At 37.9% G+C, this 115343-nt stretch carries 95 protein-coding genes and 2 tRNA genes (1 of these 97 running past the window's edge); 54 read left to right on the plus strand and 43 right to left on the minus strand.

Translation table 11 applies throughout. The annotated features are described in order from the left end of the window. From HNP77_RS06910 to HNP77_RS06925, 4 genes are all read left to right on the plus strand, one after another. A protein-coding gene (locus HNP77_RS06910) for an NADase-type glycan-binding domain-containing protein (protein WP_184652447.1) crosses the window boundary here: on the plus strand, positions 1-827 show its 3' portion. The gene continues 346 nt to the left of window position 1, outside the view; only the last 827 of its 1173 coding nucleotides appear in the window; its start codon lies off the left edge, out of view; its stop codon occupies positions 825-827. Beyond that, positions 799-957: a BrnT family toxin gene (locus HNP77_RS06915; RefSeq protein WP_221266538.1), complete on the plus strand. Its 159-nt coding sequence runs from the start codon at positions 799-801 to the stop codon at positions 955-957. Before HNP77_RS06910 ends, HNP77_RS06915 begins: the two co-directional genes overlap by 29 nt. A 169-nt stretch (positions 958-1126) precedes the next feature. After that, the gene (locus tag HNP77_RS06920) at positions 1127-2950 is read left to right on the plus strand and encodes a sensor domain-containing diguanylate cyclase (protein ID WP_184652448.1); all 1824 of its coding nucleotides are present in this window, start codon (positions 1127-1129) and stop codon (positions 2948-2950) included. Between the two features lie 97 nt (positions 2951-3047). Further along, positions 3048-4001 carry a glycoside hydrolase family 43 protein gene (locus HNP77_RS06925; RefSeq protein WP_184652449.1) on the plus strand — a complete coding sequence of 318 codons (954 nt, stop codon included), beginning with the start codon at positions 3048-3050 and terminating at the stop codon, positions 3999-4001. Here HNP77_RS06925 and HNP77_RS06930 read toward each other — a convergent pair. The 3 genes from HNP77_RS06930 to HNP77_RS06940 are packed head-to-tail and all read right to left on the minus strand — an operon-like array spanning position 3998 to position 7691. Beyond that, positions 3998-5944: a peptide ABC transporter substrate-binding protein gene (locus tag HNP77_RS06930; RefSeq protein ID WP_184652450.1), complete on the minus strand. Its 1947-nt coding sequence runs from the start codon at positions 5942-5944 to the stop codon at positions 3998-4000. The genes HNP77_RS06925 and HNP77_RS06930 overlap by 4 nt on opposite strands. Continuing rightward, entirely contained in the window at positions 5941-6849 is a 909-nt protein-coding gene (locus HNP77_RS06935; RefSeq protein ID WP_184652451.1) for a M15 family metallopeptidase, read from the minus strand. Before HNP77_RS06935 ends, HNP77_RS06930 begins: the two co-directional genes overlap by 4 nt. Before the next feature lie 14 nt (positions 6850-6863). Next, positions 6864-7691: an ATP-binding cassette domain-containing protein gene (locus tag HNP77_RS06940; RefSeq protein WP_184652452.1), complete on the minus strand. Its 828-nt coding sequence runs from the start codon at positions 7689-7691 to the stop codon at positions 6864-6866. A gap of 107 nt (positions 7692-7798) precedes the next feature. Here HNP77_RS06940 and HNP77_RS06945 point away from each other — a divergent pair, with 107 nt between their 5' ends. Next, entirely contained in the window at positions 7799-8662 is an 864-nt protein-coding gene (locus HNP77_RS06945; protein WP_184652453.1) for a GNAT family N-acetyltransferase, read from the plus strand. Between the two features lie 3 nt (positions 8663-8665). Here HNP77_RS06945 and proC read toward each other — a convergent pair whose 3' ends face one another. The 8 genes from proC to HNP77_RS06985 all read right to left on the minus strand — a co-directional run bounded on the left by proC (position 8666) and on the right by HNP77_RS06985 (position 18641). Further along, complete coding sequence (proC, locus tag HNP77_RS06950) at positions 8666-9490, minus strand: pyrroline-5-carboxylate reductase (RefSeq protein ID WP_184652454.1); 825 nt, start codon at positions 9488-9490, stop codon at positions 8666-8668. A 38-nt stretch (positions 9491-9528) separates the two neighbouring features. Next, positions 9529-10323, minus strand: coding sequence for a glutamate 5-kinase (gene proB, locus HNP77_RS06955; RefSeq protein WP_184652455.1), 795 nt, complete (start codon positions 10321-10323; stop codon positions 9529-9531). 31 nt (positions 10324-10354) lie between these two features. Then, positions 10355-11623: a glutamate-5-semialdehyde dehydrogenase gene (locus tag HNP77_RS06960; RefSeq protein WP_184652456.1), complete on the minus strand. Its 1269-nt coding sequence runs from the start codon at positions 11621-11623 to the stop codon at positions 10355-10357. Positions 11624-11673: 50 nt separating this feature from the next. Continuing rightward, positions 11674-12213, minus strand: coding sequence for a hypothetical protein (locus tag HNP77_RS06965; protein WP_184652457.1), 540 nt, complete (start codon positions 12211-12213; stop codon positions 11674-11676). Between the two features lie 96 nt (positions 12214-12309). Then, entirely contained in the window at positions 12310-12795 is a 486-nt protein-coding gene (gene nrdG, locus HNP77_RS06970) for an anaerobic ribonucleoside-triphosphate reductase activating protein (protein WP_184652458.1), read from the minus strand. 23 nt (positions 12796-12818) lie between these two features. Beyond that, positions 12819-14831: a SpoIIE family protein phosphatase gene (locus HNP77_RS06975; protein ID WP_184652459.1), complete on the minus strand. Its 2013-nt coding sequence runs from the start codon at positions 14829-14831 to the stop codon at positions 12819-12821. Positions 14832-14843: 12 nt separating this feature from the next. Further along, on the minus strand, positions 14844-16226 hold the full coding sequence (gene mnmE / locus HNP77_RS06980) for a tRNA uridine-5-carboxymethylaminomethyl(34) synthesis GTPase MnmE (protein ID WP_184652460.1): 1383 nt from the start codon (positions 16224-16226) through the stop codon (positions 14844-14846). A gap of 18 nt (positions 16227-16244) precedes the next feature. Then, positions 16245-18641 (minus strand): putative glycoside hydrolase, encoded by a 2397-nt coding sequence (locus HNP77_RS06985; RefSeq protein ID WP_184652461.1) that lies wholly within the window; start codon positions 18639-18641, stop codon positions 16245-16247. Positions 18642-18666: 25 nt separating this feature from the next. Between HNP77_RS06985 and HNP77_RS06990 the strand changes: the two genes are divergently transcribed. From HNP77_RS06990 to HNP77_RS07010, 5 genes are all read left to right on the plus strand, one after another. Continuing rightward, the gene (locus tag HNP77_RS06990) at positions 18667-19539 is read left to right on the plus strand and encodes an HD-GYP domain-containing protein (protein ID WP_184652462.1); all 873 of its coding nucleotides are present in this window, start codon (positions 18667-18669) and stop codon (positions 19537-19539) included. Between the two features lie 65 nt (positions 19540-19604). Next, complete coding sequence (gene glmS / locus HNP77_RS06995; protein WP_184652463.1) at positions 19605-21539, plus strand: glutamine--fructose-6-phosphate transaminase (isomerizing); 1935 nt, start codon at positions 19605-19607, stop codon at positions 21537-21539. Between the two features lie 18 nt (positions 21540-21557). Beyond that, positions 21558-22802, plus strand: a complete 1245-nt coding sequence (locus HNP77_RS07000) for a glutamine synthetase family protein (RefSeq protein WP_184652464.1) — start codon at positions 21558-21560, stop codon at positions 22800-22802. A 19-nt stretch (positions 22803-22821) separates the two neighbouring features. Continuing rightward, positions 22822-23391, plus strand: a complete 570-nt coding sequence (locus tag HNP77_RS07005; protein ID WP_184652465.1) for an ANTAR domain-containing response regulator — start codon at positions 22822-22824, stop codon at positions 23389-23391. A 43-nt stretch (positions 23392-23434) separates the two neighbouring features. Next, positions 23435-24055 (plus strand): M15 family metallopeptidase, encoded by a 621-nt coding sequence (locus HNP77_RS07010; RefSeq protein ID WP_221266539.1) that lies wholly within the window; start codon positions 23435-23437, stop codon positions 24053-24055. Between the two features lie 20 nt (positions 24056-24075). Here the strand turns inward: HNP77_RS07010 and HNP77_RS07015 are convergent, their stop codons facing one another. The 8 genes from HNP77_RS07015 to HNP77_RS07045 form a co-directional block, all read right to left on the minus strand. After that, positions 24076-27333: a type I restriction endonuclease subunit R gene (locus tag HNP77_RS07015; protein ID WP_184652467.1), complete on the minus strand. Its 3258-nt coding sequence runs from the start codon at positions 27331-27333 to the stop codon at positions 24076-24078. A 12-nt stretch (positions 27334-27345) separates the two neighbouring features. After that, a complete protein-coding gene (locus tag HNP77_RS07020) occupies positions 27346-28401 on the minus strand; it encodes a Fic family protein (protein WP_184652468.1) in 1056 nt (351 codons plus the stop codon). Between the two features lie 326 nt (positions 28402-28727). Further along, positions 28728-29951: an ATP-binding protein gene (locus HNP77_RS07025; RefSeq protein ID WP_221266540.1), complete on the minus strand. Its 1224-nt coding sequence runs from the start codon at positions 29949-29951 to the stop codon at positions 28728-28730. Positions 29952-29964: 13 nt separating this feature from the next. After that, positions 29965-30177, minus strand: a complete 213-nt coding sequence (locus HNP77_RS12275) for an AlbA family DNA-binding domain-containing protein (RefSeq protein ID WP_221266541.1) — start codon at positions 30175-30177, stop codon at positions 29965-29967. Between the two features lie 2 nt (positions 30178-30179). After that, the gene (locus HNP77_RS07030; RefSeq protein ID WP_184652469.1) at positions 30180-31391 is read right to left on the minus strand and encodes a restriction endonuclease subunit S; all 1212 of its coding nucleotides are present in this window, start codon (positions 31389-31391) and stop codon (positions 30180-30182) included. A 106-nt stretch (positions 31392-31497) separates the two neighbouring features. After that, on the minus strand, positions 31498-32397 hold the full coding sequence (locus tag HNP77_RS07035) for an Abi family protein (protein WP_184652470.1): 900 nt from the start codon (positions 32395-32397) through the stop codon (positions 31498-31500). A 127-nt stretch (positions 32398-32524) separates the two neighbouring features. After that, entirely contained in the window at positions 32525-34267 is a 1743-nt protein-coding gene (locus tag HNP77_RS07040) for a type I restriction-modification system subunit M (protein WP_184652471.1), read from the minus strand. 150 nt (positions 34268-34417) lie between these two features. Next, a complete protein-coding gene (locus HNP77_RS07045) occupies positions 34418-35263 on the minus strand; it encodes a hypothetical protein (protein WP_184652472.1) in 846 nt (281 codons plus the stop codon). A 156-nt stretch (positions 35264-35419) separates the two neighbouring features. Here HNP77_RS07045 and ilvY point away from each other — a divergent pair, with 156 nt between their 5' ends. Next, the gene (ilvY, locus tag HNP77_RS07050; RefSeq protein ID WP_184652473.1) at positions 35420-36319 is read left to right on the plus strand and encodes an HTH-type transcriptional activator IlvY; all 900 of its coding nucleotides are present in this window, start codon (positions 35420-35422) and stop codon (positions 36317-36319) included. A 2-nt stretch (positions 36320-36321) separates the two neighbouring features. Here the strand turns inward: ilvY and HNP77_RS07055 are convergent, their stop codons facing one another. Continuing rightward, a complete protein-coding gene (locus HNP77_RS07055) occupies positions 36322-38385 on the minus strand; it encodes a methyl-accepting chemotaxis protein (protein ID WP_184652474.1) in 2064 nt (687 codons plus the stop codon). 196 nt (positions 38386-38581) lie between these two features. Between HNP77_RS07055 and HNP77_RS07060 the strand changes: the two genes are divergently transcribed. Further along, positions 38582-39634, plus strand: a complete 1053-nt coding sequence (locus HNP77_RS07060; protein WP_184652475.1) for a PTS sugar transporter subunit IIC — start codon at positions 38582-38584, stop codon at positions 39632-39634. Positions 39635-39709: 75 nt separating this feature from the next. Here HNP77_RS07060 and HNP77_RS07065 read toward each other — a convergent pair whose 3' ends face one another. Then, positions 39710-40381, minus strand: a complete 672-nt coding sequence (locus HNP77_RS07065) for a hypothetical protein (protein ID WP_184652476.1) — start codon at positions 40379-40381, stop codon at positions 39710-39712. A 31-nt stretch (positions 40382-40412) separates the two neighbouring features. After that, on the minus strand, positions 40413-41387 hold the full coding sequence (locus HNP77_RS07070) for a hypothetical protein (protein WP_184652477.1): 975 nt from the start codon (positions 41385-41387) through the stop codon (positions 40413-40415). Positions 41388-41580: 193 nt separating this feature from the next. Here HNP77_RS07070 and HNP77_RS07075 point away from each other — a divergent pair, with 193 nt between their 5' ends. Together HNP77_RS07075 and HNP77_RS07080 are read left to right on the plus strand one after the other, a co-directional pair. Next, positions 41581-42522 (plus strand): hypothetical protein, encoded by a 942-nt coding sequence (locus HNP77_RS07075; RefSeq protein ID WP_184652478.1) that lies wholly within the window; start codon positions 41581-41583, stop codon positions 42520-42522. Positions 42523-42610: 88 nt separating this feature from the next. Beyond that, positions 42611-42683 (plus strand) — tRNA-Asn (locus HNP77_RS07080). 510 nt (positions 42684-43193) lie between these two features. On the opposite strand, the gene HNP77_RS07085 is transcribed toward HNP77_RS07080, so the two are convergent. Further along, positions 43194-44291: an SLC13 family permease gene (locus tag HNP77_RS07085; RefSeq protein ID WP_221266542.1), complete on the minus strand. Its 1098-nt coding sequence runs from the start codon at positions 44289-44291 to the stop codon at positions 43194-43196. A 216-nt stretch (positions 44292-44507) separates the two neighbouring features. Between HNP77_RS07085 and HNP77_RS07090 the strand changes: the two genes are divergently transcribed. From HNP77_RS07090 to HNP77_RS07110, 5 genes are all read left to right on the plus strand, one after another. Then, positions 44508-46622, plus strand: coding sequence for a glycoside hydrolase family 95 protein (locus HNP77_RS07090; protein WP_184652480.1), 2115 nt, complete (start codon positions 44508-44510; stop codon positions 46620-46622). Positions 46623-46725: 103 nt separating this feature from the next. Beyond that, positions 46726-47649, plus strand: coding sequence for an aspartate carbamoyltransferase (gene pyrB / locus HNP77_RS07095; RefSeq protein ID WP_184652481.1), 924 nt, complete (start codon positions 46726-46728; stop codon positions 47647-47649). A 24-nt stretch (positions 47650-47673) separates the two neighbouring features. Next, positions 47674-48123, plus strand: a complete 450-nt coding sequence (locus HNP77_RS07100) for an aspartate carbamoyltransferase regulatory subunit (protein ID WP_184652482.1) — start codon at positions 47674-47676, stop codon at positions 48121-48123. A 25-nt stretch (positions 48124-48148) separates the two neighbouring features. Further along, positions 48149-49483 carry a dihydroorotase gene (locus HNP77_RS07105; RefSeq protein WP_184652483.1) on the plus strand — a complete coding sequence of 445 codons (1335 nt, stop codon included), beginning with the start codon at positions 48149-48151 and terminating at the stop codon, positions 49481-49483. A 48-nt stretch (positions 49484-49531) separates the two neighbouring features. After that, positions 49532-50860: a M48 family metallopeptidase gene (locus tag HNP77_RS07110; protein WP_184652484.1), complete on the plus strand. Its 1329-nt coding sequence runs from the start codon at positions 49532-49534 to the stop codon at positions 50858-50860. Here HNP77_RS07110 and HNP77_RS07115 read toward each other — a convergent pair. Further along, the gene (locus HNP77_RS07115; protein WP_184652485.1) at positions 50824-51471 is read right to left on the minus strand and encodes a PrsW family glutamic-type intramembrane protease; all 648 of its coding nucleotides are present in this window, start codon (positions 51469-51471) and stop codon (positions 50824-50826) included. The genes HNP77_RS07110 and HNP77_RS07115 overlap by 37 nt on opposite strands. 75 nt (positions 51472-51546) lie before the next feature. On the opposite strand from HNP77_RS07115, the gene HNP77_RS07120 reads away from it, so the two are divergent. Next, positions 51547-52458: a hypothetical protein gene (locus tag HNP77_RS07120; RefSeq protein ID WP_184652486.1), complete on the plus strand. Its 912-nt coding sequence runs from the start codon at positions 51547-51549 to the stop codon at positions 52456-52458. A 45-nt stretch (positions 52459-52503) separates the two neighbouring features. Here the strand turns inward: HNP77_RS07120 and HNP77_RS07125 are convergent, their stop codons facing one another. Both HNP77_RS07125 and HNP77_RS07130 read right to left on the minus strand, forming a co-directional pair. Next, a complete protein-coding gene (locus tag HNP77_RS07125; protein ID WP_184652487.1) occupies positions 52504-53097 on the minus strand; it encodes a TetR/AcrR family transcriptional regulator in 594 nt (197 codons plus the stop codon). 8 nt (positions 53098-53105) lie between these two features. Further along, positions 53106-54260 carry a THUMP domain-containing class I SAM-dependent RNA methyltransferase gene (locus tag HNP77_RS07130; RefSeq protein WP_184652488.1) on the minus strand — a complete coding sequence of 385 codons (1155 nt, stop codon included), beginning with the start codon at positions 54258-54260 and terminating at the stop codon, positions 53106-53108. 172 nt (positions 54261-54432) lie between these two features. Between HNP77_RS07130 and HNP77_RS07135 the strand changes: the two genes are divergently transcribed. The 19 genes from HNP77_RS07135 to HNP77_RS07225 all read left to right on the plus strand — a co-directional run bounded on the left by HNP77_RS07135 (position 54433) and on the right by HNP77_RS07225 (position 76606). Continuing rightward, a tRNA-Met gene (locus HNP77_RS07135) sits at positions 54433-54505 on the plus strand. A gap of 122 nt (positions 54506-54627) precedes the next feature. Then, positions 54628-54810, plus strand: coding sequence for a type II toxin-antitoxin system TacA family antitoxin (locus tag HNP77_RS07140; protein ID WP_184652489.1), 183 nt, complete (start codon positions 54628-54630; stop codon positions 54808-54810). Then, the gene (locus HNP77_RS07145) at positions 54807-54962 is read left to right on the plus strand and encodes a hypothetical protein (RefSeq protein ID WP_184652490.1); all 156 of its coding nucleotides are present in this window, start codon (positions 54807-54809) and stop codon (positions 54960-54962) included. Before HNP77_RS07140 ends, HNP77_RS07145 begins: the two co-directional genes overlap by 4 nt. A gap of 210 nt (positions 54963-55172) precedes the next feature. Beyond that, a complete protein-coding gene (locus tag HNP77_RS07150; protein ID WP_184652491.1) occupies positions 55173-56570 on the plus strand; it encodes a HipA domain-containing protein in 1398 nt (465 codons plus the stop codon). A gap of 800 nt (positions 56571-57370) precedes the next feature. Further along, the gene (locus HNP77_RS07155; RefSeq protein WP_221266543.1) at positions 57371-57565 is read left to right on the plus strand and encodes a helix-turn-helix domain-containing protein; all 195 of its coding nucleotides are present in this window, start codon (positions 57371-57373) and stop codon (positions 57563-57565) included. Positions 57566-57588: 23 nt separating this feature from the next. Continuing rightward, entirely contained in the window at positions 57589-60834 is a 3246-nt protein-coding gene (locus tag HNP77_RS07160) for a helicase-related protein (RefSeq protein ID WP_184652492.1), read from the plus strand. Position 60835: 1 nt separating this feature from the next. After that, positions 60836-61444 (plus strand): DUF4391 domain-containing protein, encoded by a 609-nt coding sequence (locus tag HNP77_RS07165; protein WP_184652493.1) that lies wholly within the window; start codon positions 60836-60838, stop codon positions 61442-61444. Between the two features lie 13 nt (positions 61445-61457). After that, positions 61458-63308, plus strand: coding sequence for an ATP-binding protein (locus HNP77_RS07170; RefSeq protein WP_184652494.1), 1851 nt, complete (start codon positions 61458-61460; stop codon positions 63306-63308). Further along, the gene (locus tag HNP77_RS07175) at positions 63309-63989 is read left to right on the plus strand and encodes a hypothetical protein (protein WP_184652495.1); all 681 of its coding nucleotides are present in this window, start codon (positions 63309-63311) and stop codon (positions 63987-63989) included. Positions 63990-64016: 27 nt separating this feature from the next. Next, a complete protein-coding gene (locus HNP77_RS07180) occupies positions 64017-65372 on the plus strand; it encodes an SIR2 family protein (RefSeq protein ID WP_184652496.1) in 1356 nt (451 codons plus the stop codon). A gap of 3 nt (positions 65373-65375) precedes the next feature. Next, on the plus strand, positions 65376-67439 hold the full coding sequence (locus HNP77_RS07185) for an ATP-binding protein (protein WP_184652497.1): 2064 nt from the start codon (positions 65376-65378) through the stop codon (positions 67437-67439). A gap of 20 nt (positions 67440-67459) precedes the next feature. Then, positions 67460-68320: a TIR domain-containing protein gene (locus HNP77_RS07190; RefSeq protein ID WP_184652498.1), complete on the plus strand. Its 861-nt coding sequence runs from the start codon at positions 67460-67462 to the stop codon at positions 68318-68320. Positions 68321-68324: 4 nt separating this feature from the next. After that, complete coding sequence (locus HNP77_RS07195; protein ID WP_184652499.1) at positions 68325-70361, plus strand: site-specific DNA-methyltransferase; 2037 nt, start codon at positions 68325-68327, stop codon at positions 70359-70361. 68 nt (positions 70362-70429) lie between these two features. Next, positions 70430-71017, plus strand: a complete 588-nt coding sequence (locus HNP77_RS07200) for a type IV toxin-antitoxin system AbiEi family antitoxin domain-containing protein (protein ID WP_184652500.1) — start codon at positions 70430-70432, stop codon at positions 71015-71017. Continuing rightward, positions 71014-71865 carry a nucleotidyl transferase AbiEii/AbiGii toxin family protein gene (locus HNP77_RS07205; RefSeq protein WP_221266544.1) on the plus strand — a complete coding sequence of 284 codons (852 nt, stop codon included), beginning with the start codon at positions 71014-71016 and terminating at the stop codon, positions 71863-71865. Before HNP77_RS07200 ends, HNP77_RS07205 begins: the two co-directional genes overlap by 4 nt. Next, the gene (locus tag HNP77_RS07210; RefSeq protein ID WP_184652501.1) at positions 71849-75055 is read left to right on the plus strand and encodes a restriction endonuclease; all 3207 of its coding nucleotides are present in this window, start codon (positions 71849-71851) and stop codon (positions 75053-75055) included. Before HNP77_RS07205 ends, HNP77_RS07210 begins: the two co-directional genes overlap by 17 nt. Positions 75056-75058: 3 nt before the next feature. Then, a complete protein-coding gene (locus tag HNP77_RS07215; protein WP_184652502.1) occupies positions 75059-75313 on the plus strand; it encodes a hypothetical protein in 255 nt (84 codons plus the stop codon). Between the two features lie 59 nt (positions 75314-75372). Further along, positions 75373-76065: a nuclease-related domain-containing protein gene (locus HNP77_RS07220; RefSeq protein WP_184652836.1), complete on the plus strand. Its 693-nt coding sequence runs from the start codon at positions 75373-75375 to the stop codon at positions 76063-76065. Between the two features lie 10 nt (positions 76066-76075). Then, complete coding sequence (locus HNP77_RS07225) at positions 76076-76606, plus strand: macro domain-containing protein (RefSeq protein WP_184652503.1); 531 nt, start codon at positions 76076-76078, stop codon at positions 76604-76606. A gap of 384 nt (positions 76607-76990) precedes the next feature. Here HNP77_RS07225 and HNP77_RS07230 read toward each other — a convergent pair whose 3' ends face one another. Together HNP77_RS07230 and HNP77_RS07235 are read right to left on the minus strand one after the other, a co-directional pair. Then, positions 76991-77497, minus strand: coding sequence for an O-acetyl-ADP-ribose deacetylase (locus HNP77_RS07230; RefSeq protein ID WP_184652504.1), 507 nt, complete (start codon positions 77495-77497; stop codon positions 76991-76993). Between the two features lie 181 nt (positions 77498-77678). Next, a complete protein-coding gene (locus HNP77_RS07235) occupies positions 77679-78302 on the minus strand; it encodes a hypothetical protein (protein WP_184652505.1) in 624 nt (207 codons plus the stop codon). Between the two features lie 197 nt (positions 78303-78499). Between HNP77_RS07235 and HNP77_RS07240 the strand changes: the two genes are divergently transcribed. Together HNP77_RS07240 and HNP77_RS07245 are read left to right on the plus strand one after the other, a co-directional pair. After that, positions 78500-79411, plus strand: coding sequence for a glycosyl hydrolase family 17 protein (locus HNP77_RS07240; protein WP_184652506.1), 912 nt, complete (start codon positions 78500-78502; stop codon positions 79409-79411). Positions 79412-79432: 21 nt separating this feature from the next. Continuing rightward, positions 79433-80392, plus strand: coding sequence for a D-2-hydroxyacid dehydrogenase (locus HNP77_RS07245; protein WP_184652507.1), 960 nt, complete (start codon positions 79433-79435; stop codon positions 80390-80392). 337 nt (positions 80393-80729) lie between these two features. On the opposite strand, the gene HNP77_RS07250 is transcribed toward HNP77_RS07245, so the two are convergent. Both HNP77_RS07250 and HNP77_RS07255 read right to left on the minus strand, forming a co-directional pair. Then, positions 80730-82073 carry a sensor histidine kinase gene (locus tag HNP77_RS07250; RefSeq protein ID WP_184652508.1) on the minus strand — a complete coding sequence of 448 codons (1344 nt, stop codon included), beginning with the start codon at positions 82071-82073 and terminating at the stop codon, positions 80730-80732. 15 nt (positions 82074-82088) lie between these two features. After that, positions 82089-82757, minus strand: coding sequence for a response regulator transcription factor (locus HNP77_RS07255; RefSeq protein WP_184652509.1), 669 nt, complete (start codon positions 82755-82757; stop codon positions 82089-82091). A 269-nt stretch (positions 82758-83026) separates the two neighbouring features. Here HNP77_RS07255 and HNP77_RS12355 point away from each other — a divergent pair, with 269 nt between their 5' ends. From HNP77_RS12355 to hydE, 3 genes are read left to right on the plus strand one after another with little or no spacing between them, the layout of a single operon-like run. Then, complete coding sequence (locus tag HNP77_RS12355; RefSeq protein ID WP_246428878.1) at positions 83027-83176, plus strand: hypothetical protein; 150 nt, start codon at positions 83027-83029, stop codon at positions 83174-83176. Next, positions 83176-83493 (plus strand): DUF2798 domain-containing protein, encoded by a 318-nt coding sequence (locus HNP77_RS07260; RefSeq protein ID WP_246428879.1) that lies wholly within the window; start codon positions 83176-83178, stop codon positions 83491-83493. The genes HNP77_RS12355 and HNP77_RS07260 overlap by 1 nt, the downstream gene beginning before the upstream one ends. Before the next feature lie 31 nt (positions 83494-83524). Then, positions 83525-84574: a [FeFe] hydrogenase H-cluster radical SAM maturase HydE gene (gene hydE, locus HNP77_RS07265; RefSeq protein WP_184652510.1), complete on the plus strand. Its 1050-nt coding sequence runs from the start codon at positions 83525-83527 to the stop codon at positions 84572-84574. Between the two features lie 8 nt (positions 84575-84582). Here hydE and HNP77_RS12500 read toward each other — a convergent pair whose 3' ends face one another. Next, positions 84583-86658 carry a [Fe-Fe] hydrogenase large subunit C-terminal domain-containing protein gene (locus HNP77_RS12500; RefSeq protein ID WP_184652511.1) on the minus strand — a complete coding sequence of 692 codons (2076 nt, stop codon included), beginning with the start codon at positions 86656-86658 and terminating at the stop codon, positions 84583-84585. 190 nt (positions 86659-86848) lie between these two features. On the opposite strand from HNP77_RS12500, the gene hydG reads away from it, so the two are divergent. The 7 genes from hydG (at position 86849) to HNP77_RS07305 (ending at position 93143) form a co-directional block, all read left to right on the plus strand. After that, positions 86849-88297: a [FeFe] hydrogenase H-cluster radical SAM maturase HydG gene (gene hydG, locus HNP77_RS07275; RefSeq protein ID WP_184652512.1), complete on the plus strand. Its 1449-nt coding sequence runs from the start codon at positions 86849-86851 to the stop codon at positions 88295-88297. A gap of 2 nt (positions 88298-88299) precedes the next feature. Next, on the plus strand, positions 88300-89499 hold the full coding sequence (gene hydF, locus HNP77_RS07280; protein ID WP_184652513.1) for a [FeFe] hydrogenase H-cluster maturation GTPase HydF: 1200 nt from the start codon (positions 88300-88302) through the stop codon (positions 89497-89499). A gap of 42 nt (positions 89500-89541) precedes the next feature. Beyond that, positions 89542-89838 carry a hypothetical protein gene (locus tag HNP77_RS07285; RefSeq protein WP_184652514.1) on the plus strand — a complete coding sequence of 99 codons (297 nt, stop codon included), beginning with the start codon at positions 89542-89544 and terminating at the stop codon, positions 89836-89838. A gap of 125 nt (positions 89839-89963) precedes the next feature. After that, entirely contained in the window at positions 89964-90965 is a 1002-nt protein-coding gene (locus tag HNP77_RS07290) for a metal ABC transporter substrate-binding protein (RefSeq protein WP_184652515.1), read from the plus strand. 18 nt (positions 90966-90983) lie between these two features. Beyond that, positions 90984-91706 carry a metal ABC transporter ATP-binding protein gene (locus tag HNP77_RS07295; RefSeq protein WP_184652516.1) on the plus strand — a complete coding sequence of 241 codons (723 nt, stop codon included), beginning with the start codon at positions 90984-90986 and terminating at the stop codon, positions 91704-91706. Next, positions 91699-92544, plus strand: coding sequence for a metal ABC transporter permease (locus HNP77_RS07300; protein ID WP_184652517.1), 846 nt, complete (start codon positions 91699-91701; stop codon positions 92542-92544). Before HNP77_RS07295 ends, HNP77_RS07300 begins: the two co-directional genes overlap by 8 nt. Then, positions 92541-93143 (plus strand): hypothetical protein, encoded by a 603-nt coding sequence (locus HNP77_RS07305; RefSeq protein ID WP_184652518.1) that lies wholly within the window; start codon positions 92541-92543, stop codon positions 93141-93143. Before HNP77_RS07300 ends, HNP77_RS07305 begins: the two co-directional genes overlap by 4 nt. 15 nt (positions 93144-93158) lie before the next feature. Here the strand turns inward: HNP77_RS07305 and HNP77_RS07310 are convergent, their stop codons facing one another. From HNP77_RS07310 to pyrF, 3 genes are read right to left on the minus strand one after another with little or no spacing between them, the layout of a single operon-like run. Continuing rightward, a complete protein-coding gene (locus HNP77_RS07310; protein ID WP_184652519.1) occupies positions 93159-94988 on the minus strand; it encodes a dihydroorotate dehydrogenase in 1830 nt (609 codons plus the stop codon). 15 nt (positions 94989-95003) lie between these two features. Next, positions 95004-95972 (minus strand): P1 family peptidase, encoded by a 969-nt coding sequence (locus tag HNP77_RS07315; RefSeq protein ID WP_184652520.1) that lies wholly within the window; start codon positions 95970-95972, stop codon positions 95004-95006. A 5-nt stretch (positions 95973-95977) separates the two neighbouring features. Continuing rightward, positions 95978-96889 carry an orotidine-5'-phosphate decarboxylase gene (gene pyrF / locus HNP77_RS07320; protein ID WP_184652521.1) on the minus strand — a complete coding sequence of 304 codons (912 nt, stop codon included), beginning with the start codon at positions 96887-96889 and terminating at the stop codon, positions 95978-95980. Positions 96890-97045: 156 nt separating this feature from the next. On the opposite strand from pyrF, the gene HNP77_RS07325 reads away from it, so the two are divergent. Continuing rightward, complete coding sequence (locus HNP77_RS07325) at positions 97046-98599, plus strand: MBL fold metallo-hydrolase RNA specificity domain-containing protein (protein ID WP_184652522.1); 1554 nt, start codon at positions 97046-97048, stop codon at positions 98597-98599. An 18-nt stretch (positions 98600-98617) separates the two neighbouring features. Here HNP77_RS07325 and HNP77_RS07330 read toward each other — a convergent pair whose 3' ends face one another. From HNP77_RS07330 to HNP77_RS07340, 3 genes are read right to left on the minus strand one after another with little or no spacing between them, the layout of a single operon-like run. Continuing rightward, on the minus strand, positions 98618-99253 hold the full coding sequence (locus HNP77_RS07330; RefSeq protein WP_184652523.1) for a hypothetical protein: 636 nt from the start codon (positions 99251-99253) through the stop codon (positions 98618-98620). A gap of 41 nt (positions 99254-99294) precedes the next feature. Beyond that, positions 99295-99837, minus strand: coding sequence for a C40 family peptidase (locus HNP77_RS07335; protein WP_184652524.1), 543 nt, complete (start codon positions 99835-99837; stop codon positions 99295-99297). 32 nt (positions 99838-99869) lie between these two features. Beyond that, positions 99870-101021, minus strand: a complete 1152-nt coding sequence (locus tag HNP77_RS07340; protein ID WP_184652525.1) for an OmpA family protein — start codon at positions 101019-101021, stop codon at positions 99870-99872. A gap of 50 nt (positions 101022-101071) precedes the next feature. On the opposite strand from HNP77_RS07340, the gene HNP77_RS07345 reads away from it, so the two are divergent. Further along, positions 101072-102478 carry a prolyl oligopeptidase family serine peptidase gene (locus tag HNP77_RS07345; protein WP_184652526.1) on the plus strand — a complete coding sequence of 469 codons (1407 nt, stop codon included), beginning with the start codon at positions 101072-101074 and terminating at the stop codon, positions 102476-102478. A 2-nt stretch (positions 102479-102480) separates the two neighbouring features. Here HNP77_RS07345 and rsmG read toward each other — a convergent pair whose 3' ends face one another. From rsmG to HNP77_RS07370, 5 genes are read right to left on the minus strand one after another with little or no spacing between them, the layout of a single operon-like run. Next, entirely contained in the window at positions 102481-103119 is a 639-nt protein-coding gene (rsmG, locus tag HNP77_RS07350) for a 16S rRNA (guanine(527)-N(7))-methyltransferase RsmG (protein WP_184652527.1), read from the minus strand. Then, on the minus strand, positions 103116-104042 hold the full coding sequence (locus HNP77_RS07355; RefSeq protein ID WP_184652528.1) for a hypothetical protein: 927 nt from the start codon (positions 104040-104042) through the stop codon (positions 103116-103118). The genes rsmG and HNP77_RS07355 overlap by 4 nt, the downstream gene beginning before the upstream one ends. After that, on the minus strand, positions 104029-104838 hold the full coding sequence (locus HNP77_RS07360; protein ID WP_184652529.1) for a hypothetical protein: 810 nt from the start codon (positions 104836-104838) through the stop codon (positions 104029-104031). Before HNP77_RS07360 ends, HNP77_RS07355 begins: the two co-directional genes overlap by 14 nt. 9 nt (positions 104839-104847) lie before the next feature. Further along, complete coding sequence (locus HNP77_RS07365) at positions 104848-105666, minus strand: RsmE family RNA methyltransferase (RefSeq protein WP_184652530.1); 819 nt, start codon at positions 105664-105666, stop codon at positions 104848-104850. 29 nt (positions 105667-105695) lie between these two features. Next, a complete protein-coding gene (locus HNP77_RS07370) occupies positions 105696-106439 on the minus strand; it encodes an NAD-dependent protein deacylase (RefSeq protein ID WP_184652531.1) in 744 nt (247 codons plus the stop codon). Between the two features lie 565 nt (positions 106440-107004). Between HNP77_RS07370 and HNP77_RS07375 the strand changes: the two genes are divergently transcribed. Next, positions 107005-113763 (plus strand): Ig-like domain-containing protein, encoded by a 6759-nt coding sequence (locus HNP77_RS07375; protein WP_184652532.1) that lies wholly within the window; start codon positions 107005-107007, stop codon positions 113761-113763. A 334-nt stretch (positions 113764-114097) separates the two neighbouring features. On the opposite strand, the gene HNP77_RS07380 is transcribed toward HNP77_RS07375, so the two are convergent. After that, positions 114098-115285, minus strand: coding sequence for a hypothetical protein (locus HNP77_RS07380; RefSeq protein WP_184652533.1), 1188 nt, complete (start codon positions 115283-115285; stop codon positions 114098-114100). Positions 115286-115343 lie beyond the last annotated feature (58 nt).

The following is a 115343-nucleotide window of genomic DNA, read 5'->3' on the forward strand; positions in this document are numbered from 1 at the left end:
TTTTTAATGGAGGAGGTAATAAAGTATTTTTGTATACATTTGATTTTAAGAAAATGGTTGTTGAAGAAAAATGTTTGGGTTATGTGAGTTTTATTTTTGAGGATTTTTTAAATGAGGCTCCATATAAGTTCAAGATTAATTATAATTTTTTAATTAATTATTTTTTTAACAATTCATTACCCCAGGATATGGAAGTAAAAAGCTTCCATAAGTATAATCCATTTTCTGGAGCAGAGGTTGCATATCTTTATCCGTGCGTATTACTAAGAAACGGAAATATTTATATTGATTATAAAATAAAGAATGATTATTGCTTTCAAAATATTCCAGAGGAAAAAACTCTTAAGAACTATTATGACCGTTCTATTAAGTTTATAGAAAATATAAAGTATCAGGCAAAGTCCTATTTAATCGAAAAAAACAGAGAATACAAGGCACAAAATATGGAAAAGTTTAATGATTATGCCTGGTGTCCGACTTTGCCATATACAGAAGAAGAGATACTAATAGAAAGTGAAGATTCTATAATAGACGCGCTGTACATAGGGAATGGTTATTACCGTAGCGATCGAAAAGAATTATATCTTCAAAACAGTCGTGCAAAAGAAATAGAGATTGAATGTGTAGAAAGTGGAATGAAGCAGAGAGTAACTCTTGCTGATACAGGTTTCCTGCAGTTGGTGCCACTTGTTAATGTAAATTCACATAAACTTAAAATAAAGATTCTTTCAGTTTATGAAGGAGAAAAATATTCAGATTTGTGTATAAACTGTATTCTCCCAGTTCGCAGATGGACTTTTGAAGAGAATCCGGATTATAGACCTTAAAGTATGGGATGAAAATAAAAACTCTGAAAATATTGCGAAACATAAGGTTTCATTTGAAAAAGCACAAGATGCTTTTTCAAATGAAAAACGTATTATTTTAGAGGTGGCGTCAAGGAAAGAAACGTTATGAAGAACATTTACAGTGATCCGGAAAAATCAGTTAAGGAAGCTTTGGATTCCGCAGTCTTATTTGTAGATAAAAAGCAAAGTCTGAATCGCAATTCTTAAATTCAAATATTTTACGAAATACATGAAATTTTTATTTCAAATTTTCAGAAAAAGCGGTTAAAATAGAAGGCATGAGGAAGGGGAAGTCGTTTAGCCGGTATTTTTTCGTTACGTTGTGTTCGTCGCTGCTGGTTTTTCTTCTGGATGGATTTTATATTTTTTACCGCTTTAATCATTTCTCTCAAAGCAAGCTTTTCAAATTAGGTACGCATATCAATTCAGAACTGGGAACAAATGTTGATAACCTTTTGAACCATCTTGTTGATTTTGTTGAATTTACAGGTCTGGGTACAGAAAGAATCATGAAAGAAAATGCTGACTATAAAGACGTTCTTGATAAATATCTTTTAGATTCTACAGCTGTTTTTAATCATATTCTCGGAAAGAATCTGGATGGAGAAGTCTACGGCGTTTTTGAAGATTATTATCCTGAGCTTTATGACTTTAAAATTTCTGAAAATCCTGAATATAAACCAAAAGAGCGTGAATGGTATTTAAAGGCAAAGAATGCAGACGGTAAAGTAGTTATCTGCGGACCCTATATTGATTACGAAACAAAAGAAATGCAGCTTACGATAAGTAAGCTTTTATCAGATAAAACAAGTGTAATAGCACTGGATTTTGCAATTGGAGAAATGGATGTTTTTCTGGACATGCTTGGAAGTTCCACAGAGTATTCAACTTTTGTAATAACCGATCAGGGAGTTGTCGTTGCAGCTAAAGACGTTCAGAAAGTTTTTAAGGATGGTGTAACAAACTCTTCTATATTTAAAAAATATTATGATAAAAATACAAACAGACTTATCCTTAATAAAGAAAAAATAGAAAAGTTCCGGCTGAACGGAAACGTTTACTTCATGTTTGCAAAAGAAATTTCTTTTGATTGGTATGCAATTACGATTTATGACAGCCATTCATTTTACAGGGAACTCATTCAGGTTTATATAAGCTGCATCATTGCCTTTACATTTATATTCGGACTGATATTTTTCTTTGCCCGCCTTAATGAAAAAAAGAGAATTTCCATTGATGTAACGGAGAAGCGTTTTTCTGCACTGGCAGATTTATTTTTAATCAGTTACATAATAAATATAAAAGAAAATACTTTTACTCCTGTAAAGACTGATCCGCGGATTACCAGATTCATCGGTTCTATAACGAGATATTCTGATGCAATACATGAAGTCTGTGAACACTATATTGAAGGTTCCAGTGTTGCACAGTTTATGAATTTTACGGAACTGCGCACATTAAAAGACAGAACAAAAAAAGCCAGAATCATAAGTGAAGAAATTCTTGCAAAAGTTATAGGCTGGTGTAAAGTATGGATCATACGTCTTGATGAAGACAGCTGTATTTTTGCAGTTGACAGTATTGATAAAGAAAAAAATCGTGAACATACTTTGTTAAAACTTTCAGAAAGCGATTTAATGACAGGTCTTTTAAATCATGTCAGCGGGCTTTTAAAAATAAAGGACATGATAGAAAATAAAAAATACGGAATGTTCTGTCTTTTTGACATTGACCAGTTTAAGCGGTTTAATGATATGTACGGCCATGTAATTGGTGATGAAGTTATTATTTCTCTTGCAGGTGCAATGAGAGAAAGTTTTAGAGATGATGATATAATGATGCGTCTTGGTGGTGATGAATTTGTTGTATATATTCAGGGAATTCAGGGACGTACTCAGGCAGAAAAAAAGATCCGGAAATTTTTTGAAAATGTAGAAAATATAAAAATTGCCGGGCAGCCGGAACTTAAAGTAAACATCAGTATGGGGGTTTCTTTTTATAAAGAAGGTTCAGAGATTTCTTACGAAAAACTTTACCGTCTTGCAGATTCAGGAACTTATCAGAGTAAAAAAATTCCGGGAAATTCCTTTACATTTGTATAAACAGTATTCATTTTTATGACAGCGGTGTCATTCCCCCTGTTGACACGAAAATCTTTTAGTGCTTGTATTCGATATTATTATAATTAAGGGGAACATAATGCATTTATTGGAAATTGAAAAAAATTCAGATCATTATATTGGTCAGGCAGATCCGTTTATTTTAAAATCCGGCGGTCGTTATTATATTTATGTTACCGGACACGACGGAATCTATGCTTATCAGAGTGACAGTCTTTTAACAGGATGGTCGTATTACGGAAGGGTTATGACTGTTCCGGGAAGAAGTGCTTTCTGGGCACCAAGTGTCATAGAACTTGATGGAAAATTCTATATGTACAATTCAATAGAAATTGATGAAGCTGTTCCTGATCAGGGAGGACATAAAGGCTGCATGCATGTTTCCTGTGCAGATAATCCTCTTGGTCCTTTTACAAATATTCAGAAACTTATGGAACCTTTCTCCATTGATTCCCATGTAGTAAAAACAGATGCTGGACTTTTTATTTTTTATTCTACAAACAAATACGAAGGTGAGCGCGTCGGAACTTACATTGTAGTAGATAAACTTGTTGATCCTTATCATGCTGAAGGCAATCCGGTTAAAGTTGTAGAAGCAACTCTTGATGAAGAGATTTATCAGAAGGATCGCTTTAAGAAAGGTCAGCACTGGCATACGATAGAAGGTGCTTTTTATTTTAAGGAAGGAGACTGGCAGTACGTTATGTATTCCGGCAACTGTTTTGAACAGCCTACTTATTACATCGGATATGCCCGCGCAAAAACTGATGAAACTGATTTACGTAAAATTAAGTTTGAAAAATATCCGGATCCTGATACCTGGTATCCTGTTCTCAAGGCAAATGAATTTGAAGAGGGAACCGGACATCATTCCATGATAAAAGAAAACGGACAGTGGTATGCAGTTTACCATGCCCGTGATTACAATGACGGTCTTGGAGCAGATGTTTTTGACGCCCGTAATGCACGCATCTGTAAGCTTAATGTTTCAGACGGAATTATTACTGCAGAGCGTTATAAGGATCATATTTAGTATCGGAGCCTGTTGTTGTTTTTTCTGCACCAGGCATCCCAGTCATGGTCATCCATGCTCCACTTTCTGAAACGTATTCCGCCAAATTCAACAAGAGTATTAATGTAATGCTCGCTTCCTTCTATCATTCTCTGTGACAGAAGGATTGAAGTATTGGAATACCAGAGAGGGAGCATGTTGTAATAAGACAGAAGGCCTTTTTCTATTTCTGCCAGGATGGCAACTCTCTGACTGTTTTCTATGGAAGAATATTCTTCGTCGTTGAGGGCAACATGCCACTGAAAATATGTTTTTGTTATCGGATTTCCGTTTATGTTTATAGTTAGCTTTTCCTGTTCCGGATTAAATCCGTATTCATTTAAAAGTTCCATCGTACAGTAGCATTCAGTTATTCCGAAGGGATCGTAGGAGGCACCTCCCCAGGTTGTAACTGCACAGTCTACGTTTCCGTTTTTCATGTTTACGTAATAATTATCATCTGTTACCTGATTAATTATTATTCTGTTTTCAAAAGAAGTTCCTGCTGTTGATTCATTCACTGCATCCTGAAGAGTTGTTACAAGGCGCATGTTTGTTTCGCTGGTGTTGTAAGTATGCAGGTTTATATAGAACTTGTCAGAAGAAGTAATGTCGCCTGCCTTTAAGGCTTCATCATAAGATTTTTGAAAGTATTTTTTTGCAAGGGTTTTATTGTAGCCTGTAATTTCTTCTGGAGAAGAGACGCCGTAAAAACTGCAAAGGGTTTTTGAAACATATGGATTATTGCGGTAAGTTTCGTTTGTTTCAGGATTAGAAATATACAGATAATTTAAAAGACCGAAGGCCGGATCTGAAGAAGGAGATACTGTATCAACGATTTCCTGCCGGTTTAGTGAAAGGGAAACTGCATGCCTGAAATCTATGTAAGAAAGCATGATGTGATTTTCTGAACCTGTGCTTCTGCTTTTTAGTTTTTCTCTGTCGATGTTAAAGCTGTACTTCCAGGTAAAAGACTGGGGTGAAGTTTTTCTGAAGATGCTGTTGCCGTAGATTTTAAGTTCATTTGGGGTAAGGCCTGTGTCATCAAGTTTTCCCTGAAGGAACAGATTAAGTATTGTTGTATGTTCCGTTATATACTGAATGCTGACGGCTGTTGTCTGATACTGGTCTTCATGAAGCCCGTCTGTCCACCCGAACCATTCAGGGTTTTTTACCAGAAGCATTTCTTTGTCCTGCTGAAAAGTTTTTACTTTGTATGGTCCGTAAGATGCAGAAGTGTCAGCTGTTGTGCCGTAAGAAGTTTTTATAATGTCGCCGGTTTGTTTTTTGTTTGCTTCAAAAATATCTTCTTTAAGAAGAATCAGGGCTGTAATTCCATATTCAACCTGAAAGAGGGAAAGCTGTTTCGTAAAAATTAATGTAAAGGAATAATCATTATTTTTTATAAAGCCTACACTGTTCCAGTCAGCGGAACCTTCATAATATTTTTGAGCATTCACTAAGGCAGTAAGTCCGCTGTACCATGAAGAAGCCCTGTAGTTTTTCATTTTCGGATTTAACAGCTGGGCAAGAGAGTATTCAAAGGTAGAGGCATTTATAGGTGTTTTATCATCCCAGGTCGCATTGTGTATTAGATCAAATTTCCAGGCATATCCTGTTTTTGAATTTTCCGGAATGTTATATTTTCCGGAATAGTTTTCAGTAACATCCTGGGGAAATTGAGACGCAAGTTCGCAGATGACTTTGTAATTGTCTTTTTTTTCATTCATTATAAAATCGTAAAGCCCTGTACTTGTTAAAGAAATAACTGTAGCTTCACTTCCAAGCTGGTATTCTGCAGGATTCCAGGTTGAAGGACAGGTAGAAGTTGTTCTGTAGGTGTATTCACCTTTTCCCTCTTCAGAATCAGAACAGGCTGTAAAAAGATAAAAAACTGCTGCACTTAATAAAAGTAATTTTTTCATTCGTTTATTCCATTATGTAAAATAAGTTCAGGGTGATATTCAAAATGCATGTTGTCCCAGATAGCCCATTTGCCGCCCCAGATAAAACCTTCGCTCTCAAAAATAGAAATGACTTTTAAAGGCGGAAGCCAGCGTTTTGAAAGAGGTAAAACCATCCAGCCGGAAGGATTGTGGTCCTTTGCCCAGCTCCAGAAAATTTCTCCTGTAATTCTTTTTGGTATTACATCGATTGCAATTCCCAGAGAGTGAAAGGATTTTCTGTTTGTACCGTCAATAAGCCGCCAGTAGTAGGCATCTGAGGATTTTAATCCGTCTACAAATTTTTTTACTTCATCATCAGTTTTACTTAATTCAAGAATTTTTGTTTCTACATTTTTAAGCGGTGTTTTTATTCTTTTATGAATACGGGTTTTACGTCCCAAAAAAACAGCCGCTTCTATGTTCGGTTCAATTGTTTTTTGTGTTTTTGCGTTATAGATAGCATCAAAAAAGAACATGGGAGAACCGGGACCTTTTCTTCTGCTTTGAGAACTGGACATTGTTTTTAACTGTTCCTTCTGTTCTTCCGTCATCTGGCCAGGATCAAGAATTTCTTTCGGGTAATGATAAAGAACCGTCCAGTACATGTCTTTGTTTTTAAGTTCGTCTTCTGGTAAAAGCCGACCTTCACACCAGTAAAGAGTTTCTTTTTCTTCTTTACCGGGAACCGTCATTTCTATTTTGTAATCATCGAGACTTTCGACATAGGTTGTTTTAAATGTTATATCGGGATAGGCATTTTCAAAAACAGATATTTCTTCTGGTATTTTTTCCTGCGCTTCAACTTCAACTGGTTTATTTTGATTTTTATTGCAGGTACAGCATGAAGTAAAAACTATTACTAATATCGGGAAGATTTTTTTCATCTGTTGTTTTTTTCCTATTTTGAATTCTGCTGAACTTTTAATACAGCGTCAGCTGTCTGTATAAGGTTTTCTCTTGTCATGCTTTCTTTATTTTTAAGAAGGCTTGCAGGAATTCCATAGGCTTTTTCAAGATCGGCGTCAGTAAGAACTTCTTCCGGTGTTCCTAAAGAAATATCCCTGTTAGGATAAAACAGCATGACTGTGGGTGCATATTTTTTTGTAAGGTCAAGTTCGTGCATTGAGATGTAAATGCTTGTGTTTGTTTTTCTGCTGTAGAGGTTCAGGTATTCAAGGGCATTTTCTTTCTGGTACTGTTCCATTGCAAAAAGAGGTTCATCCATAAATATGGATCTGCTTCCATAAAGAATGCTGAATGCAAGAAGGGTGCGCTGAATTTCTCCCTTGCTTATTTCTTTAAGTCCATGTTCAAGAACTGCATTTAATTCAAAAACAGAAATAACTTCATCGTAAATATCTGCAGCTTCATTTTTTATTCCCGCATGCTTACCTTTATAATTTCCGTTCTGATAAACTGTTTTAAGAAGCTCTGAAACTTTTTCTTCGCTTTCAAATTCCATGTTCTGATATATAACGGATGCTTCAAGATTTTTTTCTTCTTCATCAAGAGAAGCTATGTCTTTGCCGTTTAAATAAACAGTGCCGTTCTGCGGTGTGATTCGTCCGCTGGCAAGTAGAAGGAAAGTTGATTTTCCGGAACCGTTTGGTCCTGTAAGACTTACAAATCCTTCCGGGAGTTCAGCTGTAAAATGGTCAAATACAATATTTGTATTTTCTTCATCAGTATAAGAAAAGGAAACGTCATTAAATTTTATTAAACTCATTCCATAAGAATAATGTAATTATGGAATTTTTTAAATATGCCATCTGACTTGCATCTGCTGCAGGTTTTAACTTCACACCGGATATTACTAAGTGATATATTGAAGGTATGACAACCTGGTTTTATAAATGCGCCGAGCAGTGTCCTGAACTGTTTGATTCCGCAGAAGAATTTCTTTCTGAGTATGAAAAAAAATACTGTGCCCTCATGGAACGGGTTTTGCAGAAAGACAGTTCGGTTTATGTTATTTTAAAAAAAGACGGTCCTCTCGGGCTTCCACAGGTAGCAGGTGTTTTTTCTTTTAACAGGGGAAGAAGTTTTACTTCCTGTATTCCGGATTATAATTCTAAAATAAAAAAACTTCTCCGGGAATTTTTCAGAACTCATGAAGTGTTCAGTATTATCGGTGAATCAGAAGGGGTAAAAAAAATCGAGCAGATTCTTTATGAATATAAAAACCTTCTTCCTGCAGAAATCCGCGAAATGTTTTTAATGGAATATAATGGTAGTGTTCCTGCTGCTGTTGAATTAAAAGAGCAGGATGAAAAAATAAAAAGATGTTCCGGAGAAGATGCAGAGAAGCTTATGCCGCTGCAGGTTAATTTTTCTTGTGAAGAAGTTTATCCTTTCTGGAAAAAAGAAGTTAATCTTGCAGCAGAACGTTTTGCGCTGGACAGTACTTTAAAAAAGCAGATTGTGTTTGCAGTTGATAAAAACAATTGTCTTGTCAGTCGTGCCCAGACCAATGCCCGTACAAAAAATTATTTTCAGATTGGCGGTGTATATACTTTAAAGGAATATCGCGGCAGGGGTTATGCCTGTCAGCTTGTAAAGATGATAGCTGATACTGCTGCTTCAGAAAATAAAAAAACCGTCCTCTATGTAAGAAAAGAAAATGCAGGAGCACTCCGTTCTTATACAAAGGCCGGTTTTAATCAGACTGCAGAATACCGGATGGTATACTACAGATAAAAACTATTTGTTCATTATAGCGTCGATGGATTTTATGCAGGCATTGCGCAATCCCTGTTCTTCAAGAGCCGTGACTCCCCTTATGGTAGAACCTGCTGGAGAGCATACATTGTCTTTAAGGACAGCCGGATGAGTTCCTGTTGCAAGCTGAAGTTTTGCAGAACCTAAAACTGTCTGGCTTACAAGTTTGTATGCTGTTGTTCTTGGGATTCCGTATTTAACGGCAGCGTCTGCATATGCTTCAAGGAATAAATCAACAAAAGCCGGACCGCATCCTGTTACAGCTCCTCCGATTCCCATAAGGTTGTCAGGAAGTTCTTCTACAGTTCCAAGACAGGCAAACAGCTCTTTAATTTCTTTGCGTTCATCCTCTTTAAGGGAATTTGATTTTTCAAAAAGGAATACACCTTCATTTACCATAGCCGGTGTGTTTGGCATTACAAACTGTACGCGGACATTTTCTATATCGGTATGGTTGTAGTCACTGTTTGCCGGACGGTTTACGTTTACATGCTGTGCGTATTTTTCATAATTCCAGCCCAGAGCAATAGAAATAAGTGCTTTGCCTGAAAGATCATTTTTTATTTCAGAAAGAATTTCTTCAATCTGGTAAGGCTTGCATGCCATTATTATGGTATCAGACTTTGAAACAACTTCCTTTAATGATTTGCATGGAATGAATCCGATTTTTTTTGCATTCTGGTTCAGTTTTTCCTGATTTGGTGCATAGGCATATATGTCTGAAGCTGAAATTTTTTTACTTGCCGTAAATCCAGTACACAGCGCCTGCGCCATGTTTCCCATTCCGATAAAGCCTAAAGTTTTCATAGTTTATGTTACTCCTTGTTCAATTACTTTTTTTATAATCATTCAGCAACAAAAAGAGTTCCTTTTGAAGTTCCGTCTGCAAGATTAACAAGAATGTTTTCTTTGCCGCCGTTTGCAAGTACCATAGGAATTCCGTAAAGCGTAGATTTTTCTGCTGCCTGAATTTTTGTTTCAATTCCGCCTGTACCAAAAGCATTTGTTCCGCCGATTGTAATCGATTTTCTTAATTCAGGAATTGAAATAACTTCTTCTATAAGTTTTGCTTCTTTATTTGTTTTAGGATTGTCTGTAAAAATTCCGTCGATATCACTGAACAGAATCAGAAGGTCTGCACTCCAGAGAATTGCAGTAAGGGCAGAAAGATTGTCGTTGTCTCCGATAGCAAATTCATCAGTACTTACGGAGTCGTTTTCATTTATAATCGGAACAACACCTTCATCTGCAAGAGTAAATAATGTGTTGCGTATGTTAAGTGAACGATGGTTGTTTTCGAAATCTTCTTTTGTAAACAGCAGCTGACCTATGTGAATTCCGTGTTCTGCAAAAGCCTTGCGCCACTGTGCCATAAGTTCAACCTGGCCGATTGCACAGAGAGCCTGCCTGAAGTGAACGTCTTTTTTGCGTGCCCATTCTTTAAGTGTAGAAACCCCGCTTACCTGGGCGCCGGAACTTACTACAACCAGCTGTTTGCCCTGATCAATCAAGGCCTTACACTGTCTTGCAAAGTTCTGCATGAATTCTGTATTTTGCGTACCGTCTGCTCTTGCAAGAGTGTTGCTTCCGATTTTTATGACAATTTTTCTTGCCGAATGAATTGTTTCCTGTATAGTCATTTTGTCTTCCTTAAAAAATCTCTGGTTAAAATCAGCGGATCTGTCCGTCACCGTCTATAAGATATTTTGTCGTAGTTAAAGCTTTGATTCCCATAGGTCCGCGGGCATGAAGTTTCTGCGTACTTATTCCCAGCTCTGCACCAAAACCGAATTCTCCGCCGTCCGTAAAACGGGTAGAAGCATTTACGTAAACGCAGGAAGCATCGATTCTGCTCTGGAATTCGCGGGCGTTTGCACGGCTTTCCGTAATGATGCTTTCGCTGTGTTTTGTATTGTGGGAATTGATGTAGGTAATTGCTTCATCAAGAGAAGCAACGGTTTTTATACAGCATTCGTAATCAAGGTATTCGTTGCCGAAGTCTTCTTCTACAGCTTTTAATACACAGGAATTGTCAGAAGAGGCTGCTGTAAGAATTTTATAAGATTCTTCATCTGCATGAAGCTTTACCCGATTGTTGAATTTTTCTTTCAGCATCGGAAGGAATTTTTCAGCAATTTTTTCGTGTACGACAATACATTCAATTGCATTGCATACGCTCGGTCTTTGGATTTTAGCATTTTCTGCGATAACAGCAGCTTTCTGAAGATCTGCGGATTCATCAATAAAAAGATGGCATACACCGCTTCCTGTTTCTATAACCGGAACTTTTGCATTTGAAACAACATTCTGGATGAGTTTTTTTCCGCCTCTCGGAAGAACAACATCAATCTTTCCAACAGCTGTAAGAATCTGCTGAACATCATCATGGGAAGAGCCGTCGGTTTCTACCAGTTCAATTGCGTCTGCTATTCCGCCTTCAACAGAATTGAGGGCAGATTTTATAACTTCAACAATTGCCCTGTTTGAATTGTATGCCGAAGAAGATCCTCTGAGTAAAATTGCATTGGAACTTTTGTATGCAAGACTGAAAGCATCAACAGTAACGTTCGGGCGGCTTTCGTAAATAATTGCAACTACACCAAGGGGAACTCTTACCTGCCTGATGGTAAGTCCGTTTGGTGTTTTCCACCCGGCAGTTTCTTCTCCCACAGGATCTGTCTGTGAAATTACTATTTTAAGGCTGTCTATGATTCCGTCAATGCGGCTGTCTGTAAGGGTAAGGCGGTCGATTAAAGATTCGCTGGTTCCTTTTGCCCTTGCGTTTTCTACATCAGTTTTGTTTGCAGAAAGAATTTTTTCTCTCTGTTCATCAAGGGCTTCTGCAACTTTTAAGAGGGCTGCGTTTTTCTGAAGGGCGTTCTGCTGTGCAAGTTTTTCACTGGCACTTCTCAAGGTTTTATATGTGTTTTCAAAATTCATTTTTATCTCCAAAAAAAATGGTGGCTGCTCTTACAACCACCACAATATTTTTAGTAATTTGCAAGGAAGTACATTCCTAAAAGAATTGCGATGCGGCTTTTTTCTTCTGTCCAGGCGGCGTCTTTGGGAAGACTCTGAATATACCACCAGAAAATACCGAATTCGGGGTCAATGCGGAGTGCGTAATCTGCAAAATCAGGAGATCTTGTCTGTGTTCCGAACATAAGGTAAACAACATCATTGAGTATGCTGAAGAACTGCGGGTAAGCCTGTGTGTATGTTTTTGAAGTAATCTGGCTGCAGAATTCTTCCAGCTGATAAAGAACCTGTGCTTTAAGAGTTTCGTCACTCTTTTCTACCCAGGTTTTCTGAATCAGAAGTACAAGATTGTTATGAAAACTGCTGATAAGTTTTTCTTCAGAGTCACCGGCATTGTCTGCTATTTTCTTGAATGCATCTCCTGCACCAAAAAAATCTGCAAGTGTTACAGAGGCTTTAACTGCCTCTTCATGACTGTCGGTCTTAAGAAGGGATTCTAAAGCAGCAACAGTTCTTTTTTCAACAAAATCTACAATACTTACGCTATTCATTATAGTAACATTTTAGAGATTTACGCTAAAACATTCAAGGTAATGCAAAGTTACATTCCGGTTGATTAAGAATCCGCTTTTTTTTCAGATTTCTGCTTATTTAAGTTTCAGTATTCTTTGATTGCGGGAACCCCTGAACTGAAGTGAAATATCTTTTTCTTTAAGGATAAAAGGACCGTCTACAAGAACATTTATATAAGACAAAAGCTCGTCCGTTACTTCGCAGTGTTTTTTTCCGTTTGCAGGAAGAAGGTCTTTATCGTAAATATATCCGGAGTAGCACCAGATGGTTTTTGAAGGGTAGGTTTCTTTTATGCGCCGCAAAAGTTTTACAAGTACGCGCTGGTTTTCCGGTTCCATAGGTTCTCCGCCTAAAACGGTAAAGCCTGCTATGTATTCCGGGGCAAGGGCTTTTAAAATGAATTCTTCGGTTTCAAAAGTAAAAGGCTTGCCGTAGTTAAAATCCCATGTCTGAGAATTAAAGCAGCCTTTACAGTGAATGCGGCATCCGGAGACAAAGAGTGTTACGCGCACTCCTTCTCCGTTTGCGATGTCAGTAGTTTTGATTTCCCCGTAATTCAATTTTCCCCACCCGAATACGTTTTTTATTTTTTCTGCAGTATGATGACCGTCAGATCATCTTTTTGTATTGTTCCCTCTGTATAAAGATTAAAGGTGTCCATGATAGTTTTAAGTTTATCCCGGGCACTTCCTTTTCCGGAGGATGCCAGAGAGCGGATTATTTTTTCCGAACCGAATGGCATTCCGTATGAATTCTCTGCTTCTGCAAAACTGTTGGTGTATAAAATCAGACAGTCATCTTTCTGCATAGAAAACTTAAGGGTTTTAAATTCAGGATACTGTCCTGGAATTCCCAGCTGAATGCTTGAACCGTCAGATACATTTGCAGGAGCCTGAATTGAGGCAACCTTTCCTGTAGATTCCCGGCGCATGTACAGCTTTGAACTTCCTCCGTTTATGTATTCGATTATATCACCTTTTATGCGTAAGAGTGAACCTAAAATATAGTTCGGAATATTACCTTTTGTCTGGGCAATGGCTGTATTTATAGAAGACATTACGTCAGAAAGTTTATTTCCGAAGCCTTCCTTGAATTTCTGGTCGATTATTGTTTTTGCCAGCATCGTTACAAGCCCTGAGGCAATTCCGTTTCCAGAAATTTCAAAAAGACCGGCACCGTAAAGGGTGTTGTTTTTTATAAAGAAATCATAGAGATCCCTTGAGATTCCTGATACAGGCTTAAAGTAAAGGGCAACATCCCAGTTTGTAAGACCCTGAGGTTCTTTCTGATAAAAAGTCTGCTGAACATGTTCTGCAAGTTTTAAATCTTCAACAGCCTTCTGTTTTTCTTTTTCAAGAAGAGCCATTGATTCAGAAAGTCTGTCGGTTCTGTTTGCAACTTCTTTTTCCAGATTCTTATTTAAATACTCAGCTTCATTTCTTGCTTTTGCAAAACGGCCGGCCATAAGATAAAGAAGCACGATAATCGTTAGCATCCAGCCGAACTGGGTAAAGTATGTCAGTTCATTAAGTTTAAGGGCGTAATGAAGGATTATGTCAGAAACTGCAAGAACAACCGTCGGAACGAAACCGATTAAAAGTGCTGCTGCATGGGAAGGATGTTTCTTAAAGTTTTTGATGAATACCACCAGCGGATAAATCATAAGCGGAATCAGGAAGAAGGTGGTGTACTGAACCATTTCGTGAAGCGTAGGGTAGTCTACGGACATAAAAATAAGGGAAACAGGTATCAGAGAAAAAATAAGTCGTGCCAGCATGAACTGAAATTTTTCTGTTTCTTTGAGAAAGTTGAATATGAATGTAGTCGTAAAGAAAACTATTACAAAAGGCAGTGTACAGGAAATGATTTTCTGGAACCACAGAAAAGAAAGTGTGTCCGGCGGAAAATCCGGTATTTCAAAAATGTACATTACTGAAAGGTAAACTGCATTTATTACATTTATGATTGAGAAGGTTAAGTTTTCTTTTTCGACTTTGCGCCTCAGGAAAATTACAAGGTGATAGATTCCTATGACAAGGCTGAAGAAGGCAAAGATAAGATAGATTTTACTGTTCCAGAAACTTTCTTTTGCATAAGTGAGCCTGGCGTCTTCCGGTAATCCGATGAACGGGTTTGAGACAAGAGAGGCTTCTCCGTCTGACCAGATTTTTATCGTAACATAGTTTTCTTCCGGAGTAAGAAGTTTTTTTGAGATTGCATAATAGCGGGGAATATTCCAGGCGCTGAATTCTGCCGGACGGAATTTACCTGTTGTTCCGATGAACAGTCCGTTTATTCTTGTTTCATCAGCCATGGTTATGCGTCCCAGATACAGTCCCAGGTCTTCTGATTTTAAAAGCGGAGGAACCGTAAAGGAATGCCTGAGCCAGATAAAACCGATTTTATGAGGCACAAGGTCTTCGAGTTTATAAAGCTGTTCTTTTGTGACCGGTTTGAAGGAATTAAAACTATAGGCAGGATCTTCAAGAGAGTATTCCCATCCGTCACTTAAATCAATTCTCATGTCAGGATTTTCTTCTGAACATGAAGCAAACAGCATGAGCGCTGCTGTAAGTAAGAGTAAAATTTTTTTCATTTTTTTATTTCCTTATTTTCCTACGCAGAAATTAGAAAAGATACTTCCAAGAACATCTTCAGGAGTTATTTCTCCTGTAACTTCTCCAAGACTGTCCAGAGAATCTTCAAGATCCTGAACGACAGCATCAAGTCCGTATTCGTTGTCCTGAGATATTTGAATTGCATGCTGTATGCGTTCAAGGGCTTCTTCAACGGAAGCTTTTTGTCTTGCAGAACCAAGTCCGGCCTGTTCCCGGGAAAGGGATTTATCTTTAAATAAAATTTCTTTAACAGTTGAAGTAAGGTTATCAAGGCCTGTAGATTTTTTTGCAGAAATCCTTACCTGCTTAAGCTGACTCAGCTGTTCAGGAAGTTCTATCTGTTTTGATTCTTCTGCATCACATTTATTTACAACAATGACAAGAGGAATGTTTGTCTGAGCAGAAATAAAATCTATGTCGTCTTTTACAAGTCCTGCCTTTGAATCAATCAGGTACAGAATCAAATCAGCGTCTTTGCTTAAGTCTCTGGTAATTTCTACGCCTTTTGCTTCTATTACGTCATCAGTTTTTCTTAAGCCTGCCGTATCAAAAAGTCTTGCAGGGATTCCGTCAAAACTTACCCAGCTTTCAAGCCAGTCTCTGGTAGTTCCTTCGATGTCACTTACAATTGCTCTTTCTTCTTTAAGCAGGGCATTAAATAGACTTGATTTTCCGGCATTGGTTTTTCCGCATAATACAACTCTAGCTCCGTCCTGAAACAGTTTTTCGCTTTTCCAGGAAGCAGCAAGATCGGAAAGCCTGTCTTTAACTTCAAGAAGGGCTGTGCTGTCAAAAGAATCTGCTATTGTTTCTTCATCTTCCGGGTATTCAATTCCTACTTCAATTTCTGCAAGGGTGTCTACGATTTTTTTCTTTATGGAATCGATTTCGTCAAAGAGATTTCCTGCAAGTCTTCCTGCAGCTCTGCTTCTGGAAGTATCTGTTTTACTGTCTATGATTTCTCTTACGGCTTCAGCTTTTGTAAGGTCGGTTTTTCCATTGATGTAGGCGCGGAAAGTAAATTCACCTTTTTCTGCCTGACGGAATCCGTTTGCAAGAAGAAGCTTGTGTATTGTAGTAACGACAGAGATTCCTCCGTGACAGAAAATTTCTACCATGTCTTCTCCGGTAAAACTTTTTGGGGCACGGTAAACTCCAAGCATTACTTCATCTATTTTTTCCGGGGCAGTAATCCATCCGTAAACAAGAGAATAGCCTTTTGCGTTTAGAAGTGCATCCGGGCGGGAAAATAATTTGCTTACAAGTTCAATAGAATTTTTTCCGGAAACTCTTACGATTCCGATGGCACCAGGGGCAAGGGCGGTTGCAATGGCTGCGATTGGTTCTTCCGGTGTATATCCTATGTTCGTCATTTCTGTTCCTTCTTAAAATTAATCCAGAGGTACAAAAAGGAATGTAGAATTTGTTTTATTAGTATCAGCTGTTTCCGTCCATTCCTGATCCAGTACCGTGTTTAAAATACTGAGTATTTCTTCATAAGTCTGACGCTGTTTTTGAAGAATATCATCTTTGTTCATTGAGATATTGTCGTATTTATCCGTTTTAGAGCCGAATGCAGGCAGGCGTTTCTGAAGGTCTGCCTCGTCTTTTACCCACGGTGATACTTCCGTATCAAGAGGATCCGGGGAAATGTCTTCGTAATATCCGCCGGAATTATTCCAGTACATATATCCTCTGTCCAGACCGTCGCGTACTCCAAAGATTTCTCTGAGTACGTAGTTTTTATCATAGTAAGCTTTGTCGTATCTTACCCTCATGTAAAAAGCCTGAATCCACGGGCGTATGATAACTCTGTTGCGTCCGATGACAGAGTTTCTGTAACTTCCATAGAAGTAAATTCTATAAGGGCGTTCAACAACCGGTTTGTATTCAAGGAAGTCCTGCTCAAAGTGAGACGGATAATACATAGGGCAGATTACGTCTACATAGCGGCTCAAAAGTTCAACATCCTGACCTGTGCGTGCTCCTGTTCTGTACCATCCGTTTGCGCCATAAATGTCTATGCCTATAGGAGCGTTAATGTTTTCTCTTGCATATTTGAGGAAGGAGGTAAGGGCACTTTCTTTGTCCATACCTGCATCTTTCCAGCGGAAACTTGCTTTTCCAAGATTCTGTCCGTCTGTAGGGAACCTGATGTAGTCAAACTGAATTTCATCAAAACCGCGCTCAATGAGTTCCTTTGCAATTTCAACGTTGTATTCCCATACTTCTTCACTGTAAGGGTCAACCCAGTTTTCGTCGTAGTAACCCATTCTCTGCTCGCCGGTAGGATTTCCTTCTTCATCAAGAACGTCTTCCATTCCTCTGGTTCCGATCCATGGTGAATTTGTACTGTAGTTCCATACGGCATATTTTCCTTTTGCGTAGTTAGAAAGGTTTTTGTCTTTAAAAACAACAATGCGGCCGATTAAATAAGTCCCGTCTTTTTTGTATTCTTCAACAAATTTATTAAGGTCAATCTTGTATCCCGTAACTTTTCCTTTCTGCTTGAGAAGCTCGCTTTTAGGTTCAAAACGCAGGTAGCCGTAATCATCTTTCATGTCTACGACAAGGGCATTGAGTTTATTGTCTTTAAGAATCTTCCGGTACTTTGTGATTCCGTCCATGTTGCGCATCTGGTATGCAGAAGCATAGACAGCCTTTTTCTTGTCAGCAATTCCGTCATAGGCAGAAAGGGACTGATCCGGTTTTAAAAGCCACAGTTCAGAAAGCTGCAGCGGGAATTTAAGTCCGGAAATTGTCTCAGGAACATATGCTGCATTTATATTTGTTCCTGAAGAATTTAACAGCCATGACCATTTTTTTGTTTTACCTGTGTTGTCGTTGAGTTCCTGCTTTTCAAGGGAGTAGGAATTCAACTGTCCCATTGAACTGAACCATATGTCAGTTCCGCAGAGCCAGAGTCCGTCAATGGTGTCGCACTGTTCTGTTCCTTCATAGATTTTTATTGCTTTCTTATTTTTCCAGTCAAACATGTAAAGCTTTGGAAGGAAAGTCTGAGAAAGATAAATGTCACAGTAAGCTACGCCGCTTTTTGTTTTGCATATAACAGGAAGAATGTCTGCAATTTCATCCGGCTGCGTAAGGCTCGGCATGGCAGCAAATCCTGCAGAAACATCATGCCATTTAGGGCTGGAAGAATCTGCATCATACCAGCTCATTCCGTAAATAGGATGGCTCATAAAAACAATTGTCTGTGTTGAAGTAATGCTTCCGTCTGAGGCATAAACCGGCATGCTGGCAACGGCAACTGCTTTCATACCGCTGGAATTTTTACTCATGGAACCGATGGACTTCCAGCTTTCACCTCCGTCTCTGGTAAGGTATACATTGTCTTTTGTTGCTGTAACCATTGTCAGAGAGTTAAGGGGGTCGATGGAAAGATCTTTGAGAATTGCCGCCTGCTTAAGAAGAGTTTTTGTTTTATTTTCATAGGTCTTTATTGTTAAAAACGGAAGACCGTTGTTGCACTCTGTAAAGGTTTTTAAATCCTGAGAAGAAATGATTCCCTTGTCAGTGAGAAAATACCATTTGTCTTTTGTTTTATAAATCTGATCAACTTTTCCGTCTGCCCAGAGAGCATCAGAAATTCCGTTGGACTGAACTTTATACAGCCCGCTGTCTGTTCCTGTAAGAAGGGGCATTTTTTTATCTGGTTTGGCGGGAAGATGTTCAGGAAGCTGATATAAAGGCTTTGTCTGAGCAAAAAGGATTCCGCCGGTAAAAGCAAAAGAAAGCAAACTAATTTTTAAAATCGACAATTTCATATTTTCATTATCGGAAAATAAAACAATGGAATTTAGTGAAACTTATATTTATAATGTAAAAAGGGAGTTAGGAAAGTTAAGGATGTTCAGTGATATCAGTGAAACTTTAAGCGAGCTTTTTTCGTCTTCAAGCGGAGAAACTGAAGAGGGAATGGATCTTCTGCCGCTTTTTATCGGAATCGGTGCTACACTCCTTTTTGTTTTCTTAGTTTTTCTTGCGGTTACGATAATAAAAAATTTCTGGAACAAATATCTTTTCAAAATTCATAAAAAAGCTTTCATTCAGAAAATCAATAAAATGGAATGTTTCAGTTCTGACCTTCCTGAAGCTGCAGCCCTTCATTCTTTTGCCCTCCGCTGCTGGGAAACCGGTCTTGCGATAGATGCACATACCGACCGTTCCAATAACGTAAATCTTGTAAGTGACCTTGTTTACCGTATGTGCCGTGAACTGAAAATGGAAAAGCTCGACTGCGCTTTGAATTTCTGTGCTGCAATGATTTATGATATAGGCTTTCTTGATATTCCAGGATATATTTTTATGACCGAAATTCTTACACAGGATGAACGTAATATCGTAAAGACTCATGTAATGCGGTTTCAGGACAGAATGGATTTTATTCCCGAACAGTGGCAGGTGTTTTTTACTCAGGTCGTAATGTATCATCATGAAAATATTAACGGAACAGGATATCCGGGAGGATACAGTGCTGACGAAATACCGGTTGCTGCCAGAATGCTCCGTATAGCAGAGAGTTATGTTTCCCTTACAACTGCCCGTGCCTATCACCGTGCCAAAACTTCCCGAAGTGCTTTAGTTGAATTGAAAAGCAGCCCTTTTTATGATCAGAATCTGGTTTCCGTTTTGGAAAAAGTTGTTTCCGTTAAAAATTCATAATTATAGAATTTGCTCGTAATATCCGTTAATATAGAAGAAAATGCAGATTTTAAAAGAGGATTTTTATGTGTGGAATAGTAGGGTACATTGGTTCTAAATATGCAGCACCGGTTTTAGTAAATGCGCTAAAAAAACTTGAATACCGCGGATATGACAGTGCCGGAATTGCAGTTTTAGAGGACGAAGACATTGTTGTTCGTAAAGTAAAGGGTGCACTTAAAAATCTTGTAGAAAATATTACTGACAAAGTTATAAAGACAAGTGAATCTATGTCTGAATCTGAATGCGAAAAGCGTGAACAGGAACTTATTCAGGAAACTTCAAAATACGTAAAGGGAACTCTGGGTATAGGCCATACCCGCTGGGCAACTCACGGCGAACCGAGTAACGTAAATGCGCATCCTCATCTTAATGAAGACGGAACAATTGCAATCGTTCACAATGGAATCGTAGAAAACTATGCAAAACTTAAGGCCTGGCTTCAGGGAGAAGGAATTGTTTTTAAAAGCCAGACTGATACGGAAGTAATCGCCCACACAATTAATTTTTATTATGAACAGTTCGGTGATATTTTTCAGGCGGTAACTGCTTCCCTTAAAAAACTTGAGGGAAGTTATGCGCTGGGAGTTTTGTGTTCTGATTATCCTGACAGAATTATTGCTGCAAGAAAAGAAAGTCCTCTTATCGTAGGTTTGGGTAAGGGAGAAAACTTTATTGCCAGTGACGTTCCTGCAGTTCTTGAATATACCCGTGAAGTATATTTTCTTGAACAGAAAGAAATTGCCGTGCTTTACGAAGATCATGTAGATCTGTTTGATGAAGACGGAAACAAAATCATAAAGCAGCCTTATCACGTTGAATGGGATATTTCATCAGCAGAGAAAAACGGTTATGAACATTTTATGCTTAAAGAAATTCATGAGCAGCCGAAAGCCCTTCATGATACTATTCATCCGCGCCTGGTATTTGACGGAGAAAAACCTGTAGACATAAAATTTGATGATTTGAATTTTGATGAGGCATTTAAAAATGCAGGACGTATTGTAATTACTGCCTGTGGAACTTCTTATCATGCAAGTGTAGTTGCAAAATATGCCTTTGAAAAATTTGCCCGCATTCCGGTTGTTGTAGATACAGCTTCAGAATTCCGCTACAGAAATCCTATTTTAAAGAAGGATGATGTTTTTATCATTATTACTCAGTCTGGAGAAACAGCAGATACTCTTGCAGCTTTGAGGCTTGCAAAAGAAAATGGTGTGCGTGTCATTGCAATTACCAACTGTGTAGGTTCAACTGCCAGCCGTGAAGCCGATGACGTAATTTATACATGGGCTGGTCCTGAAATTGCCGTTGCTTCCACAAAGGCTTATACAACACAACTTGCCTGTCTGTATCTTCTTGCCCTTAAGTGTGCAGATTTAAGAAAAACAATCAGTGCTCAGGAATATCAGCATAATATTCAGGAACTGTATTCCCTTTCTGATAAGGTGTCTGAAATTCTTGAAGACAAAACTTCCATTCAGAAATTTGTCAGCCGCAATTTTAATAAGACAAAGATTTTCTATATCGGACGCAACTTTGACAGTGCAACAAGTCTTGAGTGTGCCCTTAAGTTAAAGGAAGTAAGTTACATGCACAGTGAAGCTTTTGCGGCAGGAGAATTGAAGCACGGACCTATTGCTCTCGTTGATGAATCTACAATAGTCGTTGCCATTGCAACTCAGAAATCCCTTTATGATAAAATTGCCAGTAATATTGAGGAAGTAAAGAGCCGCATCTGTACGACACTGGTTATTACTCAGAAAAGCTGCAACCGGTTTAAGAATGATGAGGAAAAAGTTATTTACGATGAAGTTGTAAAGGTTCCTGATACGGAAGATGCATTTGCACCGATTCTGTCTGTAATACCGGCACAGCTGCTTGCTTATTATTGTGCAGTTCATCGTGGAATGAATCCTGACAAGCCGCGTAATCTTGCAAAGTCAGTAACTGTTGAGTGATTTCAGTCCGGGGGAAAAATGGAATATACAAAATCAGAAGTTCTGCAGTATGTAAAAGAAAATGACGTTAAGTTTATAAAACTTTTTTTTACCGACATTGCAGGAGAAGTCAGAAGTCTTACGATTCAGCCTTCGATTTTAAGAACAGCTTTTGAACACGGAGTTTCTTTTGACGGAAGTGCCGTGCCCGGTTTTATGAATGCAGACAGAAGTGATCTGTTTCTTATTCCTGATCCTGCAACACTTTCTGTATTGCCGTGGCGTCCTTCTCACGGACGGGTTGCAAGAATGTACTGCAACATCTGTTATCCTGACGGTTCACCTTTTGAAGGAGATTCAAGACTTATTCTTCAGAAGACACTTGAGAAAGCAAATAAGCTGGGTTACAGCATAAAAGTTGGAACAGAATGTGAGTTCTATCTTTTTAAGCTGGATGAAAACGGAGAGCCTACAGATATTCCTCATGACAGGGCCGGTTACTGCGGTCTTGCACCTTTGGATAAGGGAGAAAATGTCCGCCGTGACATTATCATGACTCTTGAACAGATGGGAATTGAACCTCAGACCAGTCATCATGAAGCAGGTCCGGGGCAGAATGAAATTGATTTTAAATACAGTTCAACATTAAAGGCTGCAGATAATATTGCTACTTTTAAGATAACGGTAAGAACTGTTGCTGCAAAAGACGGACTGTGGGCAACCTTTATGCCGAAACCTATTGAAGACAAACCGGGCAGCGGACTTCATCTTAATATTTCTATTCATAAAGACGGCGAAAACCTTTTTGAAAAAGATTCACCGGAATCAAAACATTTTATTGCGGGAATTTTAAATCACATAAAAGAAATAACAGCTTTCTTAAATCCAACGGAAGAATCTTATAAACGGCTTGGAGTATTTGAAGCACCACGTTATGTAAGCTGGTCTTCTCAGAACAGAAGTCAGCTGGTAAGAATTCCTGCAGCAACCGGTGATTCCTTCAGAATGGAACTCAGGTCTCCGGATTCTTCCTGCAATCAGTATCTTGCCCTGGCTTTAGTCATAGCAGCGGGGCTTGACGGAATTGAAAATGAATTTGAACTGATGCCGTCCTGCGATAAAAACTTCTATGAACTTTCAGAAAAAGAAGTTCTGGAAATGGGAATAGAAAAACTTCCTGAAAATCTGACGGAAGCCCTTAAACTTGCAAAGGAAAGTGATTTTGTAAAAAGACTGATTCCTCAGGTAACTCTTGATACATTTTTTAAAATGAAGGAATCATAAAAAGGACCGACTGTAAAAAGTGGAAAATGTTTTAATTGTCAGTAATTCAAGCGGAACTATGGCAATCATTTCTGATCTTTTGAGAAGTGAATCTTTTGGAAAGATAACTCTTTCTCAGAGTGCATCAGAAGCACGTCGCTGTCTTTCTGAATTTGATTTTGACCTGATAATAATAGATGCTCCTCTTCCTGATGAAAAAGGCGACGATCTTTCCATGACTGCTGCAGAAAAATCCAGTGCCGGAATCATTCTTATAGTTGATTCTGTAGATGCTTATGAAACTGCTGCCACAGTGGAAGAATACGGCGTGTTTACGGTTCCAAAACCTGTCAGTCCGGAATTTTTTTATCATGCTGTAAAACTTTTAAATGCAAGCCGTAAGCGGGTACAGTTCCTTGAAAACGAAAACCAGAAGCTTCAGAAAAAAATAGAAGAAATTCGTCTTGTAGACAGAGCAAAGCTTATTTTGATTCAGGTGTTAAAAATGACTGAACCTCAGGCTCAGCGGTATATTGAAAAACAGAGCATGGATTTAAGGCAGACAAGACTTGTAACCGCTGAAAATATTTTACGTACTTATGAACGCTAGATTTTTATTTTTTATATTTTTGTTTTTTACCGGAAGTTTTTGTATGGCTCAAAAGTATACTCTCAGTCAGGAAGAACAGCTTGAATCAGAATTTTACGAAATGCAGATAAGTGATGAATTATTTGACCGCATGAAAGGAAAATCTTTTAAGGAAAACTGCACGGTTCCGAGGGAAGATTTACGCTGCCTTCATCTTCTTCACTGGAATTTTGCCGGAGAAGTATGCGAGGGTGAACTTGTCTGTAATAAAAAAATTGCACAGAAACTTATTTATATTTTTAAGGAACTTTATAAGGCCGGTTACCAGATAGAAAAGATACGGCTTGTAGATGAATATGATGCGGATGATGAGCGGTCCATGGCAGATAATAATTCTTCATGTTTTAATTTCAGGTTTATTTCGCATACGACAACAGTTTCAAAACACGGAGCAGGGGTGGCTGTAGATATTAATCCCCTTTATAATCCTTACGTAAAAACCGTTAACGGCAGGCAGAATATAGAACCTGCAAACTCTGCTGAATACGTTGACCGAAAAAAAGACTTTGAACATAAAATAACCCACGATGATTTGTGCTATAAACTCTTTACACAGGCAGGCTTTGAATGGGGCGGCGACTGGACTTCCTGCAAAGACTGGCAGCATTTTGAGTATTTGGAATAGTAAAAAAAAATAGTTACTATTTATGCCACATTATTAAACCAGCCATAATGCTGAACTGACATATCTACAAAATGATTAAGCAGCAAATTGATTTTTGAATCAAATGCTTCTTTATCAAAGCTTTGCGGTAAGTCGGCATCAAGCGAAGAAATGATTGCATCTTTTACGGTTGTTGAAGCCTGTTCATCTTTATACCAGTCTACAACAAAAAGATTTTGTTTTTCTTCTGTGAGTTTTTTATAGAGATTTTTTGCAGCAAGCTTAACTTTCTGTTCTTCGTCTTTTGTGAGTTTTCGTCCTTTTATAAGAAGGTCAAACATTTCCAGTTCTTCTTCAGTTAGGCCTTCTGTTTCTGCACGCTTATCTTCGTTTTTCATGTCTTCAATAAGCTGTAAGAGCTGCTCGTAATAATCTTCGTTTTCACTGCCACCAGCATTGTATTGGTCAATGATGTTTTTGAAGCGTTCACTGAAAGATATACGGGTTGTATTTTTGTTAATCATAATCTGCAGCATCTTCTGGATGAACTCTTTCATATCATCAATTTCAATGGCTTTGTACTGTGCTTTGTGTATTTCTTTGCGAAGTTCTTCTACATTAACTTTTGAAAGATCTATCACTTTGAATTCGTGAATAAGATAATTGTCGTCACCCTGAACTTGTTTCAGGGTCTTTCCATCGGGAGATGCTGAATCAAGTTCAGCATGACATGGTTTTTCTGAACTGACTGATGTATCAAGCAATGCCTGCATTCTGGCCTTTGCACGATCAAGTTTTTCATCATCAACATTATTGTTCATCAAATCATTCAGATATTTTAACGGCTTAAACTTTTCGTTCTGCCAGCCCATCTCGAAAATCTCTGGTTTGCTTGCTTCGTAAAGATTAAGCATTGTATTTGTAATAACGCGGAACTTTTCTTTGCCTTCATCTTTCTGATAAATTATTTCCAGAGTATTTCGCAAGGCTTCAAGTTTTTCTAAATCTCCGGGAAGTTTATTAATTTCATCAAGACTGATATCAAGTTCGCTTAAAAATTCGTCTGCTTCATCAATACTTTGTCCAATCAAGTCAAGAAGATATTCAATATCTTTTGCAGGGAACTCATCTCCATCATCGCCGGTTGCATAATCTGTAAGGGCCTGCTGCATGTATTTAAATACATTTACATAATCTACAATGATACCGCTTGTCTTTCCGGGATAAACACGGTTTGCTCGGGCAATTGCCTGCATAAGAGTATGGCCTTTCATAGGCTTATCAAGATAGAGCGTAGAAAGATTTGGAACATCAAAACCTGTAAGCCACATTGCACAAACAAAAACAAGCTGCAACGGATCATTTTTATCTTTGAAGCGGTCTTCAATATCTACTCCATCTACAATCTTATTCATCTTGTCGCGGTGAGGTTTTATGTTTAGCCCCTGTTCGGCAAACTTCTTTTCTTCGTCTGCATCTTCAGAAATGATTACAGCCATTTCTACATTGTTCATGTAATCCAGGCGGGCTGTAATTTCATCCCGTTCTTCTTTTGTGGCAGCACTATTTCTGTCCTTTATAAGCTGTTTCTTTTCTTCTTCCCAGTAATGCTGAACTTTGTCGTACATTTTTACAGCTGTAAACTTATCTACAGAAACAACCATTCCCTTTCCAAGAAAACCACGGCGAGGAAAATGATGAGCAATATCTTGAGCAATTTTATCAAGACGTTCATCGCGTTTTAGGACTTCAATTATCTTGCTGCCGGAGTCTTCCAGTTTTTTGATTTCTTCTTCATTAAGATTTTCATCTTCAATAATGTCTACAATATCATCATCAAGGAAGTTATTTGTAAGACCGACTTCAGGCACACGGCGGCTGTAGAACAAAGGAACAGTACTTCCATCTTCTACCGACTGTGCAAAATTGTATTCAGAGACATAATCACCAAACCACTGGTTCGTCAGGCGTTTTGAACCAAGCAGCGGAGTTCCTGTAAAGGCAATAAAGTTTGCATTTGGCAAGGCGGTGTGCATGTTTTCCGCAAGATCTTTGTACTGGGTTCGGTGCGCTTCATCAATCAAAACAAAAATATCATTACGCTCACTGAGAACAGGATATTTCTTTCCTTTATCATAACGGAATTTATGAATCATAGAGAAAATGAATTTCTTGTTGCTCTTAAGATATTCACGCAGCTGTTCCGAGTTTTTAGGCTGACATTCTTCTTTATTTCCGATAACTTCTGTGCGTACAAAGTTTTTGTAGATCTGAGTATCAAGGTCTGTTCGATCCGTAACAATAAAGAACGTAAAGTTTCCCTTTAATTTGCGGGCACATTTTCTTGCAAAGAAAACCATGGAATATGACTTACCGGAACCCTGAGTATGCCAGAAAACACCAAGCTTTCCCCTAAGTTCTTCGCGGCGTTCAACGTTTTGCATAAGGTTATTAACACCAAGGAACTGATGGTTCTTTGCTATAATTTTGACTTTCTGATTCTGGAACAAAATAAAGTTTTCAATATAGTCAATTAAATGTTCTTTTTTACAAAGACCACGTGCAAAGTATTCAATTGAAACTCCTCGTTCTTTTATGTCCTTGCGGTTTGGTTTTTCGTTTTCACTTTCGACTTTAAGCCATTCAAAGAAAAATTCGTAATCAGAATTCCATGCACCAAGGCGAGTTTCCAAACCATTACTCAAAACACAAATCTGATTGAAGGCGAAAAGGTTCGGGATATCTTTTTTATAATCTGTAAGATTCTTATTAAAGGCTTCTTCTATTTTGATAATGGCATTTTTAAGTTCAACAAAAACAAGAGGTAACCCGTTTACAAAAATGATTACATCAGGCCTGCGCCAGTAATACTGTCCCTGAATCCACATCTGGGAAACAGCGGTAAAAATGTTGTTTTTAGGATTTTCAAAATCAATGAGTTTAACAAAATCAAAAGTTTGCCTGCCATTCTGCTTGAATTCAACTTTGCGGCCGTTTCGAATCAAATTGTAATTGTCGTAATTGGTCTTTACCATGTCGCTGCCGGTAAAGTCGCGGCACAATTCGCGGATTACAGAATCAATATTTTCGGAAGGAATATCAGGATTAATTTTGTAGAGAGCTTTTTTTACAATTTCCGGCAAAACACATTGTTTCTTTGAAGTTCGGTTTGTTGCATCAGGTTGTTCTTTAAGATTTGGATTTGAATCACACTGAATAAAATCATAATTCAGTTCATCGCTTTTAAGAATATTTATTAGAGAAACTTCAATGTCATCTTCGGTAATGTAATTTGCCATAAACTGTTACTCCTACCATAACCTGATCAACTTATACAAGAATGCATTTTTATATAATTTTGTTTTGCCAACTTTTTCTTCAATCAGAATCCCAGCTTCTGTCAGTTCATGCAGATACTTGCTTGAAGTGTTTCTGCTGATGCCAAGCTTTTCGCAAAGAAATTCATTTTTGGTATAAAAATCAAAAAACAAATGCTCAACAAGTTCCTGTGAATAAATCTTTGGACATCGCTCCTTTATCAGACTAGATGCATCATTCATTGTTTTCATAAAGGAATTTATAAAATTTAGAGTAAAATCTGACATTTCATAAACTCCCTGAATCATGAACAGAACAAAATCTTTTATCTTTGATAAATCCTGTTGTGTGGAGTTTAATAATTCATAATATTTTTTGCGGTTCTGGTTTATATATTTACTTAAATACAAAATCGGAATATCAAGTTTTTTTGCTAGAGTTAAATAGAGAATGTTTATCATTCGGCCTGTTCGACCGTTACCATCATAAAACGGATGAATGGATTCAAACTGAAAATGAATTACCGCCATTTTTAAAATTGCATCCGTATCTTCCAGATCTTTGATGTTTATATATTTTTCAAGATTTGTAAGATAGTCAGAAATTTCTTCATAATTCTGTGGCGGAGTATGTAGTGTTTCACCAGTCTTTGTATTCATAATCACTGTACCCGGAAGCTTTCGTAAATCTCCTGCTTCCGGTTCAACAATGTGGTGAATTTGAATTATATGATTTACGCTCAAAAATCCATTTTCTTTTACAAGATTATAGCCTTTGAGCATTGCCTGACGATAATTCAAAACTTCCTTTGATGCGGGATTTGTTTTTGAATAAGACATTTCCTTAAAGATTTCGTCAAAAGTAGTAACAATGTTTTCTATTTCTGAAGATTCCTTAGCCTCGCCTAATGTAATGGCATTAAAAATAACATAAGGATTTGGCAGCAAATTAATTGCACCATTAAGCTGTCCAAGTTTATGATTGGCATTATTAAGAGCCTTGAGAATCTGAATATCGTCAAAATCAATATTATACGGAAGTTTAGTCATTAACTCTATTTTCCGCCTGTTTGTGCATATTGTCAAGATATGCACAATATTTTTTATATTTTGTGCATGAAGTGTATATTTGCACAAAATAGGGGAAATTTTCCTCTAATTTCCCCTATTTTCCCTTATTTCATACGTTCTATTTCGCAAAAACGATAAATTTTCAATTTTGCGAAACGGATTCATACAAAAATATCTCTCAGTTCATCAACTTACCATCAACTTAAATTATTACGATTACAACTATATCTAGTGTTACTTTTGGAATATTCTTTAATAAATACCACTAGAAATAAAAAACTATCAACTTACCGTCAACTTAACTATTACGCCCAGCTTGGAACATAACTTTTATATCTTGGAGCTGTTGTTTCATCAAAAACCTTTATAAGATTTTTAGAAACAGCATCTGCAATTAATCGAGAGATAATGGCTTTATTCTTTTCTTCAATACCAAATCTTTCTCTTAAAGACTGATTTGTTAAATGCTCTCCTTTTAGGTATTGCAAGCATGCATGCAAATAAACAGACCATAATTTATCTTCTGTTGAAATATTATTAAAGGAAAGATTTGAGTAAAGAATTACTCTAGTATTTTCTTCATATAAAACAATTTTAGGCGCTGGTAAATGTTTTAATTCACATTCAATAGTTATACGATCCCAACCAGAACCTAATTCTTCACATAATTTTAATCTTCTCATTAATGAAGAAAGAGCTTCATTTCTTGATTTTGGCGGATTATCGATAATTCGCTTAATATCAATGAGAGGTGTACCAGGATTTGTAATTTCAATTCTATTTCCAAAAATTTCTACTAATGGTGCTGAACCTGGTATTGTAAAATCCTGGTGTATAAGAGCATTTGCCATAATTTCGCGAAGAGCAACCATAGGATATTTTGTTACAGTTTTTCGTACAGACTCTGTAATTACTTCTTCAGATGGTAATAAAGCCTCTAAATATTGCATTAAACCTTCAAAACCTACCGCATATCCTTTATGCCCGCTATATTCCTTCAAAATTCTAAGTTTTGTGTCATCTTCATACTGAATAAGACGAATTGCTTTTCTACTGACTGAAGGAAAATCTTCTATTCGTTTTGCAAAAAGTAATGCCCCTAAATTTGTAATAGAATATAACCCATTATCTTGTTTTACTACGATTTTATCTTCTAAAGCATAATGCAAAATTCCATCCTGATTTGATGGTACAGTAATATTTTGGAGTTCAAAATATACAGAGAAATCTAATAATGAAAAAATATCTCCTTTTTGTAATTCAGGTTTTGCAGCTTGTGTTTCAAAATTTGTAAGTCGAAGCTTATCCCAAAGTTGAGCTTCCTGTGTAGGATAATCTCTAAGAGGTTTTGTATATGAACCGATTCTGATATATGAATCTTTTTTAAATGTAACTGGTTGGCCTGTTGTCCTTTTTATAACAAGTACTACGATTTTTTTACCTTCAATTTCTGTGTCTTCAAATTCGAAATCGGCATTTTTTGAAAGAAGATTTCTGAGCCAACTTTCTATTTCTTGATTCCCATTCAATTTTGAAAAACGATTATAATTTGTTCCTTATAATTTCATGATTTGTATCATCAACACCCCAAATCATATAGGCCTGATCTTTACCACGATAAGTTGCAGAATTTGCCAAAGCGCTTATATCTTTACCAATCATTTCTGGGTCAAAATTATTACACTTAAATTCCAACCAATCAGTTTCATTCGGGAGAGAAACTAATTGTTTAACCAGTAAATCTAGATTTTCCATAACTATTTTACCTCCAGTTTGCCGCTCATCAGGCGTGGTAACAACAGATTACGCTGTTGGGTTAGGATTGTTATTTGTTTTCGCAGATTTCTTATTTTTGCATAAATCACTTCTTGTTTTTTACCAAATTCAGAAATAATCGAGTTTTCCGGTACTAATATTTTGAAATTTCTCATAAAATCTAAGCCTAGAAATTGCTGTGTTGAGCCATTTGTTTGAGCTGAAAATAATTGTTGGCAAGAATCACTTGTTATTAAATAATAAAGATACATTGATTTTTCAATTGTCTCAGGTTTAAAGATAATCATATTTTTGACACTAAATTCTCTGTCATACTCTACTAAACAAGAATTTCCAACAGTTCCAATATTACTGAATAATATATCTCCAGTTTTTAATCCACTTCGTTTTTTGATTTTTTCGTGATCTTCAATACTAATATTATATGGAATGGAAAAATCTATTTCACCTTTTTTTACAGCTTTTCCAGTTACAAGCGGAATGCCTTCCTCAACTTGTAAAGGTGTGTCATGAGTGCCATCTGTAATCTTACAATAATTTGATAAACGCTCTACCTTCCACCCCTTAGGAATTCCATTTTCAAACTCGGTGGTTTGCCAGCCGGGGAAACGGAAGCGGACGAACCATTCTTTGTAGAGTTCGCTGGCGGCGGTTTGCAGGGCTTCTATCTGCTTTTTGTAGTTTTGTATGAGGTTGTCGTAGGCTGATAGTATTGAGGCGATTTTTTGTTGGGTGGGGAGAGGTACGTATGGAAAATTAAACTTTCCAAATACACGGGCATTCATTCCTGGCTGTGCAGAACCACTGATATAATTATTTACAAAGCCATACCACAATTTGCTTTTTAAAACATATTTGACATATAGAGGGAATAGTTTCTTTTTATCGTAATTAAATCTTATCAAATATGATGCAAAAATAAAATTTTTAAATGAATCATCTACAATCAAATTATATCCTGTTGTTGCACCAGTTCGTGCAATCAGCAAATCACCATCAGTAATCATATATTGGGCTTTCTTTTCTTCGGGTATTTTGCAAAATGGAACAGTTTCTTTTTCAACAAAATAAGGAACAATATCAGTTATTCGTAAATACTTGCAATCACCATTTTCAAAAGATGTCTCATCTGCAGTGTAGCCATATTGAGTAGAGTCTATAAAATTTTGGAATTTAATATATTCTGTTTTCATTTTCCTAATTCTCTTTTATAAATCCCAAATCAAGTTCGGGATGACAGTTTTCACAGAGACGCCGTTAGGCGGCTCAAATCCGTGTGACAATTCTACCCGCCTGAATTTAACTAAACAACGGTTCTATCTTCCAATCAGCAGGGAACCCCATTGATGGTAATTGCTCTGGTCTTACCATCTTCATAAGTTCCTTTAAGTCCGCCACAAACGTATTATTAGGATTACAAATATCTAAAAAATTTTTAATAATACATATCGCAGCATAAACTCGGTTAGGATTGGGCCAAGAGCTGACCCAATTGCCTTTCTGCGGAACGACAAAAAGTGGTGTTGTTATCAATTGACGGGAATAAAGTCGCCCATGATGAGCACATATGTTTCTGACTGTATTTATCACTTGAAACCAAGTTGCAAGTTTGTTACCATCAGCTTTTTCAAAACCAAAATAATTGCAGATGCTTTCTTTTTCTGCAAGCTGAGGCTTCATATTCTTAAAGAATTTACTTATCGGTCCAAAACTAGAAGTTTCAAAAATCATCCATGCAGGTGGATTCGGAGATTCTGGATATTTCGTTTCATAATGATTTTTAAATTCTTCAGAAGCCCTGTTCCAATCGCTCTGTAAAAACGAAAAATCAGAATTGAATGCATTCTGGCTTTTAAATAAACGGTTGTTCAGATACCAAGTTGCACCCAATGTCAGAGAAACTAGTGTCATGCGAGTTTTTAATGCAGTCTCTATAAAACTTATGCTAGAAAACAACAAAGTTCGCAATTTTAGATCAAAATTATAATCATTCCAAATATAAGACCATTTTACATTTGGCAAAAACGGGGAATTAAGAACGGTATTATCTTGATATGGATATGTATAGCCACGTAATTTATAATAATTTATGGATTGAAATATCTCCGTCAATTCTTTTTCTGAAACTTCTTGTAATCCATTTGAAATTAGTTTATGCGCCAGGTATTTAGGTGTTCGAGGTGGTTTTGAAAAAATCATTTTGTCCTCCTGATAGAAAACTCAAAAGGGCAAAAAAATAACCCCACGTGAGACGCATTGTTAAGAGGCGTGCAGGGTCTTGTTACCCTTAATATATAACCATTATTTAAAATTGTCAATTTCTCTTTCATTCCCCAAACAACTCCTTCAAATTATCTGCAATCTGTTTTTCGAGAGTTGCGGCTTCTTTGCTTAAAGTTTCAAGTTCGTTGTTGAGGCCCAGCATTTTGGCTTTGAACTCAGCTTCGGTCATGCCATCGTCTTCGATTACAACTCCTACGTAGCGGCCGGCGTTGAGGGAATAATCCTGGTCGTGGATGCCGTCTTCGCCTTCTATGCTGGCTGCTTTGCAGAGGCCTATTACATCGGTGTAGGTACCGTCCGGAAAGCGTTCGGTGAGCCAGTCTATCTGTGCCTGCCAGTAGGCTTTTGTTTTTACTTCTTTATCCTCGCTGGCTTGAGGGGCTGCTTTAAGGGCGGCGGTGTATTCTGCTATGAGGTCTTTAAAGGCCTGTGTGTCGCCGTTGTAAAGGCGTGTAATGATTCCAAGATTTTTTATCTGCTCGTCGCTGAACTTTCTGTGAGCGCGGTCTACCTGGGTAAAGATTGAGCGGGCATCTATAAAAAGGATTTTGTCTTTCTTCTGCTCGTCTTTAGTTTTCTGTTTGTCGAAGAACCAGAGGGTTGCAGGAAGGGTAACGGAAGAAAACATATTGCTTGGAAGAGTTACCATCTGGCTGATGATTCCTTCTTCTATCATCTTTTTGCGGATTTCGAGTTCTGAACCGCCGGCATCGCTTGCAGAGTTTGCCATAACGAGGGCTGCTTTTCCTGTAGCGTTGAGTGAGCTTGCAAAATAACTTATCCAGAGATAGTTTGCATTTGGAACTGTTTCTTTTTTGTCGCTGCCTTTTTTGGTTGTTTTGGATTTATTCTTTGGAACGCCGTAAATGTTAAAGCGCGGGTCGTCTTTTACTTTGTCGTATACAACTTCGTCTACGTTGAATGGCGGATTTGCCATAACGTAATCAAAGTTGCCTACTGCATTGTGAGGGTCAGAATAGAAGGAGTTTGCTTCTACGATTTCGCCGCGGACGTTGTTCAAAAGAAGATTCATTTTTGCAAGCTTAACGGTGTCGGGTTCTTTTTCTACGCCGTAACAGCGGAACTTCATTACTTCATCAGAAGCTTTGTTGTGGCGGTGCATAAAGCGGGCTGCCTGAACAAACATACCGCCCGAACCACAGGCAGGGTCTAAGATTTTCTTTTCGCCATTTTCCGGCTGGAGAACTTCTACCATATAGCGGACTACGGTTGCCGGCGTATAGAAGGTTCCGCCGTCTTTTCCTTCCTGAAGGGCAAACTCGCCAAGGAAGAATTCGTAGATTTCGCCAAAGAGGTCTACGCTGATATTTTCCGGAATATCCATAAAGATGCGCATGATGTTGGAAAGGAGTTCCGGTTCTTCTTCGGGCACAAGCTGACCGTACACTTCTTTTGGAAGAACTCCGTCCATCTTTTCATTTTCGCGTTCTATGGCTTCCATCGCCTTTTTTACGAGCGTTGCTTTGTTTGCATCATCGGGCGCGTCGTTGATTGTTGTGTAATAGGCTTCTGGGGGAAGGTAAAAACCGCAGTATTTGATTGAAATATCTTTTATGGATTTTTCGGCTCGTGTGCCTTTTGATTTATTGTATTCTGCTTCTATTTCTGCTTTGTGCTGTTTATAAAGAATGTCTGCATAGCGAAGGAAGATTAAGCCTAAAATAGGCTGTCCGTATTTATTTGCTGCTAAGTGGGCGCCTGCACGAAGAACATCAGCGGCGTGCCAGAGGTTGTCTTTTAGGGTTTTGAGTTCTGAGTCAGTCATATGCGGCTATTATAGCATTTACATTTAGAAGTTTATAGGTAATTCTGTGTTTGTATAACAGACTGGCAGCATTTTGAGTATGAATAAAAAAGCCGCGGAATTCTTTTATGAATCACGCGGCTATCAGTAAGCACAGGTTTTTACAGCTGTTTATTTAGCTGAACCTGCTCCGGAATATTTGTATGCAAATTCTGTAATGTCTACAAGTTCATTTGCCGTTGCACCGAATTTTTCTGCAACTTCGTATACACTGATGCGGGTTGGATTTCCTTTAGCGTCATTTTTGTAGATTATGCGCTGAACCAGAGTGTTTGTATGATTGTAACTCTGGATTTCTGTAAGTACATTGTTTGCATCATAGCGGTATACCTGTTTAGATGCAGTTTTTTCAGGAGCTTCTTTTAAATCAATCTGAATGATTTTTCCGGCATCATTGTAAGTATATGCTTTGCTTGAAGAAAAACTTCCGTCACCGTAATAGGCTGTTTCTTCAACAGTTTTTCCTGAATCATCTGTTTTATAGATTACGCGGGAAAGAAGTGCGCCGTTACCGTCATAGTAGCTTTCTGTAGTTTTGTTGCCTTCATATTTGTAGATTGTTTTTCCGGTAAGCTTGTCTGATGCATTGTATTCAGATTCAGAAGCAAGATTGCCGTCACTCTGATAAGCATAAACTGTTTTTGTAATTACAGTTCCGTTGATGTCCGTATAGCTTGAAGAAAGAAGGTTGCGGCTGATGTCATAAGTAAAAGTTACTGTATTTGTAAGCTGGTCCTTTGAATCATAAATAGAGATTGAAGTTTCAAGCCCTGTGTTGTCAAATACATGTACTTTTTTAGAATTTACAGAGCGGAAGTAGTCACCGAATTTTGATGCAACGGAATACTCTGTTTTTGTGTAGGAATTGATTTTTCCGGACGGAACGAAAGACTGGTCCAGAGAAAATGCGTTTATGGTGCAGAATGCAACGGCAGCTGCAAGAAGTATCTTTTTCATATATCCTCCAAAAAAGTATTTAAATATATTCTACTCGAATATCGGCAGATTATAAAGTTATTTTAACTTTTTCGCTGTTTTACTTTTTGCTTATTTTTACAAAGCCATTTAATTTTTCCACTTAATTTTTATTGTAATTTTCTATAAAATGGATGCATGGATTTTTTCGAACTGCAGGCATTCTTAAAATTAAGCCAGAAATTGCATTTTGCAAAAGCGGCATCAGAAGTTAATTTAAGTTCTTCTGCATTAAGTCGTCTTATTACCCGTCTTGAGGAAGAGACAGGTTCGGTTCTTTTTGACAGAAATAATCGTGAAGTTTCTTTGACACAGGATGGAATCAGGTTTGCTGAATTTGCATCTAAATGTCTTGAAGAAAAACAGGAACTTCTTTTTGATTTTGAACACAGGTCAGATGAAGTAAGGGGAATGCTTCATGTTTTTGCCAGCGTTACAGCCTGTTATTCAATTATGCCTCCTTTTATCCGCGAACTTTCGGAAAAATATCCGCACATTCAGCTTTCCATAGAAACAGGAGACCCTGCTCTTGCAATTCCTGCAGTAAAGGAAGGAAGGGCAGAACTTGCCGTAGCAGCCATTCCTTATGAAAACAAACTTGAATTTGACACCGTTCACGTAAGCAGAAGCCCTCTGGTTTTTGCCGCAAGCTGTGACGGTCCCTTTACAAAAATATCCGGCAGTCCTCAGGACATAGTTTCTTCAGTTCCGCTGATTCTTCCAAAAGCAGGTCTTGCCCGCAGAAGATTTGATTCCTGGGTAAAGAGCCGTAACGTTAAGCCGGTAGTTTCTGCAGAAGCAGAAGGTAATGAAGCCGTAATGGCACTGGCTGCCCTTGGAGTAGGAATCGGGCTTGTTCCAAAGATTGTTCTTGATTATGGTCCGTACAAGGAAGGATTTGTTTACCACAGCGCCGGAAATGCACTGGGCTATTATGATATTGGTTTTGTTCAGAAAGCTCAGGTTACAGGAAGTGAATCAGTAAGACGCGTAAGGGCTGCCGTTACTGAAATACTTCACTCCCTGGATACCTTATAAAATCAGACTTTGAATTTTCCCAGCTGACCCGTCATGATCGTAACATTGTCCTGTGTCTGAGTAGACAGGGTAGAAACGTTCTGAGTTGCACTGTTAATCTGTTTTGCCCCGGCAGCCATTTCATCCATGCTTCCGAGAATTGTGTCTGATATCTGAGAAACTTTCTGCATGTCCGTAGAAGCATTTTCTATGCTTGAAGACATATCAATGGATTTTTCCCTTACTTCAAGAGACTGGTCTTTCATTGTTCCCAGAGAATCGAATACCTGACGTGAAGCAGTTTCCTGTTCAGCCATGGCACTGTCAATTTCTTTTATGATTGTATTTGTAGAATTAAGGTTCGTTATGATTTCCTTAAACGCAGCCTGGGATTCCTGAGAAAGAGTTACTACATCTGTAATGGAAGAAGAAATTCCTTTAAGCTCAGCATTGATGCTCTTTGACTGTTTGCTTGAGTCTTCTGCAAGTTTACGGATTTCATCTGCAACTACGGAGAAACCTTTTCCGGCTTCACCTGCATGGGCTGCCTCAATGGCGGCGTTCATTGCAAGAAGGTTTGTTTCTGAAGAAATCTGGCTGATTATCTGGTTTGCCTGCATAAGGGTTTTAGACTGTTCGGAAATCTGCTGTACTTTTTCGTCAACTTTTGCAAGTTTTGTATTGCTGTTATCAACAGTTGTATTGAGGAATCCGAAGCTTTCAGCCATTTTCTTTACTGAGTTGGAAACGGAATTAATGTTACCAAGCATTTCTTCAATTGCTGCTGAACTTTCAGAAATACCGTCTGTCTGTTTTTCAATGAGTTCTGCAAGGGTCTTTCCGTTCTGAGCACTCTGGTCAAGAACGATGGAAGTATTGCTTACTGCTTCTGACTGGCTCTTTGCCTGATTCCTTACGCCTTCAATGTTTGCCATAATCTGTGCGGTTGCGCTTGCAGATTCATGACTGTTTGTACCGAGATCATTTACTATTCCTGAAATAGAAATCTGTGCAGCGTTAAGGTCTCTTATTATGTCATGAAGCATTTCAATAAATTTGTTTACGCCTTTACTGAGATGTGAGAATTCATCATTGCCTTTGACTGGAAGACGCATGGTAAGGTCTGCATCTCCGGAAGAAAGATTATCAATGGCGGACTGAACTTTTTTAAGCGGCCGCTTCATTTTGATAACGATGATGGAAATGAGAAGGATGAGTATGGCAACCGTAAGACTTCCCATTATGAATGACAGGGTTGTAAAAATTGATTTTGCAACGTGATCGATTATGGATATGGGTCTTCCTATATAAAATGTGGTAAGGAAGTTTCCGTTTTTATCAAATGCCGGAAAGTAATAGGAAATATAGCTTTTTCCGTTGATGACATTTTGAAGGGCAACCGGCTCTCCTTTTTTTACCTGCGCAATTACATCTGAATCTGCATGAGTTCCCTGCATGCCTTCAAGGGATGTAAGAACGCGTTTTGTATCGTCAAGAATTGTTGCATCGCATCCTGTGTAATCCATGACGGTTTTAATCAGTTCTTCATCTGCAGCATTCTTCTTTACGACTACGGCTCCTATTATGTCTCCGCTGTCATTTCTGACTGGTGTTGAAGAAATAGCCCAAATTTTTTCTCCGATTTTTACAAGGTCTCCGAATGCAATTCCTCCTAAAGCTTTTTTTACGAAGGTTTTGTCATTTTCGTAGCCGTAGTTTCTTGAGGAAATTTGAACACCGGTGTTGTCATAGAAAATACAGTCTTCTACTTCAAAATAGTCGTTGATGCTTTCGCAGATGATGTTGGAAATGTCTGCTTTTGCATAGTCACCGGCTTTCTGCACCTGCTGAGCGAATGTTTCTGAGGCAAAATTGCCTATGCTTGTTACATTTTGAAGAGTATAGTCTATTTCCTCAGTCATTATTGATGCGTAATCAACGATTTCTTCCTTAAAGTATTCTTCCAGTCCTGAATAGAGTTCATGACGTGTAAAGAAGATGATGCTTGCAGAAAAAACAGTTAATGAAACTGTTAGAAATCCTAAGATGAGAGAAATAATTGACTTTGGTTTGGATGCCGTTTTCATTTTTCCTCCTGATAATTCATTTTGTAATTCCTTATTTTGTGTATGTTTTAGACTTAGCTGTTTTGAGACAGTTAATACTGAATTTATCGGACTTTTTTTTAAAAGAATTATGAAGTTTTTTTAATTCTTGTAAGACACAGCGATTTCATGTAAATTTGGGAAACTGCATGTTTTTACAGGTTTATAGGAGTTCATCATGAACAGATTTGTTAAGCGTTATTTTATTGACGCAATGAGCGGAATGGCACAGGGACTTTTTGCCTCCCTGCTTGTAGGTACAATAGTTAAAACTCTGGGAACCCAGCTTTTACGTCTCGGTACGAATGTCGTATTTAAGTTTCTTGCAGATGCCGGAACTTTTGCCAGTGATCCTCATGTTGTGGGGGCTGCAATGGCTGTTGGTATCGGTTATGCAATGGGCTGTCATGCACTTGTACTTTTCAGTCTTGTTACTGTTGGTGCTACGACAAATATTTTAGGCGGAGCAGGGGGACCTCTTGCAGTTCTTCTTATTGCAATAGCAGCTGCCGAGCTGGGAATGCTGGTAAGTAAAAAAACAAAGGTTGATATTCTTGTAACTCCGATTGTTACTATTGTCGGAGGCGTTCTCCTTGCCGTGCTGTTTGCAAAATATATCGGACTTGGTGCAAGTAAAGTCGGAAACCTTATAATGCTTACGACAAAACTTCATCCTTTCTGGATGGGAATACTTGTTTCTCTTATTGTCGGAGTTGCCCTTACGCTTCCTATCAGTTCTGCGGCCATTTGTGCTGCCCTTGGACTTACGGGGCTTGCCGGAGGAGCTGCTGTAGCCGGCTGCTGTGCTCAGATGGTGGGTTTTGCAGTAATGAGCTTCAGGGAAAACCGCTGGGGCGGACTTCTTTCTCAGGGATTGGGAACTTCCATGCTCCAGATGCCGAATATTGTAAGGAATCCGCTTGTCTGGATACCGGTGTGCCTTACTTCAATGATTACGGGACCTGTTTCAACATGTCTTTTTAAGATGGAAATGAATGGCGCTGCCGTATCTTCAGGAATGGGAACCTGCGGAATGGTTGGTCCTATCGGGGTAGTTTCAGGCTGGTATAATCCTGTAAATCAGGCTTTGAATATAAGTCCGTCTGCAATGGACTGGCTTGGCCTTTTTATGGTTTGTATTATTCTTCCTGGAGTTTTAGCATGGGCATTTGGTCTTGCATTCAGAAAGCTGGGACTTATAAAGGAAGGAGATCTTACCTTACCTGAGTAAAATCTTTTAATGCAGAAAAAAACAGGGCTGCCCGGTATATGCCGGACAGCCCTGTTTTTTTGGATCTGGTTTTAATTAGAAACCGATTACAAGTTCTTCAGAACAGCCTGAAGTATTGATTGTATCAATCAGTTTTGCCTTAAGTTCCGGATCAGTTGTGCTATTAAGTTTTGCATGAAGTTCTACAGCTTCAAGATCTGCTTTTGATTCAGAAAATTCATTCAGTGTAAGATAAACAGTTTCTACAACATATTTTTTTGCATTGTAGTAATGGAATGCTTTAAATCCGTTAACTGTCGGTCCGTCAATTGCTCCCACTGTAACAGGTTTGATTGAAGCTTCCTGCATGAAGGAAGAAAGAAGCGGTCTGCGGCAGATGATGTTTCCTCTGAGCATTACGGCTGGTTTTGCTGAATCAGAAACCCAAACCTGGCTTTTAAGAACATAAAAAGCTTTACCGTCCATTTCAATTCCATAGAAAGAAGAGTTCGGTGATTCTCCTGAACTTGAAACAAGAGTTGCTGTAGCTTCTGATGTTACGTTGAAAGTTTTTCCAGATGCGGCATTTTTTGAAGTTCCGCCGATCCATTTGATTTTTCCGTCATCAGCTTTATTCCATAAAACACAACCGTCACGGAGAATTACACCCTGTCCGCCTGCTTTTGATTCTTTGAATGCTGTTTCTTCTGCTGCTGCAAAAAATGAAAGTGCAGCTGCAGCTAAAATCATAGAAATAATTTTTTTCATTTTTATCTCCTGTTATTCTTTTTTACCGGGATTATTCCCATTCGTACTCATCAGAATCATCGCTGTCAAAGTCTACATCGTAGTCATCATATTCTTCATCTGATTCATCATCTTCGTAGTAGTCGTCATTGTCATCGTCTTCGTCATCTTCATCTTCATAGTCATACTCGTCGTCAGAATCAGAATAATCAATGTCATAATCTTCATCATACGAATTTTCAGAATACAGGTCGTTATAAACTGAATAAACTTTGTACAGATTGTCCTGGTTGAAATTGATTGTATAGTTGTCAGCATCTGTAAAAATCTGAGAAACAAGAGAAATATAAGCTTCTTTGCAGAGTCTCGGATTGTTTTTTCCTAAATCCCAGTCGTTGATAAGCTTGTCGATTACTTCATACTGAACTGCAGCATTTGTTTTTCCGCTGATGCGTCTGTAAGTTTTAATTGCCTCAACATCGTTTGCGTGATTGCATACAACTTTCTTTTCTACGTAAATATTCTGTCTGAGCTGTTTGTCATCGCGGACATAGATTTTGTAAAAATTATCTTTTTCTTCAAGAATTCCTACGATTTCAAACTTCTTGAGTTTTGTTGATGTAGGAGCAGTTGCTTTTGGTTCTGAAAAAATAAAGCAGTCTTCAAGAATTGCACCTGGCTGAGCGTTAACTGCAAGGTACCAGTCGATTGTCCAGAAGTCACCTCTTTCTTCAATATTTATGTGATAGAAAGTTTCTTCGTCTGTTTTGCCTTCACGAACAGCTTTTTTTGTTTCCGGATTTCCATCTGCATCTGTATAAACTTTTACAGTGTCACCTTTAAAAATGCAGTCAACCCAGCGCATTTTACCTTCAGCGGTTTCTGTCCAGTAATGGCTTTCTTCGTAAAGCATTACACCGTCAACAGTTGGTTTTTTTGCGTCTGCTTGTTTTGCTGAATCACTTTTTTTTGAACAGCTGAAAAGCAGTGATGCACATGTCAAAACCAGGATTACGATTTTTTTCATTTTTCTCTCCCCTAAGCCTTTATGGCAGCTGCGCAACATGAGCGTTACGGATAACAATTACAGGATTTTGAATGTAATTGCTGTTCATTCTGCCAATTTTTTAGTTTATTTTAACAGTTAAATTTATATATTCATAGTAGAAACTATTTGTTTTTATAAAGAAATTTTCTGTTTTGTTCGATAAAGTTTAAATATGAGAAGAAATAGTTTTTATTATTCAGTATTAATCAGTGTGTTCTGTGCATTTGTTTTTTTGAATGCAGCCTGTTCTTCATCCGGAAAAATTAATTCAGAAATGCCTTTAAAAGAACTTCCGGAGACTTCAGGAAGAGATCTTTTTGCAGGAAGGACTTTCTTTTCTGACAGAATATTTAATAAATATGTTTTTGGTACTGACGGTACTGTAGAAATTTATGTAGCAGATATAAACGGCAGATGGATTTTTGCAGGTAAGGACTGGTATTCGATTGATGAAGAACACTCGGTTCTCTATACAAAAATAATTTCCGTAGCAGATGCGGCTTCTTCATCAGTAAGCTCATCTCCTGAAGAATATGAGCGCAGACTGAACAGAATATTTGACAGTCAGTTTGCAGGACAGGGAATTAAGTTTTCACCAGAATCAAAAAAAGCATTCGGCGAATTTAAGTCCGGTTATGTTCGTCAGATGGCAGAAGAAACCTTTAATGAAGTTATAGAAGAGAATTTTGTTTTTGCTGATGACGGAAAATCATTTACACTTATGCAGAAAGCACCTTCATGGTTTAATCAGCATTTTATTTTTGCATCTGAGGATGGAAGTGTCACCCTGAATTCACTTACATTTAAATATACAGAATCCGGCTCGTCAGTAATTTATAACGGAAATGTAAAAAATATGACGGAAAATTCTTTTGATGTAGATTTGTACAGAATTGAATACGTATATGAAAGGAATGAAGCGGAGTGTATTGTAAGGAAATCCGGACTTTGTAAATTTGAATACGAAACAGTTTCTGATACTGTGGAAGAAGGAAAATTTATTTCCGTGAAGAAACTTCGTGTAATTGAAGCTCCAGAGGAAGCTGCTCTCCCGGAATCAATTGAAGTAATTCAGTCTGTTACTCTTACTCCGGCAGAGTTTGTCTTAGAGTAACCCCAGGAAAATTTTATAAAGAAAATTAAAAGGTATATTGACACTTTTTTTGCTTTTATATATATTATCTTCACATTCAGCAATGAATGCTCCCTTAGCTCAGTCGGTAGAGCAACGGACTGTTAATCCGTGTGTCGCTGGTTCAAACCCAGCAGGGGGCGATTAAAGGTTCTCTTTAACTAGAGAACCTTTTTTATTTTAAACTATGTTTGCTATTTAGCATAATTATACAGCTGGGTTTGAAGCCGCAGTGAGCGCCGACCAGGCGGGAGGGACAAGCGAACAAAGGCAGGCCTGAAAGGCAAACCCAGCAGGGGGCGACTAAGGGGCTGTCCAATAAGTATAAGTCATTGCCGTGCTCGACACGGCAATCTCTTGTATTGAGGGGGTAGTACAAACCCTCAAAACGGCGAAGTCAAGGCTTTAAGCGTTAGCGTGCCTTGACTCGACGTATTGTAATTAAATAGATTTTCGGGTCAGGCCCGAAAATGACACTTTTTGAACTTATTGGACATCCCCTTTTTATTTTAAACAAAAGACAATATTTAACATAACTATACAGCCGGGTTTGAAGCCGCAGTGAGCGCCGACCAAGGGGGAGGAATAAGCGAACGAAGGCAGGCCTGAAAGGCAAACCCATTAGAATAAATGGCAAACCCAGCAGAAAACTGTTAAAGCCCCGCCATATTCACAAGACATAGCGGAATCAGAAAAATAATATTTGCAGCCGTAAAGTAAAGCAGGTATCTGCCTTTTTTACACTGTGGAGTCCTGACATAGAATTTATAAGAAATAAGACTTGCCATGGAAGCAATAAGAGTTCCCAGACCTCCCACATTTACACCGACAGTCAGTTCCCTGAGATTCTTTGCAAAACCAGACAGAAGTAAGGCAGCCGGAACGTTGCTTATAACCTGGCTTGCTGCAATTCCGGTCAGCACTTCATGTCCTGCAACAAAATTCTGCAGACTTTCCTTAAAGACCGTAATGCGGGCAATGTTTCCTGTAAAAATAAAGAACCCTATAAAGGTAAAAAGCAGGGCGTAGTCTGCTCTCAGTATGATTTTTGGTTTTATAACAAGAGTAACGGCTAAAACAACTGCTGCAAGTATATAGAAAGGAATGAATTTAAGTACCGTAAGTATTGCACTCAGAAACAGCAGCGCGTAAATTCCTGCCGTAACCGGATTGATTCTTATATGGGAAGAATTGTCCTGCTGAGTACTGCAAGGCTGGCTTTTGTTTTTCAGACAGAAAATTCCTGCGGTTAAAAGTAAAAAAGACAGGCCGGTATATGGAAGCATCAGAAGCAGAAAATCCTTAAGGGAAGAATTCATCAGTGAAAATAAAAACAGATTCTGTGGATTGCCTACAGGGGTAAACATACTTCCTGTATTTGCAGCGATAGTCTGAAGCACGATTACCGGAATTAAAAGATCCTTTCTGTCACAGGCATCAAGCATTAATATCGTAAAAGGAACAAAAGTCAGCAGTGCAACATCGTTTGTTATGAACATGGAAGTAAAAAAACACAGGGCAATAAGAACCGCTGCCAGCTGCCATATTTTTTTTGTAAGCAGAAGAAGGCGGTTTCCGATTAAAATGAAAATTCCCTCTGTGGAAAAGAACTGCATTATTACCATAAGACTCCACAAAATCAGAAGGGAACTGAAATCGATGTAGGAAATATAATTGCGGTCAGGTGTTACAAAAAAAGCAGAAGCTATGGCAAGAATCCATGCACAGGTAAGTACTATTTCTTTTTTCAAGAATGAAACAATGGGTCTGATAACTGAAAACATGATTTAAAATTAAAGTGAAAACACGGCTTTATTACAAGTAGTTTTTTGATATGCTTTAAAACCCCGTGCCTAAGATAAGTTTATGTGATAGACTTTTATCTATAATAAATGCAATTTTAAAAATACAGGGTCAGCCTTATATAAAGTTTTTCGGAGGCTGTCTGTAGAAGTGAGGGGGATTTTATGAATTCAATGTGGTACAAAAAACCGGCTCAGAATAAAAAAGAAGCATTTCCCGTTGGCAACGGAAGACTTGGCGCTTTGGTTCACGGAAACATCGGGCATGAAGTTATAGATCTTAATGAAGAATCTGTATGGTCAAAACCCTTTACAGACAGAAATAATTCAAGTGGCGCTGCATCCCTAAAAGAAATCCGTAATCTTATAGAACTGGACCGTATTTCTGAAGCGCAGGAACTTATTTACGAAAGCTTTACGGCTTTACCTCAGGAACAGGCACATTATAAATCAGCAGGTTCCCTTCATATAGATTTTTATGACGGAGAAACTTATGGCCTTAAGGGACCGGACGGTATCAGGAGAATTTCTGATGAGTCAGTTTCCTTCTATAAAAGACAGCTGGATTTTGAAACAGCTGTTGCTTCCACAGTTTTTACCCGTGAATCAAAAACACCGAGTACGGAAGATCTTTCTAAAAATACCAGCGGTTCAAGCATAACTTACACGACAGAAGTTTTTGCTTCTTCTCAGGAAGATGTGCTTGCCGTTCATATTTCTGCTTCAACTCCGAAAAGCATTTACCTCAGGGCTTCTCTTGAATGCAGGGACGCTTATAAAAAATATTCCCTTTCTGATGATACGGTCTGCTTTCACAGCATAAACGGAGTTCCTTTTGCCGCAGTTGTTACGGCAGTTGCTGTAGACGGAAATGTAAAAGTTACAGGTTCAAATATTATTGTAGAAAAAGCTGATGAAGTTACGCTTTTTGTTGATGTGGAATCTGCTTACAGAAAACCTCATTACTATAAAAAATGCGGAGATGTTCACAGAAAAGCTAATTCACTTGCATTGTGGAGTGCGGACCTTGCGTTAAAGAAAATCTGTCTTGCTTCCTGCAGGAATTTTGATTCAATAAAGCGCCTTCATTATCAGGAAACTGCTGCACAGTTTAAGAAAGTTTCTTTTAAACTTACTGACGGCAGTTCAAAGCTTTGTACTGAAGAATTACTCGAAAAGAAATCTTCTCCGGAATTTATGGAACAGTTCTGGAATTACAGCAGATACCTTCTTGCTGCTTCAACAATGAGACCGGGAACTCTTCCTGCATTGCCATGCGGTCTGTGGCTTACGGAAGATGAAGATTCAGATAATGTACGTTACAGCATGAATGAACTTTCTCCGGAAAATTATGCTCCTTATATTACGGGGCTTAAGCGTAACGGTCTTTCTTCAGAAAAACTTTATAAAAAACTTTTTACACACGGAAAGACAACTGCAAGAGAAATGTATGGAATTCAGGGATGTGCTGTTCACGGTTCAACGGATATCTGGGGCGATACTTCTCCAGCCGGTTCTGATTTAAGGAATTCGTATTCCGTAGCAGGTGGAACTGTTGTTGTAGAAAATATAATGAATCAGTTCTACAGCACGATGAATGTTAAGTTCCTGAAAAAGAATTACAGGGTACTGAATGATATTGCTCGGTTCTATGCTTCATATCTGGTTTTGGAAAATGAAGGAAAAAGTGCTGTTCTTGTGCCGTCCTTCCATGAGTATAAAAAAGATGGAGAAACTTTCTACGCAGGTTATTCTGACGGAGAGACAAATTATGAACTTTACAAAATGTTTGGCAGCGTTATAAAGGCCGCTGAATACTGTAAGGTTTCTTCCGTTGATGAAGATCTTGTTCTGTTTAAGGCAATGCGTTCAAGACTTGAAGCTTCTGCTTTGGAATATGAGAAGTCCATGACTTCCGTTAAGGCGGATAAATTTGATTTTGAACCGGAATCTTTCTTTGACAGAAATTTTGAAATTCTTTATGAAGCAACTCAGCGTATAATCAGCAGCAGGGTTTGTAATGACGTACTTGAGATTTATATTCTCGAGGAAGTTCCTGAGTCTCTTGCTTCCGGTGAATTTAACGGTGCAACCTTAAAGGGAAATGTTTTTGCAAATATCACCTGGAAAGACGGAAAGATAAAGGCTGCAAAACTTTATACAAAGCCGGGACATGATTTTATAGACCAGCTTGTTATCTGTTATAAAGGAAAACGTTACAACGCATCTCTTAAAAACAACTCTCTGGATGTAATGAACGTTCTTCCGACAACTGTATGAGATTATAAAGTTTCAGGAACATTTTAAAACTCTGTAATTTTACTATTTGCAAAGAATGTGATTCGTGTTACACTCGAAAAAATAAAAATTACAGAGGTACGAGATGTTGACAGGAAGGCACGTTATAGAGCCAGGTGATCTGACAGTGGGAGAAATTGATGAAATTTGTTCCCTTGCAGAACAGATGATTGTAGATCCAGTTTCGTTTCAAGATGTGTGTCGCGGGAAAATTCTTGCGACACTTTTTTTTGAACCAAGCACAAGAACAAGGCTTTCTTTTGAAGCTGCCATGCTTCATCTTGGAGGAACAGTCGAGGGATTTGCAGATGCAAGCTATACGTCTTCTACAAAAGGGGAGACTCTTGCCGATACAATCCGCGTAGTAAGTTCATATGTTGATGTAATTGCAATGCGTTCACCAAAAGAAGGAGCTGCACTTCTTGCTTCAAAGTATTCACCGGTTCCTGTCATTAATGCCGGAGACGGAGGACACTATCATCCTACTCAGACACTTACAGACCTTCTTACAATCCGTGCCCTTCAGGGTGGTTTTGAAAATCATACAATAGGTTTCTGCGGAGACCTTAAGTTTGGCCGCACAGTTCATTCCCTTGCAAAAGCAATGAGCCGTTACAAGAACAATAAATTCGTTTTTATAAGTCCGGAAGAATTAAAAGTTCCTGAATACATTACGGAAGATATTCTTAAGCCTGCTGGAGTTGAATTCATAACTTCAGAAAAGCTTGAAGATGTTATCGGCGATCTTGATATCCTTTACATGACCCGCGTTCAGAAAGAAAGATTTTTTAACGAACAGGATTATATCCGTCTTAAGGACAGTTATATTCTTGATAAGTCAAAGATGAAGCTTGCCCGCAAGGACATGATAGTTCTTCATCCTCTCCCGCGCGTAAATGAAATTCAGCCGGAAGTTGATGATGATCCGAGGGCAGCTTACTTTAAGCAGGTAAAGTACGGTATGTATGCCCGCATGGCTCTGATTGCAAAAATAACCGGTGCACTTTAATGAATTTAAAATAAGGGGAATGAAATGCTTAATATTGATGAAATAAAAAACGGTCTCGTAATAGATCATATTCAGGCAGGACTGGGATGGAAAGTTTTTAAGTGGCTCGGTCTTGATAAGGCACCTTATACTACAGCCCTTGTTGTTAATGCTCAGTCTCAGAAAACCGGAAAGAAAGACATTATAAAAATCGACAACATCATCAACATTGACTACAGTGTTCTTGGATACATTGATGAAAACATTACGGTTAATGTAATTCAGGATGGAAAGATTGCCCGCAAAATAAAGATGGAACTTCCTGCAAAGGTTGAAGGCGTAATGGAATGTAAAAATCCGCGCTGCATAACAATAACTGAACACTACATGCCTCAGGAATTTCATCTTGTAAGCAAAGAAAAGAAACAGTACCGCTGTGTTTACTGTGATTCAGTTTACAAGGCAGGAATTCTCGGTTCTGTTGTTGAAGATTAGAGATAAAAATCCTTCTGGAGAAAACATGAAAGACTTAACTTTGATTTACAACGCCCGGCTTGTTGATAAGAATATCGATGTAAAAAATGGAGCAGTTCTTATCAGCGGAAGTAAGATTGCAGGATTTCCTTCAAAAGAAACTGTAAAGCAGATGCTTTCTGATGATAATGTCAGTAAGTTTAATGCTGATGGTGCCGTTCTGATGCCTGGGTTTATAGACATGCATGCACACTTCAGGGATCCGGGACTGACCCAGAAAGAAGATATAGTTACAGGAAGCATGGCAGCTGCTGCAGGAGGATATACAACCTGCGTTCTTATGCCTAATACGTCACCTGTTGTTTCTTCTTTAGAAATGGCATTGAAGAATAATCAGAAAGCAGCGGAAGCCGGTTACTGCAATGTAATTCAGAGTGTAAGCATAACAAAAGACTTTGACGGAAAAACTGTTTCTCATCTGGATGAATTGAATTCAAAAAGTGTACCTGTAATAACTGAAGACGGAAAGGAAGTTGCTTCTTCAGCAGTAATGCTTGATGCAATGAAAAAGGCTGCTGCAAAAAAAATTATCGTCGGCTGTCATTGTGAAGACCCTTCTCTTGCCGCAGCTGCAAAACCTTTCAGGCAGAAAGCACTGGAACTTTTAAAGTCAGGGAAACCGACTGCTGCAGAAAAAAAAGAGGCTGCTGCAAATTTAAAACAGGCAAACGTGCTTCTTAAACTGGCAGAAGATACGGCTACACTCAGAAACATTGAGCTTGCAAAAGAAGCTGGATGTCACCTTCATCTTTGCCATGTAAGTACAAAAACCTGTCTTGATGCCGTACGCCGCGCAAAGAAAGACGGAATGAATATTACCTGTGAAGTAACTCCTCATCATCTTGGATTAAGCGGAGAAAAAATTCCTGAAATATTTAATGTGGTTAATCCTCCTCTTAGAAGTGAAGAAGACAGGCTTGCCTGCGTTCAGGCACTTTCTGACGGGACAGCGGATGTAATCGCAACTGATCATGCACCTCACACAATGGAAGATAAGAAAAACGGAAGTCCTGGATTTTCCGGTCTGGAAACTTCTTTTGCTTTAAGTTATACGACAATGGTAAAAAACGGTTCAATGAAATTAAAGCAGCTTTCTGAATTAATGAGTGCCCGTCCTGCAGATATTTTAGGTTTGAAAAATAAAGGCCTTCTTGAAGAGGACTATACGGCAGACCTTGTGCTTGTTGATGTTGACGCTCAGTACACGGTACACGGAGAAGAGTTTGCAAGCAAAGGAAAGTTTACTCCTCTTGAAAACAAAAAACTTTCTGGTGTGATAAAGGCAACTTTTGTTAACGGCAGAATAGTTTTTCAGGATTAAAAAACTGCGGGCTGAATAAAAATTAACTGATGAGGTTTAGAAAACAGAATGGAAAATTTATTTTTGTATATTTTTTTTACAGGTGCTGTCTTAAAATTCGTAACGGTTCATTTTCTTGAATATGTGGACTATAAAAAAAGAAAGCTGCATGGAACGGAAATTCCTTCTGAACTTGAAGGTCATGTGGATGAAGCTGTTCTGACAAAAACCTGCAGTTATGAAAATGCAAAATACTTTTTCTTCATTCCAAGAAGCATAGTTTTCTTTTTGCTTAAGATTTTTCTTGTCTGCATTTATTTTTATCAGGATGTTTTTGCCACTGTCTGGAATGTAACGCAGAATGCATATCTTACGATAATTCTTTTTGAAATTTTAGTCTCACTTCCGGGGGATGTTTTAAGCATTCCTTTTGATCTGTACGGAGAATTCCGCATTGAAAAAAAATACGGCTTCAGCAACATGAATCTCCGCATGTGGATTTTCGACGGAATTAAATCAATTATTCTCGGCCTCATTATGAATGCAATACTTATGGGAGCGGTTGCATTTATTTTAATTCATTTGAACCAGTGGTGGTGGCTGTTTGTAAGTTCGGTGATGATTATTTTCAGCCTGGGCTTAAGCTTTATCTATCCGATTTTTCTTGCACCTTTATTTAACAAATTTACGCCGATTGAAGATGAAGAATTAAAAAACCGTCTGGAAGCCCTTCTTGAAAAAACAGGTTTTAAATCCAGCGGAATATATAAAATGGATGCTTCAAAGCGCAGCCGTCATTCTAATGCTTATTTTACCGGAATCGGAAAATCAAAACGAATCGTTCTGTATGATACGCTTATTGAACAGCTTACAGTTGATGAAATCGAAGCCGTACTTGGTCATGAACTTGGACATTATAAGAAACATCATATAATTAAAAAAATGCTTGTTTCTGTTCCGTTTATTTTTGCCGTTACATTTTTAGTTAGCCTGATTTTAAAATATCCGCCGCTTTACACAAGTTTTGGTTTTGCTCCTGAACTGTTTAAGGTTGAAGGCCTGCAGTCAATGCATCCGGTTGCAGCTCTTGAATATGCAGGAATATTTTTGCTGGGACTTTCTCTTTCGGGCTTTGGAATTTTTACAGGACTGATTCAGAACTTTTTCAGCAGAAAAGATGAATTTGAGGCAGACCGTTTTTCTGCAGAAGTATGTAATGGAGGGGAAGCTCTCTGTACGGCACTTATAAAATTGAATAAAGAGAACTTAAGCGAATTCGTTCCACCGGATATTTACTGTGCATTTTATTACAGTCATCCGCCGCTTTTAAAACGAATCCGCGCTATAAGGCAAGCCGGCAGTTATTCTGAAACTTCGTCTTCCGCTCTGTCAAAATAAATTGAACGGCATTCGATTATTGAAAACAGGATTATGATGAAGGAAAAATAAAAGAAGGGAGTGTTCTTCGGGAATCCTGCAAAATAATCGTATGTGCCGTGAAAAAGAACTGCACACAGGAAAGGAAGTACTGTAATTTTTTTTGTTTTAACTGAATAAACAAAGAGTCCGCATAATGCAGCGCAGGAAGAGTGAACTATTACGGCTGTCAAAAATCTGAGCACTGCATTTGAAAAGTGAAGGTCCATTGCAAGATAAATAAAAAGTTCATAGCAGCCGAGGGCAAGTCCGGAAAGGGCAGAGCACCAGAAGAAAACTGCTTTTGTAAGTTTTTTTGACGGAAGTGCAAACAGTACAAGCATTTTTGCAGCTTCTTCAATAAGACCGTTTATGACAAGGCATTTTAAAAGCAGCTGCATGCTTGCAGTAGAAAACTTTATGTTGCTGGAAACAGTAAACTGAATTATTTCAATTGGAACAAGGGCTATAAGTCCGAGAACACAGGCAAGAATTCCATAGTTAGCCTTGAAATCTTTTATGGCAAGACAAAGTACGGCACAGAAAAAAATCATCGGAAAAAAACATAGGTAAATTACTGCATTAGTTAACATAAGTTAAATATACAGGAAAACTGTTTTAAAAAAAACCGCTAATAGAATATAATTTACATACCGAAATTCTATAGGATGAAGAAGATATTTATTTTGCTGACCGCAGTGTTTTCTGCGGCATTGTTCAGTTCATGCGGATTTATAGATTTCTCTAAAGATGACGGTTCGATTACGGCGCCTACCATTACTTATGGAAGTGACGGCGGAAGCATAATAATTACACCTGTGCATCAGTCAGGATGTTATTATGTTAACGTCATAAGGTACGAGGTAGATTCAGGTTCTAAGGATGCAAGCATGGTTCAGAATTCAACCGTAAATATCGGTCAGATTCAGCCGACGGAATATTACAACAATCATGCCATGACTTTCATAGATTATTATACTGACAGCAATAAATTTTATCAGTATTATGTCCGCTATCGTAAGGCAGACGGCTATACAAGTTCACAGACAACTATTTCTTATCAGGGAAAAGGAACGGCCGGTTCCGGTGAACGGGAACTTACTGCAGTTGATCCTTCAACACCTGTCCGCATTGATTACAATTCAAATACTTTTGTCCTTACGATTGAAAAATCTCTGCTTGTTGTAAGCGGTACCCATGAGCTTCCGGAAACTCATGAATCTGTAACTGGTACTCCGGTTTATTTTGTTCCTATGATTGGAATTAATAACGGGGTGCGCACTCAACTTTTTGAATTAGGTGAACAGACAATAAATTCTATAGACTGTTATCAGATTGCACTGGGAAATACTCTTCCGACTGCATTCAGGGATAAGGAATTGAAAATTACTGGTATTTACGGGCAGGAAGAATTTGATCCTTCAAAGGGTGCCTATACCTCAGAGGCTCCGTTCATGAACATTGCATGGACAAAGCCTCTTTCTGATACAGATCTGTTTGTTGATACAGAAGCAGCTTCATACTTTATTGTAAAGCAGCAGGTAGAAGAACCTGATGTTTATGATGTAACCTGCGACTGATAGAATCCGGAAGCCTGTTTTGATTTTTTTGAAACAGGCTTTTTTTTATACTTTTATTCCATCGATAAGGTATTTGACCATTTCGCGTATTCCGGTAAGTTTTGTTCTTCCGAGAACTGCCAGACGGAATACAGCACATTCCATCTGACTGTAAAGAAGATCGTTTATTTCTTTTACCGGCATCTGTTTTATTTCTCCACGTTTCTGACCGCGGATTACAATTGTACTCAGTAAATGCTGAACTCTTATGACACGGCGTGTAACTCTTTCGTCAACATCAACGCCGCTTTTCTGCAGCTGGATAAGATAGATAAGAAGAATCTTAAAGAGCTGTGCATTTGATTCAATTTCTTCAAGTATGGTTTCGAAAGTTTTATACAGACAGTCGATGGATGACATTGATTCATCTTTTATTATTTTTAAAAGTGCCTTTTCGAGATTTTCTGTTATCTGCTTTATGCTGTAAATAAAGATTTCCCTTTTATTCTTGAAGTAAATATAGAGGGTAGTTCTTGTGATTCCGCAACGGTCTGCAATTTTTTGGAATGTTACGTCTTCATAGCCTTCTTCAATAAAAAGATCCAGAGACTTTTCCAGAATTTCACGTTTACGCTTACTGTGTTCTACTAAGACTGCCATTGCTTTCCTCAATATTTATAAAGAACTGTGTCGAGATTGCCTGCCTTCAGGGTCTTTGAAGAGACGGCACGTTTTCCGATGCACTGTTCAAAGGTTTTCTGACTGGTAATGATTCCCATGTTCCAGCCTTTGAAATCTGTAAAAAGGTTTGCCATTTTTGTGTAGAGCATTTCTGCTTCCTGAATGTCACCGATTCGTTCTCCATAAGGAGGGTTGCACAGAAGGAGTCCTGTTTCGTATGGGGCTTCAAGATCAGAAAAATCACTAACGATGAATTCCGGGCGTTCTATTTTTGCATCGCTTCCTATCATCTGAAGTGCACGGCCGGCTGCTACACAGGAATGTTCTGCATTCAGTTTTGCCCTTTCTACTGCAACAGGGTCAATGTCACTTCCGGTAATGCGGCATTCAACATCTGTGCGGATCTGTTCTGCAAGCTGTTTTTTTATTTCAACTGCCCGCTGCTGATTATAGATTGCCAGATTTTCGTATGCAAAGTGGCGTCCAAGTCCAGGTGCAATGTTGTGGGCATAAAGATTTGCTTCGATTGCGATAGTTCCGCTTCCGCAGAATGGATCGTGAAGGGCTGTCTTTCTTCTCCACATCATTTCCTGAATAAGAACTGCGGCTGTTGTTTCGCGCAAAGGTGCAATTCCACCGTCTGTACGGTAACCTCTTTTGTGAAGGGCCTCGCCGCTGGTATCAAGAAGAATGGTTACGATATTGTTTTCAAGATAGACTCGTACATCACACTCTGAACCACTTTCCGGAAGTGTTGTGATGTGCCAGATTGAACCCAGTTTTTTGTAGATTGCTTTCTGAATCATTCCCTGAATGCTGTGTTCACTGTTGAGTTTGCTTTTGTGACTGCGGACTTTATCTACTATTACGCGTACATCTTTTTTAAAGTAATCCTGCCAGTTGATTCTGTAGCAGCCGTCAAAAAGAGCATCAAAATCTGAGGCTTCGTACTTTGCCATCTGAATATAAACGCGGTCGCTTGTTCTAAGGGAATAGTTAGAAAGGTAAAGGGCATCGTCGTTGCCGGTAAAAGTAACGCGTCCCGGAGTATTGCCCTGTACAAGCTGAAATCCCAGGTGCTTGAGTTCGTTTCCTAAAATCTTTTCAGCGCCCACTGCGCATAATGCCACAAAAGTATTCATAATGACATTTTATCAAAAAGTGTCATTGTGAACAAGTAGTATATGGATTGAAAGCGCCAAAATATGCTGTTTATATGGAAATAAAGTAAATAGTTCATAAAAAATATCCATATATTGTAAAGTTTTGCTTGACATATGATAACTATTGTCTTATAATACTCGAACATTACGACGCGAGGTAGAGCAGTTGGCAGCTCGTCGGGCTCATAACCCGGAGGCCGCAGGTCCGAGTCCTGCCCTCGCTATACATGATAAAAGCTTCACTCTTACGGGTGGAGCTTTTTTGTTTTTATAGGCAAAGTGCTGGTGGGAAGGAATTAAGTACACTGCTAAATCCTATTTAATTTAGCAGAATTATTTCTGCCAGATGGAACTCATGCAAACAAGAAAAGCACAGGAACAGATTTTCCTTCCAATCTTAAAGCAGGCTCAGATTGACCTGGCTGAAAACGAAGTTCTTGTACTTTCAAATCGCGACAGAGACCTTGTAATGGCTGCTTTGGAAAATCCGCCAGAGCCAAATGAAGCATTAAAAGGTTTGTTCAGATGAGTTTTAAATTAGTTTCGATAAAAGATGTCCCAAAATCAAAACTTAAAAAGTTCGACTGTGGAACAGAAGTTTTAAATGAATTTCTTTCACGCTATTCATTAAAAAATGACACGCTGGGAATCGGAAGAACTTTCTTACTTTCTCACTGTTGAGACAGTAAGAAAAGCAATGGAAGGATAAGGTTTCTAATCTTATCCAAGAGGCTTTCAGTTTGTTTAATTCAGACTGGAAGCCTTTTTCATTATTATTGAGCCGATAAAATCACTTGCTCTTCAATTATATGAGCCGATAAACTTGATTTTTGAGCCGATATATCTTATCATTTTGATATACTTGAGCCGATAAATTTTGTGAGGCGAAATATGGAATACATTCTTAATAAAAAAAATATCCCCATTCTCAGATATTCAGAAAATAAGGGTTACATTGAAGTTCTGCAGGTTTATAACAAGGAACACCTGCCTGTAGCTTTGTTTCTAAATGGAAAACCATCTTCTGATAATCTTTATGCCCTGAATGAAAAAATGGAGCTGTTCCTGGATAACCGTCTCATTCCTTCTACCCGGCTTCATTTTAAGGAAGCACTGGAAGAACTAGAAATACCTTCAAACTATGAACTTGCAAAAAAGAGCTGGTTCTTAAGTCTTTCTGACCAGTACTGGATTTGTCCTGTTGAACTTAAAGATAAACTTTTCTGGGAAGATATTAATTTCTTTACAAATGATTATGATCCGGCAATCGGATTACGCCTTACAAGTAATTCAAAAAGCCTGAATAGAAATTCCAGTTCCTACTCTCCAGATAATGTAACAAACGGTGAACTTTCAAAGCGCTGGTTCAAAAAGGATGGAATCAACTATCTTGAAAAAGCCGGTACCGGAACCGAACAGCAGGAGCCTTTGAATGAAGTTCTTGCTTCTGAAATCTGTAGACGCCTTAATATTGCTTATGTGCCTTATTATCTTACAATTCGTGATGATAAATACTTCTGTTACTGCCCGGATATGATTGATGAATCAACTGAACTGGTTCCAATGGATGCTGTTTATCAGGATTTGCGTTTGATTGATGGAAAATTCTACGACTATGAAGAGCTTATAAAACGCTGCAATGAAGTGAAGATCCCCAATGCGGAGGCGGATTTATTAAAAATCATTCTTGTAGATTATATAATGGCAAACATCGACCGCCATTCCTACAACATCAGCTTTATAAGGGATTCAAATACACTTCAGTGGAAAGGCATCGCTCCAGTATACGACACAGGAAAATCCATGTTTCTAAATCTTCTTGATTTTGAAATGAATATGATTTCTTCAGGTCAGATTGGAGCAAAACCTTTTTATGGGACACAGTCAGAGCAGATAAGCAGGCTTCCTGTTTCAAAAATTGCTTCCGCTATTAATCTTGAAAATCTTGATGGAATTGACGACTGGTATACTGATTTCCTAAAACCGTTAAAACGACTTTCAGAAGAAAAAAAGACTGCTCTGGTAAAGAAGCTTCGTGAAAGAATCGAAGAAACAAAATCAATTCTTGCATCGTATAAAACAGAAGCTGCTGGCTCGAAAGAAAAACAGTCGAATGCAGACCTGGTTTATTCAGCGCTAAAACGAAATCCAAAACAGACTAAGGAAGAAGTTTCTAAAGCAACAGGCCTTTCACGAGCAACAATCACACGAACTTACAGCGAACTTGAAAAGCAGGGAAAGATTTGTCGCGTTGGGTCGAATAAGACGGGATATTGGGAGGTGTTTTAAACCTTCAGAAGTGGCCACATAAATAGTATGGTAACTGGGGGCGTAAGGAGGAAAGAAAATCAGTAAGAAGAATATTCCCCAAATGACCTTTGACAAAATGTGCCGGTAAAAGTGGATTTTCATAGCCCGCTCTCACGGCCTTGAAATTGAAGACACACCAAAGCTACGGGATGAAGTCGGAAAAACTCTGGAGGAATTTCAGAAAGAAAAGGACCTGCAGCGTAATCGGTTTTACACTCTCCTTTCTGCGCTGACCGAAAAGAATATCGATGTGCTTGAAGAAATCTCTAAGTGGGAAGAACTCATGCCGAGTATTCAGAATTTTAAGGAGTGGACAAAGGAGCGGTGCCGTGATGCCTAGAGAACCTACCGGGATGAACAGCTGGATCCGATAGTCGATTTGTTTGTTTCTGCTTTTGCAAATTCAAATAAAGCGATTAAAGATGGATATGACAGCTAGATTAAGTAGTATGACCATCAGCTGAACGGCTACTCGAAGGAGACAGCCAACGGTAAAAAACACTTCTTCGGAGTTGCTTCGTAAAATTGCCGGAGTTATCGCAGAACACGGGTGTAAAGACGTAAAGGAATGGATGCAGAAAAGCTTCAGGTATAGGGAGTTTGAACTGGGACGGGAAGCGGAAAGGAAACTGAAGATAGAGCGGGAATGGGAGAGGTAATTTATTGATTCATGAGATTCCGCTTTTATATCAATATTCTTAGGTACTTAATCATATTATTATATTACATATAAATATTTTCTTGTATACTTCCGAGAACGGAAATATAATAGTATTAGGATGGATACAATGGATAATCTATGTACAGCTAAGGAACTTGCCGAAAAATGGGGAGTTACTGTACGAATGGTTACTCTAATGTGTACCGAAGGGAAGATACCAGGTGCAAAAAAATTTGGAAACAGCTGGGTTATTCCCAAGGATACGGAAAAACCGTTGGATGGACGGACTAAAGAAGCAAAAGAATCCAGGTAATATTAGAGTAGGAGACAGGAACTGTGGAACTTATAGATAACATAAATAAAACTCTTGCATTAGATTTAAAGGAGACCATAAAACCTAGTAGTAAAATCTCCATCGCAGCAAGCTGTTTTTCTATTTATGCTTATCAGGAATTAAAAGAGCAACTAGAAAATATTGACCAGCTGCAGTTTATTTTTACTTCACCTACATTTACAACAGAAAAAGCAAAAAAAGAAAAGCGTGAGTTTTATATCCCTAAACTTAATCGTGAGCGCAGCCTTTATGGAACTGAGTTTGAAGTAAAACTACGTAATGAACTTTCTCAGAAAGCTATTGCTAAAGAATGTGCTGAATGGATAAAAAATAAAGCTGTATTCAAGTCAAATCAGACAAATCAAAACATGTCTGGTTTTGTTAATGTTGATGATACAAGTTATATGTCAATTCAGGGCTTTACGACTGTTGATTTGGGATGTGAAAAAGGAAACAATGCTTACAACATTGTAAACAAAATTGAAGCTCCATTAAGTAATGCTTATCTTCAACTTTTTGACCAGCTCTGGAATGATAAAGAAAAGCTGCAGGAAGTAACTGATGTTGTTATTGAAAATATTACTGCTGCATATAACGAAAACGCACCTGAGTTTCTTTACTTTGTAACTCTGTACAACATTTTTAATGAGTTCCTTGAAGACATAAACGAAGATGTTTTACCTAATGAGGCTACTGGATTTAAGAATACTAAAATCTGGAACAAGCTTTATAATTTTCAGAAGGATGCTGTTCTTGCAATTATCAATAAGCTTGAAAAGTTTAATGGCTGTATTCTTGCTGATAGTGTCGGTCTTGGTAAAACTTTTACGGCTCTTGCTGTTATAAAATATTATGAGTGCCGCAATAAAAACTGTCTGGTGCTTTGTCCTAAAAAGCTTACTAATAACTGGAATACTTACAAAGATAACTACATTAACAATCCGATTGCAGAAGACCGTATGAATTATACTGTTCTTTATCATACAGACTTGAACAGAACTTATGGTACTTCTAACGGTATAGATCTGGCTCGTATTCGTTGGGATAACTACGATTTAGTTGTAATTGATGAATCTCATAATTTCCGTAATGGCGGTAAGCTTGAACTTGATGATGAAGAAGACGAAAAGTTCAACCGATATGCTGTTCTTATGCGTAATGTTATTCGCAAAGGTGTTAGAACAAAAGTTCTTATGCTTTCTGCTACTCCAGTAAATAACCGCTTTAATGACCTTAAGAATCAGCTGGCTCTTGCTTATGAAGGAAATGAAAATAACATCAACGATAAATTAAACATTACCAAGCCTTTATCTGATGTTTTTAGAAATGCTCAAAAGGCATTTAATAAATGGAGTGAATATCCAGAAAAAGAAAGAACAACAGAAAATCTTTTACAGATGCTTGATTTTGACTTCTTTGAAATTCTGGACAGCGTAACAATAGCACGTTCAAGAAAACATATTCAAAAGTATTATGATACTTCTGCAATTGGAACTTTCCCTAAACGAAATCCACCGGAATCTGTTTCTACTCCATTAACTGATTTACCAAATGCGGTAACTTACAATGAAATCTTTGACCATTTAATGAAGCTGTATCTTTCTGTCTATACGCCTTCTTTGTATATTTTGCCAAGTAAGCTTTCTAAATATACTGATATGTTTGATGATGAAAAGGTCATCGGCATTACACAAATAGGACGCGAGCAGGGTATCAAACGGCTTACCGCAATTAATTTGATGAAGCGTATGGAAAGCTCCGTTTATTCTTTTAGATTGACTCTTGAGAGAATAAATGAACAAATAACAGAAACAATCCGCACAATTGAACGATATAGGACAAACAAAGTTAATGGCGAGATGGATGTTACAGATATTTCTGATTCTATTGATGATTTAGATTCAGAAGATATGAATGACATTTTCTCCATTGGCAGAAAAGTAAGAATCGACCTTGCGGATATGGATTATCTGTCGTGGAAACAGTCTTTGGAACACGACAAAGAAATCTTTGACCTTCTGGATTCTCTTGTTCTTGATATTACTCCTGAACATGATCTTAAGCTGCAGGAATTAATTAGAAAGATAAAATATAAAATTGAACATCCTATTAATGAAGGAAACAAAAAAGTAATTGTTTTTTCGGCATTCTCTGATACAGCAGAATATCTTTACCAGAATATTTCAGGAGTACTCAAGAATGAATACAATATAAATACTGCACTTATTACAGGAAATGTTGACGGAAAGACTACTATAGAAAAACTGCCAAGAGATTTGAACACTGTTCTTACTTGCTTCTCTCCAATTTCAAAAGACAGAGATATTTTATTTGAAAAGAATCCTGGTGATATTGATGTACTTATTGCAACAGACTGTATTTCTGAAGGTCAGAACTTGCAGGACTGTGATTATCTTATAAACTATGATATTCACTGGAACCCTGTTCGCATTATACAGCGCTTTGGACGAATTGATCGTATTGGTAGTAAGAACGCAGTTATTCAGCTTGTAAACTTCTGGCCTGATATTTCTCTTGATGAATATATAAATCTTAAAGCTCGTGTAGAAACACGAATGAAGATTGTTGATATGACAGCAACTGGAGATGATAACATTATTGATCCAGAGCAGCAGAAAGACATGGAATACAGAAAAGCCCAGCTGCAGCGTTTAAAAGATGAAGTTGTAGATATGGAAGATATGACTTCTGGAATTTCAATAATGGACCTGGGCTTAAATGAATTCAGACTGGACTTGCTGCAATATATTAAAGACGGACATTCAGTTGAGCATACTCCATTTGGGCTTCATGCTGTTGTGCAAAAAACAGATGAACTGCCGGAAGGAATAATTTTTGTATTAAAAAATCGTTCCAATTCTGTAAACATAAAAAACCAGAACAGACTCCATCCTTTCTATATGATTTACATTAGAAATGATGGCGGAATTGAAATAAATCATCTGGATGCAAAAAAGCTTTTGGATACTGTAAGGTTGCTTTGTAGAGAAAAATCAGAACCTATAAAAAATCTTTGTGATGCATTTAATAAAGAAACAAAGAACGGCCGCAATATGAAAGACTGTTCCCGCTTACTCAGTGAAGCAATTGATTCGATTATTGAAAATAAAGAAATTAGTGATATCGATTCTTTCTTGAGTGGTAATACAGTAGACTTTAAACATACACAAATTAAAGGCTTGGATGATTTTGAATTAATCTGCTTCTTTGTTGTAAAGGGAGAATAGAATGCTTAATCTCCCGGAAGTTACTGAATTACAGAAGGCTTTACCTAAAGTCCAGATATACAGAAAGTTTGAACTTACAAATGCGCAACAGACAAAGTTTGATGCTGACATAAGCCGCATTGATATTGTAAACGAAGTAAGTAGCAGAACTATTCCTGCAATACAGGAAGGACAGAAAATAAAAAGCTTTTATCTTTTGAGCGTTACTCTTAAGACAAAAGACTATGAGCCAAAGAATATTGAACGAATTGCAAAACTGATTCCGCAGAATCTTATTTTTGCATTACAGTTTGAAGAAGAGATTCAGCTGGCAGTCTTTTGTGAAAAGCTCTTTACTACTGAATGGATGCCGGAAACAAAAGCTTCAATTGAAATTTCTGGTTTGAACTTTGATGATGTTTGGGAAAATATCATCAAAAAGATTGAAGGCGGCGAATGGAATAACGACCTTACTCTTGAAGAAAATATAGAGATAAAGGAAAAGCAGGAAAAGCTGCAAAAAGAAATTGAGCGGCTTGAAAAACTTGCACGTAAGGAAGTTCAACCTAAAAAGAAGTTTGAACTGGTGAACCAGAAAAAAAAATTGGAAGAAGAATTAAAAAAGTTATAAAAGGAGCAAAAAGATGGCAAAAGTAGAAATTAATGAAGGTTATGAATTATTGCAGATTATAAATGATTTTGGTGAACCATTAGAAATATTTAGAGAAGCATTCCAAAATGCATTTGATGCTGATGCACATAATGTTTACTGTCATATATATCAGGAAAACGATTTTGATGAGGAAAAATTATTTATAGATATATGGAATGATGGTGTTCCATTACATAAAGATAATATAAAAAATTTCTTTGGATTAGCAAAATCAACTAAAATTGATGATAAAAAGAAACCAATAGGAAAACTTGGATATAAAGGCCATGGTTCAAAAATATTCTTTAATGCAGATACTGTACAGATTTGTTCTAAAACAAATGATGATGAATGGTATGTAGAATTAAATAAACCGCTTAAACAAATAAAAGAAACTAATGGGTTAGAGTACACAGAAATTAAACAATCATCTGCTACAACAATTCACTTACCAACAGAAATCAAAGAAGGTTTTTTTGTTAGGATTATTAATCCAAAACATTTTCCAAATAAAGAAACCTTTCATAAATTAGATCACCGATATTTAAGAGATTATATTCTTTGGTATACAATTTTTGGAACAATACGAACTCAATATGATGAACAATATAAAAATCGTAATTTTACATTATATCTTTCAGGATTAGGAATAAATGAGTATTCATATTTAATAAATAACAATTCTTTATTTATGGATCCAAAACCAAATTTTGAAAGTTTTGAAAATGTTAAATATGAAAAAATAGATATGGGTCATATTTTCCCAAATGACAGAAGTGATAAAAAATCTATGCAGAAGTACTGCAATGCAATTGATCCAAAGAAAAATTATTTTGATTTTTATGCAAATCACTATTATGAAAAAAAAGAATGTCCAGGAATAACAAAATTCTATTTTTATATGAGTCTGGAAGGATATGAGACAAAGAGAACTTATGATATTTTGCTTTCAAAAAAAGGAAAACAGTCACAGGAATTGAAAAAACTTACACATTCTGATGGTGAGAGATATGGTATATGGGTTTGTAAAGGAGGTATTCCCGTTGAGAAGGTAGATGCATGGTATGAAGGAGGTAAAGGAACATATTCATATATGCAGGCTTTTATTGATTGTGATGATTTTGAATTAACTGCAAATCGAGGCTCAATTCGTAATACAAAAATAGAGATTATTAAAGCTGTAAAAGAAGCTTTTAATGACATTATGAATAAAGCTGATGTTCAAAAATTACTTGAGGAACGAATTGAAGAAGAAAACAAGGAAAAACTTAGACGATCTGTAGTAGATGATAAAAATGAATTAAAGAAAAGAAAAGATGCTTTTGGTAAGCGTAAAAAAATAATGCTTCCAGATGGAACTGTATTTTATGAACCTACAAATACATCAAAATATGTTCTCTCAGAATCCGAAAGTATGGTACTTCTTGTCCAGTTAATGACAAAATATCCAACCCTCTTTAATTTTGATTTACTTGATTATAATACCCGCGATGGAATTGATTTTGTAGTTAATAATAAATATGGTGAACCAAAATATATAGAATTAAAAGGAATTCTTACTAAATCAATGAATCATCCATTTGAGTTTATAAATAAAATTATATGTTATGAAACAGATTTAAAAAATGGTGATATTTGTAAAGATTTAGTAGGAATTGAAGTTGAATTTAAAGAAGCTAAGAAACAGAAATACAAATCAAAAGACGATAATGATGTATTTAATGGCAAAGAGTATACTGGATATCAATTAATTCCTGTAAATACAAATGACAATGTAGATGCAATAGAAGTAATTTGTTTAAAAGATTTAATAAAAGATGTTCTTGGTGGAGAAATAAAATAAATGGCAAGAAAACCAAAAGAACACAATGTAGCTGGAAGTCAAAATGATATTCAGTTGTTAGCAAATGAGTATCCAGAATTACTTGATTCTCAATTATCAACACTTATACATGAATCAATAAAATTGAATTGGTGTTCGCCTCTCAAAGATGATGAATATGCGGAATATGTTGATCAAGATTTTATTGATAAATTAGGTATTTCAGATAAAATAAAAATACCATTAAAACAATTTTGGCCAAATAAAGGTCCGAATTGGGATGGATTAGCTAAGTATAAAAATAAGGTTTTTATTATAGAAGCTAAGGCTCATATTAGTGAGCAACAGATAGAATCTACAGATTCAAAAGATAAATCCTTATCTTTAATTGAAAATTCTCTTCAAAAAACTAAAAATTTCTTAGAAGTAAAATCTAATGTAAGTTGGTGTAAAAATAATTATTATCAGTATGCAAATAGATTAGCTCATTTATATTTTTTAAGAGAACTAAATAATATTGATGCCAATTTATTATTTATCTATTTCTTAAATGATAAAACTATTCTAGAAAAAAAAGAAACAATAGAAGATTGGGAAAAAGCTATTGATGAAGTTTATAAAAGCTTAAAAATAGAAAGAAAGAATAAGCTTTCTAATTATATTCATCATATTTATATAGATACAAACAAGTTTGAAAGATAGAAGAAAAAAAGAGGTTTAAAAAACGTTATGGGAGAAAAAAAAATAATAAATATTATAAAAGTAAGAGAAGATAAAGATCCTATAGAATTTGAAAGAGACTCAGAAAAAGAAGGTTGCTTTAAGCTTTTAAAAGAAGATACATCATATATTAATAATGAAGGAATTTTTTCTGAATTAGATTTACATTCTCGTGTTGAGCCATGGCTTTCTTCTCTTTTTCAATCTGAACATCTTTCTTTATTATTAGGAAGTGGTTTAAGTACAGCAATTCAATTTGAAGCAACCGGAAAATCTAATAATGGAATGAATGAATTAGATCTTTCTGAAACAAAATACAAAGATAAGATTAAAACATTTGCTACAGAAAGTGCAAAAAAAACAGGTCGTGGAATTTCAAATATAGAAGATGAAATTAGGATAGCTAATGAATTATTACGTGGGTTAAAAATCAGTGGATTGGAAGAGGACGATACAAAAAAATTAGAAGAAGTAGTAAATAAAAATTTACAAGATTTTACTGAAAATATTTCAACTATTGAAAACACCATTGCAACAGCTGAAATAGACAAAAGAGAAAAAGCTTTTCAACTACTAGTTTCATTCCTTATGAGTTTTGCAAGCAGAACTGGCACAAGAGACAGACTTCACATTTTTACAACCAACTATGATAGGCTTATTGAAGAAGGAGCTGATATTGCAGGTCTTCATTTGATTGATAGATTTGTTGGTAGCTTAAATCCAATTTTTAGGTCTTCTCGTCTTGATATTGATATGCATTATAATCCGCCAGGAATTAGAGGTGAACCAAGATATCTTGAAGGCGTTGCAAAATACACAAAACTGCATGGTTCAATAGACTGGGTTGAAACTGATTCTCATTATATAAGAAAAATCGGAATGCCATTTGGAGCAAATTCATTAAAGCCATTTCTAGAAGCTGCAAATGTTCCAGAAAACTATCAAAAGGTTTTAATTTATCCAAACTCGTCAAAGGACAGAGAAACTGCTGAATATCCTTATGTTGAATTGTTTAGGGATTTTGCAGCAGCACTTTGTAGACCTAATTCAACACTTGTTGTTTATGGTTATAGTTTTGGAGATGATCATATCAATAGAATTATTGCTGATATGTTAACAATTCCTTCAACGCATTTAGTAATAATTGCATTTAATGACAAAGAAGGTCGTGCTATACAATTCTATGAGTCTTGTGGACGTAAAGACCAGATTACATTATTTATTGGTGAAGATATAGCGAATATAAAAGCATTAACAAGTTTATACCTTCCTAAGTCTGCTATTGATAAGACTTCTATTAAGATGGCTGAATTAATAAAAGCGCGTATTACAACAAAAGATGATACACCAGAGGAGAAAAAATAAAAAATGATGTCTCCAATTGAGAACTCTGAAAGCTTACGAGTTGGTACAATAGATTTTATTTCTCCTGATGAAATTAAAGTTCTTCTGGATATAGAAGTTCCGAATGATGTTACTTTAAATACAGGTGTTCCTCGTTCATTTCCTAGAATAAATGGATATGTATTGTTTTCTTGTGAAAATGGTTATTTAGTTGGACAAATTAACTGGATTACAATTGAGCGTTCACAATATCCGAAAAGACGTGGAATCCAGGATTTTGGAATAATAGATTTACCTTTCCCATTAAGAATTATAAGTATTAATCCACTTGGAGTTTTGCGTTATTCAAAACAATCAACTGATGGTAAAATTGAATATGAGTTTTCAAGGGGAATCGATCTTTTCCCTACTGTAGGAGACCCGGCATATCTTCCAACAGAAGAACAATTAAAAGCTATTATTGAAAATGGCGAAAATCGACGTGTACAAATAGGAACAAGTCCATTGTGTGGTAATGCTGTAGTTTCTGTTGATCCAGATAAATTATTTGGAAGACATGTCGCAGTTTTAGGAAATACAGGAAGCGGAAAATCTTGTTCTGTAGCCGGTTTAATCAGATGGTCAATTGAAGCTACTGAGAAAAAGGCTAATTCACGTTTTATAATTCTTGATCCGAATGGTGAATATTCAGAATGTTTTTCAGATTTTAATAATGTGAATCGTTTTGCAGTTGAACCTGATGATGAAAAAGAAATAAAACAATTAAAAGTACCTTTATGGTTATGGAATACAGATGAATGGATTGCTTTTACACAAGCTGGAGGAAAGGCTCAGAAACCAACTCTTGTACAAGCTTTAAGAAGTGTTCGAGATGGGCTTTTTTCGCCAGAAATAGGAGAATCTGTTAGAACAAAAAACTTTTTAAGAACAATATATGAAATAATCGAAATTGAAATTAAAAAAGGTACACCTTGGGCTGAATTTCCAAAGCCAAAATCTTTTTTTGAAAAACTTAAGAAATGGAATGATTCATTAGTTGAAAATGATGATTTTACAGAAGAAGAAAAGGATGCACTTAATGAAATAAAAAATGAAATTGGACAACTTATAACTGCACGTTCTGTTCAGTATCCAACTATGGATTTTTCTAGAACAGAAGTTACAAGTGTCAAAGATGCAATTAACAAAGCATATTTTGCATTTGGTGGGACTTCCAAAGATTTCTTACCAACAGATGAAAATATTCCTCTGCCATTTACTGGCGAAATGTTTTTGTCAAGTATTACTGCTAATGCAGAGTTAATGGGAACAAGCGAATATGTAGAAACCATGCGTATGCGAGTTCAAACATTGCTTTCAGACAAACACCTAAAACCTGTAATTAGTTATGAAGCAGATTATTCATTAGAACAATGGCTTGAAGACTATATTTGTCCTAAAACAGAAGACTCTTCAGCAATTACAATTATAGATTTATCTTTACTCCCAAGTGAAATGACTCATATTATTGCATCTGTAATTGCAAGAATGACGCTAGAATCTTTACAGCGTTACAGAAAAATTAATAATGGAAAAACACTCCCAACTACAATAGTTATGGAAGAAGCTCATACGTTTATAAAAAGATATAATGATGATACTGAAACTTATTCTGCTTCTTCAACTTGTGCTAAGATTTTTGAAAAAATTGCACGTGAAGGAAGAAAATTTGGTTTAGGTTTAGTTTTATCTTCACAAAGACCAAGTGAACTTTCTCCAACTGTGCTTTCACAGTGTAATACATTCTTATTACACAGAATATCTAATGACAGAGACCAAGAATTAGTACATAGATTGGTACCTGATAACTTACGAGGATTGTTAAGAGATTTACCATCGCTTCCTTCTAGAAACGCAATTCTTTTGGGCTGGGCAACAGAATTACCTATATTGGTACAAATGAAACTTTTGAAAAAAGAATTTAGACCAAAATCAAATGATCCAGAATACTGGAAATACTGGACTGAAAATACAGAAACAGTTGATTGGCAAACAATAGCAAATGATTGGCAAGATAAAGGAAATGTCAATAATCAACAGAATGTATAGAAAAGAGAGGAAAGAATAGAATGTCTGTTTCTATGTATCAAAATAATGTAAATCGTCTCGATAAAGAAATTGCAGATTTAGAAGCAAGAAAAGCAAAACTTGATTCTGATTCTGCAAATTTAGAAAGTAGAATATTGTCTGTGGAAAAAACAATTACAAAAAATACATCTCTTTCATCTCTTCAAAGCAAACAAAGACAAATTTCCAGTTATCAAAATGATATTTCAAAAAAGAGAAAGGATTCTGCTGATTTAGGGAAAAAAATTGCAGATAAAAGAAAAAAGAGAACAGAGGAATTTCAGAAACTTCAAAAAGCTCAAGAGCAGGAAAATAAAAAGCAGCAAGATGCAAACAGAAGAATACAACAATCTTATGAGAGACAAATTGCAGCCTTAACTAATCAATTGGCAATTAATAATACTCATTCGATTGTTGAGACTTCTGAAGATTCTGATAAAGAAGAATATGATGTTTTTGTATCTCATGCATGGGAAGATAAAGAAGATTTTGTTGATGAATTTGTTTCTGAACTCGAGAAGATTGGTTTAAGAGTCTGGTATGACAAGAATCGTCTTAAAATTGGCGATAAAATGCGACAAAAAATAGATGATGGATTGAAAAAATCTCGTTTTGGTATTGTTGTTTTATCACCTAATTATATAGCAGAGAATAAATATTGGACTAAAGCAGAATTAGATGGTTTATTTCAGAGGGAAACATATAATAATAAAGTTATATTACCAATCTGGCATAATTTAACCAAAAAACAAGTTATTGATTTTAGTCCCATAATAGCAGACAGAAAAGCAGCAACAACCGCACTTCAAACACCTGCGGAAATTGCACAAGAAATAAAAGATTTATTTGAAGATGGAGAATAAAACTATGGAACACTTACACATGCACTCACTTAATAAAATTGACGAAAACATAAGCAAAATCGCAAATCTTTTTCCAAACTGTGTTACAGAAGCAAAAAACGATAATGGCGAAATCGTACACAAGATAGATTTTGACATGCTCAAACAGGAACTTTCCAGTGTACTTGTTGAAGAACGTGAAGAACGCTATCAGTTTACTTGGCCTGACAAAAAACAGGCAATTCTCACTGCGAATGCTCCTATAAATAAGACACTGCGCCCATGTCGTGAAGAATCTGTTGATTTTGATACAACAGAGAACCTCTACATTGAAGGTGACAACCTTGAAGCACTCAAACTTTTACAGGAAACATATCTTGGAAGAATCAAAATGATTTACATTGATCCTCCATACAACACGGGAAGTGATTTTATATATAACGATAATTTTGATGAAGCAGTTGATGAATATACTGACAAAAATGGAGATTATGATGTAAATGGAAATCAATTAGTTAAAAATCTAGAAACAGAAGGCCGTTTCCACACAAAATGGTTAAATATGATGTATCCTCGTCTTAAAATTGCAAGGGATTTATTGAAAGATGATGGTGGAATAATCTGTATTCAAATTGATGATAATGAATATGCAAACTTAAAAAAAATATGTGATGAAATATTTAATATTTCCAATTTTGTAACAACTATTGTTGTAAAAATGAGTGAACCGACAGGAGTAAAGATGTCTCATGCTAAAACAAGAATTCCAAAGTTAAAAGAGTATATTCTTGTTTATAAAAAAGGAGATATTAAATTAAATTCTGTCCGTGTTCCAAAAGAAAAATGGGATAATGAATATAAAACATATCTAACAAATATTACCCAGGAAGAATTGGATTTTGTAAAATCTATACGAGATAACGAAGATAGAACCGATAAAGAAATTCAAGAGGTAGATGAAATACTTAAGAAAATTTCATTTGTACCTATTACTACCATTTATAATGAGAATAATATTATTACAGACGATGATAAGTTAAACTTTAATTATTCAAATTCATGGCGAATTATACGTACCGTTTCTATGTCAGGCGGTGCTAAAGAAATAGCTGATGAAAAAAAGAAGCAGATGAAACAGACTTTTTTCAATATAGTGACACCTGAAAAGAAAATGTATTTTATAAAAGGTGATTATTCATCAGATGTAGAAAGCCCTCGAATTAAAATTCTTTTTGCTGATGATTATTTAACATTTAATCCATGTGATTTTTATTATGATATAAAAACAACAGGATTAGATAACGAGGGATATGTTCCATTTAGAAATGGTAAAAAACCTATTAAATTACTTACACGACTTATTAAACTTTTTACAAATGATAATGATATTGTTATGGATTTCTTTAGTGGTTCATGTTCAACAGGACACTCTGTTATGCAATTCTGCAATGAAGAAAATTCAAAACGACCATTTATAATGGTGCAGCTTCAAGAAGATATAGATAGTCAATTAACAAAAGTTGATAAAGAAACAAAAAAAGACTTAATAAAAATAAATGCTTTCCTTGATAAGTATGGAAAACCTCACTATATAACCGAAGTTGGTAAACAAAGGTTGCGTTTAGCTGGAAATGATATTAATAATAATAACGTTGACAAAGGTTTCCGTGTTCTCAAAATTGATTCAACAAACATGGAAGACGTTTACTACACCCCAGACCACATTGACCCAAATGACCTCTTCAAAAATAACATTAAATCAGACAGAACAGGGGAAGATCTTCTTTTCCAGACAATGCTCGACCTTGGCATTATGCTTTCCAGCAAAATCGAAACAAAGAAGATTAACGGCAAAGAAGTTTTCTGTGTAGAAGGCAACTACCTTATGGCCTGCTTTGATGACACCGTAGACGAAGCAACAATTACAGAAATCGCCAAAGAAAAGCCATATTACTTTGTAATGCGAGCCCCAGCAAACTCAAAAGATGGTGACAGTCTTATCACTAATTTTGAGCAGATATTTACAACTTACAGCCCGGACACAGTTCGCAAAATACTGTAAACAGGTTTATTTTTATATCGAAGTGTGAGATAATATCGATATAAAACTAAACTTCGGAAGGTAGTGACATGGACGAGAAAATTATTGCGACTGCAAAACAGAACGGAAATCTCATAACCACGGCTCAAGTTCGTAATATCGGGCTGTCTAATACAATGCTGTCAAAATATGTGGACTCTGGCTCTTTAATCCGTGTGTGTCATGGAATTTACGCTTTGCCTGATAGTGTAATAGATGATATGTACGTTTTGAACCTCAGAAGTCAGAAAATTGTATTTTCCCATGAAAGTGCGCTTTTTCTTAATGGCATCTCGGACAGGACACCTTTTTCTGCAACGGTAACTATCCCTTCCAATGCGGCTGTTTCTGCTGATATAAAAAGTGAATGTACTTGTTTTTACATTCAGCCTGATTTATATGAACTTGGACTTGAAGAACGAAAGACGACATTCGGAAATTCTGTCCGCTGCTATAATGCAGAAAGAACAGTCTGTGACATTTTGCGGAGCCGTTCCCGCATGGACGAAGAGACTGTTGTTTCCGCTGTAAAAAACTATGTGCTGTCAAAAGACAAAGATTTTTTTCGCCTTTATGAATATGCGCAGAAGTTCAAGGTTTCTGATCAAGTCAGAAAATATATGGAGGTGCTTGTATGAAACAAACAACGGCAAATGCAATGAGCCTTCGTGCAAAAATAAACAATTACGCAAAAGAGCATGGAATTCTTGCACAGGTCGTTTTGCAGAATTATATGTTTGAGTGCCTTTTGGATAGAATCTCACGCTCAAAGTATGTGGATAATTTTGTAATCAAGGGCGGAATCCTTGTCAGCTCGCTTGTAGGACTTGATGTGCGCTCTACCATGGATATGGACACAACTCTTGTTCATCTTTCCCTTACCGAAGAAAAGATAAAGGAAGCCATGAATGCCATTATCACCGTTCCTGCCGATGATGGTGTGGTTTTCAATTTCGTTTCTGTTGAACCTATTAGAAAAGATGATGTTTACGGCGGTTTCTGCCTTAGGCTTGATGCAAAATACGAGAGTATAGAAACTCCGCTTTCGATAGATATTTCGACGGGAGATGCAATAACACCGGAACCGATTAACTACGGCTATAAAAGGCTTTTTAATAGCGAGAACGTCATTCCCTTACGTTCTTATCCGCTAGAAACAGTGCTTGCCGAAAAAATTGAAACAATAATCACACGCGGCATTTTGAATACTCGACCTCGTGATTTTTACGATGTATATATTTTGACAAAAACTCAAGGATACAATGCAGAAACTTTGCGCAAAGCCATTTTTGCAACGGCGGAACATCGCGGAACAAAAGCAATCATGGAAGCAGAAACAAACAGCCGCCTTGCTGTTATAGAAAACAGTTCGGAATTGCAATCGCAATGGGCAAAGTACCAGAAGAAATTTCCGTATGCAAAAGACATAACATATCAAGAAACTGTAAATGCTGTAAAAGAGGTAATTCATGAAATTTACATTTAAGATACAAAAATATCAGACAGAAGCTGTAGCTGCTCTTGTAAAATGTTTTGAAGGACAACAGTTTGCAGATAAAGTTCAATATTTACGTGATAAAGGAATTATGCCACAGGTTCAGAAAACTGAAATGGAACAAGGTGAATTATTTGAAAATGAACCTTCTGCAACAGACGAAGAACTTGAACAAGCAGATAACGGTTATCGTAATGCTGATTTGATTCTTGGTGATAAAGAGCTTTTGGAAAATATCCATAAGATGCAGGACATCAATTTTATTATTCATTCTGCAAAGATTGAGCGTACTGCAGGAGTCCCAAGTTTTGATATTGAAATGGAAACCGGAACCGGTAAGACTTATGTTTATACAAAAACAATGTATGAACTGAACAAGGCTTATGGCTGGAGTAAGTTTATGATTGTTGTTCCTTCTGTTGCTATTCGTGAAGGAATATACAAAAGCCTTGAATATACTCAAGACCATTTTATGCAGCAGTATGGAAAGAAAATCAGATTCTTCATTTACAATTCAAAACGCTTGAATATGATTGATCAGTTTTCTGCCAGTGCTGATATAAATGTAATGATTATCAACACACAGGCTTTTAATACTTCTTTGAATAAAGATAAGAATGTTGAAGGCCGTAAAGGAAACGAGGCTGCCCGCATTATTTACACAAAGCGTGATGAGTTTGCAAGTCGCCGTCCAATTGATGTAATTGCAGCTAATAGACCAATTTTGATTCTTGATGAACCTCAGCGAATGGGAGATGAAAAATCTGCTACACAGAAAGCTTTAACTCAGTTTAAGCCTTTGTTTGTAATTAACTATTCTGCTACTCATAAGATACAGCACAATCTTGTTTACCGTCTTGATGCTTTGGATGCATATAATCAGAAGCTTGTAAAAAAGATTGAAGTAAAAGGCTTTAAGCTTGAAAATATTGCAGGAACAAATACTTATATCTACGCTGATTCTATTATTCTTTCAAAAAATGCTGCTCCTATGGTGAAGCTTGAGATTGAAGTTAAACAAGGAAATGGAATTAAACGACAATATGTAAAACTTAATCAGGGTGACAAGCTGGATGAAGCAAGTAAAGGACTTCCTGAATATAAAGGACTTTACATTGCTGAAATTTTACCACAGGAAAACCTGATTCGCTTTAATAAAGCTGTTAGTGATAACTCTGATTCTACAGTTCTTAAAGTTGGTGAAATGACTGGAAACGTTGCAGAAAAAGATATACGTCGTGTTCAGATCCGTGAAACTATCCGAAGCCATTTTAAGAAAGAAAAAGAGTTTTATGATGCAGGACTTAGAATAAAAGTTTTGTCTTTGTTCTTTATTGATGAAGTTGCAAAATACCGCGCTTATGATGAAGATGGAAATGAAGTCCTTGGTGAATATGGCGAGATGTTTGAACAGGAATACAAAACTGTTTTGAATGACTTTGTGGATATTAATCCTAATAGTTATTATCAGAAAGTTTTGCTTCCAAGTTGTAATAATATTGGCCCTTGCCATGAAGGATATTTTAGTCGTGATAAAAAAGGAAAGTTTACAAATTCAACTGGTGACAGTGATGAAGATATTTCGACATACGATTTAATCTTAAAGCGAAAAGATTTGCTTTTGGATTTTGATATGCCTATACGTTTTATTTTCTCTCACTCTGCCTTGCGCGAAGGTTGGGATAATCCTAATGTATTCCAGATTTGTACTCTTAAACATTCTGATAACAATATTAGCCGCCGCCAGGAAGTTGGCCGTGGTATGCGTCTTTGTGTAAACGAAGATGGTGCCCGCCAGGATAAAGAAGTTCTGGCAGATGCTATTCATGATGTAAATACACTTACTGTAATTGCAAGTGAAAGCTACCGCGATTTTGTTGATGGACTTCAGAAAGATATTACAGCTGAGCTTAGTGATTCTAGACCTAAGATTGCAAGCATGGATTATTTTGAAGGTAAAACAATTACTGTTTGCGGTCAGGAAATTGAACTTGATACAAAACAGGCAAAAATCATTTATCAGTATCTTTTGAAAAATGATTACATTGATGATGAAGACAGACCAACAGAGATTTACAAGAATGCTGTTGAACTTGGAAACCTGCAAGGCTTTACAGGAAATCTTGAGAACACATTACCAGACGAACTAAAAGATAATGCCGAAGCACGTGTTGAAATGTTTGAACAGGTTCAGAAGCTTATTCAGGCTGTTTATAATCCTTCTGTTCTTGTTGGAATGATTGATAACGGTCAGAAGCCTCAGTGGGAAAATGGAAATCCACTTAATAAGAACTTTGATAAGGATATATTCCAGGAGCTCTGGAAGAAGATTAATCATAAGTACACTTACAGCTGCCACTTTAATAGCGAAGAATTGATTACAAATGCAGTTCAGGCTATTAAGAGCGATTTAAAAGTTGTACCTATGCGCTACACTCTGGAGATTGGTAAGCAGAAAGATAAGATTGATGAAAGTCAGATTCGCTCTGGAACTGCTTTTGGAAATGCTGATTCTGAAACTAAATCTTTGAGCCGTGCTGTTGCAAGTTCCGTAAAGTATGATTTGGTCGGTGATATTGCAAAAGGCTGTAAACTGACCCGCAAAACTGTTGCAACAATTTTGAGTCAACTGACTATAAAAGAAATGGAACAGTTTGGATTTAATCCTGAGAAGTTTATTCGTGATGTAATTAATATCATCAATGCTCAGAAATCTACAAAGATTGTTGAGCATATTGAATACCATGAGCTTGAAGATACTTATGATTCAAGTATTTTTACTGCGCCGCATTTGCCAGACAAGACGCCATTTAAGGCCTCAAAGTGTATTCAGGACTTGGTATTTACAGACAGTACGGTTGAATGGAAGTTTGTAGAGGATTTGGATGGGGCTGCGGAAGTTGTTGTTTACGCCCGTCTTCCTCGCTCTTTTCAGATTCCAACTCCTGTTGGAAATTACGCACCTGACTGGGCTATTGCTTTTGATAAGGATAAAGTAAAACATGTTTTCTTTATTGCTGAAACTAAGGGAACTATGGAAGATATGCAGCTTAATAAGATTGAATCTAACAAGATTGAATGTGCTAAAAAGCTGTTTAATGTTGTTTCTACAAGTGGCGTAAAATATGACCATGTTGACAGCTTTGAGCAGTTGAAGAATATTATTGGGTTGAAGGGGTAAATTATGACATTTGAACAAGTTGAATTAGAATTAAAGAAAATCTTTGATAAAGCTACTGCAGAAGGTAAAAATGAGCTCGTTCTTGTTTCTAAAGAATTCTTTGAACAAATGGAAGTAAAACCTGAATACCGGGATTGCATTCCAATGTGCTGTAAAGTTATGAAAAGCAATATTAAAGAAGGGGTTGATGAAGTACTTTATCATACAGCTTCCTGGCAGAGTCATACATTAAAAATTAAATATAAATTACCGAGGTAATATACTTGATTATTCTAGTAATTCTTAGATTCATTATTTTCTTCGCTTTCTCAATTTTCATGGTAAAAACAATGCCAGAAAGACGAGGACGTGCCGGAGAAAATAAGGTTTCAAGAATTCTTAGTAAACTGCCATATATTCAATACAGAGTTATAAATGATATTTTATTGAAGACAAGTCACGGAACAACACAAATTGACCATGTTGTTTTATCTGAATATGGAATCTTTGTAATTGAAACTAAGAATTACTCCGGCTGGATTTTAGGCTGTGAACATTCTGAGGAATGGACTAAAAATGTTTATGGACAGAAATATCAATTCAGGAATCCATTAAAACAAAATTATGCCCATGTAAAAGCTTTGATGGAAGTACTGGAAATTACAGATCAAAATATCTTTATTCCAATAATTGCATTTTCAAATCAGGCAGATATAAAAGTACAATGTTCTAAAGAAGTTATAAACTTCCGCCATCTAAAGAATACAATTCTTCGTTATCAAAATAAAGTTTTGCCGATTGATAAAATGGTACTTTATGAAGCTAAACTGCAAGGTTTTACGAATTATACAAAAGACGAAAAAAGCATTCATGTAGCTGGAGTTAAAGCAAAAGCAGATTTTAATAAAGCAAATATCAGCATGGGGATTTGTCCTAAATGCGGCGGTAAGCTTGTTGAACGAAAAGGAAAATACGGAAACTTTCTGGGTTGCTCTAATTATCCGAGATGTCATTTTACCTACAATTTGTAAGGAAGTAATTATGTCAAAACTTTCATTAACCCACGGCAGTTGTGCCGATCAAACAGCCGATGCAGTAGTAAATGCAGCAAACTCAGGACTCTGGGAAGGCGGTGGAATCTGCGGTGTTATTTTTAGTAAATGCGGTCCTAAGGAATTAGCACAGGAATGTTCAAAATATCAAACTCCAATAAAAGACGGAAACGCTGTAATCACATCTGCCTGCAAAATGAAAAATGCAAAGTTTATTATTCATGCAGTTGGTCCGGATTTTAGAATTACACCAACCGCCTTTCTCGAACTTTTTAATGCATATTACAATTCTCTTGTTCTGTTAAAAGATAACAATTTGCACAGTATTTCTTTTCCATTAATCAGTTCAGGAGTATTTGCCGGTAAGCTTCCAAATCCTGCAGGTGAATCTGCAAAACAGTGCGGAAGAGCATATAAAAAGTTTGTTCAAGATTATCCGGATTATGAAGTTGATGTAATGCTCTGTGCATTTTATCAAAAAGAATTTCAGGATGCCCAAAGTGCACTTAGCTCTCTGTAAAAATATGTTTTAAATTATTGATTTAATGAAAAAATATAATGAATAGATTTATAATAGAAAACTTAAAATAAATAATCAGGAGTCCTTATGAGCGGTGGCAATTTAGATTATTTCTATAGCAGATTTGATGAACCTCTTGAAAAGATTTCGAAAGAAATAAAATGGGGAAAAACAAGTGGTCTCCAGAAGTGCTTTCAGAAAACTAACAGTTTATATCTTTTCTTTTTCAATCAAACTACAATTCCTGTATGAAAAAGAATAATCTGCAATAACATCACGAAGAAACTTTTGGCAACGATGAAGAATATGAAGATGATTATGAAAGTCTTGTTATTAATGAAAAATTCTTGAGAGATAATAAGTTTATCTGATGAGTATTATTTGCTAAACAAAGTCCGGGTAATCTTCTTTAGTGTATCCAAACTCCCGTTCCCCAAACAGCACAAGCGTAAGTTCCTCAAACTCCGTAGTATGCCTTTTCATAGTCTCAACCGCCACCCTGATAGCCTCCCGCTGCGGATAACCGTAAACACCGGCAGAAATCAGAGGAAACGCAATTGTCTTAAGCCCATTTTCCCGGGCAAGCTTCAAAGAGTTTTCATAACACGCAGTCAACAACGCTTCTGCCTCAGCTGTATTATGTTCACAATAAATCGGCCCGACAGTGTGAATTACAAATCTGGCAGGTAAATTATATCCCTTTGTAATTTTAGCTTCACCTGTTCTGCAGCCGTGAAGTGTACGACATTCAGCAAGAAGTTCCGGACCGGCAGCATGATGAATCGCTCCATCAACACCGCCGCCACCAAGAAGTGAAGAATTTGCAGCATTTACGATTGCGTCACAAGATAAAGTTGTAATGTCACCTTTGATAATTTTGATTTTTCCCATACGATGCTTTTATTATATCACAGTTCTGTGTATTTTTTTTATTACCCTTCGCTTTTTCTATGGGAAAGTTGAGCTGGAACAATTTTTTTTTCAAGGCGGGAAAGGGCAATTTTAAGGTTGCGTGGTTTAGGGATGAACAGAAGACTGTCATCCCCATAAAAGTGTTTCAGTCTGTCAGTAATTAGAAAGTAAATGCGACTCCAAGTTTTGGAACACAAGAGTATCCGGAAACTTTTTCATCGTTATTACCAGTAATTGAACCATTGTCAGAATCGATGTCAGCTACAACAGCACCTGAGTTATAGAAAAGACCAAGGTCAGCAAACAGTCCTACGTGCGGATTGAATCTGTATGTGAAAGAAATTTGTGGTCCTCCAAATAATATTGTTTCTCCATAAGTTGTTGATATTGTATCACCAGGAATTGATTCTTCAGCACTGAGAACTTCTACTCTGAATCCGAGATTGCCTGTTAAAGAAAGAGTCATTTTTTCATTGTGAATAAAAGAAGCTCCAAATCCAACTTCCATTTCAAAATCAAAACCTGTAAGGTCTTCACCTTTAACTACACTCTTTAAATCACTTGTGCTTGCTTTACCGCATTCAAGACCAATTTTCCAGGTATAGCCGCTTTCTGCAACATGAATGTAATCAAATGAAGCGCCGTAGATGGTTGAAGAAATGTCGGTGTCATCTACTTCAAAAGAATAGATAGGAAAATAAGCACCAAGGTGGAAGGTGTTTTCTGCAAATGCTGCTGTTACAGAAATAAGAGCAGCTGCAACCATAGAAATAATTTTTTTCATTTTTACTCCCTTTTAAGTTCTGAGCACGGTCGCTCTATAGAACTTGTTATTAATATTTAATAGAGTTTAAAGGAATGCACATCAGATAGTCAACAGAAAAAAAATTAGTTCACCCTAAAAAGAAAATTTAAGGATATACAAATTTTAATGTCCGCAGTATAAAATTTTAATAATTCAATTTTAGAGAGGAAAACTTTATGTTTGAATGGGGAAGGGCAGTTTGTTATTCAGGCTATAGAAGGAATCAGTCACCGCTTACATGTACTTATCCTTCTTATGAAGAAGTTGCAGAAGATCTTCAGATAATTTCTGATCTTGGGTTTAAATATATCAGGATGTATGATCCGGTTGAATATGCCCGCACGACCTGTCAGGTTATCAGGGATAAAGGTTTTGATTTAAAGCTTATGCTTGGGCCGGGACTTCAATCTGAGGTAAATAATCCAGGATGTCCGTGGTTAAAGGAAACTTATACAGAGGAACAGCTTGCAGAAAGGGCAAGGTGGAATGACGGCAGAATTGATTCCCTTATAAAAATTGCGAATGAATACAGTGACGTGATAAATGCAGTTTCAATCGGTAATGAAAATACTCCGAACTGGGGTGCAAATAATGTTCCTGTTGAACGGCTTATAGGTTTTGCAGACCGTCTTAAGGCAAACTGCACTCAGCCGGTAACTTTTAATGAAGGCGCTTTTGAATGGCCAAATCTTAAGGAACTTGCAGAACATCTGGATATTATAAGCGTTCATTCCTATCCGTTGTGGTATGGAAATACTGTTGAAGAAGCTTTAGACGTTAATAAAGAATGGTATAAGAAAATAAAGGATATGTTTCCGGAAAAGCCGGTTATTTTTTCTGAAATAGGATGGGCAACTGATGCAGTTGATTTTTCCCAGATGAAAGAAGGTCAGCCTAATGAAGAAAATCAGAAAAAGTATTATGAAGAATTCTGGGCCTGGGCTGACAGTGAAAAAATAATTTCTTATATGTTTGAAGCTTTTGATGAACCATGGAAGGGTGGAGATAATCCTGGTGAGGCAGAAAAGCACTGGGGAATTTTTGATGTAGACAGGAAGCCTAAACTGCTTTTGAAAAACAAATCTTAGTCATTGTGCTATAGTTTCTGTATGAAAATTCTTGTAATCAACAGCAATCTTGAACAGAAGTATTTTGATCTTATAAAAAAAGCAGCGGAGGTTTATAAAGCTGAAGCTGTGTTTTATAAATCAGAAAAGGAGGTTCCGGAAACTGATTATGATGCAGATATTATTTACGGATTTGCTCCTTCAATTTCAAAAGTAAGCAGAAAATTAAAATGGCTTTGTGTTCCATGGGCGGGAGTTGATTCCCTTATGGTGCCGGGGTATTTTGCAAATGAGGAATGTCTTGTAACAAATTCTGCCGGTGCTTACGGAGTTTCTATTGCCGAACATATGATAGCTGCTGCTCTTGTAATGTTCCGCCGCCTTGATGAATTTTTTGAAGAAACTCGTAACGGTAAGTGGCTTTTTCCACGGGAACAGAAGTCTCTTAAAAACTGCCGGGTTACGGTTTTGGGAACAGGTGATATAGGAACTTCCTTTGCAAAACGTCTTCGTGGTTTTGAACCTGCCTCAATTACCGGTGTCTGCCGGAGTGGAAAAAACAGTTCGGGATTTTTTGATAAAGTATATCCGGTAACAGCCCTGAATGAGGTTCTTCCTGAAACAGAACTTCTTGCAATGTGTCTTCCCGGAACTCAGGAAACTGCCGGTATTCTTTCTGAAGAACGCATCAAACTTTTACCCCGGGGAGCTTATGTAATTAATGTTGGCAGGGGAAGTGCCATAGATGAAGATGCTCTTGCAGAAAATCTTTTGTCAGGACATTTAGCCGGAGCAGCTCTTGATGTTTTTGCTAAAGAACCTCTTCCAAAAGAAAGTCCTTTATGGAAGATAAAGAATCTTCTTATAACGCCTCATGTTGCCGGGAACATGACTGTTGAGTATACAAAAGACAGAAATGTAGAAATGTTTCTTGAAGACCTTGATAATTATTTTAAAGGCAAACCTCTTAAATATCTGGTTGATAAAAAACTGGGCTATTGAGTTTTTTTTATCCCTGCCATGATTTTTTGTTTTAACAAAAACTTATGACTATGACTGCCGTTGCCCGGATGACTGAATTACAGTATAACACTGGTTCCTGTTAAGGCGGTGCCCGCTCTGTTGCCGGTTATTTTTTTTCAAGCATTTTCTGGAGTCCTTTTCCGGTACCTTTTTGAATTTCATCTGACAGCATGTTGATTCAGAAAGGGAGAAGGGAGAGGGAAACGATAAAACAAAGAACCTGAGCAATAGCGTTCATAATCATAAGCACTTAAAATATAATATGATTCATTCAGGATTAACATAAACCTTTCGTAAAATCTATGTAAATATATGATTACTGGTTGAATATGACCGTAAAGATGCTGCCTTTATTTTCTTCGCTGTTCAGCAGGATTATTGCATCATGATATTTGGCCGCGTGCTTTACGATGCTCAGCCCGAGTCCTGTTCCGCCCATTGCCCTTGAGCGGCTTTTATCGATTCTGTAGAACCGTTCAAAAATTCTTCCCTGTTCATTTTTTGGAATTCCTATTCCGGTGTCTCTTATCATAAGAACAACTGTAGTCTTTTTCGGATTATAGTTTTCTGTCATTGTTTTTATTTTAATTTCTACTGAACCGTTTTTTTTGTTGTATTTTATTGCGTTGTCTATAAGATTGTAGACCATTTCATAAACAACCGGGCGTACTCCGTAAATTATTCCTTCATCTCCATCTATGCTCATGGAAATATTTCTTGCTGCTGCACTTGCTTCTAGAACATGTTTTGCATCTTTGCAGGTTTCTTTTAAACTGAAATTCTCTTTTTCCAGAGAAATTGATTTTGCATCAAGTTTAGAAAGCCTGATTATGTCATTTATCAGAGCTATCATCTGCTGTGATTCTTCGTAGATTGATTTGGCAAAGTCTACTGTCGTTTTCTGATCCGTAGTTCCCTGTTTGATTATTTCTGCAAATCCTGAAATGCTTGTAAGAGGGGTTTTTAATTCATGACTTACGTTTGCGGTAAACTGCTGGCGTATTTCTTCCTGTTTTTCTTTTTCAAGATTTTCATCTGCAATCCGTTTAAGAAAAGGCTGGAGTTCATAATAGGTTTTTGAAGAATCAGGATTATCTAAATCAATATCGTTAAGAGGGGACAGGAGCCGTCTTGCAATTATGTGAGCTGCTGCTCCTGATATGAAGATTGCAAGAAGGAATACTGTAATGAGAACGGCCTTGAGTTCAGAAATAAGATTCCATATAGTACGCTGCGTGCAACTGATTCTAAGAACGTCTTTGTTTGGAAGAAGCTTTGCGTAGTAAAGGTTTTTTTCTGTCATGGAAGATGAATAGCGGGAAATTTTTGTTGAGCCGTTTTTTAAGGCCTTCTGAAATTCTGTGCGGTTTGTATGGTTGTCAAGAAAATCTGGAGAAATCTGATTGTCAAAATAAACGGTTCCGTCTGGATGAATTAAAGTTATTCGGGTTGTTGTTTCTATATTTTTAATTTCTTCAAGATTGTCTGACAGAATGGGATAAATCAGGAACTGACTTTCGGTTTCTAATTCATTGAAGATTTGTTTTTCAAAATATTTATAAACTGTACTTATAAAAATAAGGGTGCAAAAAAAATAAATAAAGGTTCCTGTTAAAAAAGTGTTTATAAAAATTCTAAAAGTCAGTGACTTTGCTTTCATTCTCTCCGCCAGGGGCTAATTTATTACATATCCTACACCACGTATTGTTTCTATGACATTTTCATAGCGGCCAAGCTTTTGACGCAGGGTACGTATGTGCACGTCGACGGTTCGGCTTTCGATTTCTGCATCAATATTCCACACGGAGTTTAAAAGTTCTTCCCGTGTCATGACTCTGCCTTTATTTTTTATTAAAACTGCAAGAAGATCAAATTCTTTAAGAGTCAGTGAAAGTTCTACAGCATCAAGAAAAACTGTATGTCTTGAAATATCAATTACAAAAGGTCCGCTTTCTATAATTTTAGGCCGCCTTGTGTAGTTTTCCTGACGCCTCAGCAGTGCATTGATTCTTGAGATAAGGTTCATCATTCCGAAGGGTTTTGCAATATAGTCGTCTGCTCCTGAATCAAGCCCGTTGACCATGTCATCTTCTCTGTCTTTTGCAGTAATCATTATTATGAGAATTGATTTGTATTTTGAATTCTCCCGCAGTTTATTCAGGATAGTCATTCCGTCTTCCTCAGGGAGCATGATATCAAGAAGAATAAGATCAGGCGTATGATTTTCCAGAGCATTCCACATTTGAGAAGGCTTTGAAAATTCTTTGCATTTGAAGCCATGACTTTGTAAAGTGTAAACGATTAATTTGCGGATGTTATCATCATCTTCAAGAATATAAATCATGATTCAATTGTTTATGAAAGTAATATTAAAATCAATTAAAGAAATGTAAATTTTTAATAAAAAAAACATTATAAATTTTTAAGAGAAGCTATTACACAAAAAAAATAAATTTGATAGTATTGCGGCACTTATTCAGGTTGCTAATCTTATAAAGAAATTTAATCACACATTTCTTTCTATGCTCATGTGCAGGTACTGCGCAGTTATCCGCAATCATTTTTTAGAATGCCGGATGACTTTGTTGTGTATTCTCCGGCACAGGAGATTTTATGCCAAAAAATCTTTTTCAGGAAATTGTTTTTACAGTAATCATGGTTTTTGTAATGGTCTATGCAATGATCTGTTACAATATTGCACTTGCCTGCGGAGGAATGAATAATGCAGTTTTCTTAAATGCATTTTTCATGAACTTCCTGTGATGATGCCGATTGCTTTTATTCTTGATATGATTTTTGTAGGACCGCTTGCAAAAAAAATTACTTTCAGACTTTTTAATCCTCAGAAAGACAATCCTGTTTTTATTGTGCTTTCCATTTCAATATGTTCTGTCTGGTTTATGTGCCCTCTTATGAGTCTTGCGGCAACTATACTTTTTAAGGGATGTCTTAACAGCAGCATTATTTCTGTATGGCTTCAGACTACGATATTGAATTATCCGATGGCAGCTTTCTGGCAGCTTTTATTTGCCGGTCCGGTTGTACGCAGAATCTTTGGATTGATTTTCAGGAATAACTGAGGTTATAGTATAAAGGCTGGTAGGCCTTTTAATGGAAGAAATCAATTTGCTTGCAGAAAAGCTGTGTGCTGAACATAAACTTTCTGTGTCAGAGTATGAGTTTTTAATAAAAAATCGTACGAATTATGTAACGGAATTTTTGAGACAGAAAGCCGTAGATATTAGAAAAAGTATTTACGGTAATTCCGTTTACATCCGCGGATTGATTGAATTTACCAACAGATGTAAAAATGATTGTTATTACTGCGGTCTTAGAAAAAGCAATCTTAACTGTGACCGCTACCGTCTGGAAGAAAAACAGATAGTTGCCTGTACTGATGAAGGCTATGAACTTGGATACAGGACTTTTGTTCTTCAGGGGGGAGAAGATCCTTTTTTTTCAGACGAGGTTTTGTGTTCCATCATAAGAAAAATAAAGCAGAATCATCCGGATTGTGCAGTAACTTTATCTGTAGGAGAACGTTCTGAAGAAAGTTACCGTGCGCTTTTTGAAGCAGGTGCCGACCGTTATCTTTTGCGTCACGAAACTGCAGATGAACTTCATTATTCAAAACTTCATCCGGAGGGCATGAGTTTTAAAAACAGAATGAACTGTCTTTCTGTTCTTCGTAAAACTGGTTTTGCCGTAGGGGCAGGATTTATGGTTGGCAGTCCTTTTCAGACAGAAAAAGAGCTCTCAGAAGATTTAAAATTTATAGAAACTTTTCAGCCTGAAATGTGTGGAATCGGTCCTTTTATTCCTCACAGGGAAACTCCCTTTGCCAGAGAAAAATCCGGCAGTGCTGAGCTTACTTGTTTTCTGCTTTCTGTTATCAGAATCATTAAGCCGAATATTCTTCTTCCTGCAACAACGGCTCTTGCTACTTTAATTCCGGATGGAAGGGAAAGGGGAATCTTAAGCGGTGCAAATGTCGTAATGCCTAACTTAAGTCCTCTTGCGGTCAGAAAAAAATATGAACTGTACAACAACAAAGTCTGCACCGGAGAAGAAAGTGCCAGGTGCAGAGTTTGTGCTGATAAACGAATGCAGTCAATTGGTTATCAGATAGTCGTTGACCGGGGCGACATGAAATCTTTCTGAGACAGGAATCAGGTTGCCTTTCCGATATTGCTGATGGATTTTATAACAGTTTCTGTATTTGAACTGAGGTTTCCTGCTGCAGTTTCAACAGATTTTGTTTCGTCACGCATCTGTGCAAGGCTTTCCAGAAGACGTCCGTTTGTTTCTGTCTGTTCTGTCATTGAACTTTTAACGGTAAGTTCATGCTCCTTCATGCGGCTTGCAAGAGTAACTACATTCTCAAATTCTTTCTGGGCAACCCCTGAAGTTGTATAAGCATCGTCAATCATCTGTTTTATTCTTTTAAGAACATTGTTTATCTGACGGGCTTCTTCTCCTGAATCTTCTGCGAGTTTTCTTATTTCGTCTGATACTACGCTGAATCCTGCTCCGACTTCTCCTGCATGAGCGGCTTCAATAGCGGCATTCATGGCAAGCATGTTTGTCTGTTCAGAAATCTGTCCTACCATTTCACTCATCTCGACCAGCTGATCAGATTCATTTTCAATGTCACTTACAAGTGAAGAAACCTGGGCAAGACTTGTACGGCCGCTTTGTGTTGCGTTTTCAAGATCTGTAACTATCTGATAGTTGTTTTCGATTATGTTTGTGATTGATTTTATTTTAGAAATCATGTCTTCAATTTCAGAAGAAGACGTGTTTACATTATTTGCCATTGTGCCGGTAATGTTTACAAGGGAAGCAACGTCTTTCTTTGTCTGATTAAGCATTTCTACGCTTTCTTCTGTAATGCGTGTAATTGCTTTTTTCAGTTCTGATGCATGGTTGTCTTTTGCCCGTTTGAGAACATAGTGGTGGCAGTTTTCTGGTTTGTTAAGTCCGTTAAAAATTGCTACAGCCATCTGCTCGCAGCTGTGGTATCCGCAGGCGCCGCAGTCGTACATGTCTTTAGTACTGTACTTTTCCATCTGTTTCAGGATTTCCTGTAATTCCTGATGGTTTGGTGTTTTTATTTTTGCGCGGAGAACTTCACTTCTGTCTGTATATTTTCTTTCGTAAAGTCCTTCCTTCCAGTATTCATCGATTTTTTTGTTGAGTTTTTTTATTGCGAATTTCTTTCCAAAAGAATTCAGGGTGTTCCATCTGAGTTTTCTTTCTTGTGCACGATTTTCTACAAGGCTTTCCAGTTCATCAAGAGAAAGATGCTGGTTTGTAGTTCCTGCTCCACGGTTACAGCCTTTTCCGCAGTTAAGGCAGTCAATAAGTTTAAAAAGAGGCTTTTTTCCGTCTGTAACCTGATTTGCAAGATTTGCCAGGTATTCAAAAACTTCAGGAGCGCCTTCTATTTTTCTGGTCTGCTGACTTATTCCCGGAACAAATCGTTCTGCTGTCCGCATAAGACCACCTGGAGTTGAGTAAAGTACGGCACGTTCTGCTGGAGGATTGTCATATTCAGTTTTAGGGAATTTTGAAAGATCGATATTATTTTCCCTGAAATATTTATCCAGGTTTTTCATTGTAACGTTAAAATCACCACGGCCGTTTTCGTCAAATTCCCGGCGTTTTGCAAAGCATGGAGAAATTGCAGCGATTTTGCAGTTTTTGTATTCAGGATAAAAATTACGTATCAGTTCTACGGTATGTGCCATAGGACTGTCGCCTTTTGCAAGATATTTAATGAGTTCAGGTTTGTATGTTTCTATGAATGTAACCAGTGCAGGGCAAGGCTGAGAAATCATGAGCATCGGATTCTCTTTTTTCATCTGTTCAACGTAAGTTTTTGTAGTAAGTTCTGCACCGAAACTTACATCGAATACTGCCTTTACACCAATAGATTTTAACCAGCCGTTAAGTTCAAGGTCTTTATTTTTAAAATTAACGGCAACAGCAGGTGCTACGATTGCAACAATATTTTCTTTATTTTTAAGAGCGTCAAAGAAAAGGTCAGTATCATCAATACCGGTCCTGGCTTCATGGGTACAGGCTTCAATACAGACTCCGCATCCTATACAGAGTTCATGATTGATAGATACATAATCTCCGGATCCGTTGTTACAAAGTTTAACCGGACAAACTGCAATGCATCTGTGACAGTTGCAGCATTTATCTTTGTCGACATTAATAACAGGTGTAAGATTTTTCACAGCCGTCTTCCTTAGTAGTAGTAATAATCCATTCCTTCAATGATATTCCTAAATGAAACAAAATTCAATTTTAACAGAAAATTTACCTATTAATATGGGTAAAGTTAAGTTTTTCTTTTTCGGTTTATTTCCAAAAAATCAGTTCTGCCCCCGAGTTGAAAAATTTATGCTGAGGTCTTATATTTTTTATATGGCTGTATACAATACTACTTCACTTAATGCAGATGAATTTATCAATCATGAAGAAATTCAGGAGACACTTGCCTACGCTGATGCCCATAAAAATGACATTGACCTTATAGACAGTATTTTGGAAAAGGCCCGTCCTCAGAAATCAGGAAACGGATGCCGTTGTGCCGGACTTACACACCGGGAAGCTTCCGTACTTCTTGCCTGTGATATTCCGGAAAAAATTGAGCGCATGTATGAAATTGCCGAAGAGATAAAACAGGCTTTCTATGGAAACAGAATAGTTCTTTTTGCTCCTCTGTATCTTTCAAACTATTGCGTAAACGGATGTCTTTACTGTCCCTATCATTTGAAGAATAAACACATTGCCAGAAAGAAGCTTACTCAGGAAGAAATCCGTGAGGAAGTAATTGCCCTTCAGGATATGGGGCACAAGCGCCTTGCCATAGAAGCCGGAGAAGATCCTGTAAATAATCCAATTGAATATATTCTTGAAAGTATCAGGACTATTTATTCGATTAATCATAAAAACGGTGCAATCCGCCGCGTAAATGTAAATATTGCTGCAACAACAGTAGAAAATTATAAAAAACTTCATGACGCGGGAATCGGAACCTATATTCTGTTTCAGGAAACTTATAACAGGAAGAGTTATGAAGAGCTGCATCCTACTGGTCCTAAGCATGATTACTCATGGCATACGGAAGCAATGGACAGAGCCATGGAAGGCGGAATTGATGATGTAGGACTGGGAGTTCTCTTTGGCCTTGAAAGTTACCGTTATGAATTTGCGGGGCTTTTAATGCACGCGGAACATCTTGAAGCTGTACACGGGGTTGGGCCTCATACAATAAGTGTTCCCCGGGTAAAGCATGCGGACGATATTAATCCTGATGTTTTTGATAATTCAATTCCTGATGAAATGTTTAAAAAGATAATTGCCTGCATCCGTATTGCAGTTCCTTATACAGGTATGATTATTTCTACCCGTGAAGGAGAAAAAGTCCGTGAGGAAGCACTGAAGCTGGGAATAAGTCAGATTTCCGGCGGTTCCCGTACAAGCGTGGGCGGATATACTCAGGCAGAGCGTCCTCATGATACGGAACAGTTTGACGTAAGTGACCAGCGCACTCTTGATGAAGTTGTAAAGTGGCTTATGGAAAAGGATCACATACCTTCTTTCTGTACTGCCTGCTACAGGGAAGGAAGAACCGGCGACCGTTTTATGAGTCTTTGTAAAAGCGGACAGATTTTAAACTGCTGTCATCCGAATGCCCTTATGACACTGACGGAATATCTTGTGGACTATGCTTCTGATGCAACAAAAAAAGTCGGATTCAAAATGATTGAGGAGGAATTGAAAAAGATTCCTAAAGATAAAGTCCGTGAAATTACTGCAGAGCATATTGAAGCAATAAAAAATTCAGACAGAAGGGATTTCAGGTTTTAAAAGTGGAACAGAATTCATTGCCAAGGGTAACGGTTGCTTTTTTTGGAAAACGCAATGCCGGAAAATCAAGTCTTGTAAATGCAATTACGGCACAGGATATGAGTATAGTTTCTGAAATAAAGGGAACTACAACTGATCCTGTAAAAAAAACAATGGAACTGCTGCCTCTTGGTCCTGTTGTAATAATTGATACTCCGGGAATTGATGATGAAGGTGAACTGGGGCAGCTGCGTATTGAAAAAACAAGGCGCATATTGGATTCAGTTCAGATAGCTGTTCTTGTAAAAGACTGCCGTGAAAAAAAATTTTCTCCTGAAGAAAAATATCTGCTTGATGAGTTTAAGAATAAAAAAGTTCCCTGTGTTGTTGCTCTGAATAAATGTGATCTGGCAGAAGATGAAGAAAACTGCGTTTCGATGGAAGAAAATTCTGAAAGCTGTATTTTTGTAAGTGCCCTGTCTAAAAAAAATATTGAAGGGCTTAAAAATAAAATTGCATCTCTCCGTCCTCAGCAGCATAAGGTTCCTTTTGTAAAAGATTTGCTGAAACCAAAGGATACAGTTGTTCTGGTAATTCCTATTGATAAGGCTGCACCGGAAGGCCGTCTGATTTTGCCCCAGCAGATTGCGTTACGGGATATTCTTGATGCTCAGGCAGTTCCTGTCTGTACCAGTGTAGAAAATCTGAGTTATGTTCTTGAAATCCTTTCTCAGAAACCTGCTATGGTTATAACTGATTCTCAGGCTTTTGCTCAGGTGGATAAAATTGTTCCGGAAGAAATTCCTTTGACGAGTTTTTCTATTTTGATGTCCCGTTTTAAGGGAACTCTTGAACATTCAGCAGAGTGCGTAAAAAAAATTGATGAACTGAAATCCGGTGACAGAGTTTTAATAAGTGAAGGCTGTACTCATCACAGGCAGTGTGGTGATATAGGAACTCAAAAAATACCTGCTCTGTTAAAAAAATACTCAGGCAGGGAACTGGCTTTTGATTTTACCAGCGGCGGAACTTTTCCTGAAGATCTGTCTGCTTATACTCTTGTAATTCACTGCGGCGGATGCATGCTTAACGAAAAAGAAATGCAGAGCAGGGAAGAATACTGCAGAAAACAGGGAGTTCCCTTTACAAATTACGGAATGGCAATTGCCTTTATGAACGGAATTCTTAAACGGACCCTGGAGATTCCCGGATTTACTTTTTGATGTTTATTGACGCAATAATTTCTTTGTGATAAGAATTTCACCATGCAGGGTTCAGCTGTAGTAAAAAGAAAAGCTGTTTTTTTAGCATCTGCTTTTTTATTATCAGTTTTATTTTCCTCATTTTACATTTTTCATGAAGCAGAGCATGAGTGTTCCGGTGAAGATTGTGAGATCTGTCTTTGCCTTCAGATGGCAGAACAGAATTTTTCTCATCTCGAAAGCGGAAAAGCAGTTTCAGCTGTACTTGCAGTTTTTGTTTTAGTTTATTTTTGTTCCGTAAAACTCAATCCTTTTTTTATAAATACTCCTGTATCAAAAAAAATCCGTCTCAATAATTGAAGTTTTTTTTCTATATATAAGAGCTTTGACAGTCTCAAAAAAATGAACGTTCAAAAGATCCCCTCTGAAAATATATTCTGTTTGGGAAGCGGATGTTCTTTTACAAATTTTATATGAGGAAAAATATGAAAAAAATAATTTCTTTGTTTGCGTCGGCATTATTAATGAGTGTCCTGTTTTTGTCTTGTAATGCAAAAAAAAGTTCCGGCAAACTTCAGGTTGTGACAACAATTTATCCTGTTTATGACTGGGTAGAAAATATTCTTGGAGAAAAAAGCTCTGATGTGGAAGTTACTCTTCTGCTGGATAATGGAGTTGATCTTCATAACTATCAGCCGTCTGCAGATGATATTGTAAAAATTATTAACAGTGATGTTTTTATTTATGTCGGCGGAGAGTCTGATGAATGGGTAGATGACGTTCTTGAAAACGCTGTAAATAAAAATATGGTTGTAGTTAATCTTCTGGAAGAAATCGGTGATGCTGCAAAAGAAGAAGAGTTTGTTGAGGGAATGCAGCAGGAAGATGAGCACGAGCATGAAGACGAAGATGAGGATGAACATGAGCATCATCATGATGAGGAAGAAGCTGAGTATGATGAACATGTATGGCTTTCTCTCAGAAATGCCAGTGTCCTTACAAAGAGTATTGCTTCTGCATTGAAAAAGGTTGATTCAAAAAATGCAGATGTATATGAAGCAAACAGTCTTGCATATATAGAAAAACTTTCTATCCTTGATAAGGAATACAGTGCAGCTGTCAGCAGTGCAAAGAGAAAGACACTTCTTTTTGCAGACCGTTTTCCGTTCCGCTATATGACGGAAGATTACGGACTTAAATACTATACAGCATTCATCGGCTGTTCTGCAGAAACAGAAGCAAGTTTTGATACGGTTATTTTCCTTTCAAAAAAACTGGATGAACTTAATCTGCCGGTTGTTTTGACAATAGAAGGAAAATCTCACAGAATTGCAGAGACTGTTGTTGCAGGTTCAAAAAATAAAAATCAGAAGATTCTTTCTCTGAATTCTCTTCAGGCTTCTTCAAAAAAAGATTTTACAAACGGAAAGGACTATCTTTCTGTAATGTATGCTAATCTTGATGTATTAAAGGAAGCTCTTAAATAAAAAATAAAGGAGACTGTAATGGCATTGCTTACGGTACGGAATCTGGATTTGGGATATAACGGGAATGTAATTTTAAAGGATTTAAATTTTTCTGTTAATTCCGGAGACTATCTTTGTATTGTTGGAGAAAACGGTGCAGGAAAATCTACTCTGATGAAAACCCTTTTACGCCTGCAGTCTCCTTTGTCAGGTCAGATAGTTACAGGAGACGGACTAAAGAGAAATGAAATAGGATATCTGCCACAGCAGACTGTAGTTCAGAAAGATTTTCCGGCTTCTGTTTATGAAATTGTTTTGTCCGGCTGTCAGGCTCGCTGCGGGTTCAGGCCTTTTTATAATCGTAAAGAAAAGAATCTTGCAAAGAAAAATATTGAGCGTATGGGAATAACTTCTCTTTCTTCAAGATGTTACAGGGAACTGTCTGGCGGACAGCAGCAGAGAGTTCTTCTGGCAAGAGCGTTGTGTGCTGCAGAAAAAATTCTTCTTCTTGACGAACCGGTTTCTGGACTTGATCCTAAAGTTACTTCGGAAATGTATTCACTTATTTCTGAATTGAATGCTTCAGGAATTACTATAATAATGATTTCTCATGATATGAGTGCGGCATTAAAATATTCTACGCATATTCTTCATGTAGGAAAGAAAACTTTTTTTGGAACAAAAGATGAATATTTAAAAAGTGAATGTGGAAAATTTTTCTTAAATCAGAATATAACTGCTCAGGAGAAAGCTGATGTTTGATGAACTTATGATGTATCTTCAGTACCCTATAATTCGTTATGCCATAATAGTAGGTGTACTTGTAGCCCTCTGTTCTTCTTTGCTGGGAGTTACTCTGGTATTAAAAAGATTTTCTTTTATCGGAGACGGTCTTTCTCATGTTGCTTTTGGAATTATGGCCATAGCAGGAATTCTGAATCTGACTAATAATATGATTATCGTTTTGCCGGGAACAATTTTAAGTGCGGTTCTTCTTTTGCGTACAAGTCAGAATGCAAAGATAAAGGGAGATGCCGCCATAGCGATGATTTCTGTAGGTGCTCTTGCCTTTGGTTATCTTCTTATGAATGTGTTTCCTGTGTCTGCAAATCTTTCTGCTGATGTCTGTACAACCTTATTTGGTTCAACTTCAATACTTACGTTAAGAAAAAATGATGTATTGTTATGCGTCATACTTTCGCTGGCAGTTGATGTTCTTTTTGTGTTTTTTTACAACAAGATTTTTTCTATTACCTTTGATGAAAATTTTGCCAGGGCTTCTGGTGTTCAGGTCGGCCTTTATAATTTTTTAATTGCTGTTGTAGTTGCTGTTATAATCGTTCTTGCCATGAATCTTGTAGGTTCCCTGCTTATATCGGCACTGGTAATTTTTCCGGCACTGTCTGCCATGAGGCTTTTTAAAACTTTTAGAAAAGTAACTGTTTTTTCTGCAGTTCTTTCTGTAATATGTGCTTTCTCAGGAATTATAATTTCAATTCTGGAGAGGCTTCCTGTAGGTTCTACAATAGTTGCAGTTGATGTTGCAGCCTTTGTTTTATGCTGGGCAGCAGGTTTGTTTATCGGAGGAATAAGAAAATGATTCGTAAAAGTTTTTTGTGGGCGGCTTTATCAGCAGGTGTAGTGCTTTTGTGTTTTTCTGTATTTTCATGTAAAAGACAGTCTTCTGCCTCCCGTTTTACAAAAAATAACGGTCCTACTGTAGACAGCGTTCTTGATTCAATTGTGTCGGAACCGGCTGCTCAAACTTCAGTCTCAGATACTGCAGAAAAGATTGACAGAAATGAAGAAGATTTAAAACAGAGATGGAAAGAAAGTTTTCTTGCGGATGAACGTAAGATAGACCTGGATTTGACGACTATGGATTCAAATATGGTTTATTCTGAAGTTTACAAAATGCTTATTTATCCTGAAGACTATATCGGTAAGATTGTAAAAATGCGCGGACAGTTTTCTTCTTATCATGATGAATATTCAGGCAATACTTATTTTGCATGTATAATTCAGGATGCCCTTGCCTGCTGCTCCAGCGGACTGGAATTTTCTTTAAAAGACAACAGTTATGAATATCCGAAGGATTTTCCTGTAGAAGGAGAAAATATAACTGTCATCGGAAGATTTTCAACTTATCTTGACGATGACATTCAGTATCTTTCTCTTTCAGATTCAGTTTTTATGTAATATGAATCAGAAATCTTACAGCGCCAGTCCCTTCATTTCTGCAATGGAACTGTAGCCGTGGGATTTCATGAAGGCGGTAAGTCCGTCTACGATTTCACACATTGCGTTCGGATTAGAGAAAGTTGCGCTTCCGACCTGAACTGCATCAGCTCCTGCCATTATGAATTCAACTGCATCCTGCCACCTGCTTATACCGCCAAGTCCTACAACAGGAACCTGTTCTGATTCCGGAAGTTTTTTTATTGCAGAACAGACGTCATAAACCATTCTTAAGGCAATCGGCTTTACTGCCGGGCCGCACATGCCGGCTTTTACATTGTTAAAATATGGACGGGCTTTTTCTATGTCGATGGCTACAGCCTGAATTGTATTGATGAGGCTTAATGCATCTGCTCCTGCTTTTATACAGCTTAATGCAACAGCAACAAGATCCGGTGCATTAGGAGAAAGTTTTACCATAAGCGGTTTTGATGTAGCTTTGCGGACAGCACTTACACATTCATAAGCTGCTTCCGGTTCCGTTCCCCATGCCATTCCGCCGTGTTTTACGTTAGGACAGCTGATGTTAAGTTCAATCATTGGAACATCTGTTTTATCAAGAAGCTTTGCTCCTTCAACATAAGACTCAAGGTCACTTCCTGCAAGATTTGCAATTGTTGTTGTATCAAGAGAGAGCATTCGCGGAAGTTCATTTTCTATAAATGAAGGAACGCCTGGGTTTTCAAGACCGATGGAGTTTATGTCTCCTCCGGTTATTTCTATAATGCGTTCTCCTTCATTGCCTGGTTTAGGATTCAGTGTAAGGCCTTTTGAACTTATGCCGCCGATTCTGCTTACGTCAAAAAAGCCTCTGTAGTTTTGACCGAAGCCAAAAGTTCCGCTGGCTGCAATTACCGGATTTTTAAATTCAACACCTGCAATTTTTACTTTTAGATCCGGCTCTTTATTTTCAAGGCAGTGGTTTTTATGTGCTGAAGGAATCTGTGAGCGCAGTAAGTCAAAATCAAGAATGCTTCCTTCAAATATCGGTCCGTCTTTGCATACACGCCTGTTTCCGATTTTTGTCTGAATCGTACATCCGAGACAGGCCCCTGCACCGCAAAGCATTTTCTTTTCGAGACTCAGGTAAGATTTAATTCCGCATTTTTCTGCAATGTCTTTTACATAAGAAAGCATAGGCATTGGACCGCAGGCAAAAATTACTTTATATCCTGCAGCCTTTATTTTTTCTTCCGTAAGGGCTGCACTGAGCATTCCGTGAATACCTTCGCTTCCGTCATCTGTCGTTATGATAAGGTTCTGTGCCTTTATGTTTTCAAGCCCGTAGGTTTTTGATTTGAAGCTGGCAAAAAAATCATAGCTTTTTGGAGTAAGGGAAGAAGCAAAATTTGCAACCGGTGCAACTCCGATTCCTCCTCCCACAATTGCAATTTGAGGCCTGTCACTTTCAAGGGCATAGATATCCTGGGGAAGAGTAAAGCAGTTGCCTAAAGGTCCGGTTATGTCAATTTTATCATTAGGCTTTAAGTGACAGAGTTCTTTTGTTCCTTCACCCTTTTCAAGAATCATGAACTGGATTTTAAGCAGTTTTTTTTCTGATGCAGGAACGGTTCCTTCTGTAGAATTGTATACGCTTATTGGTCTTCCAAACTGAACTCCGGAAACACTTCCTTTAATCATGTAAAACTGTCCCGGTCTGGAAGAGATCTGATTTTTTTCTACAGCAGTAAGAACTTCGAGAAGGTAGACGTTTGACTGTCCTTCAATTTTTTTTACGAAACTTACATCTGCTTTCTGGGCGTATAAAATGCCTTTTCCATTTTCGTCGATTTCCGGTGCATCCATGATTTTCTCCTGAAGTTATTTTATGTTGGAAAGATATTCTTCATCACTTATTCTTGATGAACGTACGGCATCTGCTATTGCAGCTTCCATTGCTGCTGTTGCAAGTATACCGGCTGTGTTTACGTCTGAAGGAACTTTTGTTCCGCAACTTGCCGCATAGATTGTATCTCCGTCACCCATTGTTCCGCATGGAATTATGCATTTTGCATAGGCGGCTCGTGTCATTACGGCAATTTTTTTCAGGTCAGATTTTGAAAAGTTTCCGTTTGTAAAAACAGCTCCGATTGTTGTATTTGTATTTTTAAAAGTACCGGCATATTTTTCGGAAACGGTTTTGTAAAGCTGTTCCAGAAAATCGCAGTACTCAGTTCTGTTTTCATTCATCAGGCCGCAGATTTTTTTTGAATTGCTGTATACATCTCCAAAAGAATTTACAACAACTGCAGCTCCGACTTTAAGCTCTCCAAGTTTAAAAGCCGCATAACCGATACCGCTTTTCTGGGCCCGCTTCATTCCGCAGATTTTTCCGGCAGTTGCACCGCAGCCTCCGCCGATGTTTCCGCTTACCGGGGAATTTTTTTCAAGAGCATTTTTACAGGCTTCATATCCCATTGCACTGTCAGGCCTGATTTTTGCACTTCCATAACTTAAGTCATATATGTCACTTTGAACGACAATCGGAACTTTAGCAAAATGTGTGTCGTAGCCCATGGAGTTTTCTTCAAGACATTTCATTACACCGTCTGAAGCAGCAAGTCCGAAGGCAGAGCCTCCTCCAAGTACAATGGCATTTATGTTTATGTCGTTTTTTTCTACATCAACAACAGGGACTTCCCGGCTGGCAGGACCGCCTCCGGAGACATCACAGGCTGCAACTGCCCCTTCCGGGAATACAAAAACTGTTACTCCGGTTTTTGCTTCATCATTCTGTGCATTTCCTGCAGAGACCCCTTCTATCTGACTAAAACTGATCTGTTCAGGCATGCTGGTTAAAGGTTTTTGTATGCATCAAGAAGTTCTTTTTTACTTGCAAGAGCTGCCTTTGAAGCTGCGTCTGCAATGTCCTTCATCGTAAGGGAATCTTCACCTTTTGCAAGGCAGTCAGAATCTTTTTTCCATGCGCAGAGTATGCCGCGGCTTGAGTTTACGGTGCCTCCGCATTTATCCATAAGGGTGGCACAGATTCTTGCAGCGCCTCCCTGTGCGCCGTATCCCGGAATAAGGAAGTAAATCTCAGGGTATGCATCCCGTAAAAGTCTTGCATCGCTTTCTTCCGTACAGCCAACCACAGCTCCTATTGGAGAACAGGTCTGTCCTGCAAAGTCTGATTCAAATTCAGTTCTAAGACGTTCAAGTTCTTCTCCCACATTATCAAGAACACGCTTTCCGTTTTTAAGTTCCTGCTGTTCAATGTCAGTCATTCCAGGGTTTGAAGTGCGCAGGAGAACAAAAATACCCTTTCCTTTTTTGCAGTATTCGGCAAATGGCTTAAGGGTATCAAAACCCATGTACGGATTTATGGTAATAATGTCTGTTTCAAAGTCACCGGTAAAATGTGCCCTGGCATAGGCACCGGCGGTTGCGGCAATGTCGCCTCTTTTTATGTCAGAAATGCAGATTAAACCTGATTTTTTTACTTCCTTTAAGGTTTCTGCGTAGACTTTCATTCCTTCAAGTCCCATGGCTTCATAATAGGCAATCTGAACCTTAAAGCAGCAGGCGCTTTTTTCCTGAGTAACTCTGGAAATGATTTCTTTATTGTAGGCAAGAACAGCCTGAGCCGGAGAAGGGTAGTTTTTTAAAACCGACTGGGGAATATAAGAAGGATCAGTATCCAAACCAACGCAAAGAGGGCCGTTTGCAGTGCCCAGTTCCTGTAAAATCTGCATGTTATGTTTCATAATACTAATGAGTATACAATAAATTTTTCTATATAAGAAGTCCAGGGATAAGTTTTAAGGAAGCCGGATAATGTAAAAAAAACCTTAAAAATTTGTTTATTAAATGATTCCGCCTTATAATTTAAATAGGGTGAGATTCAACCTGGAGGTGAAATTATGGCAGTAATAAGTTATTCATTAGGTGCAGCTCAGGAAGTAACAGGAAGTAAACATATTCTTGAAATTGACGGAAGAAGCTTTATGATTGACTGCGGTGCATTCCAGGGAAAGCGTTCTGAAAGTGATGAAAAAAACAGGAATTTTGATTTTGCTCCTGATAAGATTGAAAGTGTAGTTCTTACACATGCTCATTATGATCACTGCGGACTTTTGCCTGTACTTACAAAAAACGGTTACGGCGGAAACATTTATGCAACTCCTGCAACCCGTGATCTTGCTAATATTGTAATGATGGACAGTGCCCGCATTCAGGCTCGTGATGCGGAATTTCTTGCAAAACAGGCTGCAAAAAAAGGCGAGAAGTTTTCCTGGAAGCCATTGTTTACGGAAAAAGACTGCGTTAAGGCTGCTGATCAGATTATTACCTTAAGCTATAACCGTAAAATGTTCATAGCTCCTGACGTTCAGCTGGAATTTTTTGATGCAGGTCATATTCTTGGAAGTTCACTGGCATATTTTACGATTACAGGACAGCGTAAAAACCATCTCAGCGGAAAAGCATCCGGCGGTATGGGAACTTCCCGCAGAAGATTATGGCACCGCATATTCGGTATAAATCCTGATAAGAGAGGAAGGGATCAGGCTCAGGAAGAAGAAGCTCTTAAAGGGGCTCCAAGTGATGAAATCCGTGTTCTTTATACAGGTGACCTTGGCCGCAAGTGCAAGCCTATTATCCGTGATCCGGCAGTTGAATTTCCGGCACCGGATTATATTTTTATGGAAAGTACATACGGAAACCGTCTTCATGAACCTTCTTCAGTGGCAATGGAAGATCTTGAAAAAATCGTACGCCGCGCTGTAGATCAGAAAGGCAAGATTATCATTCCGTCTTTTGCAATTGAACGTGCTCAGGAGATTCTGTATTACCTTCATCTTCTTGTAGATCAGAAAAAGATTCCTCAGATTCCTGTATACATGGATTCGCCGATGGCTGTAAATGCTACCGGTATTTTCCAGCTGCATCAGGAATGTTATGACGAAAAGACAAAGCAGGCTTTCCTTCAGCATCATAAGAATCCTTTCGGATGGAACAGCATGCAGTTTGTTCAGTCTGTTGATGAATCAAAGGAACTTAACAAAAAGCAGGGTCCGATGATAATCATCAGTGCCGACGGTATGTGTGAAGCCGGCCGTATTCTTTATCATCTTGCAAATAACATTAACAATCCTAAGAATATCATTCTTCTTGTAGGCTATATGTCAGAAAATACTCTGGGACGCAGGATCCGCGACGGAGAAAAAGAAGTAAAGATTCTTGGAGACTGGTATAACGTAAAGGCTCAGGTAGAAACAATAAATGCATTCAGTGCCCACGCTGATTATCAGGAAAGTCTGGACTGGCTTAATGAAATTGACACAAGCCGCCTTAAAAAGATTTTCCTTGTACACGGTGAACATGATGCCCAGCTGTTTATGAAGGATTTCCTTGAAAAGAACGGCTATCCGAATGTAGAAATTGTTAAATACGGTGAGTCTTATGAACTTAAATAGTTTTTAAGGCGGTACCGTTTACCAGATAATTGAATATTCTGCAGAACTCTGCATGGAAAGCAGATATACCAGCGGGATTTCAAAGGAAGCCCTTTTTTCTGAATGTGAGATTTCATGTTTTGAAGAAAGGGCTTTTTTTATTTTTTTTCCTGAAGGGCATCCAAGGTTTAAGGTAATTTTTGCATTCCACATTTCATCTGCCAGTTCTTCTCCGTAAACAGAGGCAACAAGATCTCTGTATTCTTCCGGAGTCATTTTTTCTCCTGTAACAGACGGGGCCATAAGAAGGTCGACGTAGTTCTTTTCTTCATCAGTAAGTGAAGTCTGGTATGTATCCTGAAGAATTGCCGGTGAAATTTTTATTGTAAGGGAGTTTGCAGTACTGGAAATGAATCTGTCAGTAAAATCTGTGTCGGTGCAGATTCTTGCAATTTCTTTTTCAGAAAAAAAACTATCTTCTATGTCCTGGCCGCTGTAGTCAGTAATCTGTGCTATTGTTTCTTTAAGGGCCTTTCCTAAATTAAGGGAGCAGCCGTCTACATTATATCCGCCGGAATTGTCAGCCGTGATAACTATTTCGTTTTTGCAGGAAAAAAAGAGGGGAAGGATTACAGCTGTGACAGTCAGAATTAAAAATCGTTTTGTAGTTTTCATATTAATAAAATAACTTTTAATTCTGATTGTTACAATCGGACCTATTGTTTTGTCTTCGGAAGGAATCTGCCTGTTGCGTAGTAGTGCTGCTTCCAGTAGCGGGCATCCATTAATTCCAGCTGAACGCCTGTTCTTGGGCCGTCACTTATAGCAGAAATAAAAACTCTTTTTCCTTCAAATTTTTTATTAGGTCCATGATAAACTCCGCAGTAAATTCCCACGTGAGTTATTTTTTCGGAGTTAGGATTTGCTTTAAAAAAAACTAAATCTCCTGGTTCCCTGTTATTTATAGAAACTACTTCTGTTTTTTCAAACATCGCATTGCATAGCCGCGGAAAGTGTCCGTTGTCTGTAAGCTTTGGACTGACTGCATGGTTTACGCACCAGGAAACATATCCGGAGCAGTCTAAACCGCCGTCTCTTTTAGGATCACTTCCTCCCCAGACATATTTTGTTCCTTCAAGTTTGAGGGCATAGGTAATGAGCTTCTGCCGTTCATCAGAAACCTTTGGTGCTGCAAATGATTGTGCACATGCAGCAGAGAATAAAAAAAGTGCAGTAAGTGTCTTTACAAAATTCTTCATATATAAATTTTCGGTGGTTTGCCTGAAATTCTTTATTCAAGGATTGTAATTTCTACGCGGCGGTTTTTTGCCCTTCCCTCAGGGGTGGAGTTGTCTGCAGCCGGTTTGTGGGAACCGCTTCCCTTGCAGATAATCATTTCTTCATTTACGCCCCGTCTGGAAAGTTCCCGGGCAATTGAATATGCGCGCTCAAGGGAAAGTTCAAGCTCGCCTTTTTCGTTTCCGGTAGAAGCGGTATGTCCTTCTATAAGGAACTGTGTTTTTTCCAGAGGTTTTAAGACCTGTGCAATTGAATCAAGCAGCTGTGTCTGTCCCGGAAGAAGTTCTGCACTGTCAGATTTAAACTTTAAATCAGAAAGGGTAAGCATGATTCCCGCATCGGTTTTAGAAACAGCAATGTCTTTCTGTGCGGAAAGTTTTTTTATGATTTCACTTCCGTCGATTTTAGGAGGATATTCCGTAAATAAAGAAATGGTTCCCCTGAAGGTGATCTGTTTTCCGTCTGCGTAAAAGAAAGTTTCGTCAACACTGTCCCTTACGACAAGAGCATTTTTTGTTTTTTTACTGATGTTCATTGTTGCAGTGTGTGAACCGGAAGCCTTTAGTAAATCCGGATCACAGTTGAATTCACTTTCGCCGGCTGTATATCTTGTTGCCCACTTAGCCTGTAGTACATAAACTTCTTCACCGTAAAAAACGTCGTCCTTAAGATATGTGTACTGAACGTAAATCGGCATTACCGTAAATATGTTTTTGTTCAGGGGATCGCAGCTTCGTAAGGCATTTGCATTCCAGCTGTCTCCGATGGAAATCTGTTTGTCAGTAAAAGACGGAAAACTTCTGAAGCTGGGATAGCCGTTGTCTTCCAGCATTATCATGTCCCCGTCAGAGAGTATTTTAAATGAAGAGGGAATTGCTGTGTTCAGCGGACGCTTTACATTCATTGTATTGCGTTTTGTTTTTTCGAGAACATAAAAGTTGCCGTCATAAATTTTTTCTTCTTTATTTTGGGAATCAGGTTTTGCTACGATAAAACTCCTGACTTCCCTGCTGACAAGTCCGGTATATTTTCCGTTGTCATAGCGACGTAAATCGGTTCTTTCTACAAGGGAGTAATTTTGACTGAACAGGTATTGTCCGCTAAAAAGTATGGCTGCAGCTATTAAAAAAATTATTCTCTTCATATTTATATTATCGGTGACTTGTTTGTAATTTATTGATAGAATTCGGCATAATGAAAAAAAACGTATTACTGTCATTAATGTTTATTATTTGTGCAGCCGGATTTTCTCAGGAATTTTTTACAGAAAAGACACCGGGGTTTAAGGAATATGTCATGTACGCACATTCCTATGACTGGGGTTGCGGAGTTGATTTTGTTGTCTGTGATGCCGGTGTTACCATAAACCCTGCTGAATTAAAAAAAGAAGATTTTTCTGTCAAAGTTGTTTTAACTGATGCAGAAAAAACAGATTCTGCCAGAGGACGAACACAGGGAGAAAGATCTGTTCTTGAAGTTTTTCCTTGTGATGAATACGGTCAGCCTTTAACTCAGGCTTCAAGATATTTTGCATTAAAACTGAAGACAGTTTATGAAGATGAATTTTCTGATCTGTTCGTGCGGAGTGTTTTTAATTCTAAAAATTCAATTTACATGCTGAGAATTGAAAATAGAAAATTAAAACTTAAAGTTACTAAACTTGCAGGTATAGTCAGTCCTGCTGCTGAATTTAAAATTCAGTCTATTACGAAAAATGGCGTTACAATTAAGTACGCTTCGTGGAATCCTCCTCAGCAGGCAATTGATACACCTCTGATCATCTGGTTTCATGGAATTGCTGAAGGCGGGGACAATCCTTATTTACCTTTACTCGGCTTAAAAGCAACGGCCCTGATTTCAGAAAACATCCAGAAGTATTTTCCGGAAGGGGCCTGTGTAATCATACCCCAGTGTCCTACCGGCTGGCTTGAGACTGTGGATACGGATATGTTCGGTATGAGGGTCTGGGCTCCGGTCGATATAGGCGGTTCAGTAAACAGAGGTGTTGATAAGGCACGTAAGTTTACAACCGGTCTTAACTTTATGGATGAAAGTGTCCGTAACGGAACATATGAAGTGCCGGAGGATTCTGAAACAAATACAGATCCTGATAAAAAACCTTTTGCGGCAGTTTCTTATTACACGGAAGTGTCAAAGGCAATGATAGATTCTTATATCGCAAGAAATCCATATGTAGACACAAAACGGATTTATGTAGGGGGCTGTTCTGCCGGCGGTTATATGACAATGAACATGCTGATTCAGTTTCCGGATTTTTTTGCTGCGGGATTTCCTGTGTGTGAGGCATATCCTGATTCAAAAATTACAGACGCTCAGATAAAAAAACTTTCGGAACTTCCATTGTGGTTTACTCATGCAAAAAATGATGAAACGATAAAAATAGAAACTCATGACGGGCCGACTTATGAGCGCATAAAAAAAGCAGGTGCTTCAGACCTGCATTATTCACTGTTTGAAAATGTCATTGACAGTGACGGAGTAGAAATTGACGGTCATTCATCCTGGGCTTACGTTTTAAACAATCAGTGTGAAGAAAACGGAATTACCATTTTTGAATGGCTGTCAAAACAGAAACGCTGATTTTATTTTTGAATTACTACAAGGTTTCTTTCGTGGTCTTCAAGAAAAGGAACCGTAAGATTGATAACCTTGTAGTCAGGAACCATAACCTGAACTTCTGCCATTTCTGCATTAATTTTTTCAAGCCTTGCCTTGTAAGCCGCAAGATGTCCGCCTTTCTTTAACATTCCGAACAGCAGCTTTACTATTTTTTTATCAAAGGGATGAAAGGCCCTGAATACTTCAAGATCAAAGATTTCTTTTTCCACAGAATCTGCCTGTGAGCAGAGAACCTTTACGTTTTTAAGATTCATTTTGCGCACTGCACTTTCAAGAAACACGCAGCGTTTTTCCATTCTTTCTACAAGAGTAAAAGAGTTTTCCGGAAAAGCAACTGCAAGGGGAATTCCCGGACAGCCGCCGCCGCTTCCTATGTCTCCGATTTTAGACTCCGGCTTTATAAGTGAAGCTATATGTGGAACTGCTGCAAGTGAATCCAGTACGTGGTTAACGGCAAGTTCATCTGCATTGTCAGCCTTCATGAGGTTGTAGGTTTTATTAAAATCCAGGACGGCATTTATGTAAGTTTCCAGCTGGTCAAACTGAACCTGTGATAAATTCAGTCCCAGTTTTGCGCATCCCTGCATCAGTTTTTCGTTCATTCGCTTTCTCCAAGATCAGCTAAAAAATCAAGCTGCCAGTTTGAATCAACTGTGTGTATCGTAAGAAGATTGCCTGTGCGGATTGCAGACAGGTTTTTTTTCTGGCTCATCTGATAAAGGAAAGAATATTCATTCAGATAATCCTGACTTACAGAAACCGTTACTTTATAGGTTGAGGTTCCAGAATCCTTTTCGAGATTAAAGTAAAGGTAGAAGGTTTCCGTTCTTGTTTTTCCGTCACTGATGTAGCGCCTGTCTCCAGTTATAAGAAAAGTTCCGTCTTCCTGAAGATTTGATATGTAAATCTTGCGGCAGGTTTTAAGAATATCGTAACTGTTTATTGAAAAACGAAGGATTTTTGGTTTTATGACAGTCTTTTTTTCTGCGGAAGTTTCTTCCTGTTCAGAACCGGTCAGGTATTCCTTTGCTGGTGTGGAATAATTTTTTTCAGATTCTGTTTTTGAAAGTATGTCTGCATTCTGTTCCTTTATCTGTTCCAGTTTAGTAAGAATCTGTTCAAGAACAAAACTGCTGTCTGATTCTGAAGTAATGCTGCCGTCATAGATTGAATCAAGCATTCCCAGTTCGCTCATTAATGAAAGATCACTGGCGGATACTTTAGAGAGGGCTTTTTTTAACTGCTGTTCGCCTGACGATGTATTTGAAGAAATTTTTGCAGGTACAGTTTTCTGAGTCTTCGGAGCTTCGTATATTTTTGAAGAAACGGTATTTGGTGTATAGAAACCTTCTCCTATTGTCGGTGCAGAAAGGGAAGGCATCTGGGAAACATCAATTTTTATTTCAGGGACTGTCGGTGTGCTGATGGAAGGACTCTGCTGTTTGTTTTCGCAGAAGGCTCCGTAAACACTGTTTGCAAGAACCGTCAGTGCGGTTACTTTTTTTATAAGCTTAAAGGCTTGCAAGGCTTTCCTCCACGTATTCAAGGCGTGTTGTAAGTTCATTGATTGTTTTAGTAAGTCGGTCGCGCTCTTTTTCAAGTTTTTCTTTAGGGTCTATTTCTTTTGCCTTTTTCTTCATCATGGCAATTACACTGTCAGGACTTTTTCCCTGCTTGATTGCTTCGTGAACTTTTTCGATGTCAGATACTTTTTTCTGGGAAGCAACAAGCTTCATGTTTTCAAAGCCAAGGTCAGCATCTGCTTCAGGCAGAAGGCCGACTTTAGTAATAGATTTTGCCGTAGTTCTAGGCAGCTGAAGTACGCGGTCAATGTAGTCTTCATAACGGATGTTTGCTTCATCGCAGAGGGTATGAGCTTTAATAAGACTTTTACCCAGTTCCTGCATGAGGTGTCCGTTAGGAACGATGTATTTTTCCCTGATTTCCTGAGTAAGGCTTTCAAGTTCCGGAGAAAGGGTCATGTCCAGTTTGTAATAGCCCTTTTCTTCTGCAATATCCAGAAGTCCGTGGAACTTTGCCCAGAAGTAATTAGTGTGGCTTTTTGAACAGTGAGGAGGTTCCCTTCCGCCGTTTTTAATTATGTCTTCTTCATTTATAAGGTGATGAGTGTATTCGTGTATTGCCGTATAAATGAGCTGGGTGTCTGTTTTAAAATTTTTATTGTGAAGAAGAATTTCTCTTGTGTCCGGTTTATAAAGGCCGTTTACTCTGGTACTTTCTTTACCTGTCATCGTTACGGTAAAGTCCAGCTGTGATTCCTGAATATCCAGGAGCATTTCTTTAATTGTTGCGTTATCCATGTCTTGATGTTATCCCAGCAGACCCATTTTTGCAAGAATGAGGGTGGCTGCAACTGTTGAGGCAGTTTCCGTTCTTAAAACTCTGATACCCATGCCGGTGCGGACGTAGCCGTAGTTTTCCAGAAGTTCCCTTTCTGATTTTGACCAGCCTCTTTCACTTCCTATGGCTGCAACAGCCTGCTCAAAAGGTTTTATATCATAGGGGGCTTCATTCATTTTTTTTATCAGGCTTATTTCCGGACTTACGTTATCAAGGGCAAAATGTGCCGTAATGGAAGTACTATTGCTGCCTGTCTGTGAATTTTCTTCTTTTTTAATTGAATCAAGGCATTCCTGCAAAGACTGGTGGATAAAAACTTCCGGTATATGTGTTCCTGCTGCCTGAACCGTACCTTCCAGAAGCATTTTGCGGCATTCTTCAGGAGAAGACAGGTCTGCTTTAAGATAGGATTTTTCTCCAAGCTCAGTTGCCGTAAGATGAATCTGGCTTACCCCCAGCCCTGCAATATCCCTTAAAAGCCGTTTTAATTGAATCGGTCTTGGAAATCCCACAATCATTTTAAGAGGGTAGAGGGGTTTTCCGTCGCTTTCTGGCGTAAAATCAAATTCAATTGTACCTTCCAGCCAGGTTTTTCTATTGTCAGGGCTGTGTTCTTCATGGGACTGTATTTTTGTAATTACTGCAGTTCCTGCTTTACCGTTAATGATTCCGGCAGAAAAACTGTCCCCTTCTTTTTTGTGCAGTATTTTTATTAAATGCTCTCCCCTGGAATCCCTGAGGCTTAAAGGTCTGGTAATTTCTTCATCAGTAAAAAGACAGATATTCATTTTTCTACTATATCATAAACATATTTTCATTACGATATTTGAGACAGAACTTTTCCTATGGAATCGTGAATCGTAAGGCTGGCAATATTGTCCCCGGGCCCCGGGTCTCTGTTTATAAGGACAATATCTTTTCCGTGATAGTAATGAATGAGTCCTGCCGCCGGATATACCGTAAGGGAAGTTCCTCCTATTATAAGCAGGTCTGCTTCTGAAAGAGCCTGTATTGCTCCGGAAACACAGTTGTCATCAAGCCCTTCGTTATAAAGGACAACATCCGGCTTTATCAAACCGCCGCATTCTGAACATAAAGGTATTCCGGTACAGTCTTTGTTGTTTCGGATATAGTCGGCGTCAAAAAAATGCCCGCATTTTGTACAGTAGTTTCTTAAAGTACTGCCGTGAAGTTCAAATACGTTTTTGCTGCCGGCACTCTGGTGAAGTCCGTCAATGTTTTGGGTTATAACGGCAGAAAGCTTGCCTTTTTTTTCCAGTTCCGCAAGTTTTAGGTGAGCCGGGTTCGGATTTATTCCCGTTACCAGGAGCTTTTCTCTGTAAAACCTGTAAAATTCAGCTGTTTTGGCAAAGAAAAACTCGTGGCTGAGTATTGTTTCCGGCGGATAGTCCCATTTCTGATGGTAAAGTCCGTCCGTGCTTCTGAAGTCAGGGATTCCGCTTTCTGTAGAAACTCCTGCTCCTCCAAAAAAAACGATTTTATTATTGCCGTCAATGAGTTTTTGAAGCTGCTGTATTTTTTCTGTAAGGTTTTCTTCCATAAAAGATATTCTCCTTAAGGAAGCCTCTAAAAACTTCAGTTTTTTGAGGCAACTCTGAAAATGCGACGTTTAAAAGGGGCTGTCCAAAAAGTATGAGTCATTGCCGTGCTCGACACGGCAATATCTTGTATTGAGGGGGTAGTACAAACCCTCAAAACGGGACGTATTGTAATTAAATAGATTTTCGGGTTGCGCCCGAAAATGACACTTATAAAAAGTTGTTGACAGCCCGAAAATGACATTTTTTGAACTTATTGGTCATCCCCTTTTAAACTCGGCGGCAACCTCAAATTGTAATTTTTAGAGGTTGCCTTAAGATTCAGTATAAAAGTTTACAGGCAAATATGCAAAAAAATATTTCAAAAAAGTGGAGAAATTTGACATTTTGTTGATAACTTTTTACACTAGAATGATGAGTCAAAAAATCAGGATCCGGCAGCATTGTTAAGCCGGCCGTGTCTAAAAAAATGCACATATAAAAGAATTTAAGAAGAATTAAATACGGAAATTCACTATATGTGCCGATAATCTACGAAATAGTCCGAGGTCTTTAACGGAGAGTTATATGTATAGGAAAGCATTGATTACATTATTTTGTACCAGTCTCATAGGAACACAGATTTTTGCAGCAAAATCTGAAAAAATCGACGAGCAGAATATCCCGTCGTCAAGAGAGGCAGGTGAAGCCCATAAAGAAGAAGACGGTAATACTCTGTACAGCTGGGAAAAGACGTTCCCTCTGGAACAGAAAAAAGAGGGTAAATACAACATTGTAGTTACTGCAGAAGATCAGGCCGGTAATACCACAGTTGCCGGACCGTATAATATTTATATTGATTCAGAATCCGATAAACCTGTAGTAGGAATTACAAATCCGTCTGAAGGCATGCGCGTTCCAGGAAACCTCAATATTGTAGGTACCTGTACGGATGATGATGGCGTAGATGTCGTTTATATAATTCTCGATGACGGACCTTTGAAGGGAATTCCTCAGCCTGCAAAAGGAAGTGAATTCTGGTCTTATGAACTTAATACGACTGAATGGCTTGAAGGACCTCATACTATAGAAGTTTACGGTATAGATAAGGCAGCTCCAATTGATAAGGCCTGGGAACAGGATAAGAAAATCCTTATGGGGCCTCCGTATAATTTTTCAGAAGATAAGATAAAGGCTATAGAAGAATCGAGAGAAAAGGCAAAAGAACGTCTTTCTGCACAGGATCTTCAGACTCTTAATGAATATTACGAAAAAAATGGCAGGGTAAAGAATTCCCTTATTTCTGACCGTGGTGATTCTGTAAAGGTAACCTGGCAGCTGGACCGACGCACTCCTGAAATTCATGTTATGAATCCTGCAGAAATGGGTGCAATGAAGAGCGGTCGTTTTAAAATTGAAGGTTATGTAACTGACGGAAACGGAATTGAAGCTCTGGAATACAGCTGTAATGAATCAAAAAACTTTGCAGATTTGCAGGGGGCTTCTCTTAAAGAAGTAAAGATAGAAAAGTCCCGCTATTTCCAGGGCGAAGAAAATGCAGAAGCTCTTGCTGCCTTAAAAGCACAGGGAATTTCTGTTGTATATGAATTTTCTATTACGGTAGACAGCCGTCAGCTTGAAGAAGGTGCCCGCAAGTGTCTTTTGAAAGCCCGTGACGGTGCAGGTTCAGTAGGACGCCTTACATACCTGTTCCTTGTAAAGAATAATCCTCCTAAGATTGAAATTCTTACTCCAAAAGAAAAAGAAAGTGTAAACGGTGTCTTTACAATTGCCGGATATGCTTTGGGAAGTTACAAGAAAGAAAAGGTAAAGGAAGAAAACGAAACTAAAGAAATAGAAAAACGTGAAGTAAACGGAATCAAAAAACTTGAATGGAAATTCGGCGAAGCTCACGGCGGTTTCTATGCAAAGGATGACTTTAAAGAAGAATATAAAGATGTAGATGATAATCACCGTCTTATTCCAGGTAATCCGTACTGGACTGTAGAAGTTGATACAAGAGGAATCAATAAGAAATCTGAAGTGTTCCAGATTACTGCTACAGATATTATGGGTAATACCGTTACGGAAAAACGTACTATCATGCTTAATCAGGAAGCAGATAAACCGGTGGTAGAGATTAAGTATCCTGTAGAAAATGAAGGCGTTGACGGAGAAGACGGACTTCTGTTTATCCGCGGTATCGCTACTGATGATGACGGCATTGTAAAGGTTGTATATAAACTTGATGATAAAGAAGAGCAGACTGTTGAATGTACTGGTGTTTTCTATGCAAAGATTGCCGGTGCATTAAGTGACGGTTCTCACAGTCTTACAGCCTATGCAGTTGATAAATATGGAATAAAAGGAAATAAAACTACTGTTTCATTCCAGTCTAAGGGTGTTGCACCTACATATTCCGGGGCAAAATATGTTTCCGGTAAATCTTCTGAAGATTTTACGGACGGCATGAAGATTAATCCTGAAGACGGCGGTTCTTACGAAATAAAGGTAAATTCTACCTGCGGCCTTAAGGTTGTCAGCTGGGAAATTAACTGGGGATCAAACGGAAGTATAAAGAATGATCTGACTGTTGCAGAAAATGCAAAATCAGTAAATGTAAGCGTTCCGTTAAGCGGTGATGAGCTTCCATGGGGATTTGCAAAACTTACTGTAAAGGCAGTTGACGTTTATGACCGCGAGAGCATTCATTATGCAGTCCTTAACATAACAGACCTTACTCAGATGAATGTAGAAAAACCGGGCGTATACTTTACGGATTCTGTTGTTGCAGAGAACGGTGCCGTAAAAATTAATCCGGATTATCCTCTTACAGGATATTTTGCCGGCGGAAAGATTGCTTCAGTAACTACAGTTCCTCAGGTCAGGGGTGTAACGGCTTCTTATGACGGAAATGTCATTACTGTAAATGCAGCAGCCGGTGCTTCAAGTGCAAAATTCAAGGTTCGCGTTTCTACTGATATATGGACTAACTATGATTCAAGGGAGATGTATTTCTATTCTGATGAAAAGGCTCCTGTAATATCAGTTGATTCATCTAAATTTGACACGGCTGCAGGACGTCCGTTTGAATTCCTTACACAGAGTGACAGGCTTTCAATAAGCGGAACTGTTACTTCCGATTCAACTGTAACTATGTCTTACAGAATATTCTCCGTAAAAACTGATATTGATGATACCGGATATATTTCTGTAATTCATAATCCTGAAACTTCGGAACTTAAAAAGGTTGACCTTACCAGAAGCGGTAAATTCTCAATAACAAATCTTACGACGGATGATGTATTTTCTTCAGACGGATACTATATCGTAGAACTTGTTGCAGAATCTGCATCGGGTAAAAAAGCTGCAGAAGCTGTATTTGTAAGAAAGATTCCATATCCTCCTTCTGACGGAGTTATGGCTGCTGATAAAAAAGGTTCAGGTAAGAAAGATCCGAAGATTTTCTGGTTCAGCGGTGTAAATTATTATGCACTTTGTGTTTATCAGGGAGAAGTTGACCAGCAGTTCAGGGTTGTTAAGGCAGATTCTGTAAAGGCTGATACAGGTGCACTTAAATTTGAAGTTAAGGCTGTTGATGCAACTGTAAAGGGTAAAACTCCTTCATATTCAGAAAGTCTTTCTGTTTCAGCTGTTGTTGATGTAGACGCTCATTTTGCTCAGATTGACGGTGCTCCTTATAAGAGCGGTATGAGCATTGTCCTTGAAAAAGGAACAACTGCTGAAGCCGGTCACAAAGGACTTATAAAAATTAAGTCAAATGCTTCCATTACTTCAGTTTCTTATTCTTTTAACGGAGGCTCAGAAAAGTCTGCAGTTCTTCGTGCTGTAACTGAAGGCCAGGAATATGAAGCAGAGTTCCCTCTGGCAAATCTTCCTGCAAAAATAAATACCATTAAGGCTGTAATAACTTCAGCCGGCGGTGCAAAAAAAGAAATTACCGGTACGATAACTGTGTTAAGAACTCATGCCGTGCTTAATACTTCTTCAAAAGTATACTGGGCAGAAACTGACGGCGTTACAATGAACGGCTCTTCTTATGTTCTTAATAACGGTGCAGCCCTCGTTGCATTTGCCAACATTCCGTTCCAGAATATAAAAGCATCCGTTCGCGGAGATGTCCGGGGCTTAAGTGCAGAAGCTGGTCCTAATAATACGGTTCTGTTTAAGGCTGATGCAGACGGAACTTACAGAGGTGTTTCTATCCGTATTACTGATGAAGCCGGCGGTGCCTATAATTCACCGGAGGTTAACCTTATAGTAGATACTTCAAAGCCTGCTATTACTCTTAACAGACCTCAGGACATGATTTTTGTTCAGAATTCCTTCAGGGTAAGCGGTTCTGTTACAGACGGAAACGGAGTTGCTTCTCTTGAATATACTCTTTCTGACAATGAAGATGCAGAATGGAAGCCAGTTTCAATTCCAAGGGGTGGCGGAGACTTCAGCTTTACAGTAGATCTTGCAGATGTTCCTGACGGATATGCAGGAATTTCTTTAAGGGCAACTGATACTGCAGGAAAGCTTTCTTACCATAATACTGTCGTTCAGAAAGATACTACGGCTCCTGAGGTTCAGGTTATACTTCCGGATGCAGCAAGTACCAGTGTTAACGGTGAAAATACGATTGCTTTCCTTGTAAAAGAACAGGGACTTCTTAAGAGCATTACATACCGTTCACCGGGTGGTGCCCGTTCAGAAAAGTTTGACGTATATACCCGTCCGGAAGATGTTCCGGCAAAGGTTACTTATGATTCGGAAGGAAAAGAAATTCCTGCTCCGGACAGGGATAATCCTGTAAAGACTCTTAATTCGTCACTGCCGCACATGCAGGTCGGTAATCTTGCATTCCCGATTGATAACAGGATGTCTTTTGTATTTACGGATGCAGCAGGAAACAATCGCGTAATTCCTGACTCAGATTATTCATGGGAATTTAAGGTTAATTCAGAATCTGACAGACCGGTAGTAGAAATCAACCTTCCTGAAGAAAACAAGGTTCTTACTACAGACTTTAAGATTTCTGGTATTGTGTCTGATGATGACGGACCTAGCCGTGTTTACTATAAGATTGATAACGGACGCTATCAGCTTGTAACTCCGGATCCTTCGGCAGCAGAAAGTGATGATGTAAATCTGCGTTACAACTATGAAATTGAAGTTCCACTTTCTTCAATGACGGATAATGAACATACGGTAAGCGTTTATTCTGTTGACCGTAATAATATCCGCGGTTCTGAGGATGTACGTAAATTCCATATTTCTCTTGAGGAACCGAAAGGCTGGATGACGGAACCTGATATCAGTAAAACTGTAAAGGGAGTTGTAACTCTCAGGGGTACTGCTTCAGATAAAAACGGAATCAGCAAAGTTCAGGTTTCCATAGACAACGGTGCTTCTTATAATGACGCCGTTGGAACGACAAACTGGAGCTATACATTTGATACCCGTGTAATTCAGGATGGAACTCACGTTGTATTCTTTAAGGTATATGACGGTTACGAAATTACAGGTCTGTATTCTTCTTTGATAAACATTGATAATACGGCTCCGGAACTTCGTCTTGAGCTTCCTCTTGATGACAGTAAGACTTCAAAGAACCTGTTCTTCTCAGGACAGACGACAGATAACATTGGTCTTACGGAACTTTACATTACGGTTCGTTCTCTTGAAGGAAAAACAGTTCCTGCACGTCTTGCACATTACGAACTTACTCCTTCAGAAATTATTTCTGAAGTTATTGATATTGAGCGTTCACTTAATGACGGTGCTTACAACGTAGAGTTGACCGGTCTTGATGCAGCAGGCAACATTACCCGTGTCAGCCGCAACATTCAGCTTGATTCAAAGACACAGCTTGCAAAGAGTGAGCTTCTTTATCCTTTGAACGGTGAGCATCTTAACGGTGAGTTTAATATTTACGGTCTTGCATCTTCAGAAGAGGATGATCCGGTTCAGTATGTAGAGCTTTCTCTTAAAGACGGAAACGGAGAACTTAACGGCAATAACCGTCTTGTAGGTCTTGCAGAAACTGTTCCTTATGGAAAGAACGTAACTAAGAATACAAGTATTCTTACAGCAAACGGTTATTACAAGTTCAGGGTTCTTCCTGTTTACAAGCTTCGTGATGCCGACGGAAACATCATTAAAGATGAAGAGGGTAAGGATAGTACCGTTTCTCTTGCAGCCGGAGTTTACAGATATAAGGCAATCGTTCATACAAAGAACGGTAAGGTTATCGAGAGCCGTGAACAGACCTTTATCTATGCTCCTAACGGTCCATGGGTAACTCTGGATAATGCAGACTTTACTTACGGTGACTTTGCCCAGAACAGACCTTTGCTTTCAGGTAATGCGGGATACATTCTTACTGAAGAAGAAAAAGCAGAACTGAAAGATAAAAAGAATCTGTCTATTGAACGTAAACGTGAACTTGAAGGAAAGAAAATCAAGGGCGTATACATAAGCTTTAATAACGGTAAGTCTTATCGTGCTGTTTCCCGCAAGAACAAGGGAAGCTGGTCTTACAGGATAGAAAACCTTGATATTCCTGCAGGAGTACATTTCATGCTTGTAAAGGCAGAAATGTATAACGGAGAAGCTGCAATTACAAGAACTGTCGTTCAGGTTGACAGAACTTCTCCTACCATCAAGCTTATTTCTCCTGGAGAAGGCGGACATTACAATCAGCAGCTTAACTTCAAGGGTCTGTCCGGCGATGATGTAAACCTTAAATCCGTTAAGTTTGAACTTCGTAAGGGAGACAAGGCAGCCTATGAAGTTCCGGCATTCATTCAGGGACTTTATTTTGACGTAAGCGTATGGGGTGCTACCCTTTACAATGTAGGTGTTGGTCTTACGGCTTTTGACAATGCAGTAAAGATTCAGGTTAACTTCGGTCAGTTTACTCAGAGTCAGAGGGACAGTGTTTCTGATCTCTTCCTTCAGGAACATACAGACCTCCGCTTCGGTGGAAACGTAATCGGTGCAAAGATTATTGCCCAGATCGGATATATTCCGTTCAGGTATTTCTTTGGCCGTGACTGGGACTGGCTCAGTGCTTCGGTTTCAGTAGGTGCAAACTTCTCTTACTTTACTGATTCTGGTGCAAAAGATGTAAACGGAGATAAAGTTTCGCAGGTACTTTCTGCAGCTTTGGTTCAGGTTGAATTCCCTAGAATTACGATTCCGAATGCAAAACTGTTTAAGACCTGGTCCCTTTATACGGAACCTCAGGTATGGTTCATTCCATCGGATATTGCCAGTGATGATGCTAAGAAGGAAGTATTTACCGTATCATTCGGTATAAGAACAAGCGTATTCTAAGGAATAATCTGTAGATTATTGATCTGAAAATCTGTCTGCTTGTAATGCAAAAGATGGGGATGACCAATAAGTTCAAAAAATGTCATTTTCGGGCCCGACCCGAAAATCCCTCTGCAAGAGATTGCCGTGTCGAGCACGGCAATGACTCATAATGTCATTTTCGGGCCCGACCCGAAAATCTATTTAATTACAATACGTCGACGTTTTGAGGGTTTGTACTACCCCCTCAATACAAGAGATTGCCGTGTCGAGCACGGCAATGACAGGCTGTCGAGCACGGCAATGACAGGTTGTCGAGCACGGCAATGACTCATACTTATTGGACAGCCCCATGTTATTTGGAACTTAAATAAAAGCGGATTGTTTTTGCAAGCAGGGAGCGTTTTTTTGCGGAATCAAATGCAGCGTATCCTAAGTGTGGCAGTACGCCTTTATCTGAACTTGCTGCCCAGTATCTGACATCATCTGCCTCTGCATCAAAGGCCCCGCATTTTTTATTTACAGGAGCCAGATGTGTCCGGTCAGAAAGTTCTTCCTGACTGGCAGAAGAAATAAGTGCCGAAAGAAGTTCAATTCCTCCGAATCTGTCATTCATGGCAAAAGCACATATCTGGGAACCGGTTATTGCTTTTTTTGCAGTTCCTTTTTGAGCAGGGAAGTCTGTGGTTTTGTAATACTTTATGTAAAGATGTTCGACTTTTCTGTGAAGTGAGAGGGACATATGGTAAATACCGGTTTTGCGTTCCTTAAAGTAGTATTCCAGGATGTCTTTTGTGGTAACGTCATACCAGTTTTTCATGATCAGTCCTTCATTCTGCATGTTTTTTATTTCATCAAGTACAGTTTTAAGAGAGTCAGGAATCTGTTTGCCGTCTGTTTCAGAAAGATCATCTGCTATTTTGAGGTAGCTGTCACTGCCGGATAAAGTAAGTGCTGTATTGCTTATGAAGCCCAATAATTCATCATCGTCCCGGCCTGCGCATATTAAAGGATTTTCCACAAGGCTGCTGCTGCGTTCTGCTTTAAGGTAGTCTTTCAGCTGAGCGTAATTTTCCGGAAGCTGAAGGTTCAGACTGTTCTGTACTGTTTTATAGAAGGAAGTTTCATAATGATCCAGGAGGAATGGAAGCCGGGTTCTGTCTGCCGAAAGTGAATTGGGAACTGCAGTAAAGAGGTTTTCCGGAAGTTCCAGAGCATGTTCGGACAGAAGTTCTGCGGATTTTCCGTTTTTCATTATTACAAGTTCATAATTCTTTAACTGCCAGACAGAAATATTTGCAGTGTCGTCGATATGCTGAAACTTGAAGTTCCTGCCGGTCTGTTCACAAAGTTTCTGAAAGTGAACCGTGAGCATGTTTTCAAGATTCTGATCCAGCCCGTAGAACGCAATGGTTGCCGTAGAACTGGAAGATGTTTTTCTTGTGCATGCGCGTAATACTCCTGCCGTAAATACTGAAAGTATGATTACTGCAGTGGTTGCAATAAGTATGGCCGGGTTTTTAAAAATTTTAGATGCTCTCATAACTGGATTTTACATCTAATATGAAAGTTTTTCGAGTGTTATTTCTTTTCAAGTTTTA

This window comes from Treponema rectale (genome assembly GCF_014202035.1).
Taxonomy (GTDB): Bacteria; Spirochaetota; Spirochaetia; order Treponematales; family Treponemataceae; genus Treponema_D; species Treponema_D rectale.

What these genes read in the sequence shown, in the direction of transcription:
- HNP77_RS06920 (WP_184652448.1), top strand. Translation starts at nt 1,127, where the DNA reads ATGAGGAAGGGGAAGTCGTTTAGCCGGTATTTTTTCGTTACGTTGTGT.
- HNP77_RS06925 (WP_184652449.1), top strand. Translation starts at nt 3,048, where the DNA reads ATGCATTTATTGGAAATTGAAAAAAATTCAGATCATTATATTGGTCAG.
- HNP77_RS06930 (WP_184652450.1), bottom strand. Translation starts at nt 5,944, where the DNA reads ATGAAAAAATTACTTTTATTAAGTGCAGCAGTTTTTTATCTTTTTACA.
- HNP77_RS06935 (WP_184652451.1), bottom strand. Translation starts at nt 6,849, where the DNA reads ATGAAAAAAATCTTCCCGATATTAGTAATAGTTTTTACTTCATGCTGT.
- HNP77_RS06940 (WP_184652452.1), bottom strand. Translation starts at nt 7,691, where the DNA reads ATGAGTTTAATAAAATTTAATGACGTTTCCTTTTCTTATACTGATGAA.
- HNP77_RS06945 (WP_184652453.1), top strand. Translation starts at nt 7,799, where the DNA reads ATGACAACCTGGTTTTATAAATGCGCCGAGCAGTGTCCTGAACTGTTT.
- proC (WP_184652454.1), bottom strand. Translation starts at nt 9,490, where the DNA reads ATGAAAACTTTAGGCTTTATCGGAATGGGAAACATGGCGCAGGCGCTG.
- proB (WP_184652455.1), bottom strand. Translation starts at nt 10,323, where the DNA reads ATGACTATACAGGAAACAATTCATTCGGCAAGAAAAATTGTCATAAAA.
- HNP77_RS06960 (WP_184652456.1), bottom strand. Translation starts at nt 11,623, where the DNA reads ATGAATTTTGAAAACACATATAAAACCTTGAGAAGTGCCAGTGAAAAA.
- HNP77_RS06965 (WP_184652457.1), bottom strand. Translation starts at nt 12,213, where the DNA reads ATGAATAGCGTAAGTATTGTAGATTTTGTTGAAAAAAGAACTGTTGCT.
- HNP77_RS06975 (WP_184652459.1), bottom strand. Translation starts at nt 14,831, where the DNA reads ATGAAAAAAATTTTACTCTTACTTACAGCAGCGCTCATGCTGTTTGCT.
- mnmE (WP_184652460.1), bottom strand. Translation starts at nt 16,226, where the DNA reads ATGACGAACATAGGATATACACCGGAAGAACCAATCGCAGCCATTGCA.
- HNP77_RS06985 (WP_184652461.1), bottom strand. Translation starts at nt 18,641, where the DNA reads ATGAAATTGTCGATTTTAAAAATTAGTTTGCTTTCTTTTGCTTTTACC.
- HNP77_RS06990 (WP_184652462.1), top strand. Translation starts at nt 18,667, where the DNA reads ATGGAATTTAGTGAAACTTATATTTATAATGTAAAAAGGGAGTTAGGA.
- glmS (WP_184652463.1), top strand. Translation starts at nt 19,605, where the DNA reads ATGTGTGGAATAGTAGGGTACATTGGTTCTAAATATGCAGCACCGGTT.
- HNP77_RS07000 (WP_184652464.1), top strand. Translation starts at nt 21,558, where the DNA reads ATGGAATATACAAAATCAGAAGTTCTGCAGTATGTAAAAGAAAATGAC.
- HNP77_RS07010 (WP_221266539.1), top strand. Translation starts at nt 23,435, where the DNA reads ATGGCTCAAAAGTATACTCTCAGTCAGGAAGAACAGCTTGAATCAGAA.
- HNP77_RS07015 (WP_184652467.1), bottom strand. Translation starts at nt 27,333, where the DNA reads ATGGCAAATTACATTACCGAAGATGACATTGAAGTTTCTCTAATAAAT.
- HNP77_RS07020 (WP_184652468.1), bottom strand. Translation starts at nt 28,401, where the DNA reads ATGACTAAACTTCCGTATAATATTGATTTTGACGATATTCAGATTCTC.
- HNP77_RS12275 (WP_221266541.1), bottom strand. Translation starts at nt 30,177, where the DNA reads ATGGAAAATCTAGATTTACTGGTTAAACAATTAGTTTCTCTCCCGAAT.
- HNP77_RS07030 (WP_184652469.1), bottom strand. Translation starts at nt 31,391, where the DNA reads ATGAAAACAGAATATATTAAATTCCAAAATTTTATAGACTCTACTCAA.
- HNP77_RS07035 (WP_184652470.1), bottom strand. Translation starts at nt 32,397, where the DNA reads ATGATTTTTTCAAAACCACCTCGAACACCTAAATACCTGGCGCATAAA.
- HNP77_RS07040 (WP_184652471.1), bottom strand. Translation starts at nt 34,267, where the DNA reads ATGACTGACTCAGAACTCAAAACCCTAAAAGACAACCTCTGGCACGCC.
- HNP77_RS07045 (WP_184652472.1), bottom strand. Translation starts at nt 35,263, where the DNA reads ATGAAAAAGATACTTCTTGCAGCTGCCGTTGCATTCTGCACCATAAAC.
- ilvY (WP_184652473.1), top strand. Translation starts at nt 35,420, where the DNA reads ATGGATTTTTTCGAACTGCAGGCATTCTTAAAATTAAGCCAGAAATTG.
- HNP77_RS07055 (WP_184652474.1), bottom strand. Translation starts at nt 38,385, where the DNA reads ATGAAAACGGCATCCAAACCAAAGTCAATTATTTCTCTCATCTTAGGA.
- HNP77_RS07060 (WP_184652475.1), top strand. Translation starts at nt 38,582, where the DNA reads ATGAACAGATTTGTTAAGCGTTATTTTATTGACGCAATGAGCGGAATG.
- HNP77_RS07065 (WP_184652476.1), bottom strand. Translation starts at nt 40,381, where the DNA reads ATGAAAAAAATTATTTCTATGATTTTAGCTGCAGCTGCACTTTCATTT.
- HNP77_RS07070 (WP_184652477.1), bottom strand. Translation starts at nt 41,387, where the DNA reads ATGAAAAAAATCGTAATCCTGGTTTTGACATGTGCATCACTGCTTTTC.
- HNP77_RS07075 (WP_184652478.1), top strand. Translation starts at nt 41,581, where the DNA reads ATGAGAAGAAATAGTTTTTATTATTCAGTATTAATCAGTGTGTTCTGT.
- HNP77_RS07090 (WP_184652480.1), top strand. Translation starts at nt 44,508, where the DNA reads ATGAATTCAATGTGGTACAAAAAACCGGCTCAGAATAAAAAAGAAGCA.
- pyrB (WP_184652481.1), top strand. Translation starts at nt 46,726, where the DNA reads ATGTTGACAGGAAGGCACGTTATAGAGCCAGGTGATCTGACAGTGGGA.
- HNP77_RS07100 (WP_184652482.1), top strand. Translation starts at nt 47,674, where the DNA reads ATGCTTAATATTGATGAAATAAAAAACGGTCTCGTAATAGATCATATT.
- HNP77_RS07105 (WP_184652483.1), top strand. Translation starts at nt 48,149, where the DNA reads ATGAAAGACTTAACTTTGATTTACAACGCCCGGCTTGTTGATAAGAAT.
- HNP77_RS07110 (WP_184652484.1), top strand. Translation starts at nt 49,532, where the DNA reads ATGGAAAATTTATTTTTGTATATTTTTTTTACAGGTGCTGTCTTAAAA.
- HNP77_RS07115 (WP_184652485.1), bottom strand. Translation starts at nt 51,471, where the DNA reads ATGTTAACTAATGCAGTAATTTACCTATGTTTTTTTCCGATGATTTTT.
- HNP77_RS07120 (WP_184652486.1), top strand. Translation starts at nt 51,547, where the DNA reads ATGAAGAAGATATTTATTTTGCTGACCGCAGTGTTTTCTGCGGCATTG.
- HNP77_RS07125 (WP_184652487.1), bottom strand. Translation starts at nt 53,097, where the DNA reads ATGGCAGTCTTAGTAGAACACAGTAAGCGTAAACGTGAAATTCTGGAA.
- HNP77_RS07130 (WP_184652488.1), bottom strand. Translation starts at nt 54,260, where the DNA reads ATGAATACTTTTGTGGCATTATGCGCAGTGGGCGCTGAAAAGATTTTA.
- HNP77_RS07140 (WP_184652489.1), top strand. Translation starts at nt 54,628, where the DNA reads ATGGAACTCATGCAAACAAGAAAAGCACAGGAACAGATTTTCCTTCCA.
- HNP77_RS07145 (WP_184652490.1), top strand. Translation starts at nt 54,807, where the DNA reads ATGAGTTTTAAATTAGTTTCGATAAAAGATGTCCCAAAATCAAAACTT.
- HNP77_RS07150 (WP_184652491.1), top strand. Translation starts at nt 55,173, where the DNA reads ATGGAATACATTCTTAATAAAAAAAATATCCCCATTCTCAGATATTCA.
- HNP77_RS07155 (WP_221266543.1), top strand. Translation starts at nt 57,371, where the DNA reads ATGGATACAATGGATAATCTATGTACAGCTAAGGAACTTGCCGAAAAA.
- HNP77_RS07165 (WP_184652493.1), top strand. Translation starts at nt 60,836, where the DNA reads ATGCTTAATCTCCCGGAAGTTACTGAATTACAGAAGGCTTTACCTAAA.
- HNP77_RS07170 (WP_184652494.1), top strand. Translation starts at nt 61,458, where the DNA reads ATGGCAAAAGTAGAAATTAATGAAGGTTATGAATTATTGCAGATTATA.
- HNP77_RS07175 (WP_184652495.1), top strand. Translation starts at nt 63,309, where the DNA reads ATGGCAAGAAAACCAAAAGAACACAATGTAGCTGGAAGTCAAAATGAT.
- HNP77_RS07180 (WP_184652496.1), top strand. Translation starts at nt 64,017, where the DNA reads ATGGGAGAAAAAAAAATAATAAATATTATAAAAGTAAGAGAAGATAAA.
- HNP77_RS07185 (WP_184652497.1), top strand. Translation starts at nt 65,376, where the DNA reads ATGATGTCTCCAATTGAGAACTCTGAAAGCTTACGAGTTGGTACAATA.
- HNP77_RS07190 (WP_184652498.1), top strand. Translation starts at nt 67,460, where the DNA reads ATGTCTGTTTCTATGTATCAAAATAATGTAAATCGTCTCGATAAAGAA.
- HNP77_RS07195 (WP_184652499.1), top strand. Translation starts at nt 68,325, where the DNA reads ATGGAACACTTACACATGCACTCACTTAATAAAATTGACGAAAACATA.
- HNP77_RS07200 (WP_184652500.1), top strand. Translation starts at nt 70,430, where the DNA reads ATGGACGAGAAAATTATTGCGACTGCAAAACAGAACGGAAATCTCATA.
- HNP77_RS07205 (WP_221266544.1), top strand. Translation starts at nt 71,014, where the DNA reads ATGAAACAAACAACGGCAAATGCAATGAGCCTTCGTGCAAAAATAAAC.
- HNP77_RS07210 (WP_184652501.1), top strand. Translation starts at nt 71,849, where the DNA reads ATGAAATTTACATTTAAGATACAAAAATATCAGACAGAAGCTGTAGCT.
- HNP77_RS07215 (WP_184652502.1), top strand. Translation starts at nt 75,059, where the DNA reads ATGACATTTGAACAAGTTGAATTAGAATTAAAGAAAATCTTTGATAAA.
- HNP77_RS07220 (WP_184652836.1), top strand. Translation starts at nt 75,373, where the DNA reads ATGGTAAAAACAATGCCAGAAAGACGAGGACGTGCCGGAGAAAATAAG.
- HNP77_RS07225 (WP_184652503.1), top strand. Translation starts at nt 76,076, where the DNA reads ATGTCAAAACTTTCATTAACCCACGGCAGTTGTGCCGATCAAACAGCC.
- HNP77_RS07230 (WP_184652504.1), bottom strand. Translation starts at nt 77,497, where the DNA reads ATGGGAAAAATCAAAATTATCAAAGGTGACATTACAACTTTATCTTGT.
- HNP77_RS07235 (WP_184652505.1), bottom strand. Translation starts at nt 78,302, where the DNA reads ATGAAAAAAATTATTTCTATGGTTGCAGCTGCTCTTATTTCTGTAACA.
- HNP77_RS07240 (WP_184652506.1), top strand. Translation starts at nt 78,500, where the DNA reads ATGTTTGAATGGGGAAGGGCAGTTTGTTATTCAGGCTATAGAAGGAAT.
- HNP77_RS07245 (WP_184652507.1), top strand. Translation starts at nt 79,433, where the DNA reads ATGAAAATTCTTGTAATCAACAGCAATCTTGAACAGAAGTATTTTGAT.
- HNP77_RS07250 (WP_184652508.1), bottom strand. Translation starts at nt 82,073, where the DNA reads ATGAAAGCAAAGTCACTGACTTTTAGAATTTTTATAAACACTTTTTTA.
- HNP77_RS07255 (WP_184652509.1), bottom strand. Translation starts at nt 82,757, where the DNA reads ATGATTTATATTCTTGAAGATGATGATAACATCCGCAAATTAATCGTT.
- HNP77_RS12355 (WP_246428878.1), top strand. Translation starts at nt 83,027, where the DNA reads ATGCCAAAAAATCTTTTTCAGGAAATTGTTTTTACAGTAATCATGGTT.
- HNP77_RS07260 (WP_246428879.1), top strand. Translation starts at nt 83,176, where the DNA reads ATGATGCCGATTGCTTTTATTCTTGATATGATTTTTGTAGGACCGCTT.
- hydE (WP_184652510.1), top strand. Translation starts at nt 83,525, where the DNA reads ATGGAAGAAATCAATTTGCTTGCAGAAAAGCTGTGTGCTGAACATAAA.
- hydG (WP_184652512.1), top strand. Translation starts at nt 86,849, where the DNA reads ATGGCTGTATACAATACTACTTCACTTAATGCAGATGAATTTATCAAT.
- HNP77_RS07285 (WP_184652514.1), top strand. Translation starts at nt 89,542, where the DNA reads ATGCAGGGTTCAGCTGTAGTAAAAAGAAAAGCTGTTTTTTTAGCATCT.
- HNP77_RS07290 (WP_184652515.1), top strand. Translation starts at nt 89,964, where the DNA reads ATGAAAAAAATAATTTCTTTGTTTGCGTCGGCATTATTAATGAGTGTC.
- HNP77_RS07295 (WP_184652516.1), top strand. Translation starts at nt 90,984, where the DNA reads ATGGCATTGCTTACGGTACGGAATCTGGATTTGGGATATAACGGGAAT.
- HNP77_RS07300 (WP_184652517.1), top strand. Translation starts at nt 91,699, where the DNA reads ATGTTTGATGAACTTATGATGTATCTTCAGTACCCTATAATTCGTTAT.
- HNP77_RS07305 (WP_184652518.1), top strand. Translation starts at nt 92,541, where the DNA reads ATGATTCGTAAAAGTTTTTTGTGGGCGGCTTTATCAGCAGGTGTAGTG.
- HNP77_RS07310 (WP_184652519.1), bottom strand. Translation starts at nt 94,988, where the DNA reads ATGGATGCACCGGAAATCGACGAAAATGGAAAAGGCATTTTATACGCC.
- HNP77_RS07315 (WP_184652520.1), bottom strand. Translation starts at nt 95,972, where the DNA reads ATGCCTGAACAGATCAGTTTTAGTCAGATAGAAGGGGTCTCTGCAGGA.
- pyrF (WP_184652521.1), bottom strand. Translation starts at nt 96,889, where the DNA reads ATGAAACATAACATGCAGATTTTACAGGAACTGGGCACTGCAAACGGC.
- HNP77_RS07325 (WP_184652522.1), top strand. Translation starts at nt 97,046, where the DNA reads ATGGCAGTAATAAGTTATTCATTAGGTGCAGCTCAGGAAGTAACAGGA.
- HNP77_RS07330 (WP_184652523.1), bottom strand. Translation starts at nt 99,253, where the DNA reads ATGAAAACTACAAAACGATTTTTAATTCTGACTGTCACAGCTGTAATC.
- HNP77_RS07335 (WP_184652524.1), bottom strand. Translation starts at nt 99,837, where the DNA reads ATGAAGAATTTTGTAAAGACACTTACTGCACTTTTTTTATTCTCTGCT.
- HNP77_RS07340 (WP_184652525.1), bottom strand. Translation starts at nt 101,021, where the DNA reads ATGAAGAGAATAATTTTTTTAATAGCTGCAGCCATACTTTTTAGCGGA.
- HNP77_RS07345 (WP_184652526.1), top strand. Translation starts at nt 101,072, where the DNA reads ATGAAAAAAAACGTATTACTGTCATTAATGTTTATTATTTGTGCAGCC.
- rsmG (WP_184652527.1), bottom strand. Translation starts at nt 103,119, where the DNA reads ATGAACGAAAAACTGATGCAGGGATGCGCAAAACTGGGACTGAATTTA.
- HNP77_RS07360 (WP_184652529.1), bottom strand. Translation starts at nt 104,838, where the DNA reads ATGGATAACGCAACAATTAAAGAAATGCTCCTGGATATTCAGGAATCA.
- HNP77_RS07365 (WP_184652530.1), bottom strand. Translation starts at nt 105,666, where the DNA reads ATGAATATCTGTCTTTTTACTGATGAAGAAATTACCAGACCTTTAAGC.
- HNP77_RS07370 (WP_184652531.1), bottom strand. Translation starts at nt 106,439, where the DNA reads ATGGAAGAAAACCTTACAGAAAAAATACAGCAGCTTCAAAAACTCATT.
- HNP77_RS07375 (WP_184652532.1), top strand. Translation starts at nt 107,005, where the DNA reads ATGTATAGGAAAGCATTGATTACATTATTTTGTACCAGTCTCATAGGA.
- HNP77_RS07380 (WP_184652533.1), bottom strand. Translation starts at nt 115,285, where the DNA reads ATGAGAGCATCTAAAATTTTTAAAAACCCGGCCATACTTATTGCAACC.